This window comes from Flavonifractor sp. An10, assembly GCF_002161215.1.
GTDB lineage: Bacteria > Bacillota > Clostridia > Oscillospirales > Oscillospiraceae > Flavonifractor > Flavonifractor avistercoris.
Genome location: NZ_NFMB01000006.1, coordinates 228,355 through 318,894 on the forward strand (window position 1 = coordinate 228,355; position 90,540 = coordinate 318,894).

Genomic DNA, 90,540 nt, shown 5'->3' on the forward strand with positions numbered 1-90,540 from the left:
TGGATACCATCGACGCGGATACTCTGCTGGGCATCCCCTACGAGCCGCCTGCCTTTGTGGTGGATGACCTGCTGCCCCAGGGACTCCACCTGCTGGCGGGAGCTCCGAAAATCGGCAAGTCCTGGCTGGCCCTGTGGCTGTGCCTTCGGGTAGCCCAGGGTCAGCCCCTCTGGAATTTCGCCATCCGCCCGTGTGAGGTGCTCTATCTCTGTCTGGAGGACAGCTTTCAGCGCATCCAGAGCCGCCTCCTTGACCTCACCGAGGACGCGCCGCCCGCGCTGCACTTCGCCGTGATGGCGGAGCAGCTCCGCAGCGGGCTGGTGGAGCAAATCGAGCAGTTCCTCCGGGAGCACCCGGCCACTGGTCTGGTGGTCATCGACACGCTCCAGCGCATCCGGAGTGCGGGCAGCGAGGCCAATCCCTACGCCAGCGACTACCGGGACATCGGTGTTCTCAAAGCTCTGGCAGACCGGCACAACATCGCCGTTCTGTTGATCCACCACCTGCGGAAGCTGAGCGACGACGACCCCATGAACATGATCTCCGGCACCACCGGGCTCAGCGGCGCCACAGACTCCAACTTTGTGCTCCGAAAAATCAAGCGCAGGGAGAACACCGCCACCCTCTACTGCACGGGGCGAGACATTCCCTACCGGGAACTGTCCCTGGAGTTCGACGGGGAGACCCACATCTGGAACCTGCTCTCCGACGACTGTACCCAGGTGGATCAGTCCGGCGGGCGGATTTCTTTCCTCCTCTCTGCACTGTTGCGGGAGCAGCCAGAGATCTGTGCCCCTGCCAAGGTGCTGCTGGAGAAGCTCGACCCTGGCGGTGTCGAAGGGCTGACGCCCAACAGCCTCTCCCACCAGATCCGCAAAAGCGTTGACACTCTAAGGCGAAGCGGCATCGTGGTGACCTTCCGCAAGAGCAACGGGGAGCGGCTCATCTGCCTGAAGAGGGTCGATGGTGTCGATGATCTTCCTTCCGAAAAGATCGTCACCATCGGCCCTGTTGGCAACGTCTGACCATCCACTGGAGCTCCCGCCGAAGCCCAGCGAAGCGGGTTCGGCGGGAAGAGGAGGAGCAAGGGAGCGGAGTAAGGAATACCCCCGCAGGGGTGTTCCGCGCGGAGCGGACTTTGCTCCGACGAGGGCAAGCATCGCGTCCGGCTATACGCCGGCCACAGTTCCGGGGCGCTGCCCCGTCCCCCAGCCCCTGAAGGGGAGTATGGAAGAAGGAGATGTAAATGCAGAGAGAACACAAAACGGAGCTCATTACCCTGCGGGTGACGCCCCGGGTCAAGGAGGCCATCCGAAAACGGGCGAGGGAGGCCGGCCTGACGGTCACCGACTACCTGTGTTACAGCGGCCTTGCAAAAGAGATCATCCGGGTGGACGGTCTGGACAAGGTGCTGTCCGAGCTGAAGGCCCAGGGGCGCAACCTGAACCAGCTCACCACGCTGGCCCACATGGGGAAGATCACCGTCGTGTACGGGGACAGGCTGGCGGAGGGCTACGGGCGGATCAGTGAACAGCTTCGGCAGCTGTTACGGGAGGTGACCTGAGATAGCTACTTTCACCGCCATCAAGAACCGGGGCGGTGGCCGGGGCGCTCTGGGTGGGGTGCTGCGGTATGTCCAGCAGGAGGAAAAGACGATGTGGGAGGGGCGTCAGCTGGTGACCGGCTGGAACTGTATCGCACAATCTGCCTATACCGAGATGCAGCTCACCAAGGAGCAGTTCCACAAAACGGACGGACGGCAGTACTACCACTTCGTCCAGTCCTTCGGGGAGCAGGACGGCCTGATGCCCCAGGAGCTCCACGCTATGGGCCTGGAGCTGGCCAAGCGGGAGTTCCCGGACTTCGAGGTGCTGGTGGCCACCCATGTGGACACGGCCCATCCGCATAACCACCTGGTGGTGAACAGCGTCAGCTTCCAGGACGGCCGCAAGCTCCACCAGAGCGCCGCCGACCTCCAGGCACACCGGCTGGCCAGCGACCAGATCTGCATTGCCCACGGGCTGGAGATCCTGCCGCCGCCCCAGCGGCGTGTCAGGCAGAAACGGATGGGTACCCGGGAGTACCGCTCCGCCGCCAAGGGCCAGAGCTGGAAGTTCCGGCTCATGAACACCATCGACCAGTGTATGCGGTGCGCTGCCACCAGAGAGGATTTCATCTCTCTAATGGAGAGCAACGGCTATCAAGTGCGCTGGACGGATGGTCGGAAGTATATCACTTACACCGCGCCGGGCGGCATGAAGTGCCGGGACGACCGGCTCCACGAGGAAAAGTACACCAAGGAGGTCATGGAACGTGAATTCCGAATCCGGGCAGAGATTGTCCATGGAAGAATTGAAACAGCGGAATCTGCCGCCTGCGAATCCGTCCCAGCGGGACTGGGACGAGCTGCTAGCGCAGCTGAACCGTCTGGAGGCCAGCGTTGGCGCACAGGAGGCCCACGCGCGGGCGCTGAGCCGGCAGGTGGGGCAGCTCCCCACCCGGGAGCAGCTGGAGGCGCTGGCGCGGGAGGTGGCCCAGGTGCGGGCGGAGCTGAAACAGGCTGGGAAAAAGAAAGAGATCTCTATCTCACCGCCCAGTCTGGAATCGGCGCTGTCGGTGATGATCTGGCTGGCCCTGATTTTGCTGGCGGCCATGGTGGGTATGGTGGTCTTGCAGGCGATCTGGTCCGGCTTGGCCGCGCTCTGGAGCGCGGTGCGGACGCTGATCCCGTGAGAGACGCCACCACGACATACCAGCACGCCGACCACAGGCTCCTGCAAAAGGAGCGGCAGAAAAAGATCGCCCTCGGCCACAAAGAGGACGACCACGAGGAAGAACCAACCTGGCAGCAGGCCATGCGCTGAGCGTGGCCTGCTGATTGCCCCTGGGGGGCAGAAAGAGGTCTATGGGGAAGCATAAGCAAAAAGCGGAGTTGTTCAGCGTGATGTACTCCTATGTGGGGACAGACACACAGTTCGACGAGTTCCTGAAAATGATGATTCACGACTACCTGGCCGTGGACCATCCCTGTATAAAATCCGAACCCCAAATTGTTGGTTCCGTAGAACTTGAGAAAATACAACCGGTTCCCGTGGCTATTGGAAAGAACCTGTGATATGTTGTGTTGCGCAAGCAGACGTGGTGGAAAGGAGGTGCCTATGAAGGTCTGGCTGTACTATCGCCTCTCTCGGGACGAGGACGAGGAACTCAACTCCCTGAGCAATCAGAGGAAAATCATCTACAACTACGCCGTCAGCAACGGCCATGAAGTGGTGGGGGAATCCTTTGATGACAATGTGAGCGGGATGCACTTCAACCGCCCCGGCATCGACCGGATTTACGAGGCGGTGGAGTCCGGCCTCATGGAGGCCATTGTGGTGAAGGACTTGTCCCGTCTGGGGCGCCACCGCACCCAGACGGCCCTGTTCATTGACTACCTGCGGGAACACGATGTCCGGGTGCTCTCCGCCACGGAAAACATCGACACCTTCAATGAGAATGACGACCTGATCATCGGATTCAAGGGCCTGGTCAACGACTTCTACGCCCGGGACGGCAGCCGCCGGGTACGCACCGGCTACCGGCAGAAGCAGAAGGAGGGCATCGTGCTCATCCCTCCCTTCGGCTACTTCAAGGATAAAAACACCAAGCGGGTGGTGGTCGTGGAAGAGGCGGCGGAGACCGTGCGCATGATCTTCACCGCCTACACCGGCGGACAGGGGGTGAAGGCCATCGCCCGGACTCTCAATGAGCAGAAGCGAAAAACACCGGCCCAGATCCAGCGGTATCTGCTGCGCAAACGACTGCCAAACACCCACGAAAAGGTCCTGAAGAAATACCTGTGGGACGGCACCATGGTCAGACGGATCTTACGGGATGAGAGTTACATCGGCACCCTGATCTGCCACAAGAGTGAGCGCAACAAGATCAACAAGACCTTCCGCTTCACCGAGGCGGCGGAGCAGTTCCGGCACGAGAACTATTTCCCGCCTATTGTGTCCAGGGAGATCTGGGAACAGGCCCAGGCGCTTCTCCGGGATCGAAAAGAGAGGAATGTCCGGGCGGGGACAAACCGGGGTGTGCTCCGGTACGGCGGCCTGCTCCGGTGCGAGGACTGCGGCCGCACCTTCGTGGGCAAACGGGTCAAACTGAGAAGTGGCGAACGGGTGGAGTACCGCTGTGATACCTACCACCGCTACGGGAAAGAGCACTGTACCGCCCACACCGTGGATGAGGACGTGCTGGATGAGCTGATCACAAAGGAACTGCTCCGGACGAAGCGGATGTATCAGGCCAATTTTCAGTCCATGGAGAAGCTGATCGAACAGTGGCGGCCCAAAGCGACTACTGCTGCGGCACAGATAAAAAAGCTGGCTGATAAGATCACTCAGTTGGAGGAGGAAATGGAGGCCATTCTCATGGAACGGATCCGGGACAAGGCCAATGCAGAGCGTTACGACCGCATGATTCAGAAGCGGGAGGCGGAAATTGCCGCGGCGAAGCAGCGGATTCAGGAGCTGCAAAATATTGAGGCGACACTCCGCAGCCGGCAGTCCAAGCTGAAGCGGGACATCGGCATGATGGACGATATCCTGAAAGAGGGCAAGCTCTCGGAGGCCCATCTGAGGATGCTGGTGGATAAAATCTATGTCCACGAGGAGGACGGAAAGCTGTCCCTGGATATCCGTCTGAAAGCCCCCTTCCAGGACCATCTGGACATCTATGAAAGCGGCAGGCAGACGGAATGCTTTGTGCCGCAAGAGGGCGGCTTTGAACGCCTGGAGAGCCTGATTATGACAGAAGCTCTGGAAGTTGAGGACGATAACAATGCGGGTTTGGATCTACACCCGGCTGTCTCATGACGATGACCGGGAGACAAATTCTCTGAGAAATCAGCGGGAGATCTGCCGTGCCTTCGCCGAGCAGCACGGCTGGCCGGTCGTCGGGGAGTCCGCCGATGACAATGCCAGCGGCATGAGCTTCAGCCGCTGCGGGCTGGATCAGATCACAGAGGCCGTGGAACACGGCAGGATCGACGGCGTGGTGGTCAAAGATCTGTCCCGCCTGGGCCGGCACCGCACCCAGACCGCCCTGCTCATCGATTACCTGCGTGAGCAGGGTGTCCGGATGCTCTCCGCCACGGAAGGGCTAGATACCTTCCGGGAGGAGGATGACCTGGTCATCGGCGTCCGGGGCCTGATGAACGACTATTACGCCAGGGATATCGGGAAAAAGATCCGCTCCGGCTACCGGCAGAAGCAGAGAGATGGTATCGTGATCACGCCGCCCTTCGGGTACTGGAAGAACCGGAATACCGGCGAAATCAAGATCCAGCCGGAGGCCGCAGAGACGGTACGGATGATCTACACGCTGTACCTGGCAGGCTGCGGGCAGAGGGAGATTGCCCGCCAGCTCAATGTGCTGGGGCGTAAAACTCCTGCGCAGCTCCGTGCCGAGCACTGCGGCCGGGAGGTGCGGGCCACGCACAAAACCAGGGAGGGAAATTACCTCTGGACGTATGCCAGTGTCAAGAATGTGCTGGTGGAGGAGAGCTACACCGGCGTACTGGTAAATCACCGCTCGGAAACCCACGGGGGAAAGGTGAAGAGGTTGCCCCAGAACGAGTGGTATCGACATGAGGGCTTCTTCCCGGTTATTATCTCAAGAGAACAGTGGGAGGCCGTTCGGCGGCGGCTAAAAGAGCAGGCCCGCCCCGCCAACGGGAACAAGGCCAAACACCGCTACGCCGGGCTGTTGACCTGCCAGGACTGCGGCAATCCCTTTGTTCCTATGATCCGGTACTGGCGTGGAAACCGACGGGTGGAATATGTGTGCCGTGGCTACCAGAGAAATGGAAAAAGCTACTGTGGTTCTCATCGGATTCACGAGGAGACGCTGGATGCTAGGGTGTGGGAGTATCTCACAGCGGTCCGGGACAGCCGTGTCAAAGAGCAGGAACAGATTGTAAAGTTGCAAAAAATGTGGGCGTTGAGGAAACCGGTCCTCGACGCCCACATTTTTGTGCTACGGGAGAAAATTCAGAAGTTGGAACGAGAGATTGATGGGATTGTAATGAAGCGAATATCAATCATACTGTAATCAAACAACAGATTGAAGCCATTACCTGTTGCATCTTGCCAAATATTTTAGTTTCTATGAGATCAAGGGGGGAAAACGGGAGTTTGTCAAGTAGATGGCACAGCAAGCAAAAGATGAAGAGCACAGGATACAGATAGAAAACAGTATAAAACATACTAAAGGTGGGGCGTCGCCCCAAAATGATGACGCCCTGTCTTTCTTATGTTTATATGATTTAGCGTATTCAAAGAGAATAAACTTATTTGCTAAATTGGGGAAAAGCAAAAGATAGCTTTTCGCCGAACGTGTACTCCCAGTATCGATATAGCCAGTAATATTTTTCCTTAATATGAAGATTTTCTGTGTTAAGTCCATCGTTAAGTTTTTTCAACTGATATTGCGCGGTATCCTTATCAGCAATTCCCAAATAATCTATAAACCAAAACCCATCATTTTCTTTTAGCACGTGTTCCAATGAGTTAACACCAACATCTGGCTTAAAGAATTCAAATAAGTTCTGAGAAACGATGATGCGAGGATAAATAGCGTCATTTAATTCCAGCTGATAAGCTTCAATAAGCGCTTGGCTAAACATAAAATCATTTTCTTTGTAGTGTTTCCCATATGCAATCGCACCACGACAAAGAATGGAATTATAAAGCAATTGAAGCTGATATTCTGCTAAAATTGTAATCAGCTTACGATAATTCTCTTTATTCAGGGATAGTGAAAAAATAATCGAATCGGAAAACTGTGTAATGTTGCAGTCGGTAATTTTTCTGGTTCTTTCGTTTAGATTTTTCAACGTTTCAAAGTAATAAGTTCGCACTTCATCTCGTTGGGGGAATAGGTGGTTTCATATTAGCCAAAGAAAACAAATAATCCGAACCCCTCTCCTATTGGAAACAAGTCCGGATTATATTGGTTTGGAAGGGACGGTTAAAATCGATATTTTTGATTGGGTAATTGTAAGCCTACGATAAATGCTACCAGCTTATCCTATCTCTCTACCTCAATCTCACGCCCCTGGCCATATAACATTGTATAGATTCCATCTCTATACTTCTTTTGTTCTGGTCGTATATGAATTATATTGCCAATTTCCTTTTCAATATCTATGGAATCATACATTGCGTTAATCCGTTCCATAATGCTCGGAGCAATGGGATAATCGACTTTGTCCTGAATGATTTTTATAGTATTTCCCTCAAAACTCCACCCAGCAAAAGCTGTTTTCAATTCCTTGGCATTGGGGAATAACGACAGATCAACCTGTTCCCATTCAAATAGTGCATTCAAATCATCTTCTGAAAAAGTCCAAGAATTTTGCATGGCTGTGAGAACCGGTCTTGCCTCCGAAAGCCCCTCATAAGGAAAAACTTTTTTCCCGCCATCCATCAGTTCAAAGACTTTTTCTGAGAGCTTTTGTGTTTGCTTAAATCGCAGTTTCTCAAATTTCGGATTTTCCTGCAGGGGAACATCTTTACACATTGGGAATATATACCCGCTCTGTGCACGGCATCGCAGGAAGGGCTGAAAGCCTATTTGAAATGCAATCCCGTCCCAATCTCCGGAATCAGCCGCACGCCTTATTTCACCGCTCTCCATTCCCATAAGTTTTTTGTACGCTTTTGATTCAAAGTTAGGCATGGGCTGGAAGTAGTCTATCGTCCAGTTCGGTGCGTGAAAAATGACCCCATATCGTGTCTTTTCCGATTGCTCAATATCTTTCTTTGTAAGCGGATAATAAGAATCCGTTTTCGCATCATAACGGCTTGTGGCAAAAAACAGCGCAGTCTTAAAATCATTGGTCAAATCGAGCAGATGCGTTTCAAAGCCATAGTGCTGAGCAAGTGCCAGATCGTTTATATCACTCAATGTGGCTATCCACCGAGAAGTAATATGAATATTCCATAAGAATTCGGAAAATTGATGAATACGCATATGAGAAATTGCCCGATAGAGTTCTTGATCCCTCGGTGACATTCCCGTTATTTTTCGGTTAAGACTGGGCACAGTTTTGTCATAGGCCGCCCGCTCTCCCCTAAAAAAGTGCCGGGAACTTCCAAAAGTTAAGGCATCTCCAAATGGATATGATACGATTGAGCCGGCGACATTGAGGACTCTAATTTGTTCAAGCAGAAATTCAGTAAGGCTGTTTCCAGGGTGTGTATCTTGATATATTACTTCACTGCGAACTTGCTTGGCCCACAGCTCATCCTCCCTCGCAAGATCCAACAGAGAAAAAATATCCTTTTCACTGATACCATGAGGAATGTTCGACCCAACTTCCCCTTGGAATAGCCAGCCAGAATCAGAATATTTCATGTGATCCTCCCTGTGCCATTATCTTAATTTGCTTCCTCCGTCCATAGACATCTGAACTGATTATATCACAACATCTGCTCCATTTGTACTGCGTGTTTAATGTGTCCTTTCATCTCTTGCACCCGGTTAAAAGTTTTCTGGTCAATGATAGGCTCATGAGCATTCTCCACCAGGTACATCTCCAACCGCCCACGGTTCTTTTCTTTTTTGCCCGTCAGAAAATCCGGCACGTAGGTCTTCTGCATCAAAACCTGGCCTACATACTTCTCGTTGCTCAGCATCCGGTCGATGGTGGAAGTACTCCACTCTGATTTTCCAGTGACTGTTTTGATGCCATGGGACTCAAGGTACTTCTTAATTTTTCGTACTCCGTTTCCTTGCACATAGAGGTTAAAAATCGTTCTGACAATTTCGGCCTCCTCGGGAACGATCTGCAATACGCCGTCAGGCCCTTTGGTATAACCGAGAAATCGGGTGTGGTTGAGGAGCGTCTTGCCGCTCCTCATGCGGTGGCGGATGCCAAACTTGATGTTCTCGCTGCGGAAGTGGCTCTCCGCCTGATCCAAAGCAGCCAGTTGGTCAATGATACTGTCACTGGTAGTCAATGTGTTGATGCCTCCGGTTTCGATATAAACACCGATATTCATACGCTTTAACCTCCGTATCTGTTTGATTGTTTCTACTGTGTCCCGCCCAAACCGGCTGAGGGACTTCACTAAAATCAGGTCGATCTTCTTTCTCCTGCAATCTTTAAGCAGCTGCTGATAGCCGGGGCGATGATTCTTTCGCAGGCCCGAAGCGGTATCATAGTAAACAAAGACAAACCGCCAATAAGGATTTTGCTGAATGTATTCGGTATAAAACTCGATTTGGTTCTTCAGACTATTCTGCTGCTCCTCATGGCCCGTGCTGACCCTGCAGTAAGCCGCCACCCTAAGCTGCTGGCCCCAAATAGGTACAAGATTCTTACTTTGTGATATCTCGATAACATTTCCGGACATGACAAAACCTCCATGTTTTCTACTCATGTATTCATGAGCAGTATAACATGGAGGTTTCGATAAAAAGAGAAGCTACATTTCAGCCTCGTTTATAAGGCCAAAATGTAGCTCCCAGCTTGGTGCAGTTGAGCAATCCAAATCCGAACCTGTTTTCTGATCGGCCAATGCGGTTTTGAGGTCATCAAAAGTGATGGTCGTTGTCCCTTCCTTGTAGTTGAAGGTTATCACCATTTTGTCATCGTACAGGAAAATGGCGTTGATAAAAGTGTCAATCAGCATCTTGCGGTGGGACTTTTGCCGTACATCTAGCTTGCGGAAGCGGTGGAGCCAGAAGGTCATAAACTCGGCGCTCACCTTGGGCTTCGCCAGTTTCTCGCAGGCTATCTTGGTTTCCAGTTCCTCTTTCGTGGCTTCCAGTTCTTCCAGACGGCCTTTCGTGGACTTGGTTAAAATCCCCTGTTGGATGGCGTTCAAGAGGTTTTGAATGGCCGTGTCCGTTTCCCGCAATTGCTGTTCATAGAGCGGCAGATTGACATTCTCTCTGTCCTGCAAGTCCATCAGCATGGACACGATGGCCTCAATCGCCTTATCGTCCATCACCATTCTCATGGTTTCACTGACCACCAAATCCTCGATCCACTCTTTACGGACAGATTTTTTATGGCACTCGGTGCGCTTCTTTTTCACGGACACGCACTTGTAGTAGTGGTGGACATTCCCCGTGTGGCTGGTGCCGCTCTCCCCGCAAAGATAGGCCCCGCAATAGCCGCAGAACAGCTTGGTCGTCAGCAGATAATCGTCCTCAGCCTTGTGGCGGGCCGGAGCCTTTTTGTTCTTTGCCAGTTTCTGCTGCACCCGGTCAAAGAGGTCTTGGGGGACAATAGCGGGAATGCCATCCGGCACCACAATGTCCCGGTAGGTGTATTCTCCGATATAGCGGCGGTTGCTCAAAAGGTGCTGCACGCTGTTGTAGGTCATCTTCTGGCCCCGTGTATTCTTCACACCCTGTTCGTTGAGCCAGTCCCGGATCTGGGTCATAGTGGCCCCCTCGTCATACCGCTGGAACGCCTCACGGACAAAAGGGGCGGTGAGCGGGTCAAGCTGGAAACACTGGTCGCTGTCAATCAGATAGCCGATAGGACGGGTGCCGCCGTTATACTTGGATTTCAAGGCATTTTCCGTCATGCCCCGAACTACCTTTTCGGACAGGTCAGCGGAGTAGTATTCGGCATAACCCTCCAGCACGCTTTCCAGAATGATGCCCTCGGCCCCGTCGGAAATGACCTCGGTGGCGGACACCACCTTGACCCCGTTCTTTTTCAGAGCGGCCTTGTAGCGGGCGCTGTCGTAGCGGTTGCGGGCAAACCTGTCCAGCTTCCAGACGATAATCATATCGAATAAGTGCTTGCCGCTGTCCTTGATCATGTTCTGAAATTCCGGGCGGTTGTCGGTCTTGGCGGAAAAGGCCCGGTCAATGTAGTGGCGCAGGATGGTGATACCGTTCTTCTCGGCAAAGGCGGTACACTCTCTAATCTGGCCCTCAATGCTTTCCTCCCGCTGGTTGTCGGAGGAATAGCGGGCATAGATAACGGCTTTCATATTCTCACCTCGCCGCTTGTTAAAATACCCATCATTTGACTTGCCTGCACGATCCGTTCAAAAGCTTCTCTTTGTGAGCAAGTTAGATTTGCGTGCATAGAGGGGTTCCGGTAAGCCATAAAAGCACCCTCAAAGATAGACTTAACACCTTTACGAAAATTGGCTCCGCTTATTTCTGATGTATCGCAAAACTGATAGAAGCCATTGTCTGAAAGTAATGCGCCAATTAAACCCGCTGCATCTTTAGGAATGGGAGAGTTCGGTTTTCCTTCCTTAAACAATTCTCGCATTCGAGTTTCAACTTCTTTAATGGCGGCTTCACCGGCGGCGGCAAAATGACCATCACAAAACAGCCCTTTTGAAACAGCAATGATTCGAGGGTGAATGTCCTGCCAAACCCGAGTATCTATCGGTTCCGAAGAAATGTGTTTGATAATTATGAAAAGCTCTCCAAACGCGGCTGAATTCAACAGCATCATGCCATAAGGAGGCTGGGGAGCAGAAAAAAGTATGTTCTTTATCTCTAATAATTCATGGCCATAAAATGGGTATTCGTACTGAATATTTGTCGAAATCGTCTGCAACTCATTTTGTATTTTCCAACAATCGGTTTGGAGAAACGCTGGTAAGGCTCCTGTTGAAAGTTGGGCGTTGGTACGCTGTAGCCAGTCTTTTATTGCAGAAATTTCTTTTTCATATATAACCTTCATTCTCCATCCTCCATCATACGGAACAGTGTTTCCTTTAGCTTTTCGTTCATAGGAGATTGTGGGTCAAAACACATCTCAATAAAGCGCCGCATTTCCTCGCGCTCTGGAGCGGCTTTAGGCTTAAACTCGTATATTACTCCCTGGGGCTTGTCCGTCCGGGCAAAGATATAATCTAAGGATACATCAAAGTAATCTGCATAGCGGCGGAATAGTTCCACAGATGGGGTGGACTGCCCATTCTCATAGCGGTTGATACTGGACTGTGTGGAGCCGATGGCCTCAGCCATTTTTACCTGTGAAAGGCCGATACTCTCCCGCAGGGCCTTCAAACGCTTACCCACTTCTTTCATCTTCCAACCTCCTATTCGGGTTAATTTTATTATAACCCGAATTGCACAAATTTTCAACCCGGAAATACAATTCTCCATATGCACCTTGTCTCGTTCCGGCCCACAGGCCGAATAAAGAAATGACGCAGACCAGCCCACCATTCATAGGCTGATCTGCGCCGTTTCTTTAGGTTTTGGATGGGGTGAGGACATAGATGAAGAAATGCAATCTGTGGCCACGCACTGACAAAACCGGGGGTTTCCAAAGGGGGCTTATGCCCCCTTTGGCACACGACCTTGCTTGCAAGGTGTAGTGTGTTATACCTGCTGGCGCGGCTGACAGGGTAAACGGGGTGCGATGCGGTTTGCGCCCCGCTTACACTGGCAGGAAAACGGGCAGGATTTTTGTGAGCGGACGGGAACAAAAATCCCGTTCGTTTTCAGAGAGCACCAGCAGGTATACAAACCTCCGTCCCTCGTCCTCCGTCCCCTACTGATGGGACAAAATGTCCCAAAGATGCGATTACCGTTATCCCTAGATTTAAAAGGGAGGGCAAGCACACTTGGAGCTTGCCCTCCTTGATTACCCATAAAGCAAGACCGGGCAGTGCTGTCAACGGCGCCGCATGAAATGCACCGTTCATCTTGACCGTTGATGCCCCTAGATGGGGTTGCTACTTGCAAGAGAGTGACAAACCTCTTTAAAACGGCCATTCGGAAAAATCTTCTTCCTCGTCAGCAGTTTCATTCTCAATTCCAAGTAGGAGTTTTGCTCGCATTAATAGTTGGTCATAAGTTATGATATGCAATTGATGATATGCGGCATTTAAGATTCGCAAGGCCTTTAATTCATTATCATCCCAGTCAACTGATCGACCGTACACCAACATACATTGAGGTTTGACGGTTTTTGTATCCTCTACCCGTTCCATGAACTCCACGGAATTAGACTGAAGCTCTATTTTATATAAATAGTTCAAGCATTGGGTTATCGCAGCAGTAAGCTGGGAAGAAGGGCATAAATTTCCATGTGAATCTGGCCTTGTCCAAAATGGTAGATCAGGACGCTTTATTTCTACAACATCAAGAAAACCATCGATAGCTCTCATTAAATAATCTGCAATATCTGTGACATCAATATCTCGTTCTGGCAATATATTCAGATATTCGGACCCAAGCACCCATTTATTTCGGCTGAACCAATCTTGCCAATATGATTCAGGATAGCCGCTACTGATAGCTTGCTCAAATTCACTGACTGCACGATTTCTTTCTGCTGCCGTAATAGCAACGCTCAGGTTCTCGGTAAGTATCCCAGATTCATGAAGCTTTTTCACAACTTCTGCATCGGGAATTCCCAAGTCACGAACTTTAGCAAACAACTCGGCAGCATCCTTGTCTACCGAAATAAACTCGGACATTCCCGTGTTTAAGGGCGCATAATACTCTTGAATATACTCAATTAGTTTATCTATCTCTCCACAGGAAAGCGTAATTGATTTGTCTTGCTTTTCATAAAATGTTCCATTGACTTTCCTATATCGAGCAATTTTCAATGAGACTATTTTTTCGCCAGTCGTTTGATGGGTGTTTCTAAAGAAAACTGCTCTTGACGAACTGCGCAAACCAGTTTTTAACTCACACGGCTCAACATACTCTTGGCCTTTAGATGTAAGCTTAACATTCTTCCATTCTTTCATAAGCTTCTCCTAAAAGGGATGAAAATGTAGAAAACCCACTTATTCCATCCCATATAGAGACCTGCGAATAGCATCCCGGTAAACATTGCCTTCTGGTAGATTCATGGAAGAAAAGGCTTCTTGGACTTTGTAAACCGTTGTGCAGTGTTCCTCCAAGATACCAAGAGGAGTAATCGTTCCTTCACCAGTTGTTTCCAGATAGTCATAGGCAAGAAAATGGATAGAAGCTGGTTGTGTTGGAAAGCGTGGAATGCGTTCTTTTCCTCCCAGTCGGTTGAGAACTCGATCGTATACAGCTTTGGGACACACAAAGAACAAGCCTGTTCTACACAAATCCTCTCGCTGCAAAACCTGCCCTTTATAAATCAATTGTGGGATAATACGCTTAGAAACATTTTCCCAGTTCAATCCGACAGTGTCTGCAACGATGTCTCGGTTTTCCATAAGTGAATTGCGGGCTTCACGGTAGTTTCCTGTGGTATCAATAGTTTGGACTTCGATAGCTGTAAATTCAACAAGCTCTCCGGCTCCATCCAAGCGTGCCAACACCCAATCAACAAAGTAGGAGCCTGTCCCGGCCCTTTGGGGCAGTCGTAACTCTCCGCCCCATCCATGCCCAAAAACAGCAATAGCTCCATTTTCCGCTTTGGCTTTTTCTACTGCTGCTCTCCCAGAGTAAAGCCCTAACTCACAGCCAAATGCCTGCTGCGCGACTAAGTGGAGCATCTTGTAATCTTCGGCATAAATCCGATTTGGACAACAGATGACATCCGGAGACCCTGGTGTTTTCTGTCGAACTGCACAGACTCCAGAAATAATTCTATCCCGCGACAAAACTTTTGTGCATTGAGTTCCGAGAAAAGGACAAACCTGACGAGCTGCTGCTGTTGCAGCTTGTGAGGATTTATCTTCTGCACGATAACCGAAAAACTCTGAAATATATCCGGCCATTTTAAGACCCCTCCTCTAAAATGGATTTGAGTGCAAGACCAACAGCTTCTGCCAGCAAAGGAGGTACGGCGTTTCCTACCTGAGCGAACTGCTGTCCTTGCGTGCCAGTAAAGATAAAGTGATCTGGAAAGGATTGTAGGCGGGCGGCCTCTCTAACAGTAAAAGAGCGATCTTGATTGTAATGGAAATAAGCGCCCCAATGAGGATCGCATTTAGTTAAAATAGTCGAAGCCAAACCATCAGGAGTAACACGGCCATATCGCTTGGTGTGATCAGATTTTCTGGCCCTTTTCATACCTTTTGGCAAAAGCTCATCAGGTATATCTGTCCAATTCCCACCAGGCTTAATGTATTTCAATCTCTCTTGATTTTCTTTAGAAAGCCGGGGAGCTTCATGATTATATATTCCACAACTACCGATACGCGCTCGTTTCTGATAATCACACATTGGCTCACATATATATTCTTTTACTTCAGCACCTCTTTCCCCACACTTCAATGGCGGAAGATCGCCAATAGCTTCCTGCACTGTGGTGAATTTAGCAGATGCTTCAGGCGAAGGGAGCTTTACGAGTAACTGGCCGTCAAATGTAGTGGTAAAATTGGGCTTCACTGGCGCATGGTAGAGCGGCTCCGGGAATGCCAAAGAAGGAAGGTTTTTCCCCCTCAAGCCAAGAATGATGGTTCTCCACCTCATTTGGGGGACACCATAATATGCAGCACCAAGGATACGCACATCAGCGCCATACCCCAGTTCTGCCAAAGCATTGAGAATGGCGTGCAGAGTGGCACCATGTTCAAAAGAAACAAGTCCGGGAACATTCTCAATCAAAATTGCCCTTGGAGCAAAAGCATCTACAAAGCGCAAATATTCTTTGAACAAATGATTTCTTTGGTCAAGTACACTTCTGACTGGAGCATTGATTGAAAATCCCTGACACGGAGGACCGCCAGCAAGTAAATCTAACTCTCCACGCTCAATACCAAGTTCTTCTCGAATTTGATTTGCGTCTATACTACGAATATCTGCTGTTAAGACCCTAGCGGAAGGGTGGTTTTTCTGATATGTTGCAGCATAAACAGGCATGATTTCTGAAGCGAATAGACTGTGAAATCCAGCCTCAGAAAGTCCCTCAGACAATCCACCTGCACCCGCAAATAAGTCAATCATTGTCAAATTATTGTTTGTCATCTTTTGTCCTCGCTCTTGTATTGCTATCTTTAGTCGGCTTTTCTGCATTTTCTGGGATGATCCAAATCCGACTCATACGCGCCGCACCGGCAATTCGGTTTTCTTTGCACAAAATTTGGACTTGCCGGGGAGTCACGCCCCATTTTTCAGCGGCTTCCTGTACCGTCATATATCCGTTCACTTGTGACACCTCAAAGTTTGTCTCATGGGGTAATATTAAACCATTATTAGTATATTCGTTTAAGCGAAATTAGGCAAGAGCTTTTTAAGCAACTGCCCGTATATACGCCAAAAATGTTTTTGAATTTTAGGAACAAAAAGTATATACTTATGTCGTATTATAATAGATAACATATTTTAAAGCATAAAAGGAGGTCAGCCCTATGGACGAACCACATCCGCATATGCAAGTAACTTTTCCCTTTGACAGCAACATCCGCTATCTGCCTCTTGTCTATCTTATCCCAGCAGACCAGATCGTCAGGTATCCTACGCTGAATGCACTGCCACGGTGTCTTTCTGAAATAGCGGCATCCGAACCGATGATGGACTTGCTCGACAGCGACGCTTTCTTGAAGGACATCATGGACGCCATAGCTGCTTTGGCCTTTCCGCACTTTGGCTTTGGCGGGTGGAAAGAACACTACACTGGCTACTGTCCAGTTTGGCGGCTCTCCTATGCGCTACCACTTTGGGCCAGCTTAATAGATCAGGAATGTGGTTGGGGATTGCAGCTTTTATTTCGCATGAAGCCTGGAACACAAATTCCGTTCCCAGACGCCGATCAGGTAAGAGAATTATTTGCCCATGTGGTGAAGCGTGCGATTACGGAGCAGGGGTGGCAACCAATTTTGGACATCGTGCGAGAAATACCCTGCGATGAAGATTTTGAAAAATGGGATACCAACGCTCGCAAAGACTTTCTCCGCAGGTGGTATCACACCCGCTCCAAGAAAGTACAGACCGTTTCACTGGAAGGAATGCTGGAAAACAGTGATGACGACAGTCCTATTTTCCATATTCCAGATCCAAGCCAAAATGTAGAGGAATATGTGATCGCTAAGGACTTTGTGGAACGGTTTTTAAAGACCTTGCCCCTGAAAGATCGGCAGATTGTTGAACTGAGACAGGATGGATTTACTTACGAGGAAATTGCGGACAAGCTGGGGTATAAAAACCACAGCGGAGTTATCAAACGAGTGGAGGCGGTAAAAAAGAAACTTCAAAAGTACAGATGCAGCGTATGAAAGCCACGCAGACCAGAAGGTTGTGCGTGGCTTTTTTGCGCTCAAGCCGGATGAAAAGAGGTGAAAATTCCCCCGAATTTTTGAAGGATCGCCGTTCAATGAACGATTGACTGTTTTTGTGTCGGTTATTTTCTGGAGAGCGCGCCACCGTGAAGCGAACGGAGTTCATGGTTTGGCGGGCTTTTTTTCATTTCCGGCAAATCCCACACAAAACAGCGAAACCGAATATTGCTCTTTACGGGGCAGACATAGAAAGGAGAGAGAACAATGGGCATTCGAGAAGAAATCAAGTCCTATATCGTCCGTTCTGGCATGACCATGACAGAGGTAGTGGATAGGCTGTACGACGATTACGATTGGAGCCGCAGCGTTCCCAATCTATCCGGCAAATTGCGTCGGGGTTCCCTGCGATACCAAGAAGCCGTGGAGCTTGCGGATGTGCTGGACTATGACATTGTCTGGGTCAAGCGTAAGCGGTAAGGAGGTACAATGGCACAAAAAGCACAGCACGCAATTTTACGCTTTGCCAAACACAAGGCGGGGCCGGCAGGGGCATTGGAAGCCCACCACGAGCGTACAAAGGAAAAGTACGCCAGCAATCCCGATATTGACATCAGTAAAAGCAAGGACAATTTTCACATTATTCAGCCTACGCAGAAGTACCGAAAGGAAATTGACACTCGCATCAAGGCGGCGGGGTGCCGTACCAGGAAGGACAGCACTATGTTTGTGGACACGCTGATTACCGCCAGCCCGGAGTTCTTCACAGGCCGAAGCAAGAAAGAAGTACAAGCCTACTTCACCGAAGCGGTAGCTTTTATGGAGAAGAAGGTGGGCCGGGGGAACATTTTTTCCGCTGTGGTACACATGGATGAAAAAACACCTCATCTTCACCTGTGCTTTACCCCCATCACAGAGGACGGGCGGCTGTCTGCAAAGGAGATTTTGGGCAACCGGGCGCAGCTTTCAAAATGGCAGGACGAGTTTCACGCCCACATGAAAAAGGTGTTCCCCGTCCTCAAGCGGGGCGAGAGCGCCCTTGTCACCAAGCGCAAGCACATTCCCACATGGTTGTTCAAGCAGTCCGTAGACCTCACCCGGCAACAGCAGGCCATAGAAAAGGCGGTGTCGGAAATCGGGGTGCTGAACGCCGGGAAAAAACGAGACGAAATTTTGGAGATGGTGGGGCCATATTTCTCCCGGCTGGAAAAGCATTTGGGACAGATGAAGAAATACCAAGCCACCATCGACTATCTGACGCAGGAGAACGAGGGCTTGAAGGAAAAGGTCAACAGCGAAAAGAGCATACAGAAGCAGATGGAGGTGTTGACACTGAAAAAGGATAACGAGCGGCTGCGGCGGTTTGTGGACAGTATTCCCCCTGAGGTGCGTCGGATACTCAGAGAGCAGCAGCGCCAGCAGCGACCCAAAGATCACGATCTGTAAACCATCTTTGAGAAAAACGGAGGTACATTTGGGTAGAAGAAAAAAGCTGATCAACAACACCGATATTCCCCAGCACCAGATCGAAGCAATAGCCTGCTGCATCCTGCCGGACATTCTGGCCTTCTATGAGAGCGAGGAAGGGCAGCGGGAGTTTTCTGAATGGAAGAAGCAGAGAGAAATAGAGAAGCAAGAGGCAAAAACAGAATAATGGCATAGCAAAAGCGGGGTGTCATCCGAAAAGGGTGGCACCCCGCTTTTTTGCGTTTATATAGATTTCTTCTTTTTCCGTGGCCCTCTTGGCTTGGAAGTCGGTTTGCGCTTCACCCCGTTGCGAAAATAGGCGGTTTCGTAACGGTCAAAGAAAACAAATAATCCGAACCCATCTCCTATCGGAAACAAGTTCGGATTATATTGGTTTGGTGCGGGCGGCGGGACTCGAACCCGCACACCACTAAGGTAATGGAACCTAAATCCATCGAGTCTGCCAATTCCACCACGCCCGCAGATATGAGCGGCAGGGAACCCTGTCGCTATTTTGCTGCCCTCTGTTTTCACACGGGGAGGGACTACCCGAGGCGGAGCAATATGCTTGACCCGCGTGTATAAAAACAGGCGTGGAGCCTGTTTTTATTAAAATAATAGTGTAGTGTGTGCAAAATTCTGGGACTGACTTTGTCAGTCTGCGATTTCAACGCACAGAGTGCGATGAAATTATGATTTTTTATCCATGAGTGGCAATTGGGGATGGTCAGAATATCCGCTTAAATAATCCGTCACTGAGGTGACAGCACCTAAATCTCGCATGTCTACCAATTCCATCACAGGCGCAGGGCAGGTAAATTAAGTGTACCATCCGGCATGGAAAATGTCAATTGCACTCTGACACCGGGGCGGTTATAATAGAGGGGAAACCCAACACACAAGGGGGAACTCGTATGAAACGCGCGCCGAGGATCGCCGCCATTCAGGATCTCTCCGGCTTTGGCCGCTGCTCCACCACCGTGGTGCTGCCGGTGCTGTCCGCCATGGGCGGGCAGTGCTGTCCCATGCTTACAGCTTACCTGTCCGCCCACACCGCCTTCCCGCCCAGCCCGCACTCCGTCTTTCTGGATCTCTCGGATCAGATGTCGGAGACCGCCGCCCACTGGGCGGAGCTGGGGGTGACCTTTGACGCCATCTACAGCGGCTTTCTGGGCTCGGCCGGCCAGATCGCCCAGATTGAGGCATTTTACCGGCAGTTCCGCCGGGCGGACACCCTGGTGCTGGTGGATCCGGTGATGGGCGACCACGGGAAGCCCTACCGCACCTACACGCCGGAGCTGTGCCGCCGCATGGAGGAGCTGGCCGCCCAGGCCGACGTGATCACCCCCAATCTCACCGAGGCCTCCCTGCTGCTGGGGGAGGACTACACCTCCTGCCCCGGGGACGAGGCCGGCCTGCGGGCCTGGCTGGAGCGGCTGAGCCTGGACGGGCAGCGCTCCGTGGTGCTCACGGGGGTGGGGCTGCACCCCGGCGTGACCGGCGCGGGCTGCTTCGACCGGGAGACCGGCCGGATCTCCTTCGCCATGGCCCGGCAGGAGCCCGCCCGCTTCTCCGGCACCGGGGATCTCTTCGCCAGCGTGCTGCTGGGCTCCCTGCTGCGGGGGGAGGGCCTGGCCGACGCCTCCCAGCGGGCGGCGGATTTTGTCCAGCACTGTGTGGCCTATACCCTGGCCGTGGGCACTCCCCTGCCGGAGGGCGTCCAGTTTGAGCCCCTGCTGGGCGAGCTGATGGGCCCCGCCCCCAGCCGTACAGATGTTCGTTGACAGACAATATGCAATGATATATGCAGGGTAAAGTCCCGGTCAGGATCGGGTAAAACCCCGGTATATAAGGCTCTTTCCACATTGTCCACAGGGTTATCCACATCGCTTTTCCACCGCGTTTGTCCACAGATATGCAGATTCCGGTTGACATAAGCAAAGTCAAGGGAAATTTGTCCGGCGGATTCGCCAATCTTTTTCCGCCGCCCGGCCTGCGCCGGGCGGCGGCCGTGTCTCGTTGAGGTGAGAATATGTCCCAAACCATCGCTGCCATTGCCACGCCCCCCGCCCCCAGCGCCATCGGCATCCTGCGCCTGAGCGGAGACGGCGCCATCGAGGCCGCCGCCGCCGTGTTCCGCCCCACCGGCGGAAAGTCCCTGGCGGAGTATGAGAGCCGCCGGCTGGTCTACGGCACCCTGCTGGGCCCCGACGGTGCCCCCATCGACCAGGCCCTGGCCACCATCTCCCGGGCGCCCCGCAGCTATACCGGGGAGGACACGGCGGAGTTTCAGTGCCACGGCTCGCCGGCGGTGCTCCAGCTGGGGCTGGAGGCCCTGTTTGCCCAGGGGGTGCGGCAGGCCGGGCCGGGGGAGTTCACCCGGCGGGCCTTCCTCAACGGCAAGCTGGATCTGACCCAGGCGGAGGCGGTGGCGGATCTCATCGACGCGGAGACCCCCGCCGCCGTGCGGCAGGCCGCCGGGCAGCTCTCCGGCGCCCTGGGCCGCCGGGTGGGGGCAATCTACGACGGCCTGGTGGATCTCATGGCCCACTTCCACGCGGTGCTGGACTACCCCGACGAGGACATCGACCCCTTCCGGGCGGACACCATCCGGGCGGGGCTGGAGGAGGCCCGGGCGGGCCTGTCCGCCCTGCTGGCCACCTATGAGCGGGGGCGGTACATCGCCGGCGGGGTGCCCTGCGTGCTGGTGGGGCGGCCCAACGCGGGCAAGTCCTCCCTGCTCAACGCCCTGGTGGGCTACGACCGGGCCATCGTCACCGACGTGCCCGGCACCACCCGGGACACGGTGGAGGCCCGGTGCAGACTGGGCGGGGTGGTGCTCAAGCTCATCGACACCGCCGGCCTGCGGGACACGGAGGATGCGGTGGAGCGCATCGGCGTGGCGCGCAGCAGGGCCGCCCTGGAGGAGGCCCGGCTGGCCCTGCTGGTGGTGGACGGGTCGGAGCCCCTGACGGCCGAGGACTTGGCCGCCATGGACGAGGCCGAAAAGGCCCCCCGGGTGCTCTGCCTGGTGAACAAGTCCGACCGGCCCCCGGCGGCGGATGTGGAGGCGCTGCGCCGCCGCTTCCCCAACCTGCGGGTGGTGAGCGCCGCCACCGGCGCGGGCCTGGAGGAGCTGGAGGGGGACATCGCGTCCCTCTTCCCCACCGGCGGGGCGGAGGCGGCCGGGGAGCTGCTCACCAACGCCCGCCAGGCCGAGGCCGCCCGCCGGGCCCTGGCGGGGGTGGAGCGGGCCGGGGAGAGCCTGGCGGCGGGGATCACCCCCGACGCCCTGCTCACCGATGTGGAGGAGGCCCTGTCCGCCCTGGGAGAGCTCACCGGGGCCAGCGTGCGGGAGGATGTGACCGCCCGCATCTTCCAGCGGTTCTGCGTGGGCAAGTAGGCGCGAAGCAAACAGGCAGAGAAAAACGGCCCGGATTCCAAAGGGAATCCGGGCCGTTTCAGCGTGTCGAAAAAGGCTTTTTCGACACGCTGACAAACTTTTTGAAACTTCAAAAAGTTTCAAAAAGTTGTTTGATCCGACGCGAAAGGGAACCCTGACGGTTCCCTTTCACACTTTCCTTCCCTCCGAACCCTTCGGTTGGTGGGTTTATCGACATCCGGAAACGGCCCGGACTCCCTTCGGAGTCCGGGCCGTTTGGGCTTTGACCGCAATATTTACAGCAGGATCACCAGGGTGGCCACGAAGCGGTTGCCGCTGTAGTCGCCGAAGAGCTGCACCCGGTCGTCCTTCGACAGGCGGCGCAGGCTGGTGGAGCCGCCGTCGGCGGTGAGAAAGCTGGCCCCCGACACGTCCACGGTGAGGGTGCCCCCGTCGGAGAGGCGGACGCGCAGGGTCTCGTCCCGGGTGTCGGTCTCCAGGACGGTGCCCTCCAGCCGGGTGTTCCGGCCGGCGTCCTCATAGGCGGTGATGGACTCCACCACGCCGTTGTGAACCACCAGCTCCACCCAGTCGTCCGCATTCAGCTCCTCCGCGTCGATGGAGCGGCCGTCCCGGGTGGCGGGCGCGGCGCTGTCCACCTCGTAGGTGACGGCGGAGCCGTCGCTGAGGCGCACGTCCAGGGTGACCGTCCCGCCCCGCCGGGCAGTCCGGGTGACGGTGCCGGTGACGGTAATGCTCTGGGCCTGGGCCTCCACGGCGGTCACCCGCCCGCCCTGGAGTGTGAGCACCACCGTGTCGCCGGTGCGCAGGGACTCCAGGGAGCCGGCCTGGCCGTCCCGGGTCACGGTGGGGGGCGCGGCGGCGTCCGCCGTCACGGAGGCGGTCTCGCCGCCGTCGGTGCGCACCCGCAGGGTGATCACGTCCCCGTAGGAGATGGCGTCCAGGACGCCCTTGACCGTGTTGGCCGCGCCGGGATAGGCGTCCATCCAGGTGACATAGCCGTTGGAGAGGCGGAGGGTGGCGAAGGCGCCCGCCGGCACATCCGACAGCCGTGCCGTCTTCCCGTTGTAGCGGACGGCGGCCTGGTCGGTGAGCAGGTAGGCCGTGTTGCGCCCGCTCACCATATCGGTCAGGGCCAGGCCGTTCTGGGGATTGGTAACCACGGTCTGAACCGTGCCCTGGAGATACTGGGTGCCGGTGTCCACCGACACGGCGGTGAGGCGTCCCTCGCTGTCGTTGGACACCCGCAGATTGACATAACAGCCCTCGTACCGGTCGGACATGCTGCCGGCGACGCCGTCCACGGTGACCGCCGTGCCGGAGGGCAGGGTATACCGCGCCTCCCCGCCGTCAAAGGCGGTGACGGTGAGGGTCTGGCTGCCGGAGCGGCCGTCCACCGCCCGGAGGATGCCCTCCTCGGTGCGGCCGCCGCTGGAGAGCTGGAGGGCTGCCAGGTGGCCCATGGCGTCCACCTGGCAGGCGGCGGTGGTGTAGCCGCCCTGATTGCTGAGCACCTGGGCGGGAATGGAGACGCCGTCGGCCTGGATGGCGGTGAAGCGGTCGATCTCCAGCCGGCGGGACACGCCGTTCACGTCCAGGGTCACGCTCCCGGGCTCAATGTCGGTGACGGTGCCGGTGTATGCAGTGACGGCGCCGCCCAGGCGCACCGACAGGACTGAGCCGTTCCCGTCCAGGTTCACCCGGGCATAGGTGCCCGTCTGGAGCAGGCTCAAAGGCTCGGCAGAGGCGCGCATGTTGTTCTCGTAGATGGTCACGCCGGCGGGGAGGGTGACGGTCTGGGTGCCGGTGATGGTGCTGGTCAGGGTGAGGGAGATGCCGCCGGCGCCGTCCTCCGCCGCCTGGGTGATGGTGCCCCCCACCCAGTCGTAGTCGGTGTAGGCGGGCAGCTCGGCATAGAGCCCCCGCTCCTCCATGAAGTCCATGGCCCGGCGGAGCATGGTGGCCATCTCCGCCCGGGTCAGGGAGCTCTTGGGCAGGAAGCAGTTGGCCTCATTGCCCCGGACGATGCCGTATGTATCCAGCAGGTAGACATAGGGCTGCAGGGCGGCGGAGATGGAGCTGGTGTCCGCGAAGTCCATGGGGTAGGTGCTCAGGTTTTTCGCCATGGCGTCCAGCTGCATGGCCCGCACCAGATACATGGCCAGGCTCTCCCGGCTGATGGTCTTGAGCAGGCCGTCGTCCGCGCTCAGGGCCCGCAGCTCGGTCACGGAGAGGATGCCGGTCTCCAGGCACACGGCCATCTCCTCCGCGGCCCAGGAGTAGAGGCTGTCCGGGAGGAGCTCCGCCAGCTCGTCCGCCCAGTCGGCGGCGATAGCGGCCTTGTCCTCCTCGCTGACGCCGGCGGCCCGGGAGCAGAACAGCAGGGCCTCGCAGGCGGTCATCTTCTGGTCGGGGGCAAAGGTGGTGGCGCTGGTGCCCTTGACCACTCCCTGGGCGGCCAGATACTCCACGTCGTCCCGGGCCCAGTGGCCCACCATGTCGGAAAATCCGGCCGCGGAGGCGGATACGGTCAGCAGGGAGACCGCCGTCAGCACGGCCAGCGCCAGAGACAGGATTCTCCTTCCTTTCATTGTACGTACCTCCCTTTTGCAAGGTTTCCATAACTACAGTATAGCCGCTCCCCGGGAAAAAAGCAACCTGCAAAAAGCGCCCCGAAATCCCATGGATTCCGGGGCGCAGGTTGCCGTTCGCTGTCGCTGCCTGAGTGCCCGGCGGGGAGCGGGCTCACCCCTTCCGCTCCGGCCCGTCCAGGCGCTTGCGCACATTCCGGCGCAGCAGGGTGTAGAGGATGGAGGCGATGGGGACGCTGAGCAGCACGCCCAGCAGGCTGCCCACGCTGGCGCCCACGGTGACGGCGGCCAGCACCCACAGCCCGGGCAGGCCGATGGAGGTGCCCACCACCTTGGGGTAGATCACATTTCCCTCGAACTGCTGGAGGATGATGAGGAAGATCAGGAAGATCAGGGCCTTGACGGGGGAGACCACCAGCAGCAGCAGGGCGGAGACAATGGCGCCGATATAGGCCCCCGCCACCGGGATGATGGCGGACGCGCCCACGATCACGCCGATGAGGGGGGCGTAATCCGCCTGGATGAAGAGCATCCCCACGGCGGTCAGGCCGCCGATGATGCAGGCCTCGGTGAGCTGTCCGGTGACAAAGCGGGTAAAGGTGTCCGCGGTGAGATGCACCACGTCTGAGACCGGGCCGGCGATCCTGGCGGGCACATAGGCCCGGAACACCCGGCGGCACTGGCGCAGCAGCTTCTCCTGGCCGGAGAGCATATAGATGGAGAACACGACGGCCAGCACCCCCGTCACCACGGCGGACACCAGGCTGCTGGTGACAGAGGCCAGCAGTTGGGGCCCTGTGTCGGACAGGAAGGTGAGCACCTGGTCAAACAGCCCGCTGAGCTTCTCGTTCAGCCAGGAGAGATCCAGGGTCTCCGCGTCCAGATGCAGCTGATCAATGATCTGGTTGTAGCCGGACTGGAGGTTGGTCAGGTACCCGCTCAGATTGAGCACAAAGGTCTGGATGCTCTCCGCGAATTTCGGCAGCACATAGGCAAAAATGGCGGTGATCACCGCGATGAGAGCCAGGTAGGAGGAGAGCACCGCCAGCGGGCGGGCGGCCTTCCTGGCCCGGGTGCTGCCCAGGCCCCGCAGATAGAGCCGGTGGAAGAAGCGGCAGGGCCGGTTGAGCACAAAGGCGATGGCAAAGCCGATGAGCAGCGGCTGGAGCACGCCCAGCACCCACATCACCGCCTGTCCGATCACATCCAGGCGGGCCAGCACCACCACCAGCACCACCGCGTAGGTGATGATGAACAGGATACTTTTCAGCAGTTTTTTGTCCATAGCAGCTCCTGGTTTCCATAAGATTCACAGGCGAAGGATTTCTTCCTCTCCACTATAGCACGGCCCGGATTCCACCGTCAACGGAAAACAGGCGTTTTAAGTAAAGTTTAATAAAACCTTCCGCAGGGCGAAAAATTTCCCTTGACAACCGGCGGCGCCGCCGCTATAATCATAGTAAACAGATATGAATTTAGTATTTTAGAAGGGAGCGACATCCATGTCCCGTTTCATCTATGCCGACCACGCGGGCACCACCGCCCTGTCCCAGACCGCCCTGGCGGCCATGACCCCCTATTTTACCGAGCAATACGGCAACCCCTCCAGCCTCTACCGCTTCGGCCAGGAGGCCAAGGCCGATCTGGAGCGGGCCCGGGCCGATATCGCCGCCTGCATCGGCGCAAAGCCCGAGGAGATCTTCTTCACCTCCGGCGGCACCGAGGCGGACAACTGGGCCCTCAAGGGCGTGGTGGAGCTCATGGCCCTCAAGGGGAAAACCACCGGCCACATCATCACCTCCGCCATCGAGCACCATGCCCTGCTCCACACCGCCCAGCACCTGGAGAAGCAGGGGTATGCCGTGACCTGCCTGCCGGTGGACGAGCTGGGGCGGGTGAGCCCCGCCGACGTGGAGGCCGCCATCCGGCCCGACACTGTCCTCATCTCCATCATGGCCGCCAACAACGAGATCGGCACCATCCAGCCGGTGGCCGAGATCGGGGCCATCGCCCGAAAGCACAAAATCCTCTTCCACACCGACGCCGTCCAGGCCGTGGGCCACATCCCGGTGGACGTGGAGGCGTGGAACGTGGATCTCCTCTCCCTGTCCGCCCACAAGTTCCAGGGGCCCAAGGGCGTGGGCGCCCTGTATGTCCGCAGGCCCCTGCGCCTGCCCCCCCTGCTCCACGGCGGCGGGCAGGAGAAGGGCCGCCGCTCCGGCACCGAGAACGTGCCCGGCGTCATCGGCATGGCCGCCGCGCTGAAGGAGGCGGTGGCCCAGCTGGAGGCGGAGGGCGCCCGGCTGTCCGCCCTGCGGGACAGGCTGATCGACGGCCTGACCAGACTGCCCTACACCCGCCTCACCGGCGATCCGGAAAACCGGCTCCCCGGCACCGCCTCCTTCGTCTTTGAGGGGGTGGAGGGGGAGGCCCTGCTCCTCCACCTGGACGCCAGGGGGATCTGCGCCTCCTCCGGCTCGGCCTGCTCCTCCGCCTCCCTGGATCCCTCCCACGTGCTGCTGGCCATCGGCCTGCCCCACGCCATCGCCCACGGCTCCCTGCGGCTGTCCCTGGGCGCGGACAACACCGACGCCGACGTGAATGCCATGCTGGCGGCCGTGCCCGAGGTAGTCGCTTACCTGCGCAATATGTCCCCCGTTTGGGACGCCGCCGAACAGAAACCCACCTGGGTTGTGGAATGAGAAAGGAGTTTTCAATATGCTGTATTCTGATAAAGTGATGGATCATTTCGAGCACCCCCGCAACGTGGGCAGCCTCCCCGGTGCCAACGCCGTGGGCCAGGTGGGCAACCCCAAGTGCGGCGACATCATGAAGATGTACCTGAACATCGACGAGGACGGCGTGATCACCGACGTGAAGTTCCAGACCTTTGGCTGCGGCTCGGCCATCGCCACCTCCTCCATGGCCACCGAGATGATCAAGGGCAAGACCATCCAGCAGGCCATGGAGCTGACCAACGCCGCCGTGGCGGAGGCCCTGGACGGCCTGCCCGCCTACAAAATGCACTGCTCCGTGCTGGCCGAGGAGGCCATCAAGGCCGCCCTGGCGGACTACTACCGCCGCCGGGGGGAGGCGGTGCCCGAGAACCTCCGCCTCCCCTGCGGCGGCGAGGAGCACGGCTGCTGCTCCTGCGGGGCCTGACGCCCCCGCTTTCCCCCTGAAAAGCCCCGGAACCATCCGGTTCCGGGGCTCAGCGTGTCGAAAAAGCGGCTTTGCCGCTTTTTCGAGAAAAGTTGCATGGCGGAAGGGGTTCGTTTTCTTGCGAAAAAGTCACCCCTTCCGCCATGAGAAGGGTCATTTCCGAGGCGCATGTCCCCGGAAATGACGGATTTTCATTTGATTCCTGCGGCTACGGCCGCAGGAACTCTGCGAGGCTTTCCCTTACGGAAGGTTTTTCGACAGCCTCAGCCCCGGAACCATCCGGTTCCGGGGCTTTTTCCTTGACAGAGGCCGTCGGTTGGCATAAAATAACGGGGATATTTGAACGTTAGAGGAGTCGGGGTCTGTGATCGAGTTAAGACACATTTCCAAGATCTTCCCCACGGCCGACGGTGATTTTCAGGCGCTGTCGGACATCAGCCTGACCATTCAGGACGGGGATATCTTCGGCATCGTGGGCATGTCCGGCGCGGGCAAGTCCACCCTGGTGCGGTGCATCAACCTGCTGGAGCGGCCCACCGAGGGCCAGGTGCTCATGGACGGGATTCTGGAGACGGAGGACGGCGGCCCGGTGGATCTGTGCAGCCTGTCCCCCGCCCAGCTGCGGCAGGCCCGCCGGTCTATCAGCATGATCTTCCAGCAGTTCAACCTGCTCATGCAGCGCACCTGCCTGAACAACATCTGCTTCCCCATGGAGATCGCCGGGGTGCCCAGGGCGGAGGCCAAAAAGCGGGCCCTGGAGTACCTGGACATCGTGGGCCTGCCCGACAAGGCCAACGCCTACCCCGCCCAGCTGTCCGGCGGGCAGAAGCAGCGCATCGCCATCGCCCGGGCGCTGGCCTCCAACCCCAAGGTGCTGCTGTGCGACGAGGCCACCAGCGCCCTGGATCCCACCACCACCCGCAGCATTCTGAAGCTGATTCAGGACATCAACAGGCGCCTGGGCATCACCGCCATCATCATCACCCACGAGATGGCGGTGGTGGAGTCCATCTGCACCCACGTGGCCATCCTGGAGAAGGGCCGCATGGTGGAGACCGGCACGGTGGAGGAGGTCTTCTCCAACCCCAAGACCGAGGCGGGCCGCCGCCTGGTGTTTCCCGAGGGGGCCAACATCGACAAGTTCCCCGTGGCCGGCGTGGTGCGGGTGGTGTTCAACGGCGGCTCCTCCTACGAGCCGCTCATCGCCTCCCTGGCCATCGACTGCGGTGTGAAGGTGAACATTCTGGGGGCCGACACCCGGAATGTGAACGGCAAGGCCTTCGGCTCCATGCTGCTGGGCCTGCCGGAGGACAGGAACGAGGCCGCCAAGGCCATGAGCTACCTGCGCGCCCAGAAGGATGTCACTGTAGAGGAGGTGCCCGATTACCATGCTTGACTTTTTCAACAGTCCGGAGGTGCAGGAGCAGTTCTCCCTCTTTCTGGAGCTTCTGCCCGGCGATGTGTGGGATACGGTGTACTCCACCGCCCTGGCCACCCTGTTCGCCTATGTGGTAGGCCTGCCCCTGGGTATCCTCCTGGTCACCGGGGAGGCCGGCGGTGTGAGGCCCCTGCCCCGGTGGTTCATGGCCGCCCTCAACTTTGTCATCAATATTCTGCGCTCCGTTCCCTTCCTGATTCTGATGATCCTGGCCATCCCCCTGTCCCGGCTGATCCTGGGCACCAGCGTGGGCACCGCCGCCATGATCCCCCCCCTGGTCATCGCCGCCTTCCCCTTCGTGGCCCGCATGGTGGAGTCCTCCCTGCGGGAGGTTGATCGCGGCGTGCTGGAGGCCGCCACCGCCATGGGGGCCTCCCCTCTCCAGATCGTGTGGAAGGTGCTGCTGCCCGAGGCCCGGCCCTCCCTGCTCACCGGCGCCACCACCGTCACCATCACCATCCTGGGCTACGGCGCCATGGCGGGTTTCATCGGCGGTACCGGCCTGGGCGCCACCGCCATCAACTACGGCTACTACCGAACCCAGATCGTCCTGGAGTACTGCGCCGTGATTGCCCTGGTGATCCTGGTTCAAATTGTCCAGACCGCCGGCACCCGCACCGCCGTAGGCTCCGACAAGCGGCTCACCAAAAAGAGCCGCCGGAGGGGCCTGCGGGACGCCAACCGGCAGGTGAACCGGGACAGGCGCTCCCCCGGAGGCATGTAAAAATCAGCAGGATGGGCAAACCGCTTGGTTTGCCCATCCACTCTTTTTGTGCAGGGTGCCCAGTTGACAGATGGGGCCATTCGGTTGTAAACTAAGCACAACCCAAGCGGAACTGAATACGCCCTATAAACGCGAGGAAGAGAAGAGTAGGCTGGAAGATACGGCACAGAGAGCCCGGATTGGTGGAAACGGGTACGGAAGGTCTGGCTGAAGATGGTCTCGGAGCGGCGCGGCTGACTGCGGAAGGGATTCCGTACAGGCTGCGACGGGTGCGCCCGTCAGCGCGCAGGAGTATGATTGTACTCCATAAGGCCCCTGTCGTGAGGCGGGGGTGAAGCAAGGTGGTACCACGAAGCGGAAAGCTCTCGTCCTTGAAATTGGATTCAAGGGCGTTTTTTTGTGCTCTGATTTGGGAAAACCACCTCACACGAGGAACATGAAAAGGAGAAATGCAACATGAAGAAGCTCGTCTCTCTGCTCCTGTCCGGCGTTCTGGCCGTGGGCCTGCTGGCCGGCTGCGGCGGCAATACCGGCACCTCCCAGACCCCTGCCGGAAACTCCGAGAGCCCCGCCGCCTCCACCGAGACCGGCTCCCTGGAGGGCACCACCCTGAAGGTGGGCGCCACCCCCGCCCCCCACGCCGAGATTCTGGAGGTGGTGAAGGACATCCTGGCCGAGCAGGGCATCACCCTGGATATTGTCCAGTACAACGACTACGTCCAGCCCAACAACGCCGTGGAGGACGGCTCCCTGGACGCCAACTACTTCCAGCACATCACCTACATGAACGATTTCAATGATCAGAACGGCACCCACCTGGTCAGCGCCGCCGAGGTTCACTACGAGCCCATGAGTCTGTATGCCGGCAAGGTGTCCAGCCTGGACGAGCTGGCCGACGGTGCCCTCATCGGCGTGCCCAACGACGCCACCAACGAGGCCCGGGCCCTGCTGGTGCTCCAGCAGGAGGGCCTGATCACCCTGCGGGACGGCGCCGGCATCACCGCCACCATCAACGACATCGTGGACAACCCCAAGAACCTCCAGTTCTCTGAGATGGAGGCCGCCCAGCTGCCCCTCCGCCTGGCCGATCTGGACATGGCTGTGATCAACGGCAACTACGCCATTGACGCCGGCCTGTCCATGGACGATGCCCTGGCCACCGAGTCCGCCGACGGCGAGGCCGCCCAGGCCTACGTCAACGTGCTGGCCGTCAAGGAGGGCCGGGAGGATGACCCCGCCATCCAGGCCCTGGCCGCCGCCCTGTGCAGCGACGAGGTCAAGACCTATATTGAGGAGAACTACAACGGCGCCGTGGTCGCCGTGTTCTAAAAAGCATCCGGGAAACAGACAGCGCCCGGCACACCGATGTGTGCCGGGCGCTGTCTTGCCTCTGTTCGTGCCCGCGGCGCGCCTAGGGCTTGTTTGAAAATTGGCGATGTGTCCAGCGGCGAAGGATTTTGGGCCGCTGGCAAGCAATTTTTTCGCAGGAATCCTGACGGATTTCAAGGAAAAATTGCGCCGTCCAGGGGGCAAAAGGCCCGCCGATTGGGCATGTTGACATGTTTCAAACATGCCCGAGGCCCATAAAGCGTTATGGCTGCGGCAGGGGCTCCACCGACCGGACGGTGAGGGTGTCCCCCTCCACGGTGAAGCGGACATTCACCCCGGCGAAGTCCAGGCCGTACACCCGCGCCGGATCGTGCTGGTAGGAGGGCCGGGGATCCCGGGCCAGCACCCCTGTGAGGGCCCCCCGCTTGTCCGCCGGCACCCGCTCCAGCAGCTCCGGCGGGAAGTCCACCGCCAGCGTCCTGCCGCCGGTGTTGCCGGTGAAGCCGCCGCTGGCCTCGGGGTGGCAGTCGGCGTAGGGCACATAGGGCTTGATGTCCAGGATGGGGGTGGAGTCCATGAGATCCGCCCCCGCCACCACCAGCACGTGGCCCAGCTCCGGATCCCGCTCAATGCCCAGCAGGCGCACGCAGGACAGGCCGACGGGGTTGGGCCGGAAGGGGGAGCGGGTGGCGAACACCCCCATGCGGGTGTTGCCCCCCAGCCGGGGGGGCCGGACGGTGGGAGACCAGCCCTCCCGCACCGCCTGGGAGAACTGCCAGATCAGCCAGATGTGGGAGAAGTCCTCCAGCCCCCGCAGGGCGTCGGGATTGCGGTACTCCGGCTCAAAGACCACCCGGGCCCGCAGCTCCTCCACCAGGCCGCTCTGCCGGGGTATGCCGAACTTGGTGGGGAAGTCGCTGCGGATGCGGGCGATGATTTCCATGGGGATCATGGCGTTCCCTCCTGCTTCCGCTTCGCCTTTTCCAGGGCGGCGGCCACCGCCTTGGAGGGGGCGGCGCGGTTGTTGGCCTTGAGGATGGCGGCAATCTGGCCGGTGACCTGCTCCACCTCCGCCCTGAAGGTGGAGGCGGACAGGCGCAGGGCTCCGTGGCCCAGGATGATCAGCTGCTCCGCCCCGTCGGAGGTTGCCACCCGCACCCGGTGGTGCCTCCCGATCTCGTAGGTGGCCCGCTCGATGTAGGCGTCCGCCGTCTCCGCCTCCTTGGTGTACACCACATAGATGTTGTGGTAGCGGGTGACGTCCTGGACGCTTCGGGGCACCTTGTAGGCGTCGAACACCAGGATCACCACGTTCTTTTTGAAGCCCTGGTAGTTGCTCAGAATGTCCATCAGCATCTGCCGGGCCGCGTCCAGGTTCTCCTTCGCCGCCGCCTTCAGCTCGTCCCAGGCAAAGACGATGTTGTACCCGTCCACCAGCAGGTACTCCGGCCCCCTGTCCTGGGCCCTGATGCTATACTTCTTGTCGTCCAGGCTGGTGCGGGCGGGCCTGGGCTGGGGGCGGAAGGCGCTGCGCTCCACTTTTCCGTAGGTGCGCTCAAAGATGGCCTGGAGCTCCTTGTCCTGCTCCAGCGACCCGGCGTAGGACGAAGTCCGGGGCCGGACGGGGGCGGATTCCTCCTCCGGGGGTTCCTCCCCCAGGCGCAGGCCGCTGTCCACGTGGGCGTGGGCCTTCACCTCGTCCCACTTCACGTTGTACCCCGCCCCGTGGGCGCAGAACACCGAGCCGGGCGGGTTCTCCACGTCCCGCTCCGGGTCGTAGCCCATGGCGGCCACCACTTCCTCCTGGTTGTGGCAGGGGGCGTACCCCCCGCTGGTGCAGGACAGCCGCCCCCTGCCCCGGGTATAGGCGGCCACCTCCCGGCTGTAGTCCCGCAGCTGCTCCACCGGGGCGGAGCCGGTGAGGACGGCCATGTCCCCCGCCGTCTCCGGCGGCTCCACCCGGCCGTGCATCCGCTGCAGGTCGGACAGGGCCCGGCCCACCTGCTCGGCGGGCACCTCCAGCCGGAAATTGTACCAGGGCTCCAGCAGGATGCTCTCCGCCTCCATGAGGCCCTGGCGCACCGCCCGGTAGGTGGCCTGCCGGAAGTCGCCCCCCTCGGTGTGCTTCTGGTGGGCCCTCCCCGCCACCAGGGTGATCTTCATGTCCGTGATGGGCGAGCCGGTGAGCACCCCGGGGTGGGAGCGCTCTGCCAGGTGGGTGAGCACCAGCCGCTGCCAGTTGATGTCCAGCATGTCCTGGGGGCAGGCGGAGGTGAGCACCAGCCCGCTGCCCCGGGGCAGGGGCTCCATCAGCAGGTGCACCTCGGCGTAGTGGCGCAGGGGTTCGTAGTGGCCCACGCCCTCGACTGGGGCGGCGATGGTCTCCCGGTAGACGATGCCCCCCTGGCCGAAGGACACCTCCATGCCGAACCGCTCGGCGATGAGGCGCTGGAGGATCTCCAGCTGCACCTCCCCCATGAGCTGCACGTGGAGCTCCCCCAGCCGCTCGTTCCACACCAGGTGGAGCTGGGGATCCTCCTCCTCCAGCTGCCGCAGCTTCTGGAGGGCGGTGTGGGGATCCTGCCCGGCGGGGAGCACCACCTGATAGGTGAGCACCGGCTCCAGGGCGGGGGGCAGGGCCTCCGCCTCCGCCCCCAGGCCCTCCCCCGCCGCGGTGGCGCTCAGGCCGGTGACGGCGCACACCGTCCCCGCCGCCGCCTCGTCCACCGCCTGGAACTTGGCGCCGGAGTAGATGCGGAGCTGATCCGCCTTCTCCTCCCAGCCGGGGCCGGACAGCAGAGCCTTGACCTTCAAAGAGCCGCCGGTGATTTTCATCCAGGTGAGCCGCGCCCCCTGATTGTCCCGGGAGATCTTGAACACCCGGGCGGCGAAGTCGGGGCCGTATTGGGGCCGGGGGGCGTAGCGCTCCAGCCCCTGGAGAAACTCCGCCACCCCCTCCAGCTTCAAAGCCGAGCCGAACCAGCAGGGGAAGAGCTTCCGCTTGGCGATCAGGGCGGTAAGGGCGCCGTCGTCCAGGGCCCCGTCCTCCAGGTAGCGCTCCAGTGCGTCCTCGTCGCACACGGCGGCCTGCTCCCACACCTGCTCCGCCGGGGCGGCAAAGTCCACGCACCCCTCGTCCAGCCTGCTTTTCAGCTCAGTCAGCAGAGCGTCCCTGTCCGCCCCGGCCAGATCCATCTTGTTGATGAAGAGAAAGGTGGGCACCCCGTACCGCTCCAGCAGCTTCCACAGGGTGTGGGTGTGGCCCTGCACCCCGTCGGTGCCGCTGATCACCAGAATGGCGCAGTCCAGCACCTGGAGGGTGCGCTCCATCTCGGCGGAGAAGTCGGCGTGGCCGGGGGTGTCCAGCAGGGTGAGCTCCGCCCCCTCCAGGGGGAGGATGGCCTGCTTGGAGAAGATGGTGATCCCCCGCTCCCGCTCCATGGGGTCGGTGTCCAGAAAGGCGTCCTTGTGATCCACCCGCCCCAGCTTTTTCAGCCGCCCGCAGGTGTAGAGCAGCCCCTCGGACAGGGTGGTCTTGCCCGCGTCCACGTGGGCCAGGATGCCGATTACCAGTTTGTCCATGTATCGCATTCCTTTGCGTTGGAGTGTACAATCAGATCTAGTATAGCATGTACCCTCTGTACGGGGCAAATAATTTCTGACCGGGTATTCCACGGGATGGGCCAATGCGGCAGGGTATGTGAACTGTCGGGCCCGCCGGGGCGGATATCATCCGCTCACAAGCCTTCCCCCCTGTGGGGGGAAGGTGGATGGCCGAAGGCCAGACGGATGAGGGGTTCCCGGATGTCTGCCCGGCCACCGCTGTCCGTGGGGCGCGCCGAGTCGTCGCGCCCCACAAAGGGGCCCTCGATGTCCGGCGGGCGACCACAGGTCGCCCCTACGGACAAGCGGTTGGGCAGATGTGCAAATAATTCCGCCATCCGTGCAACAAACCGGCCCGCTCAGGGGTGTTATGGGCAGAAAGGGGGAGAGGCCATGGAACAAGAGGAGGCAAGAGCGGCGGTGGAGCGGTACGGCCCTATGGTGTACCGCCTGGCCCTGGCCCAGACCCACAGCGCCCACGACGCCGACGACGTGTTTCAGGAGGTGTTCCTCCGCTACGTGCGCAGGGCCCCCGATTTCACGGAGGAGGAGCACCGGAAGGCGTGGCTGCTGCGGGTGACGGCCAACTGCTGCAAGAAGCTGCACGGTTCCTTCTGGAACAGGCACACCGTGGCCCTGTCGGAGGCCATCCCGGCCCAAAATGAGGGGGAGGGGGAGCTGCTGGAGCTGCTGGACGCCCTGCCGGAGAAGTACCGGTCGGTGCTCCACCTCTACTACTGCGAGGGGTATGCCACCGACGAGATCGCGGCCATTCTGGGCCGCAGGGCGGCGACAGTCCGCAGCCAGCTCTCCCGGGGGCGGGCGCTACTGCGGGACGCGTGGAAAGGAGCGGAAGACGTATGACGGAACAGGACTATCGCAGGCTCTTTGACCGGGTGTCCCCCGGGCCGGAGCTGGTGGAGCGCACCATAAAAGCCGCCGAAGGCGGCGTGCGTCCCCGGCGAAAGCGGCATCTGGCCCGGCGGGTGGCGGTCATCGCGGCGGCCGCGGCCCTGCTGGGCGGCATGGCTACCTCCTTCGCGGCGGTGAAAACCGTGAGCCCCAACGCTGTGAAGCTGGAGGAGTGGACGACCGCCGGGCTGGGGACGCCCGTGGGGGTATCCGCCTCTGACCTGGGGTGGACGGTGACAGTGGACGGGGTTGCCAGTGACCGCTGGTATGCCTACATCCTGTGCACTCTCTCCCGGGACGACGGCCAGGCCATCACCCAGGGGAACTTCGGGTTTGGAACCTTTGACTTTGGCTTCCCGTACAGATTGAATTGGTCTGCGTCGATCCACTGGCTGGAGGACAGCGACCCCACCGACAACCAGGTGCCCTTCGCCCTCTACGTGAACAATGCGGATAGCTGGGATATGGCTGGGACGGCGGTCGACCTGACCTTGTGGGGGCTGTCCACCGCAGACCGGGCGGAGAGCTGGGCCCTTCTGCTCCAGGGCGGCGGGCGTTGGGAACTGACCTTCACCCTCCCAGCGGAGAGCAAGGTTCAGGACTTTACGGCGGGACTGGAGTTCCAGATCGAGGGCAAGCCCGCCATACTGGAGACAGTGAGCTGTACCCCGCTGGAGATGATAGCCACCTTCACCAGCCCAGATGGGGCCTTTGCCCCCTTCAGCATCACCTCGGATGACTTTGATAGAACTTGGCGCGAGGAGAACTCCCCTGTTTTCGTCTTGGCTGACGGCACGGAATGGGCGCCGGACAGCACCGGCGGCGGCCTAAGTGACGGGAGCCTCTGGCACTACAGCTACCAGTGCGGAGACAAGGAGCCCCTGGATCCCGGTGACATCGTGGGCCTGCGCATCGGCGAGACGGTCTGCCCCCTGACCCTGGAATAGCGCCCAGACAGACAGCAATCCCCCCTGCCGTCCCGGCAGGGGGGATTGCTGCTACTTCTCCTGCTTCCGCCAGGCCAGATAGGCGGCCCGGCCGGTCTCGTAGAGGTTGTTGCCCTGGCTGTCGATGACCACGGTGAGGGGGAGGTTCTCCACCTCCAGCTCCCGGACGGCCTCGGCCCCCAGATCCTCGTAGCACACCAGCTTGGCCGACTTGACGCACCGGCTGAGGAGGGCCCCCGCCCCGCCGATGGCCCCGAAGTACACCGCGCCGGTCTCCTTCATGGCCTGGATGACCTCCGGCCCCCGCCTGCCCTTGCCGATCATGCCCAGCTGCCCCAGCCGCAGCAGGGTGGGGGAGTAGGCGTCCATACGGTAGCTGGTGGTGGGCCCGGCGGAGCCGATGGCCTGCCCCGGCCGGGCGGGTGTGGGCCCCACGAAGTAGATCACGGCGCCCTGGATGGGGAAGGGCATGGGCTTCCCCTCCGCCGCCAGGGCGCACAGCCGCTTGTGGGCCGCGTCCCGGGCGGTGTAGACGGTTCCGGACAGCAGCACGCTCTCCCCCGCCCGCAGGGAGGCGGCGGCCTCTTTCGTCAGGGGGGCGGTGATTTGCCTTGCCATGCTACAACACCTCCGTCTGATGCCGGGCCACGTGGCAGTTGATGTTCACCGCGCAGGGCAGGCCGGCGATGTGGGTGGGCAGGGTCTCGATGTGCACCGCCAGGGCGGTGGTGCGGCCGCCGAAGCCCTGGGGCCCGATGCCCAGGGCGTTGATCTTCTCCAGCAGCTCGTCCTCCAGTTCCGCGTAGAAGGGCTTTTGGTGGTGGCTGCCCATGTCCCGCAGCAGGGCCTTCTTTGCCAGCAGGGCGCACTGGTCAAAGGTGCCGCCGATGCCCACCCCCACCACGATGGGGGGGCAGGGGTTGGGGCCGGCCTGCTCCACCGTGTCCACGACGAAGGCCTTGACCCCCTCCACACCGTCGGAGGGCTTGAGCATGGCGATGCGGCTCATGTTCTCGCTGCCGAAGCCCTTGGGGGCCACGGTGATTTTGATCCGGTCGCCGGGCACCAGCTCCACGTGGAGCATGGCGGGGGTGTTGTCCCCGGTGTTCACCCGATCCAGGGGGTCGGCCACCACCGACTTGCGCAGGTACCCGTCGGCGTAGCCCCGGCGCACCCCCTCGTCCACTGCCGCCCGGAGATCCCCGGTGATGTGGACGTCCTGCCCCACCTCCAGGAACACGCAGGCCATGCCCGTGTCCTGGCAGATGGGGGTGCCGCCCCCGATGGCGTCGTTTTCCAGGATGCGGTCCAGGATCTCCCGGGCCGCCGGCCAGTCCTCCGCCTCCCGTGCGGCGGCGATGGCCTGCGTCACATCCTCCGTCAGATGGGTGTTGGCCCGGATGCACAGCCGGGCCACCGCCTCGGTGACGGCCCCGGCGCTCAGTTCACGCATATTCCATACTCCCTTCCCGCGCCCCGTGTGCCCCGGGGCGCGCTGTCCTGTCTGGCCGGTTGGGCTCACTCCGCCCCGCCGGCGGCGCGGTAGAGGCGGCAGGGCCGGCCGCCGGTGTCGTAGTTGACGGTGCTGACCGCCTCCCCCCGCTCCACCAGGTAGTTGACATACCGGCGGACGGTGACGGCGGACAGGCCGGTGGCCCGGGACAGGGCCTCGCTGGGCAGGCCCTGGGGCGGCGCCTGGCGCAGGCAGGCCCGCACCTTCTCCAGGGTGCTCTCCTGGAGGCCCTTGGGGATCTGCCGCTCCCCCGCCGGGGCGGAGGAGAAGAGCCTGTCCAGGGCGCTCTGCGCCACCGTCTCCCCCGCCACCGCCTCCCGGTGGCGGCAGAAGGTGTCCAGGGCCTGCTGGAACCGCTCCACGGTGAAGGGCTTGACCAGGTAGTCCACCACCCCCATTTTCAGCAGGGTGTCCACGGTGGCGCCGTCGTTGGCGGCGGTGACCATGACCGCGTCGATGCCGATGCCCCGCCTCCGCAGCTCCCGCAGCAGCTCCGCCCCGGTGAGCAGGGGCATGTATACGTCCAGCACCGCCAGCTCCGCCGGGTTCTGCTCCAGCCACTCCAGGGCGGCGCGGCCGTCCTGGAAGGTCTGAACCACCCGGAAGCGGGGATCCCGCTCCACATAGGTGCGGTTCAGCAGGGCCACCATGGGGTCGTCCTCCACGATTACAACGCGGTACATGTCACTCACTCCTTGGCCGCCGGGGGCTTCTCCCGGCGGAAGCTGACGAAAATGGAGGTGCCCACCCCCTGCTCCGACTCCACCCGGATCTGGCCCCGGTAGGCGTCCACCACCTCCCGCACCAGGGACAGGCCGGTGCCCCGGCCGGCCCCCTTGGTGGAGGTGCCCCGCTGGAAGAGCTTCCGCCGCATGCCGGCGGGGATGCCGGGGCCGGTGTCCTCCACGCACAGCAGCAGGCTGTCCGCCCCCTCCCGGATGCTGACGGAGATGGACTTGTCCACCCGCCGGGACTGGTTCAGGGCCTCAATGGCGTTCTCGATCAGGTTGCCCAGCACGGTGACGTAGGCGTCGGGGGACAGCCAGGCGCTGTCGGCGGACAGGACGCTCTCCCGATCCAGGGTGAGGGAGATGCCCAGCTCGGCGGCCCGGCTGGTCTTGCCCACCAGCAGGGCGGCCACCGACGGCTCCCGGATCTGGTGCATGATGCGGCTCACCGCCTCCCGCTGGGTGCGGGTGGTATCCATGATGTAGGCCTGGGCCTTCTCCGGCTCCCCGATCTGGAGCAGGCCCAGGATCACGTGGAGCTTGTTCATGAACTCGTGGGTGTAGGCCCGCATGGCGTCCACCATGTGGCGCACGCCGGTGAGATCGTCGGCCAGGCGGGCCACCTCGGTGCGGTTGCGGAAGATCCCCACCGCCCCGGCCAGCTTCCCGTCCTCGTAGATGGGCACCCGGTCGGAGAGGATCTGCACCTCCCGCAGGGACTTCATGCTCACGTTGTACTCCGGCACCCCGGTGCGCAGGATCCGATCCAGGGTGGAGGCGGGGTAGACCGCGCGGAGGGGCCTGCCCACGGCGTCCGGCTCCAGGGAGAGCATCTGGGCGGCGGCGGCGTTGAAGAAGATCACCCGGGCCTCCTTGTCAATGGCCAGGATGCCCTCCTCCAGGGCCTCCAGGATGTCCTCCCGCTGGAGAAACCGGCGGGCGAAGGCGTCGGGCTCATAGCCCAGCAGGGCGGTCTTGATGCGGCGGGACAGCCGCTGGGCCAGCAGGGCGGCCACCACCGCCGCCAGCGCCCCCATGGCCAGCACCCGCAGCACGGTGGACAGGGTGACGCTGGCCAGGGAGCGCAGGTAGAGCCCCACCACCACGTAGCCGATGACCTGCCCCTCCCGGTTCCGGATGGGGGCGTAGGCCGAGTGCTCCGAGCCCAGGGGGCCGGTCTCGTTGGAGGTGTAGGGCCCCTCCCCCGCCAGGGCCCGGTACTGGGCGTCGCCGGGGTAGTTCCGCCCCACCATGGCGGAGTCGGGGGCATAGCGGAGGATGTTCTGCGTGTCCCCCACCAGGATCAGATCGATGTCGGAGGTGTTGGCCGTGGCCGCGTCCAGGAACTCCGCCAGCTCCGCCCGGGACGCCTCCCCCTCCAGGGCCTGGCGCAGCAGCGGGGACTGGGAGAGCACCGAGGCGGAGTTGACCAGGTTGTTGTCCAGGGCGGTCTGCTCCCCCTGCAGGGTGACAAAGAGGGTTCCCGCCAGGGTGATGGCCACCGAAACGGCCACAATGGACAGGCTCAGCCGCAGGAGCTGGGCGCGGATAGAGCTGCGGGCCTGCTTGGACATGGGGGCGCCTCCTTCCTCCGGAATTCCGTGTGGGTCTAGTATACTCCACCGCCGGCCCCGCCGCAAGGGCGGGATCGCCCCCGTCGGCAGGGCTGCACAGTTATTTTCCAGAATTTAGGGTAACCTTTCGGCACATCTCACAATTACGAAGCCGACGCAGTGTGTGCTATGATCATCTCCGTTCGCCCCAGCGGCGGAGAGAAAGGAGAGTTTACCATGCCCCAGAACAAACGAGAGAGTCTGATCTACACGGTGCTGATGTGCTTTGTCATGGTGCTGTGGATGAGCCTTTACAACGCGGCCCTCCGGCACGGCGGGCCGGGCCTGCCGGCACTCACCGCCGGGTGGCTGGGCTTCCCCTTCGCCTATGTGTTCGCCATGTGCTGCGACTGGTTCCTGGTGTCCCGGCTTGCCAAGGGCTTCGCCTTCCGCTTCCTGGTCAGGCCTTGGGACAGCGCGCTGAAAAAGGTGCTCTGCATCTCCTGCTGCATGGTGGTGCCCATGGTGCTGCTCATGAGCCTGTACGGCGCCTGCGAGGGGGCGGTGCACACCGGCGCCTGGGGCAGCGTGCCCCTGGCGTGGCTGGTCAACATCCCCCGCAATTTTATCATGGCCCTGCCCTTCCAGCTGCTCATCGCCGGCCCGCTGGTGCGGAAGGTGTTCCGTGCCGTCTTCCCCGAGGGCACGGTTGCGGCGTGAGTGTTTTCAAAAGTTTTTTTACTTTCGAAAGGCTTCCCAAATCCGGCAAAGGGGCGTAGGATAGCCCACGCGAAATCGAGGTGATGTGTGTTTGCTGGAAGCATTCAAGGAATCTCTGGTCAGTGAGCTGGGCAACAAGACCGCCTTCACCATCCCGGTGCTGGGCGGCATCCCGGTGGCCGACTCGGTGGTGGTGTCGTGGATCATCATGGCGCTGCTGACGGTGCTCTCCCTGGTGCTGACCCGGAAGCTGAGCGTGCGCAGCCCCGGCAGGGTGCAGGCCGCGCTGGAGTGGGCGGTGCAGTTCCTCAACGGCTTTGTCAAGACCAACATCGGCAGCCGCTGGCGGCCCTTCGCCCCCTGGCTGGGCACCGTGGCCCTGTACATCGGCCTGTCCAATCTCATCGGCATCTTCGGCCTGACGCCCCCCACCAAGGACATCAGCGTCACCACCGCCCTGGCGGTGATGAGCATGCTGCTCATCTACGGGGCCCAGTTCCGGTACAACGGGCTGCTGGGCGGGCTGAAAAAGTTTGCCGAGCCCATGCCCCTGCTGCTGCCCATCAACCTGATGGAGGTGGTCATCCGGCCCCTGGCCCTGTGTATGCGTCTGTTCGGCAACATCCTGGGCGCCTACATCATCATGGAGATGCTCAAGTTCGTGGCGCCGGCGGTGCTGCCCGCCGTGTTCAGCATCTACTTCGACCTGTTCGACGGCCTGATCCAGACCGTGGTCTTTGTGTTCCTCACCACGCTCTTCACCGGCGAGGGCATCAAGGAAGAGGAGTAAATCCCACCGAGCAAAGAAATCTGAGGAGGAAATCACTATGAACATCGCTATCATCGCTGCGGCTATCGCCGTCTTCACCGGCATCGGCGCCGGCATCGGCATCGGCTTCGCCACCGGCAAGGCCAGCGAGGCCATCGCCCGCCAGCCCGAGGCCTCCGGCAAGATCAACAGCGCCCTGCTGCTGGGCTGCGCCCTGGCCGAGGGCACCGCCATCTTCGGCTTCATCACCGCGCTGCTGATCATCTTCGTGGGTTAAAGGGGGCGGCCCCAGTGCTGGAATTCAGCCCCTCCACCATTTTCTTTACCATACTCAACCTGCTGGTGCTCTACTTCATCCTGCGCAAGCTCCTCTTCGGCCGGATCAACGCCGTGCTGGAGCAGCGGGCCAAGCTGGTGCGGGAGGAGATCACCTCCGCCGAGGAGAAAAACCGGCAGGCCCAGGCCCTCCAGGCCGAGTATGAGGGCAGGCTCACCGACGCCCGGCAGGAGGCCGCCAAGATCGTGGCCGAGGCCCAGAACCGGGGGCAGCGGGCCTACGAGGCCAGGCTGGCCCAGGCCGAGGACGACGCCCGGCGGGTGCAGGCCGAGGCGGAAAGCCGGCTCGCCACCGAGCGGGAGAACATGCTCCGGGGCGCCCGGAACGAGGTGGCCTCCCTGGCCCTGCTGGCCGCCGCCAAGGCGGCCCAAACCGCCCTGAACGCGGACAGCGACCGGGCCCTGGTGGACGCCTTCCTGGCGGAAGTAGGTGAGCCCCATGAGTGAGCTGACCCGCCGCTACGCCCAGGCCCTCTATCAGGTGTGCCCCGACGAGGACGGCCTGCGGGAGACCGCGGGGGCCCTGATGGGGGACGCCGCGCTGTGGGAGGCGCTGACCTCCCCGGCGGTGGAGCCGGAGGCGAAGGGCCGGGTGCTGGCCCGGCTGCCCGCCCTGGACGGCCACGGCCTGCTGCTGCGGTTCTACCGCCTGCTGGCCTCCAAGGGCCGCATGGCCCTGCTGCCCGCGATCCTGGAGGATTTCCACGGCGCGGCCCTGGCCGACCGGGGCTGCGCCCGGTGCGTGCTCACCTGCGCCCGGGCCCCCGGGGAGGAGGAGCTGAACAAGCTCCGCACCGCCCTGTGCCGGCTCCACCACAAGAAGGACATCCAGTTCGACGTCCGGGTGGAGCCGGCGCTGCTGGGGGGCTTCACCCTGGACATCGAGGGCGTCACCTATGACAAGAGCGTCCGGGGGGCGCTGCGCCGCCTGGAACGGCAGCTGGAAGAGAGGCGAATGGCATGACAAAGACCAGACCGGAGGAGATTGTCTCCATCCTGCGGGAGGAGATCTCCGATTACGATACCAAAGTCCGCCGGGACGAGACCGGCACCGTCCTGGAGGTGGGCGACGGCATCGCCACCGTCTACGGCCTGGACAAGGCGGTGTACGGCGAGCTGGTGGAGCTGGACACCGGCGTGACGGGCATGGTGATGAACCTGTCCCGGGACAGCGTGGGCGTGGTGCTTCTGGGCAGCGAGGCCGGCGTGAAGGAGGGCACCGTGGTGCGCCGCACCGGCCGGGCCGCCGACGTGCCCGTGGGCGACGCCCTGGTGGGCCGGGTGGTGGACGTGCTGGGCCGGCCCATCGACGGCCTGGGCCCCATCGAGACCACCGAGACACGCCCCATCGAGCACGAGGCCAGCGGCGTCCTCTCCCGGGAGCCGGTGACCGTCCCCCTCCAGACCGGCATCCTGGCCATCGACGCCATGGTGCCCATCGGCCGGGGCCAGCGGGAGCTGATCATCGGCGACCGCCAGACCGGCAAGACCGCCATCGCGGTGGACACCATTCTGAACCAGAAGGGGCAGGACGTAATCTGCATCTACGTGGCCATCGGCCAGAAGGCCTCCACCGTGGCCCGCATCCAGGACACCCTGAAAAAGCACGGGGCCATGGACTACTCCATCATCGTGTCCTCCACCGCCAGCGAGTCCGCCCCCATGCAGTACATCGCCCCCTACGCCGGCGCGGCCATGGGCGAGTACTTCATGGGCAGGGGGAAGGACGTGCTCATCGTCTACGACGATCTCAGCAAGCACGCGGTGGCCTACCGCACCCTGTCCCTGCTGCTCAAGCGCTCCCCCGGCCGGGAGGCCTACCCCGGCGACGTGTTCTACCTCCACTCCCGCCTGCTGGAGCGGGCCTGCCGCCTGACGAAGGAGTACGGCGGCGGCTCCATGACCGCCCTGCCCATCATCGAGACCCAGGCCGGCGACGTGTCGGCCTATATCCCCACCAACGTCATCTCCATCACCGACGGCCAGATCTATCTGGAGACCGACCTGTTCTTCGCCGGCCAGCGGCCCGCCGTCAACGTGGGCCTGTCCGTGTCCCGTGTGGGCGGCGCGGCCCAGACCCGGGCCATCAAAAAGACCGCCGGCACCCTGCGCATCGACCTGGCCCGGTTCCGGGAGCTGGAGGTGTTCACCCAGTTCGCCTCCGACCTGGATCCCGCCACCCAGCAGGCCCTGGATCACGGCCGCCGCCTGCTGGAGCTGCTCAAGCAGCCCCTGTACCACCCCATGCCGGTGAGCCGCCAGGCCATCATCCTCTATGTGGCCACCAGCGGCCTGGTGGACGACGTGCCCCTGGACAGGGTGCGGCAGTTCGTGCTGGACTTCGCCGATGAGATGGAGGCGGAGCACGCCGACGTGGTGGAGGAGATCCAGTCCACCGGCAACCTGAGCGGCCCGGCGGTGGAGACCATCCGCGCCGCCCTGGACGACGCCAAGAAGCGGGGGAGCGCCACATGGCAAGCATAAAGGAGATCCGCACCCACATCAGGAGCGTGGAGCAGACCCTGAAGATCACCAACGCCATGTACCTGATCTCCTCGGCCAACCTGCGCAAGGCCCGGGCACAGCTCAGCAATGTGGAGCCCTATTTCCGCAAGATCGAGTCCACCATCTCCGACATCCTCCACCACTCCCCGGAGATTGTCCACCCCTTCTTCGACAAGCGGCCGGAGATCTCTCCGGAGAAGCGGAAGGTGGGCTACATCGTGGTCACCGGCGACAAGGGGCTGGCCGGGGCCTACAACCACAACATCCTCAAGCTGGCGGAGGGGAAGCTGGCCAGGCACCCCGGCGCCTCCCTTTTTGTGGTGGGGCAGGTGGGCCGCTCCTACTTTCAGGAGCACAGCATCCCCATCGACGTGGAGTTCCTCTACACCGCCCAGAACCCCACCGTGCCCCGGGCCCGGGACATCGCCGAGTCCATGATGGATCTGTTCCTGGCGCGGCAGCTGGACGACGTGTACGTGCTCTTCACCAGGCTGGTCACCTCCTTTGACATGGAGCCCACCGTCCACAAGCTGCTCCCCCTGGATCCCGACGTGTTCCCGGAGTACGAGGCCAACCGGGACGCCTACAACCGGGACGTGACCTACGTGCCGTCGGTGAAGGCGGTCATGGATCGGCTGGTGCCCTCCTATGTGTCCGGCGATCTGTTCGGCGCGCTGGTGGAGTCCTACTGCTCCGAGCAGAACGCCCGCATGACCGCCATGAAGTCCTCCAGCGACAACGCCAGGGCCATGCTTCAGACCCTGAACCTGTCCTTCAACCGGGCCCGCCAGGCGGCCATCACCCAGGAGATCACGGAGGTGGTGGGCGGCGCCCAGGCGGCGCTATAATCTAGGGGGGAATACTTCCCCCCTAGATACAAAACCGCCGCGCCGCCTGTGGCGGCACAACGGTTTTGATACCCCCCCTCACCCGCGCCCGCGCGGGTGGTTGCCCGCCAGTGGCGGAGCAAGCATCGGTGTGCTGCGCAGGCGCATGTCCTGCTCCGCACAAATTTCATTTGTTTTCACCCGCAAGCGGGCGAAACTCTGCGAGGCTGTAGGGGCGACCTGCGGTCGCCCGTCCTGATCAAACGAACAGACTGAACGCCCGAAAGGGGATTTTTCGATATGAGTGCAAACAAGGGAACCATTGTACAGGTCATGGGGCCTGTGGTGGACGTGGCCTTCCCCGGCGGCTCTCTGCCGGAGCTGAAGGAGGCCCTGGAGGTGGAGCTGGACGGCCAGCGCCAGGTGATGGAGGTGGCCCAGCACGTGGGCGGCGACACGGTGCGCTGCATCATGCTCTCCCCCAGCGAGGGCCTGGGCCGCGGCATGGCCGTCACCGACACCGGCGCCCCCATCTCCGTCCCCGTGGGGGACGGAGTGCTGGGCCGCATGTTCAATGTGCTGGGCGACACCATTGACGGCAAGGGGCCGGCGGATACCGCCGAGAAGTGGTCTATCCACCGCCAGCCCCCGGACTTTGCCAAGCAGCGCCCGGTGGTGGACATCTTCGAGACCGGCATCAAGGTCATCGATCTGCTGGCCCCCTACGCCAAGGGCGGCAAAATCGGCCTGTTCGGCGGCGCCGGCGTGGGCAAGACGGTGCTGATCCAGGAGCTCATCCACAACATCGCCACCGAGCACGGCGGCTACTCCATCTTCACCGGCGTGGGCGAGCGCACCCGGGAGGGCAACGACCTGTGGCGGGAGATGACCGAGTCCGGGGTGCTGGAAAAGACCGCCCTGGTCTTCGGCCAGATGAACGAGCCCCCGGGAGCCCGCATGCGGGTGGCCCTGACCGGCCTGACCATGGCGGAGTACTTCCGGGACAGGGAGAAGCAGAACGTGCTGCTCTTTATCGACAACATCTTCCGCTATGTCCAGGCCGGCAGCGAGGTCTCCGCCCTCATGGGCCGGATGCCCTCCGCCGTGGGCTACCAGCCCACCCTGGCCAACGAGATGGGCGCCCTGCAGGAGCGCATCACCTCCACCCAGGACGGGGCCATCACCTCGGTGCAGGCGGTCTACGTTCCCGCCGACGACCTCACCGACCCCGCCCCCGCCACCACCTTCGCCCACCTGGACGCCACCACCGTCCTGAGCCGCAAGATCGTGGAGCAGGGCATCTACCCCGCGGTGGATCCCCTGGAGTCCACCTCCCGCATCCTGGAGCCCGACGTGGTGGGGGAGCGGCACTACAAGATCGCCCGGGGCGTGCAGGAGCTGCTCCAGCGCTACCGGGAGCTGCAGGACATCATCGCCATCCTGGGCATGGAGGAGCTGAGCGAGGACGACCGCCGGGCCGTGGAGCGGGCCCGCCGGGTGCAGCAGTTCTTCTCCCAGCCCTTCTCCGTGGCCGAGCAGTTCACCGGCCTGGAGGGCCGCTACGTCAAGCTGGGGGACACCCTCCGCTCCTTTGAGACCATCCTGGGCGGCGAGCTGGACAAGTACCCCGAGGCCGCCTTCAGCAACGTGGGCAACGTGGACGAGGTCATCGAGAAGGCCAGGAAGATGGGGGCGGTGTAAATGGCGGATCAGGCCACCTTCTACCTGGAGATCATCACCCCCGAGCGGCAGTTCTACATCGGCCAGGCCGAGGCCCTGATCATCCCCATCGTGGACGGGGAGATGGGCATCTACCCCGGCCATGAGCCGGTGGTCTCCGCCATCGAGCCCGGGGAGCTGCGCTTCAAGCACGACGGGGTGTGGACTCCCGCCGCCGTGGGGGCGGGCTTCGTGGAGATCAAGCCCGACTATGTGATCCTCCTGGTGGGCTTTGCCGAGCACCCGGAGGAGATCGACCGCAAGCGGGCCGAGGCCGCCAAGCAGCGGGCGGAGGAGCGCCTGCGCCAGAAGCAGAGCATCCACGAGTACTACCACTCCAAGGCCGCCCTGGCCCGGGCCATGGCCCGGCTGAAAACCAAGCACGAGTGACGCAAGAGGCGCACCGCCGGCCGGCGGTGCGCCTCTTGTTGCCTATGTTATAGGGCCGGGCTACTCAAACACGGCCTGGGTGATGTCGATGGGCTGCCGGCACAGGTTGTCGATGTCCGTGCCGTTGCCGGAGAACAGACTGTCCTGGAAGTTCAGGGTCAAGTCGGTGGGCACCCGCTCCAGCAGCACGGCGGTGCCGTTGTCCACAAAGCGGTTGTCGTTGTACATGCTGTGGCTGGCCGCGCCCTCCTCGCTGTTGAAGTGGAAGCCGATCTCATTGTCCGCCAGGGTGCAGCCGATCACATTCACCCAGGCGTCGCCGTAGCCCAGCACGCCGGTTTTCCAGCCGGTGAAGGTACAGTCCTCCACCCACAGCCTGGCGGAGGCGGAGATCCCCACACCGCCGTCTCCCACAAAGTCGATGCCCTGGATATAGGTGATCCACGAGTCCCGGGAGGCCACCCGCAGGGTGCCGGTAAAGGTGGTGCGGCGGCCGTTTTCCTCGCTGCCGTAGAGATTGATGGGCCGCTCCTCCATCACCAGGCTCCCCTCGTAGGTCACCGGGGGCAGAAAGAGGTTGAGTTTGTCGTAGGGCTCCGCCGTCTCCGCCAGTTCATCCACCAGGGCCTGGAGGTCGGCCAGGGTCTCCATGGGCGCGTCCTCCGGATGGTAGTTGTAAGTGTGGATGAGGGCGACATGGAGCTCCTGCCGCAGGCGGATGGTGTCCCCGTTGGTCATGTGCAGCGTCCACACCATCTGGGCGGTATAGTCGTCCCGGGCGGTGAAGTCCACCAGGCTCACCAGGGCCGCATCGGGGGCGGCGCTGTGGGGGGCGGGCGCCGAGCAGGACACCGTGCCCAGCGATTCGTCCAGCGGCAGCAGCTCCGCGGTGGCCGAGTCCACCTTCTGAAGGAAGAGCTGGCCCGCGTCGGCCCCGCTGTCGGTGTGGTTGATATACAGGCGGGAGGGGACACGGTAGGGCTCCCCCTCCGCGGCGTGGAAGCTCTGCTCCGCCAGGGCCTCATAGCGGTTTTCCGGGAGGGCCAGCACCAGCTGATAGGTGCCGTCGGCGTCGGTGTACACCACCTCACCCACCCCGTCATAGACCCGGGGCCGGGTGAGCAGAAAGACGGCCAAAACGGCGGCGGCCAGCACCGCCGAAAAGAGGAGGGCGCGGAGCACGCGCCGCCCCCTCAGGCTGGGAGGCTCCACCGCGGTGCGCCGGTTGATGCTCCCGGCACAGAAGGGGCAGAAGGACGCCTCCTCCGGCAGGGCGGCCCCGCAGCGGGGACAGCGTTGATTCCGTTCCATGTCCTCCCCCCTCAAAGCGCCTCCATGAGACGCAGCACGTTGAGGTACCGCCGGGCGGGGTTGACCCGGGTGCACCGCTCCACCACCCGGCCCAGCCGGCCCTCGGCCTGTCTCTGGGAGGGGTGCTGCCCGGTGAGCATCACGTTGATCAGGATGCCCAGGGCGTAGATGTCGGCCCGCCGGTCGGTCTGGGACAGGCCGTACTGTTCCGGCGCCGCGAAGCCGGCGGTGCCCAGAATCTGGGTGTTGCTCTCCAGCTCCGGCTTGTGGAGGCGGGCAGCGTCGAAGTCGATGAGCACCGCCTCATCCCCCCGGAGAATCACGTTTTCCGGCTTCACGTCCCGGTGGACGGCCCCCAGGGAGTGGAGCACCCACAGGGCCCGGCACAGCTGCCGGGCGGTCTTGCGCACCTCCTCCGGCGTGAACAGGGCCTCCCGCAGCAGGAAGTCCAGGGTGTCCCCCTGGACGTATTCCTCCAGCACCAGGCTCCTGACACCCTCCCCCGGGCGGGCGTCCACCGCCACCTCCAGCGTCTCGGGCAGGTTGGGGCAGCTGTAGTCCAGCAGCTTCCGGTACACCTCCGCCTCCCCGCTGTACCGCCGCAGGATGAACCGCCGCCCCGTGGCCCGGTGGCGGATGAGGCGCACGCTGCCCCGGCCGCTCTGCTTGAGCAGCCTGACCTCCTCATATTCCGTCCGCAGGACATTGTCCAGCCATTGGTAAATGCCGACCGCCCCCAAAAATTGCAAGCCCTATGCTGGGCGCATATTGTATCCGGCTTCTGAATGCTGTAAAGTTAGTATATACAATTCGCCAGTAAAAGTAAAGGGAGGAACGCATGTGGAACGGAAATCCACCGGGCAGCTCAATCAGGAGCTGATGCAGGCGTCCAGCCTGGGGGAATATGTCAGTGAAAACCGGGATGCCTTTTCGGAGCAGGCCGTCTCCCAGCTGCTGTCAGAGCTCTACGAAAAAAAGTCCATCTCCAAGGCCGCCCTGGCCCGGCGGGCGGGCATGAGCGAGGTCTACCTCCACCAGGTGTTCTCCGGCCGGCGCAGCCCCTCCCGGGATCGGCTGCTCTGCCTGTGCCTGGGGCTGGAGGCCACCCTGGAGGAGACCCAGGAGCTGCTGCGGCAGGCCGGCTTCGCCCAGCTCTATCCCCGCCACAAGCGGGACGCCGTCATCAGCTACGGCCTGGTGCACGGCATCTCCCTGGGGGAGATCAACGACCGGCTGTTTGTGGAAAATGAAAAGACGCTCTTTTGAACGCGTGCAGGGGCGGCCCGGCGGATTTTGCGCCGGGCCGCCCTTGTGCGGCGGGGGACGGCGTGCTATACTGGGGAAAAAGAAAAGGAGGCTCCGCCTATGCGCATTGCCAACACCCTGCCCGAGCTGATCGGGCGCACCCCCCTGCTCCGGCTGGAGCGGTTCGCCCCCGGCGGCGGCTTGCTTGCCAAGCTGGAGAGCTTCAATCCCCTGTCCTCCGCCAAGGATCGGGCGGGGCTGTACATGATCCGCGACGCCGAGGAGCGGGGCATCCTGCGCCCCGGCGCGGTGATCGTGGAGCCCACCAGCGGCAACACCGGCGTGGCCCTGGCCTACATCGGGCGCCTGCGGGGCTACCGGGTGGTGCTCACCATGCCGGAGACCATGAGCGCCGAGCGCCGCGCCCTGCTCTCCGCCCTGGGGGCGGAGCTGGTGCTCACCGACGGGGCAAAGGGCATGGCCGGGGCCATCGACAAGGCCAATGAGCTGCTGGAGACCACCCCCGGCGCCTGGATGCCCGACCAGTTCAACAACCCGGCCAACGCCCGGGCCCACTACGAGACCACCGGCCCCGAGCTGTGGGAGGACACCGAGGGGAACGTGGACGTGCTGGTGGCCGCTGTGGGCTCCGGCGGCACCATCACCGGCACTGGCCGCTACCTCAAGGAGCAGAACCCGGCCGTCCGCGTGGTGGCGGTTGAGCCCGCCGAGTCCCCCGTCCTCTCCGGCGGCAGGCCGGGGCCCCACAAGATCCAGGGCATCGGTGCGGGCTTTGTCCCCGGCACCCTGGAGCTGTCCGTGGTGGACGAGATCATGACCGTCACCGGCGACGAGGCCTACGCCGCCGCCCGGGAACTGGCCCGCAGCGAGGGGGTGCTGGCCGGCGTGTCCTCCGGCGCGGCGGCCCACGCCGCCCGGGCCCTCTCCTGCCGGCCGGACATGGCGGGGAAGACCATCGCCGTGATCCTCCCCGACACCGGGGAGCGGTACCTCTCCGCCGGGCTGTTCGGCTGACGGGCGCAGACAGCAAAATCCCCGCCACGGCTATGCCGTGGCGGGGATTTTGGACTGTTTTACGCGGTTTCGCCGCCGCATTTGTCGTGATACCGGTTTACCAGATCCGCCAGGGTCAGGTGATCCACCACACCGGAGACGGCGGCCTGGATCTGCTGCCACACCTCCATGGTGACGCACCGGTCGGCCCGGCCGCAGCGGCAGGTGTCGTCCTGATCCACACAGCTCACCGGGGCCAGGTTGCCCTCCAGCACCCGCAGGATCTCCCCCACGGTGTACTCCTCCGGCTCCCGGGTCAGCAGGTAGCCGCCGCCGGCCCCCCGCACCGAGCGCACCAGGCCCGCCCGGGAGAGCTGGGTCACGATCTGCTCCAGGTATTTATCCGAGATCTCCTGCCGCTGGGCCACGTCCCGCAGGGGCACCGCCGCGCCGTGGCTGTTCAGGGCGATGTCCAGCATCAGGCGCAGGGCGTAGCGGCCCTTCGTGGAAATTTTCATGCCTATCCCACCTTTTCTGACAATATAATACCATAATAGAGGTAGGAAATCAAGGATAATTTCCTCTTGACTTTCACACCAAAACGTGCTAAAGTCTCTCACAAGAAGGAGTGTGACCCGTTCATGCGCAAGGCCATCGGTTATGAGTACGGCTATTACCGCTATTACGATAGCGGTGCTTTTGCCTGCCCATAACCGGCCAGCCAGGGAACCCGGGACACTCTGCACAGAGTTCATGGAACCCGCGGCCGCCTTTGGGCGGACGCGGGTTTTTTGTTTTTGGAATTTGGAAAGGAGTTTTGGAATATGGTCGTCATTATGAAGCGGGAGTTCACCCCTGAGCAGCTGGAGGCCGCCATTCACACCATGGAGGAGGGCGGCGTCAAGGTCATGGTGTCCAAGGGGGCGGAGACCACCATCCTGGGCGCGGAGGGCAATGCCGAGCACATCGACCAGGAGAAGCTGTCCCTGCTGCCCGGCGTGGATCGGGTCATGCGGGTCACCGAGCCCTACAAGAAGTCCAACCGGAAGTACCACCCGGAGGACTCGGTGATCGACCTGGGCGGCGGCGCCGCCGTGGGCGGCAAAAAGCTGGCGGTGATCGCCGGGCCCTGCTCGGTGGAGAGCGAGGAGCAGATCGTGGCCGTGGCCAGGGCCGTGAAGGCCAGCGGTGCCGCCGCCCTGCGCGGAGGCGCCTTCAAGCCCCGCACCTCCCCCTACTCCTTCCAGGGCATGGGCAACGACGGCATCCGCCTGCTCCAGGAGGCCAAGGCGGCCACCGGCCTGCCCATTGTCACCGAGATCATGTCCACCGACAACGTGGAGATGTTCGAGATGTGCGTGGACGTGATCCAGGTGGGGGCGCGGAACATGCAGAACTTCGACCTTTTGAAGCAGCTGGGCAAGACCTCCAAACCCATCCTGCTCAAGCGGGGATTGTCCTCCACCATCGAGGAGTGGCTCATGAGCGCGGAGTACATCATGGCCGGCGGCAACAACAAGGTGATCCTCTGCGAGCGGGGCATCCGCACCTTTGAGACCTTCACCCGCAACACCCTGGATCTCTCCGCCGTGCTGGCGGTGAAGCAGCTGTCCCACCTGCCGGTGGTGGTGGATCCCTCCCACGCCTGCGGCAAGGCGTGGATGGTGGAGCGGATGAGCATGGCGGCCATCGCCGCCGGGGCCGACGGCCTGCTCATCGAGGTGCACAACGACCCGCCCCACGCCCTGTGCGACGGGGCCCAGTCCATCACCCCGGAGCAGTTCGACGCCCTCATGGGCAGGCTGGCCCAGCTGGCCCCCTGCGCCGGCCGGGAGCTGTAACTGGGGACAGACCGCTCACGGCTCTGAATCGTAGGGCGGGGGCTCGCCCCCGCCGGTCAGGAGGAATGGTATATGAAACGCACCCTTGTCATTGTGGGCCTGGGCCTCATTGGCGGCTCGCTGGCCCTGGCCCTGAAGGGCTTTGAGGATTTTGAGATCGTGGGCGTGGACGTGTCCCAGCCCACGCTGCGCTATGCCGCCGAGCACGGGGTGGGCGACCGGGTCACGGAAAAGGCCGCCGACGTGGTGCCCAAGGCCGACGTGGTGGCCCTGGCCCTCCACCCCCAGGGAATCGTGGACTTCCTGGCCCAGTACAGGGAGCAGTTCAAGCCTGGGGCCCTAGTGTGGGACGTGTGCGGCATCAAGACCGCCATTCTGGAGGCGGCGGAGGTGCTGCCGGACACGGTGGACTTCATCGGCTGCCACCCCATGGCGGGCACCGAGTTCTCCGGTGTGGAGCACGCCTTTGCCGAGATGTTCCGGGGCTCCCACTTCCTGCTGGTGCCCCGGGAGCGCAGCAAACCGGAGCACATCGCCCTGCTGGAACGGCTGGCGGAGTACATCGGCTGCAAGGACGTGTGCCGCACCACGGCGGAGGCCCACGACGCCCTGATCGCCTACACCAGCCAGGTGATGCACATCATCGCCGTGGCGGTGTGCGACGACCCGGAGCTGTTCGACTGCCGGGGCTTTGAGGGCTCCTCCTTCCGTGGCTGCACCCGGGTGGCCGCCCTGGATGTGGGGCTTTGGACTCAGCTGTTCTCCCTCAACCGGCCCGCCCTGCTCTCGGTGCTGGACCGGCTGCTGGGCAACCTCCAGGCCTACCGGGACACCCTGGCCTCCGGCGACCGGGATGCCCTGGCGGACAAGCTGGCCCACTCCGCCGCCCGCAAGCGGCAGATGGATCTGCCCGGCCCGGATTTATTGGAATAGGGCGCAGGCAGCGGGGGCGGCCGCAGATGCGGCCGCCCCCGTTTTGATGTCCGCTCTATCGCAGCTCCCGGTAGAGGGCCGGGGCGTCTGCCTTGCCCACGTGCTCGGCCACGGAGAGCACCTCCACCTTCACGGTGCGCTCCCCGAAGCGCAGCTCCAGCACGTCCCCCTCCTTCACGTCGTAGCTGGCCTTCACCGGCCTGCCGTTGGCGGTGACCCGCTGGTTGTCGCAGGCCTCGTTGGCCACGGTGCGCCTCTTGATCAGGCGGGAGACCTTCAGCCATTTGTCCAGTCGCATAAAACCACAATCCTTTGGGAGTAAAATCGGCGCACCGCGGCCTCCTTGGAAGGCCGCCGGCGGAAACCGCCGTGCAAGCGCGCCCGTCAGGGCGCCTTGCGGCCGCCGGAATTCACTTCCGGCGGCCCGGATGGAATCCGGGGCCCCCGCAAAATCAGGGATTTTGCGGGGTGCGCCTCTTGATCAGGCGGGAAACCTTCAGCCATTTGTCCAGCCGCATGATTCCTCCAAAACCACGGGGCCGCCGCGAACACGCGGCGGCCCCGGTATCATTACAAAACCTGCTTACTTGGCAACGATGTCCTTCAGCGCCTTGCCGGGCTTGAAGACGGGCACCTTGGAGGCGGGGATCTTGATGCTCTCCTTGGTCTTGGGGTTGCGGCCGATGCGCTCGGCGCGGCTCTTCACCTCGAAGGCGCCGAAGCCCACCAGCTGAACCTTGTCGCCCTCGGCCAGGCACTGGGAGATGACGTCGATGGCGGCGTTGACGGCGGCCTCGGTATCCTTCTTGGACAGGCCGGCCTTCTCGGCGGCGGCATTGATGAGTTCTGCTTTATTCATGTCACTTGCTCCTCCTGTGTTTTCTGGGGGCTGCCCCCCGTTCTTGGTACTATTACTTAAGGCGGAAACCGCCCTTAAGTCTCCTTCGCGCGCTCCCACAGCGCGTCCAGCTCCTCCAGGCCCATGTCCTCCATGGCTTTCCCCTGGGCGGCGGCCTGGGCCTCCACCTTCCGGAAGCGGCCGATGAACTTGTCGGTGGCCCCGTTGAGGGCGTCCTCCGGATCCACCTTGAGGAAGCGGGCGGCGTTGACGGCGGAGAAGAGCAGGTCGCCCAGCTCCTCGGCCACGTTGGTGCCCTCGGCCGCGGCGGTCTTCAGCTCCTCCAGCTCCTCGGACAGCTTGTCCAGCGCACCGGACACGTCGGGCCAGTCGAAGCCGGCCTTCCGGGCCTTCTTCTGCACCTTCTCCGCCCGCCACAGGGCGGGCAGGGCGCGGGCCACGGCCTCCAGCGCGTCGGTGTTGGTGGCCTGTCCCTTTTCCTTGCGCTTGAGGGCCTCCCAGTTGGAGAGCACCTCCCCGGTGCCGGACACCGCCACGTCCCCGAACACGTGGGGGTGGCGGTAGATGAGCTTTTTGCAGATGCCGTCGGCCACGCCGTCCAGATCGAATCGGCCGGCCTCCTGCTCCATGCGGGCGTGCATCACCACCTGGAGCAGCACGTCCCCCAGCTCCTCCTCCAGGTGCTCGGGGCTGCCCTCGTCGATGGCCTCCACGGCCTCATAGGCCTCCTCCAGGAAATTCCGGCGGATGGACTGGTGGGTCTGCTCCGCATCCCAGGGGCAGCCCCCGGGGGCGCGGAGTATGCGGACAATTTCCTCCAAGTCCTTGACGCCGTAGGAATCCTTATACTGAAAATCTACCATATTTCATGGCCTCCTGCAACCTTTTTTTCCAAAAATCTCAGCGGATATGCAGAATCTTCGCCAACTTCTTGCCGCCGGGCATCATTTCCAGATCCTCATGGGTCAGCGTGCGCAGGGCCAGCACTAGGACGGCGTAGACCACCACGCCCACCAGGATGGCCCCGGCGGTGGCCAGCATATCCTTGCCCAGGCTGCCGTAGAGCACCCGGGAGAGCAGGCCGTGGCTGCCCCAGGCGGCGGCGGCCATGATCACCGAGGCCAGCAGGGGCTTGCCCAGGGCCACCAGATAGCGGGGCGGATGGGGCACCGCCCGCTTGATGATGAGCAGGTTGAGGGTGGAGATCACCGCGAAGCAGCACAGGGTGCCCACCGGAGCGCCGAAGATCATGATCTTGGGGTTGCCCACCAGGGTGTAGTTGACCACGATCTTGGTGACCCCGCCGATGATCACGGTGATGATGGGCAGGTTGACGATGCCGTTGGCCTGGAGGATGGCGGTGCCCACCAGCTGGAAGCACACGAAGATGGAGGCGATGCCCAGGATGGACAGGATGGGGCCGGCGATGCCGGTGTCCACGTTGCCCAGGGCGATGACCTCCATGATGGGGCCGCCCAGGGCCATGAGGCCGAAGCCGCAGGGCAGGGCGATGAGGGCCGCCATGCGCATGGCCGACTCGGTGATGCGCTGGGCCCCCAGGCCGTCCCGCCGGGCCAGGCAGGCGGAGATGCCGGGGACGATGCAGGCGGTCAGGGGGATCATCAGGTTAAAGGGCAGGTTGTAGACGCTCATGGTCTTGCTGTAGGTGCCGTACAGGCTGCGGGCCGAGTCCAGGATGGGATCCAGAGTGGTGCCGAAGTCGGCGGCCGCGGCTCCCTCCCGGAAGGCCGTCATCAGCTGGTTGAACAGATCCGCCTGCTGGGCGGCCACGTTTTCCGCAAAGACCTGCACCGCCTTGGGAAAGATGTCCAGAAAGCTGTTCTCAATCCCGGCCAGGCCCCCCTGGATGGCGGTGAACACGCTCTGGAGCTGGTTGTTCACCAGGTTGGTGTCGATGATGGTCACCAGGGACATGGAGCAGGAGCTGAGGGTGATGGGGATGGCCAGCTTGAGCAGGCGCACCAGCACCGTGCGGCACCGGTCGGCCCGGTCGGTGGCGGGCGTGCTCTCCCGGCGGCGGGTGCGGACGTGGTTGAAGGCCAGGTAGAGCACCGACAGGATGCTGCCGAAGGAGACGCCGATGAGGGCGCCGGAGGCGGCCAGCTGGTTGCGGATGTCGTCGGGCCAGATGGTCAGGCGCATGATGAGCATGGCCAGGCCCAGGCCCAGCACCAGCTTGCACAGGGCCTCGATAATCTGGGAGATGGCGGTGGGCAGCATGTTCATGTGCCCCTGGGCGTAGCCACGGAAGGCGGAGCAGCAGCAGGTGCACAGCACCGCCGGGGCCAGGGCCCACACGCAGAACACGGCCTTCTCGTTGCCGATGACGTAGGTGGCCACGATCTGCCCGAACAGGGACATGCAGATAAAGCTGAACAGGCCCATGAACAGGAAGGCCCCGAAGGCCATCCGGAACACCTGGCGCTTCTGGTTCTCCCGGCCCAGGGTGTGGCACTCCGACACCGTCTTGGACAGGGCCACGGGCAGGCCCGCCGTGGAGATGGTGAGGAAGAAGGAGTAGATGTTATAGGCCCCGTTGAAGTCGCCGTAGGCCTCCTCGGGGAGGATTGCAATCAGCGGGATTTTGAAGATGGCCCCGATGATCTTCACCAGGATGGTGCTCACCGTCAGGATGGCGGCGGCGCCGTAGAAGGTGTTGCGTTTGGACAACAGGATTGGCCCCCTTACTTGGTCTGGAAGAGCAGGGGGAGGGCGTAGTCCGCCACCTCCCGCTTCACCCGCTGGATGTCGATGGTGAGGAAGTCCCCATCCTTGTATATGACCCTGCCCCGGGCCATATTCATGCGCACATCGCTGCCGTGGGCGGCGTAGGCCAGGTTGGACAGCACGCTGTGGCAGGGGGTCAGGTTCAGGTGGGAGAAGTCCACCAGGATCAGATCCGCCGTGTACCCCTCGGCGATCACGCCGGTCTTGCGGCCCAGGGCCCTGCCGCCGTTGGCGGTGGCCATGCGCAGGGCGTCGATGGGCAGCAGGGCCAGGGGGTCGCAGCCGGCCCCGTTGTGGAGGATGGCGGCGATCTTGAGATCGCCGAAGAAGTCGGTGCAGTTGTTGGAGGACACCCCGTCGGTGCCCAGGCACACGTTGACCCCCGCCTTCTTCATGGCGGGGACGGGGGCGATGCCGCTGCCCAGCTTCAGGTTGCTCATGGGGTTGTGGACGGCGGAGATCCCCTTTTCGGCCATGACGGCCCAGTCCTCGGGGGTAGTCCACACGCAGTGGGCCGCGATGGCCCGGCCGTCCCACACGCCGTAGTCGTTCAGAACCTGGATGGGGGTCTTGCCGTGGCGGGCCAGGCACTCCTCGTGCTCGCTGCGGGTCTCGGAGATGTGCACGTGCATGCCCAGGCCGTGCTCCCGGGCGTAGCCGGCCATCCACCGCCACAGCTGCTGGTGGGAGGTGTACTCCCCGTGGACGGAGGCGTCCACCAGGATCTGGCCGTCGTTATAGCCGTGCCACTGCTCGGTCAGCTCCCGCTGCACCCGGCAGTCGTTGTGGGTGTCGGGGTTGAAGTCGTCGGTGAACTGGACGCCGCCCACGGACAGGTTGGCGCTGATGCCGGCGGCGGCCACCTCCTGGGCGATGGCCGGGGAGTGGCCGTACATGTCGGCGATGCAGGTGACGCCGGAGGCGATCATCTCCGCCAGGCCCAGGTCGGTGCAGCACCGGATGGCCCGGTCGTCCCACCGGGCCTCCACCGGGAAGATATAGTTGTGCAGCCAGTCCTGGAGGTTGTTGCCGTCGCCGTAGCCCCGCATGGCGGTCATGGGCACGTGGGTGTGGGCGTTGACAAAGCCGGGCATGAGCACGCCGCCCTCCCCGTCGATCTCCTCCTCAAAGCTGCCCTGGGGCCGCTGGGTGCCCACATAGGTGATCTGGGTGCCCTCCACCGCCACAAAGGCGCCCGGGAGCACGGTGCCCGCCTCGTCCATCAGGGCGGCGGTGCAGTTGTGAATCAGAATGGACATGACAATCTCCTTTTTAATCCAGCTTGTTCAGGCAGGCCAGCACCAGGCGGGAGAACTTGTCCCGGCAGGCCGCCGCCGCGTCCAGCACCTCCTGCTCGGACAGGGGCTGATCCAGGATCCCCGCGGCCATGTTGCTCAGCAGGGTGAAGCCCAGCACCTGCATGCCGCAGTGGCCGGCGGTGATCACCTCCGGCGCGGTGGACATGCCCGCCGCGTCGGCGCCCAGCACCCGGGCCGCCCGGATCTCCGCCGGGGTCTCATACTGGGGGCCGGGGAAGTACATGTACACGCCCTCCCGCAGGGGGATGTCCAGCTCTTTGGCGGTCTGGCGGGCCAGCTCCTGGAGCGCCGGGGTGTACAGGTGGGAGGCGTCGGGGAAGCGGACGCCGAACTCGGGGAGGTTCTCCCCCCGCAGGGGGGACTCCAGGAAGAACTTGATGTGGTCGGTGATGAGCATCAGCTCCCCGGCCTTCCACTCCAGGTTGATGCACCCGGCGGCGTTGGTGACAATCAGGGTGCCGCAGCCCAGCAGGCGCAGCACCCGCACCGCGTAGGATACCTCCTCATAGGAGTAGCCCTCGTAGTGGTGCATCCGGCCCTGCATCACGGCCACGTTCTGGCCCTCCAGCGTGCCGAACACCAGCTGGCCCTTGTGGCCGGGGGCGGTGGACACCTTGAAGTGGGGGATGTCCTGGTAGGGCACCACGATGGGGTTCTCCACAATGTCGCCCATATAGCCCAGGCCGGAGCCCAGCACCATGGCCACCTTGGGGGCAAAGCCGCCGATGCGGCTGCGGATGTAGTCTGCGCTCTCCTTGTACTGGGCAAACGTGTAGTTCATAGAGTTTGTCCTCCTTCTGTATCGTCGGCGGCCTGCGGCGGACGCCGGGTCATACCAAGTCCATGGTATTTTACACCTCCGCGCCCCAAAAAGCAATGAGAAAGGGCCGCTTCCCCGCCGGCGGCCCTTCACAATTTACAATTTGTTCGGATTTCCCCCGCCGGGAGGGCGCGGCATCCCGGCGGACTTTTTGACTAAGCGGATACTGTCCGCCTGTTTCGCCGTTCGCAGGGGCGGATATGATCCGCCCGTTCGCCTCTGCAACCGTCGGCTCCGTGGGGCGCGACGACTCGGCGCGCCGTCTGTAGGGGCGACCTGTGGCCGCCCGCTCATAGAGGATGCCCCCCCTCGCGGAGCGGGCCTGCCCGGCCGGGGCACCGCTTTCTTTCCCAAAGAAAGCGGTGGGAAAGAAAGGGCCGGGGGTGTGCCCCCGGCACCCCCCAAAAACGGGGGCTCATGGCGGCGGTGGGTTGTACGGGCAGGGCAAAGACCGGGCGTGCATTGCCGCCCGCTCTCTTGACGCTTCTGTATACAGGCGCTGCCGCGCCTCGGGCGGCACGCATCGGGATTACCCTGCAAGCCTTGGGAGTGGTTGCGCTGTACCCACTTGGCCCGCCGGGCCGCCGTCGGCGCCATGCCTCCGAAATACCGGGGCGGCTGCTGTGGCTGGGAAACGGCGCGTCAAGGATGCCGCGCCCTACATCGTCGGCCCAAGCTACGGATCGTTCGCTTCCGGGCAAGCCCGAAAGCTCATTCCCTCCGCTGGGCCTCCTCTCCCCACGGCGACCACTCCGTTGGGTCGCCGCGGGGGCCCCAATTTTTACGCCCGTCCCGAGCCGAGGGGGCGTTACAGCGTAAGCCCCCCGGCCGGGCAGGCGCGTCCTTATTTCAGCCGGTTGAGGATCACCTGGGCCACCTTGACGCCGGAGGCGCCGGCCTGGGCCAGGCCCCGGGTGATGCCGGCGCCGTCGCCGGCGGCGAAGAAGCCGGGCAGGGCGGTCTCCAGCTCGCTGGACAGGGCCAGCCGGGCGGAGTAGAACTTGACCTCCGCGCCGTAGAGCAGGGTGTCATAGTTGGCGGTGCCGGGGGCCAGCTTGTCCAGCTGATAGATCATCTCGATGATGTCGTCCAGCTGCCGCTTGGGCAGGGCCAGGGACAGATCGCCGGGCACGGCGGCGGTGAGGGTGGGGCGGGTGAAGGACTTGCTCATGCGGTGCTCGTTGGTGCGCACGCCCTTCACCAGGTCGCCGAACCGCTGCACCAGCACGCCGCCGGCCAGCATGTTGGACAGGGAGGCGATGTGCTTGCCGTAGCGGTAGGGCTCGTTAAAGGGCTGGGTGAAGCGGTTGGACACCAGCAGGGCGAAGTTGGTGTTCTCGCTTCTCAGCTTGGGGTCGGAGTAGGAGTGGCCGTTGACGGTGTTGATGCCCTCCACGTTCTCGGCCACCACGTGGCCGTAGGGGTTCATGCAGAAGGTGCGCACCTGGTCGCCGTACTGCTTGGTGCGGTAGACCAGCTTGGACTCGTACACCACGTCGGTGATGTGCTCAAACACCTTGGCGGGCAGCTCCACCCGCACGCCGATGTCCACCTGGTTGTTGAGCAGTTCCAGCCCCAGCTCCTTGCACTGGTTGGCAAACCACTCCGCGCCGGAGCGGCCGGGGGCGGCGATGAGCCAGGTGCAGTCCACCTCGTCCCCCTTGTCGGTGATGAGGCGGTAGCCCTCCTTCCCCAGGTTCTCGATCTTCACCACCTGGGTGCGGAAGCGGAACTCGATGCCCTGGCGCACCTCCTCATAGATGCTCTGGAGTATGCGCAGGTTGTTCTCGGTGCCCAGGTGCTTGCACCGGGCCTGGAGCAGGTGCAGGTCGTACTCCAGGGCCTTCTTCTCCAGGGCCCTGGCCTCCGGGGTCTCGGTGGAGTAGACCTGGTCGGTGGCCCCGTGCTTCATGTTGATGGAGTCCACGTAGTCGATGAGCTCCATGACCTCCTTCTTGGGCATGAAGTCGGTGAGCCAGCCGCCGAAGGCGGTGGTGAAGTTGTACTTGCCGTCGGAGAAGGCGCCGGCGCCGCCAAAGCCGCACATGGTGTCGCACACCTTGCAGTGGATGCACTCCTTCACCTTGCCGGCAACGATGGGGCAGCTGCGGGTGTAGATGTCGGCCCCCTGATCCAGGGTGACCACCTTGAGGCCGGGGCTGCGGTGCATGAGCTCGTAGCCGGCGAAGATGCCGGCCTCGCCGCAGCCCAGAATGGCCACGTCATAGCGGGTATTCATGTGCGATCTCTCACTTTTCGTCGTATTTGGGACAGGGCTGGACACCCTCTCCCAGTATGGTATTATACCAAATGGCCCCCGGATTGACAACGCGCTTTTTGGGAAAAAGCGGACTTTCTCCGTCAGATCCGCCCCCGCTGAACCGTCTGATCAGTGTGGCCACAAACGACGAAAGGAGGCGCCGGGATGACCGAAGCGGAATTTCTCCCCCTGTTCGACCGATACCGCTCCATGGTGTACGGCCTGGCTCTCAGCTATACCCGCTCCCCCCAGGACGCGGAGGACATCTGCCAGGAGGTGTTCCTCACCCTGCTGGAAAAGCCCCCCGCCCCGGGGAAGGAGCGGCCCTGGCTGGCAAAGGTGACGGTAAACCGCTGCCGGGATCTGCTCGCCTCCCCCTGGAAAAAGCGGCGGGAGGAGGACGATACCGCCCTGGAGCGGCTCAGCTTCCAGGAGCCGGAGGAGGCCGGCCTCTTCGCCGCCCTGGGGGAGCTGGAGCCGGAATACCGGGCCCTGCTCCACCTGCGCTATTACGAGGGGTTCTCCGCGGCCGAGCTGGCGCGACAGTTCGGCACCACGGCCCCGGCCCTCTCCGCCCGGCTCTACCGGGCCAAACGACAACTGAGGAAGAAGCTGGAGGAACTCGGCTATGAAGAAGCTGTATCAAAAAACCTTTGAGCAGGCCCTGGCCCAGACCTATGCCCCCCCGGAGCAGGTGGAGGCCCAGCGCTCCGCTCTGGCCTCCCGCTGTTCCCAACCAAAATCGGAGGTAACTGCCATGACTGCCAAACCCAGACGCCCCATCCGCATCCTCATCACCGCCGCCGTTGTGGCCGCCGCCCTCACCGCGGGGGCCCTGGCCGCCTCCGGCGTCCTCAGCCGCATCACTTTCCACACCGGCGCCACCATCGAGTACGGCGTCAACGAGGATGGCACCGAATACTCCACCGTCTCTGGCACCAGTTTGGATGAGTCCTATCCTGTGGAGGTTCGGAACGACCGAGCATGGTTCACCACGGAGACCGGGGAGGAGCTGGACATCACCGGGCAATTTTCCGAGACCGAGCCCTATGTCTACTCCTATGTAGATGAGGGCGGCCTTACCCACGACATCGTGGTGGGCGGCACGCTGGAGAGCTTCGGGCTTTTCGAATATCTCTATGACGAGGGGGGCGGCTACACCGCCAGTACGGGCTATCTGCCCCCGGAGTCCCCGGCCTACCCCGCCTGGCGGGCCGCCTATGAGGCAGAGCACGGCATCCCCGCCCCCAGCGGCGGCGAGCCCGTGGAGCAGGATTCCAGCAGCGGCCTAATCTGGCTGGATCCCCAGCTCGCGGTGGAGGACGGTAAAGTCCTGCTGACGGTGGGCGGCGAAACGACGGACATCACCGGCCGGTTCAGCGAGAGTGAGGCCTATGTCCGTACCGACGAGGGTGTCGACGGGAGCACCCACGTGATTCTGGTGGGCGGCACGGCGACGGAGCCCCACACCGCGGAGTTTGTTGTGGAGGCGGACGGAACCTGGACTTGCTCCACCGACGCCCCGGAAGACAGCGCCTGGCTCACCAGCTATATCGAGGCCAATCTGTCCCGCTGACCGTGTTTTTATTCTCAAAACAGAGCCCCCGGCGGTCTGATCCGCCGGGGGCTCTGTCCTGCCTTTCCCTGCTTTATACTAGCAGTATAAAAATTTAACATATAATTTCAATTTTTATATTGACTTTTCAGTTTAAGTATGATAGGTTATGTGCACAACTGAACCAGACAGTTCAGAGATATAGAAAGGACGTGACGGAGCCATGAAAGGATTTGCAATGCTCGGGATCGGAAAGACCGGCTGGATTGAGAAGGACGCACCCACCTGCGGCCCGCTGGACGCGCTGGTGAAGCCCCTGGCCGTGTCCCCCTGCACCTCGGACGTACACACGGTCTGGGAGGGCGCCATCGGCGACCGCCACGACATGATCCTCGGCCACGAGGCCGTGGGCGAGGTGGTGGAGGTGGGCGCGCTGGTGAAGGACTTCAAACCCGGCGACCGGGTCATCGTCCCCGCCATCACCCCCGACTGGGGCGCGCTGGAGTCCCAGGCCGGCTACTCCATGCACTCCGGCGGCATGCTGGCGGGGTGGAAGTTCTCCAACTTCAAGGACGGCGTGTTCGGCGAGCTGTTCCACGTCAACGAGGCCGACGCCAACCTGGCCCTGCTGCCCCCCGACATCGACATGGCCGCGGCGGTGATGCTCAGCGACATGGTGCCCACCGGCTTTCACGGCGTGGAGCTGGCCGACGTGCAGTTCGGCGACGACGTGTGCGTCATCGGCATCGGCCCGGTGGGCCTGATGGCGGTGGCGGGCGCGGCCCTGCGGGGCGCCGCCCACCTGTACGCCGTGGGCTCCCGCCCCGACTGCGCCGCCCTGGCCCGGGAGTACGGCGCCACCGACATCATCAACTACAGAGAGGGCGACATTGTGGAGCAGATCATGGCCCTCACCCACGGCAAGGGCGTGGACAGGGTGGTGGTGGCCGGCGGCGACACGGAGAACACCTTCGTGCAGGCCATCACCATGCTCAAGCCCGGCGGGCGCATCGGCAACGTCAACTACCTGGGCTCCGGCGACTATGTGCGCATTCCCCGGGTGGAGTGGGGCTGCGGCATGGGCCACAAGGTCATCGCCGGCGGCCTGATGCCCGGCGGACGCCGCCGCATGGAGAAGCTGGCCGCCCTGCTGTCCACCAGGCGGCTGGATCCCGGCAAGATGCTCACCCACCGCTTCAACGGCTTTGAGCACATGGAGGAGGCCCTCATGCTCATGAAGGACAAGCCCCGCGACCTGATCAAGCCCGTGGTCATTCTCTGAGCCCGCAGCGCGAAACCGCCCCGCCCCGGAAAAATCCGGGGCGGGGCGCTGATTGCTTCGCTTCACTTCTGGAAGATGTTCAGATCGTCGGCGGTCATGGGCTCGTCTAAGGGGTTGATGAGGCTGTTCACCGTCTCCAGGGCGGCCTCCGGATCCAGCTGGTAGCAGGAGCCCCAGCGGTAGCCGCTGCTGTCCACGTAGTACACGTTCTCCCCCTCCAGGGTGGCGCTGGAGAAGCCGGAGGAGAAGTCCAGGCCCAGGGCGGGCTGGGCGAACCACAGCACCTCGCCGAACTCCAGATCGGTGTCCACGTACTCCAGGAACAGCTCCACATAGGCGTTGAGCTTCTGGGGGTTGGACAGGGCCTTTTTCAGGATGGCGGAGATGAGCTGCTGCTGGGTGCGGGTGCGGCCGATGTCCCCGTCGGGATAGGCCAGGTAGACGTTGTCGGGGTAGGAGCCGGGGCCGTCGGAGTTGTTGCGGCACCGGGCCACCTTGAGCACATCCTCCCCGTCCAGGTGCTGCATCCCCGCCTCGTAGTGGATGTGGAGATCCTGGGTCGGGTCGTCGTAGGACATGCGCACCGGCACGTCGAAGTCGATGCCCCCCAGCTCATCCACCAGGGCCACAAAGCCCTCCACATCCACGGTGATGTAGTAGTCGATGGGCACGCCCAGCAGGTCGGTGACCGTCTCGGCCAGGGCCTCCGGCCCCTTGTGGTACACCGAGTTGATCTTCCCGCCCTCCAGCAGGGTGTCCCGGGGGACGGAGACGATGCCCACGGTCTGCGCCTCGGTGTCGTAGGCGGCCACCATGATGGTGTCGGCGTTGCCGCTGGACTGGTCGCTGGCCGCCAGCAGGAAGGTATAGGTACCCGGACGCCGCTGCCGCCCCGGGTCGGCGGACTGCTCGGGGGAGAGGCTGCCCGACGGGTTCTCCTGGGCGGGCGGCTCCGGCTCCCGGGCCTGCTCCGGCTTTTTGGCGGCCAGGCGGTAGGCGCAGAAGAGCACCACAATGACCGCGGACAGGGCCACCAGGATACGGTAAAAAATCTTCCACGCCCGGCGGGCGGGGGAGACGCGGGGTTTTTTCCGGAGCCGGCTGGGCGGCTCCCGGCGGGTGGGTTCTTGGCGGCTCGGAACACGGCGGCGTTGGGCCACGGGCGTGCGCCCCCTTCTCTCTTCGGTAAAATTATGTCAACAAGCACCCACTAGTATACAAAATCGGACGGCATCTGGCAAGGGGGAGTTTGCAACCTTCACATTTATGTAAGATCTCCCGGGCTACAGCCGGCTCTGGATGCTGAGCACCGCGGCGGTGAGGCCGTTCACCGCCGACAGCAGCTCCAGCAGCAGCTGGTTCTGACAGGCCAGCTCCTCCAGCACCCTGTCCAGCGCCTCCGCCCCCGGCGGGGACGGGCAGTCCGCCGGACAGGGGATGGGGTGGGGGTGGCGCTTCATGGGCTCCTCCTCCGGGGCGCGGGCGCCCCCCAGCCGCTCCAGGGCCAGCTGCCGCCCCTGGGCGAGAATGGCCTGGGCCGCCGCCTGGGCCCGCTGCTCTTGACACGCTGCCATGGCGTATCCCTCCTTCCGTTTTGCCCCATCCTATGCCCCGGGCGCCCCGTCTGCGCCCCGCCGGGGCGGAATTGGGGCAAACCGGCCCTTGACATTTTACCAGAACGTGGTACACTAACTGTACCATTTGAGACAAAAATCGGAGGTGACAGCGGCCATGGACAGCCGGGAGAGCACGGAGCGCACCCTGCTGGCGGGCACCTTCCTGTTCCGGGGCGCCCCCCGGGAGGCGGTGGAGCTGGCCCGCACCGACCCCCGCGCCCTCCGGCGGCGGGCGGCCCGGGGGGAGGTGCTCTACGACCCCCGCCACTTCCAGCGCAGCCTGGGGGTGGTGCTGGAGGGGCGCATTCAGGTGAACAAGGGCCCCCTGATCATGAACGTGCTGGGGCCGGGGGAACTGTTCGGCGCCGCCGCCCTGTTCAACGACCGGCCGGACTACGCCACCACCCTCACCGCCCGCACCCCCTGCCGGGTGCTCCTGCTGCCCCAGGCGCTGGTGGAGGAGCTGATGGGCCGCTTCCCGGAGGTGTGCCGCAGCTATGTGGCCTACCTGTCCGAGCGCATCCGGTTTCTCAGTGGCAAGATCGACGCCCTCACCGCCGGCAGCGCCGAGCGGAAGGTGGCCCAGTACCTGCTCTCCCGCCTGGACGGGGAGTGGGCGGAGCTGGACTGCTCCGCCACCGGCCTGGCCCAGCGGCTGGGGGTGAGCCGGGCCTCCCTCTACCGGGCGCTGGACGCCCTGGAGGCGCGGGGCGCGGTGCGCCGGGCGGGGAAGCGGTTCCGCATACCGGATCCCGCCGCCCTGGAATCCTGTTAGAACAGAAAGGAAGAGGAAACTATGACACGCAAGCTGCTTGCACTGACCCTGAGCCTGGCCCTGGCGCTGGGCCTGGCCGCCTGCTCCACCCAGGCCCCGGCGGAGGACACCGCCCCGCCGGAGAGCACCGCGCCTGCTGCGGAGACCCAGACCCCGCCCGCTGAGACCGCCGTCCCCTATCAGACCATTCGCCTGGGCCTGCTCAGCGGCCCCACCGGCATGGGGGCCGCCAAGATGCTCTCCGACAGCGACGCGGCCTACGCCCAGATCGAGGACGGCACCTACGACCCGTCCAACGGCACCCTGCTGCGCTATGAGGTGACCCTGGGCTCCGACCCCGCCAACGACATCATGCCCAGGCTGACCAACGGGGAACTGGACATCGCCGCCATCCCCACCAACCTGGCCGCCACCCTCTACAACCGCACCGACGGCGGCATAAAGCTGCTGGCCCTCAACACCCTGGGGGTGCTCCACATCCTGGAGAACGGCGACACGGTGAACAGCCTGGCGGATCTGGAGGGCCGCACCCTCTACGCCACCGGCCAGGGCTCCAACCCCGAGTACGTCCTCAACTACCTGCTGGAGGCAAACGGCCTGGATCCCGCCGCCGATGTGGACATCCAGTGGCTGGCCAGTGAGGAGCTCACCGCCCGCATGGCCTCCGGCGACATCGACCTGTGCATGCTCCCCGTGCCCGCCGCCACCACCGTCATGATGCAGAACAGCGACGTGCGGGACGCCATCGACCTCAACGACGCCTGGACGGAATCCGGCGCCCAGGGCACCTTTACCATGGGCTGCCTGGTGGCCCGCACCGAGTGGCTGGAGGACAACAGCGAGCTGGTGCCCGGGATCCTGGCCGAGTACGCCGCCTCCATCGACTACGCCAACAGCAATCCGGAGGATGCCGCCGCCCTCATCGAGCAGTACGGCATCGTCCCCAAGGCCGCGGTGGCCCAGGCCGCCATCCCCCAGGCCAACATGGTGTGCGTCACCGGCGAGGACATGAAGGGCATCGCCGACTACTACCAGGTGCTCTTTGACGCCGACCCCACTTCGATCGGAGGAGCGATCCCCGGTGAGGACTTCTACTACATCCCGTAATCTAACAGCGAGGAAAATCCTCCGCGTTGTCATACCCCTGGCCTTCTGGCTGGGGGTATGGCAGCTTGCGGCCGTCTGGGTGGACACGGTGTACCAGCCCGGGCGGGGCTACCTGCTGCTGCCCGCCCCCACGCTGGTGGCGGGGCGGCTGGCCGCCCTCATGGGTGAGCCCGCCTTCTGGCAGGCCGCCGCCGTCAGCCTGGGCCGCATCTTCGGCGGCTTTGCCCTGGGGGCCGCTGCCGGGACGGCAATCGCGGTGCTCACCGCCGCCCTCCCCTGGGCGGACTGGCTGCTGGGCCCGGCGGTGAAGGTGATCCGGGCCATCCCCGTGGCCTCCTTCATTGTGCTGGTGCTGCTGTGGGCCCCCACCACCAGCTCCGTGCCCGCCATCGTCTCCGCCCTCATGGTGCTGCCGGTGGTGTGGGGCAATGTGGGCCGCGGCATCGGGGAGACCGACCCCCTGCTGCTGGAGGCTGCCCGGGCCTACCGCTTCGGCCGGGGAAAGACCCTCCGGCTGGTGTATGTGCCGTCGGTGCTGCCCTACTTCGCCAGCGGCTGTGCCACCGCCCTGGGCCTGGCCTGGAAGGCCGGGGTGGCCGCCGAGGTGCTGTGCCAGCCCCGGCTGGCCATCGGTACCCGGCTCTACCGGGCCAAGATCACCCTGGAGACCCCCGACGTGTTCGCCTGGACGGTGGTGGTTATCGCCCTGAGCTTCCTGCTGGAGGTGGCCCTGGGGGCCGCCCTCCGGCGGCTGGGAAGGGGGCGGAAGGCGTGATATCCGTCCGGAATATTACCGTCTGTTTTGGGGAGAAGGCGGTGCTGAACCGCTTCTCCCTGGAGCTGCCGGCGGAGGGGATCACCGCCCTGTCCGGCCCCTCCGGCTGCGGCAAGACCACCCTGCTGCGGGTGCTGGCGGGCCTCCAGCCTGTGGAGGGCGGCACGGTGTCCGTGCCGGAGCGGCCCACGCTCCTGTTCCAGGAGAACCGCCTGCTGCCCTGGCGCACGGTGGAGCAGCACATCACCGACGTGCTCCCCCGCGCCCGCCGGGGGGAGGCCCCCCGCTGGCTGGAGCTGGCGGAGCTGGAGGGGGAGGAGAAGTCCTGCCCCGGGCAGCTCTCCGGCGGCATGGGCCGGCGGCTGGCCCTGGCCCGGGCCCTGGCCTGCGGCGGGGGGCTCTACCTGCTGGACGAGCCCTTCACCGGCGTGGACGCCGGGCGGGCCGCCCGGATGCTGGCCCGGGTGCGGGCGCTGGGGGTGCCGGTGGTGCTCTCCAGCCACGAGGCGGAGATCCTGGCCCTGTGCGACCGGGTGATCCCCCTGGACGGCCCGCCCCTGCGGGTGACAGGCCCCTGACAAAAACAGGGATTTCCCTTTTCTCCCTTTTGTGCTATCATAAAGGAAAATCCCGGCGGCCATTCCGCCGCAGCGAAAGGAAGGGCACAGCATGAACACGGAAGCACTCAAGCTATTGAAGGAGCGGCGCAGCTGCCGCAGCTACAAGCCGGAGCAGATCACCGACGCCGAGCTGGACGCGGTGCTGGAGGCGGGCACCTACGCCCCCACCGCCAACGGCAGGCAGTCCCCCATCATCGTGGCGGTACAAAATCCGGAGGCCATCGCGCAGCTCCGGAGGATGAACGCCGGCATCATGGGCAATCCGGAGGCCGACCCCTTCTACGGGGCCCCCACGGTGCTGGTCGTCCTGGCCGGGCTGGACAACCCCAACCGGGTGTATGACGGCAGCTGCGTCATGGACAACCTGCTCAACGCCGCCGAGGCGGTGGGCCTGGGCTCCTGCTGGATCCACCGGGCCCGGGAGGAGTTTGAGAGCGACGAGGGCAGGGCCCTGCTGAAGCAGTGGGGCATCGAGGGCGCCTACGAGGGCATCGGCCACTGCATCCTGGGCTACCGGGCCGACGCCAGGCCGGAGCCCGCCCCCCGCAAGGCCGATTATATCTACCGCGTCCGGTAAGGCCACAGAGGCAGGCGCGCCGCGAAGAACCGCGGCGCGCCTTTTTTGTAAAGTTCTACAAAATTGATTGCAACAGGACGGCCAAAGTGCTACACTTTAGGGGAGATTCCTTCGCTTCCGGAAGAAATCCGGCCCCGGGGGCGGAGGGCATGCAAAAAGGAGGAATTCCGTATGCGCAGCACACCCCGATGGCGGCGTCTGGGCGCCTTGGCCTGCGCGGCGGCGCTGGTGCTGTCCCTGGTGCCGGGGACGGCGGCGGCGGCCGGGCCGGCCCAAAGCCGCAACATCCACAAGAACGACTACACCACCTGGAGCAGGCCGGTGACCTCGTACCTGTACGAACACAACGGCGGCCTGACCCGGGTGGAGTACACCGGCGGGCAGATCGTGGTGGAGGACTATGACAGCTCCTTCGCCCTCCAGTCCAGCCGCACGGTGCCCATGGAGCTGTCCATCTGGGGCGGCTTTTTCGCCGGGGAGGACTACAACTTCCTGATCTTCGGCCAGTCCAACCCCTCCGAGAGCGACAGCGCCGAGGTCATCCGGGTGGTCAAGTACGACAAGGACTGGAACCGCCTGGGGCAGGCCAGCCTGCGGGGGGCCAACACCACCGTGCCCTTCGACGCTGGCAGCCTGCGGTGCGACGAGTACGGCGGCTACCTCTACCTCCGCACCAGCCATGAGATGTACACCAGCGACGACGGCCTCAACCACCAGTCCAACCTGACCATGGCGGTGCGGCAGAGCGACATGTCCATCACCGACTCCTATTACGACGTGATGAACATCTCCTACGGCTATGTGAGCCACTCCTTCAACCAGTTCGTCCTCGTGGATGAGGACGGCCGCCTGGTGGCCCTGGATCACGGCGACGCCTACCCCCGGAGCGTGGTGTTCACCAAGTACTACGCCGACGCGGGCACGGGCAGGTTCACCGGCTCCCGCTACGGCCAGTGGTGCAGCTACGGCGACATGCTGGAGTTCGCCGGGGCCACAGGGGCCAACGCCACCGGCGGCTCGGTGGGCGGCCTGGCGGAGACCCGTGACTGCTACATCATGGCCTACAGCTACAACGGCACGGGCCAGGGCAGCGGCGACCGGTATCCCTACTACCACTATATGGACAAGGCCAGCGGCCGGAGCTGGCAGGTGCAGATCAACCTGCCCGGCTGCACCACCCCCGTGCTGGCCCCCACCGGCCTGGACGGCGGCTACATGCTGTGGAACGGCAAGAGCGGCTCCACCGTCAGCGACACCCTCTACTACCTGGCCTACTCCGCCGACGGGCAGCCCGGCCAGTACCAGACCGCACAGGCCCCCCTGTCTGACTGCCAGCCCATCCCCTGGGGGGACGGCGTGGTGTGGTACGTCACCGACGGCGGCGCCCCACCTTCTACACCCTGGACGGCAGCGGCGTCACCGCCCATCCCGCCGGCGCGTCGGCTCGGAGCCCACCCCGACCCCGAGCCTGACCCCAGCTAGGCCGCCTCCTTCACCGACGTGCCCGCCTCCGCGTGGTACGCCGAGTACGCCGGTACGGCGGCCTCCGCCGGGCTGATGAACGGCACCGGCTCCAACCGGTTCAGCCCCAGCCAGACCCTGAGCGTGGCCGAGGTGGTCACCCTGGCCGCCCGGCTCTGTGCCGGGGGGGCGGGGGAGACCGTTCCCGCCTTCGGTTCCGGCCAGCCCTGGTACCGGGGGGCCTACGACTACTGTGTGGACAGCGGCCTGTTCACCGCGGCCGAGGTGCCCCTCTCCGCCATGAACAGCCCGGCCACCCGCTTCCAGATGGTGGACATCCTGGATCGGGCGGTGCCCGACAGCGAGAAGGCCGCCATCCACAGCGATGTCACCGTGCCCGACCTGGCCCAGTCCGCCCCCTACGGCGGCGTGGTGTACCGGTGGTACCGGGCTGGCATCACCCAGGGCGACCAGAACGGCAATTTCAACGGCAGCTCCCACATCACCCGGGCCGAGACGGCGGCCATCCTGTGCCGCCTGGCCGGCCTGGCGGAGCGGGTGTAAAAAAGCGCAAACGCAGAGACGGAACTAGAGACAGGGAGATGGATGGACATGCACATGAAACAGAGAATCGGCGCACTGCTGACGGCGGGCCTGGTGGCCCTGCCCCTGGCCGTGCCCGCCCGGGCGGCGGCGTACACCGACCTGCCCGAGAGCCACTGGGCCTATGAGACCATGAGCCGGGCCGCCGGCCTGGGGATCCTCCAGGGCACCGGCGGCGGGGCCATGAACCCCTCCGGCGCCCTGAGCTGGGGGCAGTTCCTGGCCATGACGGCCCGCACCTTCGCCCCCGGCGCCTACGACGCCGCTGTGGCGGACGGGGAGGCCTGGGATCAGGCGGGCTACACCGCCGCGGTGGAGGCCCGCCTGCTGCGGGAGCGGGACGGCCTGCCCGTGTCCTACGACAGCCTGGGGCAGCCGGTGACCCGGCAGGACGCCGCCGTGGTGCTGGCCCGGGCCCTGCCGGAAGCGGACAGCTACTACGACTGGAGCTGGGAGGAGCCGGTGGATCCCGCCGCCCTCACCGACTGGGGGCAGATGGATGAGCTGCACCAGGAGGCGGTGGCCGCCCTGGCGGAGCAGCACATCATCACCGGCAAGGCCGACGGCTCCTTCGGCTGTGCCGATACCCTCCAGCGGGCCGACGGAGCCACCCTGATCGTCCGGGCGCTGGAAAAGGTGGACGCCAGCCGCAGCGGGGAGGAGAAGACCGTCACCATCCGCGCGGTGGACAGCACCACCGGCCAGGCCATCCTGCCCGACCAGACCATGGAGCTGACGGTGAACGCCGCCCTGTCCGTGGTGGCCAACGAGCTGGATGTGGGCTACTACAGCTACGACTATACCGGCCAGAGCGTGGACGCGGTGAGCACCGCCTGCGACACCTACACCCTCGCCTTCACCCCCATGACGGACAGCGAGATCCAGGAGGCGCAGTTCTGGGAGCAGGTGGAGCAGGGCACCGCCACCTGGGACGACTACTATCTCCAGGACTTCTGGCTCACATACCAGGGAGAGAACCCCCGCAAGTGCCTGCTCCTCTTCGGCGACCAGAACAAGCGGCGCTTTGCCAACGAGGCGGAGGCCCAGGCGGCCATGACCACGGTGATCATCCCGGTGTGGAAGCTGGTGAACGGCCAGAAGGCGGCCTCCACCATGAGCCTCTCCGTCCACAGCGCCATCGCCCAGGACGTGGTGGAGATCTTCACCGAGATCTACAACGACCCGGAGCAGTTCCCCATCCACGACGTGGGCGGCTACTCCTGGCGGGGGGACACCGCCACCGGCGAGCACAACTGCGGCACCGCCATCGACATCAACGCCAACGAGAACTACCAAATCCGCGACGGCCAGATTGAGGCCGGCAGCTGCTGGGAGCCGGGCACCAACCCCTATTCCATCGCCCCCGGCTCCTCCGTGGTGCGCATCTTCGCCGAGCACGGCTGGAGCTGGGGCGGAGACGCCTGGGCCTACAGCAGCGACGACTCCGAGGGCTACCACGACTATATGCACTTCTCCTATCTGGGCGAGTAACGCCGCCCCGGCGGACAAAAAAGGGGGCTGATTCCATCTGGAATCAGCCCCCACAGCCTGTCGAAAAACCCTCCCCGAAGGAAAGCCTCGCAGAGTTCGCGCCCGCAGGCGCGAATGAAGTCAAATCCGTTTTCAGCCGCGACATGTGCGCGGCTGAAAACACTTCTCGGCCCACAAGTGTGAGGCTTGGCCACTTATAGGGGGCAAACCTTGCGCGCAGTGGGCCGCAGTCTTTTCAAAAAAGCGGCCTGGCCGCTTTTTTGACAGTCACAGGGGATAGCGGTAGATCTTCTCCGTGTGGCCATGGCCCACCGGGGCGTCTCCCACAAACTCCCAGCCGGTCTTTTCGTAGTAGTCCTCCAGCTCGGTGATCAGGTAGAGCCAGTCATAGCGGCCCAGCGCCCGGGCCGCCTCGATGCTGGCGCGCTGAAGCGCCTGCCCGATGTGCCGGTTGCGGAACGCGGGATCCACGTACAGCACCGCCATCCAGGGGGAGAGATCCTGCCGGGTCTTGCAGTCGTTGCGCCACAGGGCCACCGTCCCCGCCGCCTGCCCGTTCCAGAGGGCCACCAGCTGCTGGGGCACCGTGTCCCGCAGCATGGAGTGGCGGGTGCGGAAGATGATCTCCTCCAGGGTGTAGCCGTCGGCCCTGGCCCACTCCTCCCACAGCCAGCGGGAGACCTGTTCGGTGTGCTCCGGCGCGTCCGCCAGATTGAGAATTTGCAGCTCGTCCATGTTGAAAACCTCCAGCCTGTATTTGCCTTTGGGATCACCCTGATTATAAGCCCGTCCCCGCGCCCCCGTCAAGGCGCCGACGCAGACTGCTCTTCGGCCTCCAGCAGGAAGGTGACAGGCCGCAGGCCGTCGGTACAGCATACCACACTGGCGCCGTCCTGCTTTTGCCAGGGTGTGTAGGTGGCGCCGCAGGAGAGGGCGGACACAGAGCGGTAGATGTCGATCCAGGCCCAGGGGCAGAAGCCCGCCGGCATCTCCGCCCCGCCGGTATAGAAAAATGTATCCCCCTCCTGAAAGAAATCACAGACGCACTCCTCCGGCGGCTCGGACAGATGCGCCCGGATCAGATCGGGGTAGAACCCCTTGCGCAGCACGGTAATCCTGACCTTTTTCATGGCGTGAGCTCCTTTCTCTCCGCTTCTTCTCTCTGAAATTCCGTCATGGTGCCCCAGTACCGCTTGGGCATCTGGGTCATGCGGCACCTGGGGTTGTACCGGCCCTCGATGGCGATGGTGTCGTAGAACCGCCGCCACAGCCGGCGGTACTGCCGCTCCGCCTCCCCCGGCGCGCCGGGGCGGAAGTCCTCCGCCGGCACGATGGCCCAGTTTCCCGGCCGGTGGAGCAGAACCTCCTGGTGGGTGCGGTCGTGGAGGACGAAGTTCTCGCCGGGGTAGCGGGCGCAGAAGTGGGGCCGCAGCAGGGGGAGCACCCGGTTCTTGGGTTCAATCTCCCCCACCAGCACCCCGTCAAGCTCGGAGAAGCGGGTGAAGCCCTTCAGCAGGTGGGCCTCCCCGGTCAGGTGCTGTACCGCCTTCCACACTGCGGCCACCCGCTCGTCTGCCAGGCCCCGGGTGAACCCGGGCCCCAGCTGGTAGCCCAGCCGCAGGAAGCGCCACAGGTGGAGCTCCTTCTCCTCCAGGCAGGTGAGAAAGCCCTGCACCACCAGCCGCTTCCCCTCCGCCCCCAGCTTTTTGTCCAGGGACTGGTATACCCGCCGGGCCCTGGCCTGGTCTGTCCCGATGTGCCGCTCCGGCCACAGGGTGAGCCGCCCGTCCTCCGGGGTGGAGAAGCTCATGGGCTCCTCCCGGCTGGCGTAGCTGTCAAACACGCAGGTGAGAAATCCGGCGAAGCTGCCGTCGTACACATAGGAGACCTGTGTCCAGCTCACCTCTAAACACCTCCGGTAATTGACAATTGATAATTGAGAATGGGGGAGCGTGTCGACGCCCTGCGCGGATCATCTGAACCTACCGGGGCCTCGTCCCCGGAAATTATCAATTATCCATTCTCAATTATCAATTAAACAGGGACAGCTGCTCCGGCTCATGGCCCGCCAGGGCGGGCCTCTCCAGGGCCACCAGGTGGCGGAGCACCCCATCCGGGTTCACCCGCAGGCCCTCCAGCATCCGTCCGGAGCAGGTGAGGAAGTACTGGGCCCGCTTGAGCACCACCCCCAGGGTTTTGAGGCCCGAGAAGGTGAGGGGCCCCACCCGCCGGGCGGTGAGGATGCGCCGGGCGGAGCGCACCCCGATGCCGGGCACCCGCAGCAGGGTCTCGTAATCGGCCCGGTTGACCTCCACCGGGAAAAACTCCAGGTGGCGCAGGGCCCAGGAGCACTTGGGATCCACCCGGGGGTCGAAGTTGGGGGCCGTGTCGTCCAGCAGCTCCTCCGCCCGGAAGTGGTAGAACCGCAGCAGCCAGTCCGCCTGGTACAGCCGGTGCTCCCGCAGCAGGGGCGGCTTGAAATCCGCCCGGGCGGGGAGGAGGGCGCTGTCCGACACCGGCATATAGGCGGAGTAGAACACCCGCTTGAGCTTGTACTTGTCGTAGAGGGCCTGGGTCAGCGTCAGGATGTGCCTGTCGCTCTCCGGCGTGGCGCCGATGATCATCTGGGTGGACTGGCCCGCCGGGGCAAACCGGGGGGCGTGGCGGTATTTGGCCAGCTCGCCGCGGCTCTCCCGGATGCCGTCCCGGATCTGGGCCATGGGGGCCAGGATGGCCCCCTTTTCCTTGTCGGGACACAGGCGGCTGAGGCTGGCCTCGCTGGGCAGCTCGATGTTGACGCTCAGCCGGTCGGCCAGCAGCCCCAGCCGCCGGGTGAGGAGGGGATCGGCCCCGGGGATGGCCTTGGCGTGGATGTAGCCATAGAAGCCGTACTCCTCCCGCAGGAGCCGGAGGGTCTCGATCATGGCCTCGGTGGTGCGGTCGGGGCCGCCCCACACGGCGGAGGAGAGGAACAGCCCCTCGATGTAGTTGCGCCGGTAGAAGGCGATGGTGAGCTCCGCCAGCTCCCGGGGGGTGAAGGCCGCCCTCGGCAGGTCGTTGGAGCGGCGGTTGACGCAGTAGGCGCAGTCGTAGGCGCAGCGGTTGGTCAGCAGCACCTTCAGCAGGGTGACGCACCGGCCGTCGGCGGAGAAGGTGTGGCAGCAGCCGGCGGCCATGGTGCTGCCCACCCCGCCGGGCCGGGCGGAGCGATCCAGCCCGCTGGAGGTGCAGGCCGCGTCGTACTTGGCCGCGTCGGCCAGGATGGTCAGCTTGTCCAGCAGCTCCACGCCGCTTTCCCCCCTCCCGTTTTTCTCCATTATAACTCGAACATACGTTCTGGTCAAGGGCAAAAAACGCGCCCGATCCCTCCGGGGATCGGGCGCTCAGGCTGTCGAAAAAGTGGCGAAGCCACTTTTTCGAGAAAGATTGCATGGCGGAAGGGCCTCGATTTCTTGCGAAATTGTCGCCCCTTCCACCATGAGAAGTGTCATTTCCGACGCACATGTCGCCGGAAATGACGGATTTTCATTTGATTCCTGCGGCTGCGGCCGCAGGAACTCTGCGAGGCTTTTTCGACACGCTGCGTGGTCTGGGCTCAGGCCTGGGTCTGGGCCTCCACATAGGCGTGGAAGGCCGCCTCGCCGGCGTCGGCGTCCTCGGCGATCAGGTAGAAGGCGTAGCCGTTCTCCACCAGGATCCGGGCGTCCTCCACCTTGGGCAGGTTCTGGGACAGATACCAGGAGAAGGTGTCGTGCTGGGCCTGGCGGTGGGCATCCAGGGCGGCCTTCACGGCCTCCTCGTCGGCGCCCTCGGCCAGCTTGCCGAGCACCAGGGTGTCGGGGGTGGTGTTCATGGAGGTGAAGGCGATGACCTGCTCAAAGGAGCCCTCGGGCAGCTGGAAGGCCTGCTCGGCCTCGCTGCCCTCGGTGCGCATGGCGTAGGCCATGCCGCTGTCCTCCATGATCTGGTAGGCGGCCTTCACCATGGGGTCGTTGTTGGGGGTGGTGATGTCGATGTGGTTCACGTCCAGCTCGGGGTTCAGGTTCACCGTGTAGCCCTCCCAGCCGTCAAACACGTCGGCGGAGACAAAGGTGACGCCGCCCACCACGGCCACGCCGTCCACCTCCACGGGGGCGTCGTTGACGGTGACGCTGTTGTCGGTGAAGGACACGGTGATCCGGTTGTCGCCGAAGTAGAACCAGCTCTCGTTGTTCTCCTCGTCCCAGTAGGCGGAGCCGTGGTCGGCCTCGGCCAGCAGGCGCAGGGGGAGCAGGGTGCCGCCCTCCACGCCGGGGATGCCGGTGAGATCCAGGGTCTCGCCGTTGAGCACCAGGGCGGTGCCGTAGCCGGTGTCGGCGGAGATGGGCACGGCGGTCTCCTCCGCCGCCAGGGCGGGGACGGTCATGGAGCCGGCCAGGGCAAGCGTCAGGGCAAGGGTACCGATTTTCTTCATTTCCATTCTCCTTCTGTGTTGGGGTAAGCAGTCTCTTAGACGGCGCGGCCCGGAAAAAGTTCCCGCTTTTTTTGATTATTTTGCCACCGGGGCGAATTTCCCCCGGATCAGGCCGCACAGGGCCGCCGGGGCGAGCTCCACCTGGGCGCCGATCTTTCCGGCGCTGACCACGATGGTGTCCAGGCCCTCCACGCTCTCGTCCAGCACGGTGGGAAACTGCTTCTTCATCCCCACCGGGGAGCAGCCCCCGTGGACGTAGCCGGTGAGGGGGAGCAGCTGGGCCTGTTTGAGCATCTCGATGGACTTCTCCCCCGCCGCCCGGGCCGCCGCCTTGAGATCCAGCTCCCTTCCCACGGGGATGACGAACACGTGGTATTTTTTGCTGGCCCCCTGGGTCACCAGGGTCTTGCACACGCAGGAGGGATCCCGGTCAATGAGGGCGGCCACGCTCACCCCGTCCACCGCCCCGTCGGGGTGGGCGTAGTGGTGGGGGGTGTAGGCCACCTTTTTCTGGTCTAAAATCCGCATTACGTTGGTTTTTTCCTCCGCCATGGTTGCATCGCTCCCGTGATCTGGTATAAGATATATCGTAGGCTGGTTTGTCGAAACCCCCTCCAAGCCGCAGGGTTCGGAGGGAAAGATCGTGTGAAAGAAAACCGTCAGGGTTTTCTTTCGCGTGCAATCAAACGACTTTCTGAACCCGCAGAAAAGGGTTCAGAAAGTCCGGCAGCTTGTCCCAAAGGGCTTTGGCCCTCTGGGCAAGCTGATCATACTACAAAAGAGGAGCGGATGCAAATGCTGAATCTGAATATCGACGAGGGGCGGGGGCAGCTCTTTAACATTGCCCAGCGGCTGCTGGCCATCGACAGCCCCAGCGGCTACACCGAACAGGCGGCCCGGGAGGTGGAGCAGATCGCCCGGGATCACAGCTACCCCACCCGCCGCACCAACAAGGGCAGCGTGATCGTGTCGGTGCCCGGCCGGGAGAAGGGGAAGAAGCTCGGCCTGTGCGCCCACATCGACACCCTGGGGCTGATGGTGCGCTCCATCACCGCCGACGGCATGCTGATGACCACCAGAATCGGCGGGCCCATCCTGCCCACCCTGGATGGGGAGTACTGCCGCATCCGCACCCGGGAGGGGAAGGTGTACACCGGCACCATCCTGTCTCTATCCCCGGCGGCCCACGTGTTTGACGACGTGCTCACCCGCCCCCGGGACGAGAAGAACCTGGCGGTGCGCATCGACGAGAAGGTGCGCACCCGGGAGGATGTGGAGGCCCTGGGCATCTGCGCCGGCGACTTCGTGTGCATCGACCCCAAGACGGAGGTGACGGAGAGCGGCTTCCTCAAGTCCCGCTTCATCGACGACAAGGGCAACGCCGCCTGCCTGCTGACCCTGCTGCGGCTGATGCACTTCAACGGCCTGCGCCCCCGGTACGACACGGAGGTGTGCTTCACCGTCCACGAGGAGGTGGGCCACGGCGGCGCCACCCTGCCGGCGGTGGACGAGCTGCTGGCGGTGGACATGGGCTGCGTGGGGGACGATCTGAGCTGCACCGAGTACCAGGTGTCCATCTGCGCCAAGGACAACAACGGCCCCTATGACTACGGCATGGTGACCCGGCTGGTGGAGCTGGCAAAGGCCAACGGGGTGGACTACGCCGTGGACATCTACCCCCACTACGGCTCCGACGTGGCGGCGGCCTGGCACGCCGGGATGGACGCCCGGGGCGCCCTGATCGGCCCCGGCGTCCACGCCTCCCACGGCATGGAGCGCACCCACTACGACGGGCTGAAGGCCGCCATGGAGCTGACGGCCCTCTATCTGGAGCTGGCGTAGGGGAGCGCACCGCGCCCCGCCTCTTGTCACAGGAGCAAAGTTTTGATATAATTAAGGGTAATTTTGAGATATCCGAAAGGGGGCGGGCGGAGCGATGAAATATCAGGAGTGGCGCACGGCCGCCTGCGCCCCCGCCGCCCGGCGCTCCATGGAGCGGGCGGGGGTGCCGCCCCTGGCGGCCCTGACCCTGTGCGCCCGGGGGCTGGACACGGTGGAGAAGGCCCGCTCCTTCCTGGACGCCGGCCGGGGCCAGCTGCTGGAGCCCCGTCTGATGAAGGACATGGACGCGGCGGCGGCCCGGGTGCGGAGGGCCCTGGAGCAGGGGGAGCAGATCGCGGTCTACGGCGACTACGACGTGGACGGCATCACCGCCACCTGCCTGCTCACCGACTTCCTCCGCTCGGAGGGGGGCGAGGTGGTGCCCTACATCCCCGACCGGATGGAGGAGGGCTACGGCCTCAACCGGGAGGCGGTGGCCGCCCTCCACGCCCAGGGGGTGGGGCTGATCATCACGGTGGACTGCGGCATCACCGCCGTGGAGGAGGCCGCCTATGCCGCCGCCCTGGGGGTAGACGTGGTGATCACCGACCACCACGAGTGCAAGGAGGCCCTGCCCGCCGCCCTGGCGGTGGTGGATCCCCGGCGGCCCGACTGCCCCTACCCCTTCAAGTGCCTGGCCGGGGTGGGGGTTGCCCTCAAGCTGGTGCTGGCCCTGGGCGGGCCGGAGCGGCGGGAGGAGCTGCTGCGGAAATACGCCGATCTGGCGGCCATCGGCACGGTGGCCGACGTGATGAGCCTGACGGGGGAGAACCGCACCATCGTGCGCCTGGGGCTGGCGGAGCTGCGCCGCACCCGGCGGCCCGGCCTGAAGGCCCTGCTCCGCGAGGCGGGGCTGGAGGAGAAGCCCCTGACCTCCACGTCGGTGGGGTACACCCTGGCCCCCCGCATCAACGCCTCCGGCCGGATGGGCTGCGCCGCCCTGGCCGGCGAGCTGCTCCTCACGGGGGATCCCGTCCGGGGGGAGGAGCTGGCCCGCCAGCTGTGCACCCTCAACCGGGAGCGGCAGGCCATTGAGGCCGGGATCTACGCCCAGTGTCTGGAGCGTGCGGACGCCCTGCCGCGGTCGCGGCGGCACGCCCTGGTGCTCGCCGGCGAGCACTGGCACCAGGGGGTGGTGGGCATCGTGGCCTCCCGCCTGGCGGAGAAGTACGCCTGTCCCGCCTTCATGATCTGCCTGCAGGACGGGAAGGGGAAGGGCTCCTGCCGCTCCTTCGCCGGGTTCAACCTGTTCGCCGCGCTGGAGCACTGCGCCCCCCTGCTGGAGGGCTTCGGCGGCCACGCCCTGGCGGCGGGCTTCACCATCAAAGAGGAGAATATCCCCGCCTTTGCCGCCGCCATGAACGACTATGTCAGCGCCGCCACCGGCGGGCGGGAGATGGTCTCGGTGCTGGACGTGGACGGGGAGCTGGACGACCCCGGCCTGCTCACCCTGGAGGGGGTGGAGGGGCTGGATCTCCTGGAGCCCTACGGCGCCGGCAACCCCAAGCCGGTGTTCTCCCTGTCGGGCTGCCTCATCTCCGCCATGAGCGGGGTGGGGGGCGGCCGGCACCTGAAGCTGAAGCTGTCCGCCGGGGGCCGCTCCCTGGATGCCATCTTCTTCTCCGCCACCGCGGCGGAGGCGGGCGTGGAGGTGGGCGACCGGGTGGACGTGGCCTTCACCCCCCAGATTAACGAGTACCGGGGGTGGCGGAGCGTGCAGCTCCAGCTGTGCGATCTCCGCCCCGCCCTCACCCGGGCCCAGGCCGAGCGGGCCCTGTATGAGAAGTTCCGCCGGGGGGAGGCCCTCACCCGGCAGGAGGCGGAGTCCCTGCTGCCCACCCGGGAGGAGTTCGTGGTGCTGTGGCGCTACCTGAAGGGCCACGCGAACCAGGCCCCCCTGGACGCCACCGCCCCCCGCCTGGCCCGCAGCATCGCCCGCTCCGCCGGCCGGCGGGAGACCGTCATGCGCACCCTGGTGTGCCTGGAGGTCTTCGACGAGCGGGGGCTCATCCGCATGGAGCGCACCACCGACCACCTGCACATCGCCCTGCGGCCGGTGGAGGGGAAGGTGGATCTGGACGACTCGTCCATCCTGCGCGCCCTGCGGCGCATCATCCATTCCAACGAGTAGGCCGTGCCGGCCCGCCCGTTGGCACGCTTGTAACAACGGGAGGTCTCCGGTATGGATCCCATTTTGGAGCGCTATCAGGCGCTGGAGGAAAAAATCAAGGAATACAACCCGGCGCTGGACACACAGCGCCTGTTCAGCGCGTTTACTTACGCGGACAACGCCCACGCCGGGCAGCTGCGCAAGGACGGCTCCCCCTACATCACCCACCCCCTGGCGGTGGCGGAGATCGTGGCGGAGCTGGAGCTGGACACCGACTCCATCATCGCGGCCCTGCTCCACGACTGCATCGAGGACACCGGCGCCACCCACGAGGAGATCGCCAAGCTCTTCGGCAATACGGTGGCCGACCTGGTGGAGGGGGTCACCAAGCTGACCCGGGTGCAGTACACCTCCAAGGAAGAGGAGCAGATGGAGAACCTGCGCAAGATGCTCATGGCCATGGCCAAGGACATCCGGGTGATCCTCATCAAGATCTGCGACCGGCTGCACAACATGCGCACCATGGAGTACCAGTCCCCCCGCAAGCAGAAGGAAAAGGCCCTGGAGACCATGGAGATCTACGCGCCCATCGCCCACCGCCTGGGCATGCAGCGCATCAAGTGGGAGCTGGAGGACACCTCCCTGCGCTACCTGGATCCCGTGGGCTACAAGGAGATCGCCGACGAGCTGGCCGCCCGCTCCTCCGCCCATGAGGAGTTCCTGGCCTCCGTCCAGAAGCGCATCACCGACCGCCTGGCCCAGGAGGGGGTCAAGTGCACCGTCTACGGCCGGGTGAAGCACATCTACTCCATCTACCGCAAGATGTACACCCAGAACAAGACCATGGACGAGATCTTCGATCTCTACGCCTTCCGGGTGATTGTGGACGACGTGCCCGAGTGCTACAACGTGCTGGGCGTGATCCACGACCTCTTCAACCCGGTGCTGGGCCGGTTCAAGGACTATATCTCCACCCCCAAGCCCAACGGGTATCAGTCCCTCCACACCACGGTGATCGGCCGGGAGGGCATCCCCTTCGAGGTGCAGATCCGCACCCGGGAGATGCACCACACCGCTGAGTACGGCATCGCCGCCCACTGGAAGTACAAGCAGGGCATGGCCAACGCCAAGCTGGGCACCGAGGAGGCCTTCGAGTGGGTGCGCAAGCTGCTGGAGAGCCAGCAGGACGTGGACGCGGAGGAGTTCGTCCGCACCATGCGGGTGGATCTCTTTGCCGACGAGGTGTTCGTGTTCACCCCCCGGGGGGACGTGATCAACCTGCCCGCCGGGGCCACCCCCATCGACTTTGCCTACAACATCCACTCCGCCGTGGGCAACCACATGACCGGCGCCAAGGTCAACGGCCGCATGGTGCCCTTCGACACCCCGCTGAACAACGGCGACATCGTGGAGGTGATCACCTCCAAGTCCGCCCACGGCCCCAGCCGGGACTGGATGAAGATCTGCAAGTCCAACGAGGCCCGCAACAAGATCCGCCAGTGGTTCAAGAAGGAGCGGCGGGAGGAGAACATCGCCACCGGCCGGGCCTCCTTTGAGTCGGAGCTCAAGCATGCCGGGCTGTCCCTGGCGGCCATCACCGCCGAGGATGTGCTCCCCTTCATCCTCAAGAAGGTGCGCTTCGGCACCCTGGACGAGCTGTACGCCGCCATCGGCTACGGCGGCATGTCCGCCCAGAAGGCGGTGGTGCGGGTCAAGGACGAGATGACCCGGCTGGATCGGCTCCACGCCGAGCAGGCCGCCGCCGACAAGGCCGCCCAGGAGGCCTCCATCCACCCCGCCACCGGCAATCCGCCCCCCATCCCCGTCCAGGTCACCGGCAAGCACGGCCAGAGCGGCATCATCGTGGAGGGCATCGACAACTGCCTGGTGAAGTTCGCCAAGTGCTGCACCCCCGTGCCCGGCGACCCGGTGGTGGGCTTCATCACCCGGGGCTTCGGCGTGTCCGTCCACCGGGCCGACTGCCCCAACGCCGACCCCGCCCGCCGCAAGCCGGAGGAGGCCGGCCGGTGGATCAAGGTGTCCTGGGCCACCGGGGAGCTGTCCTCCTACCAGACCGCCCTGGAGATCTCCGCCAAAGACCGGGACGGCCTCACCCTGGACGTGGCCATGGCCCTGTCCTCGGCCAAGGTCAAGACCACCAACCTGTCCGCCCGCTCCATGCCCGACGGCTACGCCACCGTCCACATCGTGCTGGAGGTCAAGGATCAGTCGGAGCTCACCGGCGTCATCAATAAGCTGGGCCAGATCCAGGGCGTGTACCAGGTGAAACGGGCATCAGGCTGAGAATGCTTCCAGGGGGGACGTTGTCCCCCCTAGATACGCGGTCACCGCGCCGCCCTATGGGCGGCACAATGACCGCGATACCCCCCTCACCCGCGCCCGCGCGGGTGGTTGCCCGCCGGTGGCGGAGCAAGCAGTGGTGTGCTGCGCAGGCACGTGTCCTGCTCCGCACATTCTATGAATTGATTTCCACCCTGGCGGGCGGAAACTCTGCGAGGCTGTAGGGGCGGATATCATCCGCCCGTCCGGTTTAAGGAGAATGGAACATGACAAAAATAGAGAACATGCGGGAGGAGACCGGCCTGGGCCGGTTGCTCTCCGAGTGCTTCGCCGGGGGGGAGCTGCTCCGGCGGGAGCTGCGCCTGAGCCGGGCCCAGGCCGAGCGCCTGGCGGCGGACTACCCCGCCCAGGTGCGGCCCATGGGCGAAAATTGGTATGAGATTACTTTCCAGGGGGCGTATTTCCATGGCAACTGAGTTTGTGCCCGTGCTGCTGGGCTCCGACATCAACGCCTACAGCATGGCCCGGGCCTTTCACGAGGCTTACGGCGTCAAGACCATCGTCTACGGTATGTTTCCCGCCAGCGTGTGCGCCGGCAGCAAGATCATCGACTACCGGGTGCGGGAGCACAACGACCGGGTGGACAAGGTGCTGGAGAACGTCACCGAGGTGGCGAAAGAGTTCCCAGACAAGAAGATCCTGGTGCTGGGCTGCGGGGACAACTACCTCAACGCCATCTCCGCCAACCTGCCCAGCTACCCGGAGAATGTGATCGCGCCCTATGTGAACCTGGACATGCTGGAGACCCTGATCCACAAGGAGAAGTTCTACCAGCTGTGTGACCAGTACGGCATCGACCACCCCGCCACCGTGGTGTACCACAAGGGCATGGGCCACGACTTCACCCTGCCCTTTGACGGTCCCTTTGTGGTCAAGCCCGCCGAGTCGGACACATACTGGAAGCACCCCTTCCCCACCCAGAAGAAGGCCTACATCCTCCAGACACGGGAGGAGGTGGATCAGGTCATCGACCAGATCTACGGGGCGGGGTATGAGGACTCCCTGATCCTCCAGGACTTCATCCCCGGCGACGACAGCTACATGCGGGTGGTGACCAACTACTCCGGCGCCGACGGCAAGGTGCGGCTCATGTGCGTGGGCCACGTCCTGCTGGAGGAGCACACCGGCCACGCCATCGGCAACCACGCGGTGATCATCACCGAGCCGGAGCCGGAGCTGTGCGAGAAGCTAAAGAGCTTCCTGGAGGCCATCCATTTCACCGGCTTCTCCAACTTCGACATCAAGTTCGACCAGCGGGACGGCAAGTTCAAGGCCTTTGAGATCAACTGCCGCCAGGGGCGCAGCAACTACTACGTCACCGGCGCGGGGTACAACCTGGCCAAGTACCTGGTGGAGGATCGCATCGAGGGCAGGCCCTGTGAGCTGACGGTGACAAAAAACCGCCACCTGTGGTGGGTGATCCCCAAACAGGTGGCCTACGACTATGTGAATCCCAAGTATCATGAGGAGATGCGGGCGCTGGATCAGGCGGGGGCCTCGGTGAACCCTCTGTTCTACGGCCCGGACAACGGCCTGATGCACAAGCTGCGGATTCTGCGGGGGCAGCGCCGCTACGTGGGCTGGTACGCCTCCTGCATGGAGAAAGTGAAATGACGGAACAGCGCCTCGGCATCCTGGGCGGCATGGGGCGCCCCACCCGGCTTACGCCGGGCGGGGACCCCGGTGATTTTATCTGCTCGGGGCAAATAAATTGCCCCGGCATCAAGGTTTTGGCCGCCGGCCAAAACGCTTGGGCCGCCGCACCTGCGGCGCAGGGCCCCATGCCGGCGATTTGCGTGGAGGGAACGGAGTATGCCTGAACAGCGCCTCGGCATCCTGGGCGGCATGGGGCCCCAGGCCACCCAGGACTTCTATCAGCGGATTCTGGACCGCACCGACGCCTCCTGCGACCAGGAGCACCTGCCCACCCTGATCTGGAGCGACACCTCCATGCCCGACCGCACCGCCGCCATCCTGGGGGGCGACGCGGAGGGCTGCTACCGGCGGCTGCTGGAGGGCGCCCGCCTGCTGGAGCGGGGGGGCTGCACCGTGCTGGCCATCCCCTGCAACACCTCCCACTACTTCGCCGATCGGCTCCAGGGGGAGATCTCCATCCCCCTCATCCACATGCCCAGGGAGACCGTGGGCGTGCTGGCGGCGGCGGGCCAGAAAAAGGTGGGCATCCTGGCTACCGACGGCACCGTCCAGACCGGCATCTACCAGAAGGAGTGCGGCGCCCGGGGGATTGAGGCCGCCGCGCCCCCGCCCGAGGTGCAGAAGCTGGTCATGAGCATCATCTACGACGAGATCAAGCGGGGGGAGAAGGGCTCCCGGGAGAAGTTCGCCGTCATCGACAAGTGGCTGCGCGCCGCCGGATGCGGCGGGGCCATCCTGGCCTGTACCGAGCTGTCCGTCTACCGCACCTACCACGGCCTGCCCGACTACTACCTGGACGCCATGGACGTGCTGGCGGAGAAGTGCATCACCGCCTGCGGCTACAAGCTGCGGATGGTGTAGCGGCTTTACGGACACTGGGCCGACGCGCCCAGGTAGAGCCCGGCCCGGAAAGCGGCCAGAAAGATGGCCTTCTGCTCCATATCCCTTGCAATTTCGGACATGTACTGGTAAGATTCCAGTTGTACTGCCTGTTTTGGCGGGAGGGCCTGCATCAAGGCGCCGTACTGGGCCGACGCGCGAGTGCGGTTTTCCTCATATTCCGGGTCGTCGGTCTCCAGATGCTCCAGAATGTAGTTGTAGATATGGAGTAAAAAGCCGGTCATTTCTGTACCCCCTTAGAATGTCCCGTTCGGTCCTATATCATTATAATTGTCCCAATCGGTCCTGTCAAGAGAAAGGAGCTGTCCTGTGTCAATTTTATCGGAAAGAATCCTTTCTCTGCGGAAAGAACGCGGCCTGAAACAAGAGGAAGTGGCTGACCAGACGGGGATCGGCTACCGTTCCTATCGCCGGTATGAGGCCGGGGAACGGGAACCCAATGCTTCCACCATTGTCATCCTGGCCGACTACTTTAACGTCTCCGCCGACTACCTGCTGGGCCGGACAGACAGCCCGTAGGGGCGGATATTATCCGCCCGCCCCATGGAGGCGCCGGCCTCCGGCGGCCCCACTTTCTTTCCAAAAAAAGTGGGGGGAAAGAAAGGGCAGGGCGGGGAATTTCGATTTTCCCCGCCCTGCACCCACCCCTTGAAACGACCAATCAGGGGGGCCTGCGGGCCCCCCTATTGGATGTACCCCCCGGAGCTGTTCTACAGGCAGCTTACCGGCGGCGAAGGCTTACTTCGTAACGCCTCCGCCGCTCGGGGGCAACACTGTAGGGCGCGGCATCCTTGACGCGCCGTTTCCAAGCCGCCATAAACATCGTGGTATTTCAGAGGCATGGCACCGACGGCGGCCCGGCGGGCCAAGTCGGTACAACGCAACAACTTTCAGGGCTTGCAGGGTAATCCCGATGCGTGCAACCCGAGGCGCGGCAGCGCCTGTGTTATAAGTGCCAATGGAGCGGGCGGCGATGCCGGCCCGATCCTTGCAAGCCAAACACAGCCCACCGCCGCCATGAGCCCTCCGTTTCGGGGGGCGCCGGGGGCACACCCCCGGCCCCTTCTTTCCCCCCATTTCTTTGGGAAGAAATGGGGGCGCCCGCCGCGCAGGCGCGTCCCCGGGGGAGGAATCCCCCATTCCAAACAAGGTGGTGAACCAGATGAACCGACCCCGTCTCCCCCTGGGGGACTACTATCAGCTGCTGCTCCGCCACAAGCTGGTGGCGGACGATACCCCCCTGGCCGCCGACGCCACCCGCCCGGTGGCGCTGGTGTCCTGCGACTCCAAGGTGGTGATCCCCAACACCCTGTTTATCTGCAAGGGGGCCAAGTTCAAGCCCGAGTACCTGCGGGACGCCATGGGGAAGGGGGCCTTTGCCTACGTCAGCGAGACGGCCTACCCGGAGGTGTCCCTGCCCTGCATCCGGGTCACCGACATCCGGCAGGCCATGGGCCTGCTGGCCGACCGGGCCTTCGGCCACCCCTCCAGGGCGCTGAAGATCACCGGCATCACCGGCACCAAGGGCAAGACCACCACGGCCTACTACTTCAAGTCCATCGTGGACACCTGGCTGGCCGGGCAGAACCACCGGGAGAGCGCCCTGCTGTCCACCATCGTCACCGATGACGGGGTGGAGCGCAAGCCCGCCAAGCTGACCACGCCGGAGCCGCTGGATCTCCAGAAGCACCTGTCCCACGCCGTGTCCGCCGGAGCGGACTACCTGACCATGGAGGTGTCCAGCCAGGCGCTGAAGTACGGCCGGGTGATCGGGGTGGATCTCACCTGCGCGGTGTTCCTCAACATCGGGGAGGATCACATCTCCCCGGTGGAGCACCCCAATCTGGAGGATTACCTCAACTCCAAGCTGCTGATTTTCAAGCAGGCCAAAAACGCCTGCGTCAACCTGGACTGCGACCACGTGGAGCAGGTGCGCGCCGCCGCGGAGCAGTGCCCCCGTGTGGTCACCTTCTCCCAAAAATTCCCCTCCGCCGACGTATACGGCTCCAACGTGCGCAAGGAGGGGGACAGGATCGCCTTCCACGTGTGCACACCTCGGTACGAGGGGGAGCTGGCTATCTCCACACCGGGCCTGTTCAATGTGGAAAACGCCCTGGCCGCCGTGGCGGCGGCGGAGGTGTACGATATCCCCCGGGAGGCGGTGGCCGAGGGCCTGGTCAGTGCCTTTGTCCCCGGCCGCATGGAGCACTACGTCAGCCGGGACGGGCAGATCTCGGTGATTGTGGACTACTCCCACAACGGCATGAGCCTCCAGAATGCCCTGCGCTCCGTCAAGGCGGAGTACCCCGGCCGGGAGCTGACGGTCATGTTCGGCTGCACCGGCGGCAAGGGCATCGACCGCCGGGAGGGCATGGGCAGCGCCGCCGGGCAGTGGGCCGACCGGATCATCCTCACCGAGGACGACCCCGGCCCCGAGGAGGTGGAGGCCATCTGCGCCGACATCGGGGTGTTCGTGTCCGCCCACGGCAAGGACTACACCGTCATCCCCAACCGGGAGATGGCGGTGGAGCAGGCCATCCTGGGGGCCAGCCGCCCGGCGGTGGTGCTGCTGGCGGGCAAGGGCTGCGAGACCGCCCAGAAGCGGAAGAACGGCCCCGAGCCCTGCATCCCCGACGGCCAGCTGGCCCAGCGGGTTTTGGACAAGTACGATGCTGGATGAGCTGTTCGCGGCCGCCGGGGCCGCCGCCTGGGGCGGCGCGGCCTTCCGGCGGCTGCTGCCGTTTTTGTCCACCGGTGCCCTGGAGAAGGTGGAAAACCTCTGCCCCCGGCCCCGGACGGTGCTGGCGGCGGCCTTTCCCTACTTCGCCGGGGAGCGGCCGGGCAACCTGTCCCTCTACGCCCGGGGGGAGGACTACCACGCGGTGGTGGTGCGGCGGCTAAATACGGTCTGTGAAGCACTGGCCGAACAATACCCGGGGGAATCGTTTTTCCCCTCTGCCGACAACTCCCCTCTGCCGGAGCGGGAGGCGGCCTGGCTGGCGGGGATCGGCCTGCGGGGAGCCAGCGGCCTGCTGATCCTGCCCCCCTACGGCACCTATGTGTTTCTGGGCACCATCCTCACCGGCGCGGCGCTGGAGCTGCCGGAGCGGCCCCCGGCCCCGGACTGCCCCCGCTGCGGGGCCTGCCGGGCGGCCTGTCCCGCCGGGGCCATGGGGGCAGACTCTTATACACATCT

At 63.4% G+C, this 90,540-nt stretch carries 90 protein-coding genes, 1 tRNA gene and 1 other annotated feature (1 of these 92 only partly in view); of the genes, 53 read left to right on the forward strand and 38 right to left on the reverse strand.

Annotated elements, in window-relative coordinates:
• From B5E42_RS12340 to B5E42_RS12365, 6 genes are all read left to right on the forward strand, one after another.
• A protein-coding gene (locus B5E42_RS12340; protein WP_087240084.1) for an AAA family ATPase crosses the window boundary here: on the forward strand, positions 1–1,025 show its 3' portion. Its footprint begins 10 nt before the window's first position; 1,025 of the gene's 1,035 nt are visible here — the last part of the coding sequence; its start codon lies beyond the left edge, outside the window; its stop codon occupies positions 1,023–1,025.
• A 221-nt stretch (positions 1,026–1,246) separates the two neighbouring features.
• A complete protein-coding gene (locus B5E42_RS12345; RefSeq protein WP_087240087.1) occupies positions 1,247–1,564 on the forward strand; it encodes a hypothetical protein in 318 nt (105 codons plus the stop codon).
• Positions 1,565–1,613: 49 nt separating this feature from the next.
• The gene (locus tag B5E42_RS12350; RefSeq protein ID WP_255397029.1) at positions 1,614–2,864 is read left to right on the forward strand and encodes a relaxase/mobilization nuclease domain-containing protein; all 1,251 of its coding nucleotides are present in this window, start codon (positions 1,614–1,616) and stop codon (positions 2,862–2,864) included.
• Positions 2,865–2,905: 41 nt separating this feature from the next.
• Positions 2,906–3,115, forward strand: a complete 210-nt coding sequence (locus B5E42_RS12355; protein ID WP_087240091.1) for a hypothetical protein — start codon at positions 2,906–2,908, stop codon at positions 3,113–3,115.
• Between the two features lie 43 nt (positions 3,116–3,158).
• Positions 3,159–4,862, forward strand: coding sequence for a recombinase family protein (locus B5E42_RS12360; RefSeq protein ID WP_162613982.1), 1,704 nt, complete (start codon positions 3,159–3,161; stop codon positions 4,860–4,862).
• Positions 4,828–6,099 carry a recombinase family protein gene (locus B5E42_RS12365; RefSeq protein WP_087240095.1) on the forward strand — a complete coding sequence of 424 codons (1,272 nt, stop codon included), beginning with the start codon at positions 4,828–4,830 and terminating at the stop codon, positions 6,097–6,099. Before B5E42_RS12360 ends, B5E42_RS12365 begins: the two co-directional genes overlap by 35 nt.
• A 238-nt stretch (positions 6,100–6,337) precedes the next feature.
• On the opposite strand, the gene B5E42_RS18940 is transcribed toward B5E42_RS12365, so the two are convergent.
• The 10 genes from B5E42_RS18940 to B5E42_RS12415 form a co-directional block, all read right to left on the reverse strand.
• Positions 6,338–6,907: a hypothetical protein gene (locus B5E42_RS18940; RefSeq protein ID WP_162613983.1), complete on the reverse strand. Its 570-nt coding sequence runs from the start codon at positions 6,905–6,907 to the stop codon at positions 6,338–6,340.
• Positions 6,908–7,077: 170 nt separating this feature from the next.
• Positions 7,078–8,406, reverse strand: a complete 1,329-nt coding sequence (locus B5E42_RS12375; RefSeq protein WP_087240099.1) for an FRG domain-containing protein — start codon at positions 8,404–8,406, stop codon at positions 7,078–7,080.
• Between the two features lie 65 nt (positions 8,407–8,471).
• Positions 8,472–9,407: a recombinase family protein gene (locus tag B5E42_RS12380; RefSeq protein ID WP_087240101.1), complete on the reverse strand. Its 936-nt coding sequence runs from the start codon at positions 9,405–9,407 to the stop codon at positions 8,472–8,474.
• Positions 9,408–9,479: 72 nt separating this feature from the next.
• The gene (locus B5E42_RS12385) at positions 9,480–11,006 is read right to left on the reverse strand and encodes a recombinase family protein (RefSeq protein ID WP_087240103.1); all 1,527 of its coding nucleotides are present in this window, start codon (positions 11,004–11,006) and stop codon (positions 9,480–9,482) included.
• A complete protein-coding gene (locus B5E42_RS12390) occupies positions 11,003–11,716 on the reverse strand; it encodes a TIGR02391 family protein (RefSeq protein WP_072849863.1) in 714 nt (237 codons plus the stop codon). The genes B5E42_RS12385 and B5E42_RS12390 overlap by 4 nt, the downstream gene beginning before the upstream one ends.
• Positions 11,713–12,066, reverse strand: coding sequence for a helix-turn-helix transcriptional regulator (locus B5E42_RS12395; protein WP_072849865.1), 354 nt, complete (start codon positions 12,064–12,066; stop codon positions 11,713–11,715). The genes B5E42_RS12390 and B5E42_RS12395 overlap by 4 nt, the downstream gene beginning before the upstream one ends.
• Positions 12,067–12,746: 680 nt before the next feature.
• Positions 12,747–13,745, reverse strand: a complete 999-nt coding sequence (locus tag B5E42_RS12400; RefSeq protein ID WP_084730580.1) for a Shedu immune nuclease family protein — start codon at positions 13,743–13,745, stop codon at positions 12,747–12,749.
• 39 nt (positions 13,746–13,784) lie between these two features.
• Positions 13,785–14,696: a NotI family restriction endonuclease gene (locus B5E42_RS12405; RefSeq protein WP_072849867.1), complete on the reverse strand. Its 912-nt coding sequence runs from the start codon at positions 14,694–14,696 to the stop codon at positions 13,785–13,787.
• Position 14,697: 1 nt separating this feature from the next.
• On the reverse strand, positions 14,698–15,888 hold the full coding sequence (locus B5E42_RS12410; protein WP_022345027.1) for a DNA cytosine methyltransferase: 1,191 nt from the start codon (positions 15,886–15,888) through the stop codon (positions 14,698–14,700).
• Positions 15,875–16,057 (reverse strand): DNA-binding protein, encoded by a 183-nt coding sequence (locus B5E42_RS12415; protein ID WP_072849942.1) that lies wholly within the window; start codon positions 16,055–16,057, stop codon positions 15,875–15,877. Before B5E42_RS12415 ends, B5E42_RS12410 begins: the two co-directional genes overlap by 14 nt.
• Positions 16,058–16,271: 214 nt before the next feature.
• On the opposite strand from B5E42_RS12415, the gene B5E42_RS12420 reads away from it, so the two are divergent.
• From B5E42_RS12420 to B5E42_RS12435, 4 genes are all read left to right on the forward strand, one after another.
• Positions 16,272–17,135, forward strand: coding sequence for a sigma factor-like helix-turn-helix DNA-binding protein (locus B5E42_RS12420; RefSeq protein ID WP_242949210.1), 864 nt, complete (start codon positions 16,272–16,274; stop codon positions 17,133–17,135).
• 267 nt (positions 17,136–17,402) lie between these two features.
• Complete coding sequence (locus B5E42_RS12425; protein WP_072849870.1) at positions 17,403–17,615, forward strand: phosphoribosylglycinamide formyltransferase; 213 nt, start codon at positions 17,403–17,405, stop codon at positions 17,613–17,615.
• Positions 17,616–17,624: 9 nt separating this feature from the next.
• The gene (gene mobV, locus B5E42_RS12430; RefSeq protein WP_072849872.1) at positions 17,625–18,581 is read left to right on the forward strand and encodes a MobV family relaxase; all 957 of its coding nucleotides are present in this window, start codon (positions 17,625–17,627) and stop codon (positions 18,579–18,581) included.
• 28 nt (positions 18,582–18,609) lie between these two features.
• On the forward strand, positions 18,610–18,789 hold the full coding sequence (locus B5E42_RS12435) for a hypothetical protein (protein WP_072849874.1): 180 nt from the start codon (positions 18,610–18,612) through the stop codon (positions 18,787–18,789).
• Positions 18,790–18,998: 209 nt separating this feature from the next.
• On the opposite strand, the gene B5E42_RS12440 is transcribed toward B5E42_RS12435, so the two are convergent.
• Positions 18,999–19,084, reverse strand: a tRNA-Leu gene (locus B5E42_RS12440).
• A gap of 432 nt (positions 19,085–19,516) precedes the next feature.
• On the opposite strand from B5E42_RS12440, the gene B5E42_RS12445 reads away from it, so the two are divergent.
• Positions 19,517–20,386 carry a pyridoxamine kinase gene (locus B5E42_RS12445; protein ID WP_087240105.1) on the forward strand — a complete coding sequence of 290 codons (870 nt, stop codon included), beginning with the start codon at positions 19,517–19,519 and terminating at the stop codon, positions 20,384–20,386.
• Between the two features lie 248 nt (positions 20,387–20,634).
• Positions 20,635–22,005, forward strand: coding sequence for a tRNA uridine-5-carboxymethylaminomethyl(34) synthesis GTPase MnmE (gene mnmE, locus B5E42_RS12450; RefSeq protein ID WP_087240107.1), 1,371 nt, complete (start codon positions 20,635–20,637; stop codon positions 22,003–22,005).
• Between the two features lie 275 nt (positions 22,006–22,280).
• Here the strand turns inward: mnmE and B5E42_RS12455 are convergent, their stop codons facing one another.
• Positions 22,281–24,596, reverse strand: coding sequence for an S-layer homology domain-containing protein (locus B5E42_RS12455; RefSeq protein WP_087240109.1), 2,316 nt, complete (start codon positions 24,594–24,596; stop codon positions 22,281–22,283).
• Positions 24,597–24,750: 154 nt separating this feature from the next.
• Positions 24,751–25,881, reverse strand: coding sequence for an AI-2E family transporter (locus tag B5E42_RS12460; RefSeq protein WP_087240111.1), 1,131 nt, complete (start codon positions 25,879–25,881; stop codon positions 24,751–24,753).
• A 217-nt stretch (positions 25,882–26,098) separates the two neighbouring features.
• On the opposite strand from B5E42_RS12460, the gene nifS reads away from it, so the two are divergent.
• The 5 genes from nifS to B5E42_RS12485 all read left to right on the forward strand — a co-directional run bounded on the left by nifS (position 26,099) and on the right by B5E42_RS12485 (position 31,249).
• Positions 26,099–27,298: a cysteine desulfurase NifS gene (gene nifS, locus B5E42_RS12465; protein ID WP_087240113.1), complete on the forward strand. Its 1,200-nt coding sequence runs from the start codon at positions 26,099–26,101 to the stop codon at positions 27,296–27,298.
• 16 nt (positions 27,299–27,314) lie between these two features.
• Positions 27,315–27,758, forward strand: coding sequence for a Fe-S cluster assembly scaffold protein NifU (gene nifU, locus B5E42_RS12470; RefSeq protein WP_087240115.1), 444 nt, complete (start codon positions 27,315–27,317; stop codon positions 27,756–27,758).
• Positions 27,759–28,122: 364 nt separating this feature from the next.
• A complete protein-coding gene (locus tag B5E42_RS12475; protein ID WP_087240116.1) occupies positions 28,123–29,154 on the forward strand; it encodes an ATP-binding cassette domain-containing protein in 1,032 nt (343 codons plus the stop codon).
• Positions 29,147–29,920, forward strand: coding sequence for a methionine ABC transporter permease (locus tag B5E42_RS12480; RefSeq protein ID WP_087240118.1), 774 nt, complete (start codon positions 29,147–29,149; stop codon positions 29,918–29,920). The genes B5E42_RS12475 and B5E42_RS12480 overlap by 8 nt, the downstream gene beginning before the upstream one ends.
• Before the next feature lie 125 nt (positions 29,921–30,045).
• Positions 30,046–30,296 (forward strand) — a binding site (T-box leader).
• 80 nt (positions 30,297–30,376) lie between these two features.
• Positions 30,377–31,249: a MetQ/NlpA family ABC transporter substrate-binding protein gene (locus tag B5E42_RS12485; protein WP_087240120.1), complete on the forward strand. Its 873-nt coding sequence runs from the start codon at positions 30,377–30,379 to the stop codon at positions 31,247–31,249.
• A 262-nt stretch (positions 31,250–31,511) separates the two neighbouring features.
• Here B5E42_RS12485 and tsaA read toward each other — a convergent pair whose 3' ends face one another.
• On the reverse strand, positions 31,512–32,201 hold the full coding sequence (gene tsaA, locus B5E42_RS12495; protein ID WP_087240122.1) for a tRNA (N6-threonylcarbamoyladenosine(37)-N6)-methyltransferase TrmO: 690 nt from the start codon (positions 32,199–32,201) through the stop codon (positions 31,512–31,514).
• Positions 32,198–34,831 (reverse strand): TetM/TetW/TetO/TetS family tetracycline resistance ribosomal protection protein, encoded by a 2,634-nt coding sequence (locus tag B5E42_RS12500; protein ID WP_087240124.1) that lies wholly within the window; start codon positions 34,829–34,831, stop codon positions 32,198–32,200. The genes tsaA and B5E42_RS12500 overlap by 4 nt, the downstream gene beginning before the upstream one ends.
• A 414-nt stretch (positions 34,832–35,245) precedes the next feature.
• Here B5E42_RS12500 and B5E42_RS12505 point away from each other — a divergent pair, with 414 nt between their 5' ends.
• On the forward strand, positions 35,246–35,716 hold the full coding sequence (locus B5E42_RS12505; protein WP_087240127.1) for a sigma-70 family RNA polymerase sigma factor: 471 nt from the start codon (positions 35,246–35,248) through the stop codon (positions 35,714–35,716).
• Entirely contained in the window at positions 35,713–36,711 is a 999-nt protein-coding gene (locus B5E42_RS12510; protein ID WP_087240129.1) for a DUF4179 domain-containing protein, read from the forward strand. Before B5E42_RS12505 ends, B5E42_RS12510 begins: the two co-directional genes overlap by 4 nt.
• Before the next feature lie 51 nt (positions 36,712–36,762).
• Here B5E42_RS12510 and B5E42_RS12515 read toward each other — a convergent pair whose 3' ends face one another.
• From B5E42_RS12515 to B5E42_RS12530, 4 genes are all read right to left on the reverse strand, one after another.
• Positions 36,763–37,329, reverse strand: a complete 567-nt coding sequence (locus tag B5E42_RS12515; RefSeq protein WP_087240130.1) for a Fe-S-containing hydro-lyase — start codon at positions 37,327–37,329, stop codon at positions 36,763–36,765.
• 1 nt (position 37,330) lies between these two features.
• The gene (locus B5E42_RS12520; protein WP_087240133.1) at positions 37,331–38,164 is read right to left on the reverse strand and encodes a fumarate hydratase; all 834 of its coding nucleotides are present in this window, start codon (positions 38,162–38,164) and stop codon (positions 37,331–37,333) included.
• A 65-nt stretch (positions 38,165–38,229) separates the two neighbouring features.
• Positions 38,230–38,907 carry a response regulator gene (locus B5E42_RS12525; protein ID WP_087240136.1) on the reverse strand — a complete coding sequence of 226 codons (678 nt, stop codon included), beginning with the start codon at positions 38,905–38,907 and terminating at the stop codon, positions 38,230–38,232.
• A gap of 5 nt (positions 38,908–38,912) precedes the next feature.
• A complete protein-coding gene (locus tag B5E42_RS12530) occupies positions 38,913–40,526 on the reverse strand; it encodes a sensor histidine kinase (RefSeq protein ID WP_087240138.1) in 1,614 nt (537 codons plus the stop codon).
• Positions 40,527–40,742: 216 nt separating this feature from the next.
• Between B5E42_RS12530 and B5E42_RS12535 the strand changes: the two genes are divergently transcribed.
• The 9 genes from B5E42_RS12535 to atpC all read left to right on the forward strand — a co-directional run bounded on the left by B5E42_RS12535 (position 40,743) and on the right by atpC (position 47,771).
• Complete coding sequence (locus tag B5E42_RS12535) at positions 40,743–41,225, forward strand: DUF2798 domain-containing protein (protein WP_087240140.1); 483 nt, start codon at positions 40,743–40,745, stop codon at positions 41,223–41,225.
• Between the two features lie 94 nt (positions 41,226–41,319).
• Complete coding sequence (locus B5E42_RS12540) at positions 41,320–42,015, forward strand: F0F1 ATP synthase subunit A (protein ID WP_087240266.1); 696 nt, start codon at positions 41,320–41,322, stop codon at positions 42,013–42,015.
• A gap of 37 nt (positions 42,016–42,052) precedes the next feature.
• Positions 42,053–42,271, forward strand: a complete 219-nt coding sequence (atpE, locus tag B5E42_RS12545; RefSeq protein ID WP_087240142.1) for an ATP synthase F0 subunit C — start codon at positions 42,053–42,055, stop codon at positions 42,269–42,271.
• Positions 42,272–42,285: 14 nt separating this feature from the next.
• Positions 42,286–42,777 carry a F0F1 ATP synthase subunit B gene (gene atpF, locus B5E42_RS12550; protein WP_087240144.1) on the forward strand — a complete coding sequence of 164 codons (492 nt, stop codon included), beginning with the start codon at positions 42,286–42,288 and terminating at the stop codon, positions 42,775–42,777.
• Positions 42,770–43,294 carry an ATP synthase F1 subunit delta gene (atpH, locus tag B5E42_RS12555; protein WP_087240146.1) on the forward strand — a complete coding sequence of 175 codons (525 nt, stop codon included), beginning with the start codon at positions 42,770–42,772 and terminating at the stop codon, positions 43,292–43,294. Before atpF ends, atpH begins: the two co-directional genes overlap by 8 nt.
• Positions 43,291–44,814: a F0F1 ATP synthase subunit alpha gene (atpA, locus tag B5E42_RS12560; protein WP_087240148.1), complete on the forward strand. Its 1,524-nt coding sequence runs from the start codon at positions 43,291–43,293 to the stop codon at positions 44,812–44,814. Before atpH ends, atpA begins: the two co-directional genes overlap by 4 nt.
• The gene (gene atpG, locus B5E42_RS12565; protein WP_087240150.1) at positions 44,802–45,683 is read left to right on the forward strand and encodes an ATP synthase F1 subunit gamma; all 882 of its coding nucleotides are present in this window, start codon (positions 44,802–44,804) and stop codon (positions 45,681–45,683) included. The genes atpA and atpG overlap by 13 nt, the downstream gene beginning before the upstream one ends.
• A 279-nt stretch (positions 45,684–45,962) precedes the next feature.
• The gene (atpD, locus tag B5E42_RS12570) at positions 45,963–47,363 is read left to right on the forward strand and encodes a F0F1 ATP synthase subunit beta (RefSeq protein ID WP_087240152.1); all 1,401 of its coding nucleotides are present in this window, start codon (positions 45,963–45,965) and stop codon (positions 47,361–47,363) included.
• The gene (gene atpC / locus B5E42_RS12575; RefSeq protein WP_087240155.1) at positions 47,364–47,771 is read left to right on the forward strand and encodes an ATP synthase F1 subunit epsilon; all 408 of its coding nucleotides are present in this window, start codon (positions 47,364–47,366) and stop codon (positions 47,769–47,771) included.
• 60 nt (positions 47,772–47,831) lie between these two features.
• Here atpC and B5E42_RS12580 read toward each other — a convergent pair whose 3' ends face one another.
• Positions 47,832–49,082: a right-handed parallel beta-helix repeat-containing protein gene (locus tag B5E42_RS12580; RefSeq protein ID WP_141242535.1), complete on the reverse strand. Its 1,251-nt coding sequence runs from the start codon at positions 49,080–49,082 to the stop codon at positions 47,832–47,834.
• Positions 49,083–49,093: 11 nt separating this feature from the next.
• Complete coding sequence (locus B5E42_RS12585; RefSeq protein WP_087240159.1) at positions 49,094–49,822, reverse strand: protein kinase; 729 nt, start codon at positions 49,820–49,822, stop codon at positions 49,094–49,096.
• Between the two features lie 100 nt (positions 49,823–49,922).
• On the opposite strand from B5E42_RS12585, the gene B5E42_RS12590 reads away from it, so the two are divergent.
• Together B5E42_RS12590 and cysK are read left to right on the forward strand one after the other, a co-directional pair.
• Positions 49,923–50,348 (forward strand): helix-turn-helix transcriptional regulator, encoded by a 426-nt coding sequence (locus B5E42_RS12590; protein ID WP_087240161.1) that lies wholly within the window; start codon positions 49,923–49,925, stop codon positions 50,346–50,348.
• Positions 50,349–50,447: 99 nt separating this feature from the next.
• A complete protein-coding gene (cysK, locus tag B5E42_RS12595; RefSeq protein WP_087240163.1) occupies positions 50,448–51,362 on the forward strand; it encodes a cysteine synthase A in 915 nt (304 codons plus the stop codon).
• A gap of 59 nt (positions 51,363–51,421) precedes the next feature.
• On the opposite strand, the gene B5E42_RS12600 is transcribed toward cysK, so the two are convergent.
• Entirely contained in the window at positions 51,422–51,859 is a 438-nt protein-coding gene (locus tag B5E42_RS12600) for an Rrf2 family transcriptional regulator (RefSeq protein WP_087240165.1), read from the reverse strand.
• Between the two features lie 306 nt (positions 51,860–52,165).
• On the opposite strand from B5E42_RS12600, the gene aroF reads away from it, so the two are divergent.
• Together aroF and B5E42_RS12610 are read left to right on the forward strand one after the other, a co-directional pair.
• Entirely contained in the window at positions 52,166–53,182 is a 1,017-nt protein-coding gene (gene aroF, locus B5E42_RS12605; RefSeq protein ID WP_087240167.1) for a 3-deoxy-7-phosphoheptulonate synthase, read from the forward strand.
• Between the two features lie 72 nt (positions 53,183–53,254).
• The gene (locus tag B5E42_RS12610; RefSeq protein ID WP_087240169.1) at positions 53,255–54,115 is read left to right on the forward strand and encodes a prephenate dehydrogenase/arogenate dehydrogenase family protein; all 861 of its coding nucleotides are present in this window, start codon (positions 53,255–53,257) and stop codon (positions 54,113–54,115) included.
• A gap of 55 nt (positions 54,116–54,170) precedes the next feature.
• On the opposite strand, the gene B5E42_RS12615 is transcribed toward B5E42_RS12610, so the two are convergent.
• The 7 genes from B5E42_RS12615 to B5E42_RS12645 form a co-directional block, all read right to left on the reverse strand.
• Complete coding sequence (locus B5E42_RS12615; RefSeq protein ID WP_087240171.1) at positions 54,171–54,413, reverse strand: RNA-binding S4 domain-containing protein; 243 nt, start codon at positions 54,411–54,413, stop codon at positions 54,171–54,173.
• A gap of 285 nt (positions 54,414–54,698) precedes the next feature.
• A complete protein-coding gene (locus B5E42_RS12620) occupies positions 54,699–54,974 on the reverse strand; it encodes an HU family DNA-binding protein (protein ID WP_087240173.1) in 276 nt (91 codons plus the stop codon).
• A 74-nt stretch (positions 54,975–55,048) separates the two neighbouring features.
• The gene (gene mazG, locus B5E42_RS12625; protein ID WP_087240175.1) at positions 55,049–55,837 is read right to left on the reverse strand and encodes a nucleoside triphosphate pyrophosphohydrolase; all 789 of its coding nucleotides are present in this window, start codon (positions 55,835–55,837) and stop codon (positions 55,049–55,051) included.
• Positions 55,838–55,874: 37 nt separating this feature from the next.
• Complete coding sequence (locus B5E42_RS12630; protein ID WP_242967126.1) at positions 55,875–57,665, reverse strand: polysaccharide biosynthesis protein; 1,791 nt, start codon at positions 57,663–57,665, stop codon at positions 55,875–55,877.
• A gap of 14 nt (positions 57,666–57,679) precedes the next feature.
• Complete coding sequence (locus B5E42_RS12635; RefSeq protein WP_087240177.1) at positions 57,680–58,981, reverse strand: amidohydrolase; 1,302 nt, start codon at positions 58,979–58,981, stop codon at positions 57,680–57,682.
• A 13-nt stretch (positions 58,982–58,994) separates the two neighbouring features.
• The gene (locus B5E42_RS12640; RefSeq protein ID WP_087240179.1) at positions 58,995–59,822 is read right to left on the reverse strand and encodes a purine-nucleoside phosphorylase; all 828 of its coding nucleotides are present in this window, start codon (positions 59,820–59,822) and stop codon (positions 58,995–58,997) included.
• Between the two features lie 883 nt (positions 59,823–60,705).
• A complete protein-coding gene (locus tag B5E42_RS12645) occupies positions 60,706–62,100 on the reverse strand; it encodes an NAD(P)/FAD-dependent oxidoreductase (protein ID WP_087240181.1) in 1,395 nt (464 codons plus the stop codon).
• A 186-nt stretch (positions 62,101–62,286) separates the two neighbouring features.
• On the opposite strand from B5E42_RS12645, the gene B5E42_RS12650 reads away from it, so the two are divergent.
• The 3 genes from B5E42_RS12650 (at position 62,287) to B5E42_RS12660 (ending at position 64,958) form a co-directional block, all read left to right on the forward strand.
• Complete coding sequence (locus B5E42_RS12650; RefSeq protein ID WP_087240183.1) at positions 62,287–62,778, forward strand: sigma-70 family RNA polymerase sigma factor; 492 nt, start codon at positions 62,287–62,289, stop codon at positions 62,776–62,778.
• The gene (locus B5E42_RS12655; protein ID WP_087240186.1) at positions 62,750–63,697 is read left to right on the forward strand and encodes a hypothetical protein; all 948 of its coding nucleotides are present in this window, start codon (positions 62,750–62,752) and stop codon (positions 63,695–63,697) included. Before B5E42_RS12650 ends, B5E42_RS12655 begins: the two co-directional genes overlap by 29 nt.
• Positions 63,698–63,899: 202 nt before the next feature.
• On the forward strand, positions 63,900–64,958 hold the full coding sequence (locus tag B5E42_RS12660) for an NAD(P)-dependent alcohol dehydrogenase (RefSeq protein WP_087240188.1): 1,059 nt from the start codon (positions 63,900–63,902) through the stop codon (positions 64,956–64,958).
• Positions 64,959–65,020: 62 nt separating this feature from the next.
• On the opposite strand, the gene B5E42_RS12665 is transcribed toward B5E42_RS12660, so the two are convergent.
• Positions 65,021–66,118 (reverse strand): LCP family protein, encoded by a 1,098-nt coding sequence (locus B5E42_RS12665; protein ID WP_242967127.1) that lies wholly within the window; start codon positions 66,116–66,118, stop codon positions 65,021–65,023.
• 123 nt (positions 66,119–66,241) lie between these two features.
• Positions 66,242–66,532, reverse strand: coding sequence for a hypothetical protein (locus tag B5E42_RS12670; RefSeq protein WP_087240190.1), 291 nt, complete (start codon positions 66,530–66,532; stop codon positions 66,242–66,244).
• 157 nt (positions 66,533–66,689) lie between these two features.
• Between B5E42_RS12670 and B5E42_RS12675 the strand changes: the two genes are divergently transcribed.
• The 8 genes from B5E42_RS12675 (at position 66,690) to B5E42_RS12710 (ending at position 73,983) form a co-directional block, all read left to right on the forward strand.
• Complete coding sequence (locus B5E42_RS12675; protein ID WP_087240192.1) at positions 66,690–67,349, forward strand: Crp/Fnr family transcriptional regulator; 660 nt, start codon at positions 66,690–66,692, stop codon at positions 67,347–67,349.
• 21 nt (positions 67,350–67,370) lie between these two features.
• Positions 67,371–68,456 carry an ABC transporter substrate-binding protein gene (locus B5E42_RS12680; protein WP_087240194.1) on the forward strand — a complete coding sequence of 362 codons (1,086 nt, stop codon included), beginning with the start codon at positions 67,371–67,373 and terminating at the stop codon, positions 68,454–68,456.
• Positions 68,431–69,231: an ABC transporter permease subunit gene (locus B5E42_RS12685; RefSeq protein ID WP_242967128.1), complete on the forward strand. Its 801-nt coding sequence runs from the start codon at positions 68,431–68,433 to the stop codon at positions 69,229–69,231. Before B5E42_RS12680 ends, B5E42_RS12685 begins: the two co-directional genes overlap by 26 nt.
• Positions 69,228–69,809, forward strand: coding sequence for an ATP-binding cassette domain-containing protein (locus B5E42_RS12690; protein WP_087240196.1), 582 nt, complete (start codon positions 69,228–69,230; stop codon positions 69,807–69,809). The genes B5E42_RS12685 and B5E42_RS12690 overlap by 4 nt, the downstream gene beginning before the upstream one ends.
• A gap of 91 nt (positions 69,810–69,900) precedes the next feature.
• On the forward strand, positions 69,901–70,428 hold the full coding sequence (locus tag B5E42_RS12695) for a nitroreductase family protein (RefSeq protein ID WP_087240198.1): 528 nt from the start codon (positions 69,901–69,903) through the stop codon (positions 70,426–70,428).
• Positions 70,429–70,599: 171 nt separating this feature from the next.
• Positions 70,600–71,910: a hypothetical protein gene (locus B5E42_RS12700; protein WP_087240200.1), complete on the forward strand. Its 1,311-nt coding sequence runs from the start codon at positions 70,600–70,602 to the stop codon at positions 71,908–71,910.
• 18 nt (positions 71,911–71,928) lie between these two features.
• Positions 71,929–72,453, forward strand: coding sequence for an S-layer homology domain-containing protein (locus B5E42_RS12705; RefSeq protein ID WP_087240202.1), 525 nt, complete (start codon positions 71,929–71,931; stop codon positions 72,451–72,453).
• 54 nt (positions 72,454–72,507) lie between these two features.
• A complete protein-coding gene (locus B5E42_RS12710) occupies positions 72,508–73,983 on the forward strand; it encodes an S-layer homology domain-containing protein (RefSeq protein WP_242967129.1) in 1,476 nt (491 codons plus the stop codon).
• A 267-nt stretch (positions 73,984–74,250) separates the two neighbouring features.
• Here B5E42_RS12710 and B5E42_RS12715 read toward each other — a convergent pair whose 3' ends face one another.
• The 6 genes from B5E42_RS12715 to ybaK form a co-directional block, all read right to left on the reverse strand.
• Complete coding sequence (locus B5E42_RS12715; protein WP_162613984.1) at positions 74,251–74,718, reverse strand: GNAT family N-acetyltransferase; 468 nt, start codon at positions 74,716–74,718, stop codon at positions 74,251–74,253.
• A 68-nt stretch (positions 74,719–74,786) separates the two neighbouring features.
• Positions 74,787–75,113, reverse strand: coding sequence for a TIGR04076 family protein (locus B5E42_RS12720; RefSeq protein ID WP_087240208.1), 327 nt, complete (start codon positions 75,111–75,113; stop codon positions 74,787–74,789).
• Complete coding sequence (locus B5E42_RS12725; protein WP_087240210.1) at positions 75,110–75,886, reverse strand: TIGR03915 family putative DNA repair protein; 777 nt, start codon at positions 75,884–75,886, stop codon at positions 75,110–75,112. Before B5E42_RS12725 ends, B5E42_RS12720 begins: the two co-directional genes overlap by 4 nt.
• 127 nt (positions 75,887–76,013) lie before the next feature.
• The gene (locus B5E42_RS12730) at positions 76,014–77,270 is read right to left on the reverse strand and encodes a putative DNA modification/repair radical SAM protein (protein WP_087240273.1); all 1,257 of its coding nucleotides are present in this window, start codon (positions 77,268–77,270) and stop codon (positions 76,014–76,016) included.
• Between the two features lie 308 nt (positions 77,271–77,578).
• Positions 77,579–78,436 (reverse strand): DUF4358 domain-containing protein, encoded by an 858-nt coding sequence (locus B5E42_RS12735; RefSeq protein WP_087240212.1) that lies wholly within the window; start codon positions 78,434–78,436, stop codon positions 77,579–77,581.
• A gap of 75 nt (positions 78,437–78,511) precedes the next feature.
• Complete coding sequence (gene ybaK, locus B5E42_RS12740; RefSeq protein WP_087240214.1) at positions 78,512–78,988, reverse strand: Cys-tRNA(Pro) deacylase; 477 nt, start codon at positions 78,986–78,988, stop codon at positions 78,512–78,514.
• A gap of 243 nt (positions 78,989–79,231) precedes the next feature.
• Between ybaK and B5E42_RS12745 the strand changes: the two genes are divergently transcribed.
• From B5E42_RS12745 to B5E42_RS12775, 7 genes are all read left to right on the forward strand, one after another.
• A complete protein-coding gene (locus B5E42_RS12745) occupies positions 79,232–80,278 on the forward strand; it encodes a M42 family metallopeptidase (RefSeq protein WP_087240216.1) in 1,047 nt (348 codons plus the stop codon).
• Between the two features lie 94 nt (positions 80,279–80,372).
• The gene (gene recJ, locus B5E42_RS12750; RefSeq protein ID WP_087240218.1) at positions 80,373–82,448 is read left to right on the forward strand and encodes a single-stranded-DNA-specific exonuclease RecJ; all 2,076 of its coding nucleotides are present in this window, start codon (positions 80,373–80,375) and stop codon (positions 82,446–82,448) included.
• A 51-nt stretch (positions 82,449–82,499) separates the two neighbouring features.
• The gene (locus B5E42_RS12755; protein ID WP_087240220.1) at positions 82,500–84,731 is read left to right on the forward strand and encodes a bifunctional (p)ppGpp synthetase/guanosine-3',5'-bis(diphosphate) 3'-pyrophosphohydrolase; all 2,232 of its coding nucleotides are present in this window, start codon (positions 82,500–82,502) and stop codon (positions 84,729–84,731) included.
• Positions 84,732–84,994: 263 nt separating this feature from the next.
• Positions 84,995–85,204, forward strand: coding sequence for a hypothetical protein (locus B5E42_RS12760; protein WP_087240222.1), 210 nt, complete (start codon positions 84,995–84,997; stop codon positions 85,202–85,204).
• The gene (locus B5E42_RS12765) at positions 85,194–86,402 is read left to right on the forward strand and encodes an ATP-grasp domain-containing protein (RefSeq protein ID WP_087240224.1); all 1,209 of its coding nucleotides are present in this window, start codon (positions 85,194–85,196) and stop codon (positions 86,400–86,402) included. Before B5E42_RS12760 ends, B5E42_RS12765 begins: the two co-directional genes overlap by 11 nt.
• Positions 86,399–86,608, forward strand: coding sequence for a hypothetical protein (locus tag B5E42_RS12770; protein ID WP_087240226.1), 210 nt, complete (start codon positions 86,399–86,401; stop codon positions 86,606–86,608). Before B5E42_RS12765 ends, B5E42_RS12770 begins: the two co-directional genes overlap by 4 nt.
• Positions 86,601–87,305, forward strand: a complete 705-nt coding sequence (locus tag B5E42_RS12775; protein WP_087240228.1) for an amino acid racemase — start codon at positions 86,601–86,603, stop codon at positions 87,303–87,305. The genes B5E42_RS12770 and B5E42_RS12775 overlap by 8 nt, the downstream gene beginning before the upstream one ends.
• A 5-nt stretch (positions 87,306–87,310) precedes the next feature.
• Here the strand turns inward: B5E42_RS12775 and B5E42_RS12780 are convergent, their stop codons facing one another.
• Positions 87,311–87,568, reverse strand: a complete 258-nt coding sequence (locus B5E42_RS12780) for a DUF6809 family protein (RefSeq protein ID WP_087240230.1) — start codon at positions 87,566–87,568, stop codon at positions 87,311–87,313.
• Between the two features lie 85 nt (positions 87,569–87,653).
• On the opposite strand from B5E42_RS12780, the gene B5E42_RS12785 reads away from it, so the two are divergent.
• From B5E42_RS12785 to B5E42_RS12795, 3 genes are all read left to right on the forward strand, one after another.
• A complete protein-coding gene (locus B5E42_RS12785; protein WP_255397027.1) occupies positions 87,654–87,863 on the forward strand; it encodes a helix-turn-helix transcriptional regulator in 210 nt (69 codons plus the stop codon).
• 643 nt (positions 87,864–88,506) lie between these two features.
• On the forward strand, positions 88,507–90,024 hold the full coding sequence (gene murE, locus B5E42_RS12790) for a UDP-N-acetylmuramyl-tripeptide synthetase (protein WP_087240232.1): 1,518 nt from the start codon (positions 88,507–88,509) through the stop codon (positions 90,022–90,024).
• Positions 90,014–90,540: QueG-associated DUF1730 domain-containing protein (locus B5E42_RS12795; protein WP_141242536.1), on the forward strand; the 527-nt coding region annotated here is incomplete at its 3' end. The genes murE and B5E42_RS12795, both read left to right, overlap by 11 nt.

Excerpts from the sequence above, each read along its gene's own strand:
- B5E42_RS12530 (WP_087240138.1), bottom strand. The coding sequence starts at position 40,526 with ATGTCCAAGCAGGCCCGCAGCTCTATCCGCGCCCAGCTCCTGCGGCTG.
- B5E42_RS12660 (WP_087240188.1), top strand. The coding sequence starts at position 63,900 with ATGAAAGGATTTGCAATGCTCGGGATCGGAAAGACCGGCTGGATTGAG.
- B5E42_RS12780 (WP_087240230.1), bottom strand. The coding sequence starts at position 87,568 with ATGACCGGCTTTTTACTCCATATCTACAACTACATTCTGGAGCATCTG.
- B5E42_RS12635 (WP_087240177.1), bottom strand. The coding sequence starts at position 58,981 with ATGTCCATTCTGATTCACAACTGCACCGCCGCCCTGATGGACGAGGCG.
- B5E42_RS12645 (WP_087240181.1), bottom strand. The coding sequence starts at position 62,100 with ATGAATACCCGCTATGACGTGGCCATTCTGGGCTGCGGCGAGGCCGGC.
- mobV (WP_072849872.1), top strand. The coding sequence starts at position 17,625 with ATGGCACAAAAAGCACAGCACGCAATTTTACGCTTTGCCAAACACAAG.
- B5E42_RS12615 (WP_087240171.1), bottom strand. The coding sequence starts at position 54,413 with ATGCGACTGGACAAATGGCTGAAGGTCTCCCGCCTGATCAAGAGGCGC.
- atpG (WP_087240150.1), top strand. The coding sequence starts at position 44,802 with ATGGCAAGCATAAAGGAGATCCGCACCCACATCAGGAGCGTGGAGCAG.
- B5E42_RS12400 (WP_084730580.1), bottom strand. The coding sequence starts at position 13,745 with ATGAAAGAATGGAAGAATGTTAAGCTTACATCTAAAGGCCAAGAGTAT.
- B5E42_RS12610 (WP_087240169.1), top strand. The coding sequence starts at position 53,255 with ATGAAACGCACCCTTGTCATTGTGGGCCTGGGCCTCATTGGCGGCTCG.
- mazG (WP_087240175.1), bottom strand. The coding sequence starts at position 55,837 with ATGGTAGATTTTCAGTATAAGGATTCCTACGGCGTCAAGGACTTGGAG.
- recJ (WP_087240218.1), top strand. The coding sequence starts at position 80,373 with ATGAAATATCAGGAGTGGCGCACGGCCGCCTGCGCCCCCGCCGCCCGG.
- B5E42_RS12525 (WP_087240136.1), bottom strand. The coding sequence starts at position 38,907 with ATGTACCGCGTTGTAATCGTGGAGGACGACCCCATGGTGGCCCTGCTG.
- B5E42_RS12640 (WP_087240179.1), bottom strand. The coding sequence starts at position 59,822 with ATGAACTACACGTTTGCCCAGTACAAGGAGAGCGCAGACTACATCCGC.
- B5E42_RS12755 (WP_087240220.1), top strand. The coding sequence starts at position 82,500 with ATGGATCCCATTTTGGAGCGCTATCAGGCGCTGGAGGAAAAAATCAAG.
- B5E42_RS12505 (WP_087240127.1), top strand. The coding sequence starts at position 35,246 with ATGGAACAAGAGGAGGCAAGAGCGGCGGTGGAGCGGTACGGCCCTATG.
- B5E42_RS12675 (WP_087240192.1), top strand. The coding sequence starts at position 66,690 with ATGGACAGCCGGGAGAGCACGGAGCGCACCCTGCTGGCGGGCACCTTC.
- B5E42_RS12360 (WP_162613982.1), top strand. The coding sequence starts at position 3,159 with ATGAAGGTCTGGCTGTACTATCGCCTCTCTCGGGACGAGGACGAGGAA.
- atpD (WP_087240152.1), top strand. The coding sequence starts at position 45,963 with ATGAGTGCAAACAAGGGAACCATTGTACAGGTCATGGGGCCTGTGGTG.
- B5E42_RS12580 (WP_141242535.1), bottom strand. The coding sequence starts at position 49,082 with ATGGAACGGAATCAACGCTGTCCCCGCTGCGGGGCCGCCCTGCCGGAG.
- atpC (WP_087240155.1), top strand. The coding sequence starts at position 47,364 with ATGGCGGATCAGGCCACCTTCTACCTGGAGATCATCACCCCCGAGCGG.
- B5E42_RS12385 (WP_087240103.1), bottom strand. The coding sequence starts at position 11,006 with ATGAAAGCCGTTATCTATGCCCGCTATTCCTCCGACAACCAGCGGGAG.
- B5E42_RS12700 (WP_087240200.1), top strand. The coding sequence starts at position 70,600 with ATGCGCAGCACACCCCGATGGCGGCGTCTGGGCGCCTTGGCCTGCGCG.
- B5E42_RS12670 (WP_087240190.1), bottom strand. The coding sequence starts at position 66,532 with ATGGCAGCGTGTCAAGAGCAGCGGGCCCAGGCGGCGGCCCAGGCCATT.
- B5E42_RS12455 (WP_087240109.1), bottom strand. The coding sequence starts at position 24,596 with ATGAAAGGAAGGAGAATCCTGTCTCTGGCGCTGGCCGTGCTGACGGCG.
- cysK (WP_087240163.1), top strand. The coding sequence starts at position 50,448 with ATGCGCATTGCCAACACCCTGCCCGAGCTGATCGGGCGCACCCCCCTG.
- B5E42_RS12745 (WP_087240216.1), top strand. The coding sequence starts at position 79,232 with ATGCTGAATCTGAATATCGACGAGGGGCGGGGGCAGCTCTTTAACATT.
- nifU (WP_087240115.1), top strand. The coding sequence starts at position 27,315 with ATGCTGTATTCTGATAAAGTGATGGATCATTTCGAGCACCCCCGCAAC.
- B5E42_RS12375 (WP_087240099.1), bottom strand. The coding sequence starts at position 8,406 with ATGAAATATTCTGATTCTGGCTGGCTATTCCAAGGGGAAGTTGGGTCG.
- B5E42_RS12680 (WP_087240194.1), top strand. The coding sequence starts at position 67,371 with ATGACACGCAAGCTGCTTGCACTGACCCTGAGCCTGGCCCTGGCGCTG.
- B5E42_RS12445 (WP_087240105.1), top strand. The coding sequence starts at position 19,517 with ATGAAACGCGCGCCGAGGATCGCCGCCATTCAGGATCTCTCCGGCTTT.
- B5E42_RS12655 (WP_087240186.1), top strand. The coding sequence starts at position 62,750 with ATGAAGAAGCTGTATCAAAAAACCTTTGAGCAGGCCCTGGCCCAGACC.
- B5E42_RS12485 (WP_087240120.1), top strand. The coding sequence starts at position 30,377 with ATGAAGAAGCTCGTCTCTCTGCTCCTGTCCGGCGTTCTGGCCGTGGGC.
- B5E42_RS12775 (WP_087240228.1), top strand. The coding sequence starts at position 86,601 with ATGCCTGAACAGCGCCTCGGCATCCTGGGCGGCATGGGGCCCCAGGCC.
- aroF (WP_087240167.1), top strand. The coding sequence starts at position 52,166 with ATGGTCGTCATTATGAAGCGGGAGTTCACCCCTGAGCAGCTGGAGGCC.
- B5E42_RS12395 (WP_072849865.1), bottom strand. The coding sequence starts at position 12,066 with ATGAAAGAAGTGGGTAAGCGTTTGAAGGCCCTGCGGGAGAGTATCGGC.
- B5E42_RS12710 (WP_242967129.1), top strand. The coding sequence starts at position 72,508 with ATGAAACAGAGAATCGGCGCACTGCTGACGGCGGGCCTGGTGGCCCTG.
- B5E42_RS12600 (WP_087240165.1), bottom strand. The coding sequence starts at position 51,859 with ATGAAAATTTCCACGAAGGGCCGCTACGCCCTGCGCCTGATGCTGGAC.
- atpH (WP_087240146.1), top strand. The coding sequence starts at position 42,770 with ATGAGTGAGCTGACCCGCCGCTACGCCCAGGCCCTCTATCAGGTGTGC.
- B5E42_RS12765 (WP_087240224.1), top strand. The coding sequence starts at position 85,194 with ATGGCAACTGAGTTTGTGCCCGTGCTGCTGGGCTCCGACATCAACGCC.
- B5E42_RS12460 (WP_087240111.1), bottom strand. The coding sequence starts at position 25,881 with ATGGACAAAAAACTGCTGAAAAGTATCCTGTTCATCATCACCTACGCG.
- nifS (WP_087240113.1), top strand. The coding sequence starts at position 26,099 with ATGTCCCGTTTCATCTATGCCGACCACGCGGGCACCACCGCCCTGTCC.
- B5E42_RS12720 (WP_087240208.1), bottom strand. The coding sequence starts at position 75,113 with ATGAAAAAGGTCAGGATTACCGTGCTGCGCAAGGGGTTCTACCCCGAT.
- ybaK (WP_087240214.1), bottom strand. The coding sequence starts at position 78,988 with ATGGCGGAGGAAAAAACCAACGTAATGCGGATTTTAGACCAGAAAAAG.
- B5E42_RS12620 (WP_087240173.1), bottom strand. The coding sequence starts at position 54,974 with ATGAATAAAGCAGAACTCATCAATGCCGCCGCCGAGAAGGCCGGCCTG.
- B5E42_RS12510 (WP_087240129.1), top strand. The coding sequence starts at position 35,713 with ATGACGGAACAGGACTATCGCAGGCTCTTTGACCGGGTGTCCCCCGGG.
- B5E42_RS12500 (WP_087240124.1), bottom strand. The coding sequence starts at position 34,831 with ATGGACAAACTGGTAATCGGCATCCTGGCCCACGTGGACGCGGGCAAG.
- B5E42_RS12650 (WP_087240183.1), top strand. The coding sequence starts at position 62,287 with ATGACCGAAGCGGAATTTCTCCCCCTGTTCGACCGATACCGCTCCATG.
- B5E42_RS12410 (WP_022345027.1), bottom strand. The coding sequence starts at position 15,888 with ATGACAAACAATAATTTGACAATGATTGACTTATTTGCGGGTGCAGGT.
- atpE (WP_087240142.1), top strand. The coding sequence starts at position 42,053 with ATGAACATCGCTATCATCGCTGCGGCTATCGCCGTCTTCACCGGCATC.
- B5E42_RS12715 (WP_162613984.1), bottom strand. The coding sequence starts at position 74,718 with ATGGACGAGCTGCAAATTCTCAATCTGGCGGACGCGCCGGAGCACACC.
- B5E42_RS12515 (WP_087240130.1), bottom strand. The coding sequence starts at position 37,329 with ATGGCAAGGCAAATCACCGCCCCCCTGACGAAAGAGGCCGCCGCCTCC.
- B5E42_RS12365 (WP_087240095.1), top strand. The coding sequence starts at position 4,828 with ATGCGGGTTTGGATCTACACCCGGCTGTCTCATGACGATGACCGGGAG.
- B5E42_RS12760 (WP_087240222.1), top strand. The coding sequence starts at position 84,995 with ATGACAAAAATAGAGAACATGCGGGAGGAGACCGGCCTGGGCCGGTTG.
- B5E42_RS12355 (WP_087240091.1), top strand. The coding sequence starts at position 2,906 with ATGGGGAAGCATAAGCAAAAAGCGGAGTTGTTCAGCGTGATGTACTCC.
- murE (WP_087240232.1), top strand. The coding sequence starts at position 88,507 with ATGAACCGACCCCGTCTCCCCCTGGGGGACTACTATCAGCTGCTGCTC.
- B5E42_RS12380 (WP_087240101.1), bottom strand. The coding sequence starts at position 9,407 with ATGTCCGGAAATGTTATCGAGATATCACAAAGTAAGAATCTTGTACCT.
- mnmE (WP_087240107.1), top strand. The coding sequence starts at position 20,635 with ATGTCCCAAACCATCGCTGCCATTGCCACGCCCCCCGCCCCCAGCGCC.
- B5E42_RS12770 (WP_087240226.1), top strand. The coding sequence starts at position 86,399 with ATGACGGAACAGCGCCTCGGCATCCTGGGCGGCATGGGGCGCCCCACC.
- B5E42_RS12345 (WP_087240087.1), top strand. The coding sequence starts at position 1,247 with ATGCAGAGAGAACACAAAACGGAGCTCATTACCCTGCGGGTGACGCCC.
- B5E42_RS12480 (WP_087240118.1), top strand. The coding sequence starts at position 29,147 with ATGCTTGACTTTTTCAACAGTCCGGAGGTGCAGGAGCAGTTCTCCCTC.
- B5E42_RS12415 (WP_072849942.1), bottom strand. The coding sequence starts at position 16,057 with ATGACGGTACAGGAAGCCGCTGAAAAATGGGGCGTGACTCCCCGGCAA.
- B5E42_RS12520 (WP_087240133.1), bottom strand. The coding sequence starts at position 38,164 with ATGCGTGAACTGAGCGCCGGGGCCGTCACCGAGGCGGTGGCCCGGCTG.
- B5E42_RS12390 (WP_072849863.1), bottom strand. The coding sequence starts at position 11,716 with ATGAAGGTTATATATGAAAAAGAAATTTCTGCAATAAAAGACTGGCTA.
- B5E42_RS12405 (WP_072849867.1), bottom strand. The coding sequence starts at position 14,696 with ATGGCCGGATATATTTCAGAGTTTTTCGGTTATCGTGCAGAAGATAAA.
- atpA (WP_087240148.1), top strand. The coding sequence starts at position 43,291 with ATGACAAAGACCAGACCGGAGGAGATTGTCTCCATCCTGCGGGAGGAG.
- B5E42_RS12425 (WP_072849870.1), top strand. The coding sequence starts at position 17,403 with ATGGGCATTCGAGAAGAAATCAAGTCCTATATCGTCCGTTCTGGCATG.
- B5E42_RS12535 (WP_087240140.1), top strand. The coding sequence starts at position 40,743 with ATGCCCCAGAACAAACGAGAGAGTCTGATCTACACGGTGCTGATGTGC.
- tsaA (WP_087240122.1), bottom strand. The coding sequence starts at position 32,201 with ATGATCCCCATGGAAATCATCGCCCGCATCCGCAGCGACTTCCCCACC.
- B5E42_RS12420 (WP_242949210.1), top strand. The coding sequence starts at position 16,272 with ATGGACGAACCACATCCGCATATGCAAGTAACTTTTCCCTTTGACAGC.
- B5E42_RS12695 (WP_087240198.1), top strand. The coding sequence starts at position 69,901 with ATGAACACGGAAGCACTCAAGCTATTGAAGGAGCGGCGCAGCTGCCGC.
- B5E42_RS12735 (WP_087240212.1), bottom strand. The coding sequence starts at position 78,436 with ATGAAGAAAATCGGTACCCTTGCCCTGACGCTTGCCCTGGCCGGCTCC.